Source organism: Paenibacillus sp. J22TS3 (assembly GCF_018403205.1).
Taxonomy (GTDB): domain Bacteria; phylum Bacillota; class Bacilli; order Paenibacillales; family Paenibacillaceae; genus Fontibacillus; species Fontibacillus tuaregi.
Map to the genome: position 1 here is coordinate 1,036,928 of NZ_BOSF01000001.1, position 115,343 is coordinate 1,152,270.

General features: G+C 49.1%; 89 protein-coding genes and 2 pseudogenes (2 of these 91 running past the window's edge). 28 read left to right on the top strand and 63 right to left on the bottom strand.

The genetic code is table 11. The annotated features are described in order from the left end of the window. The 9 genes from brxC to KJS63_RS04740 form a co-directional block, all read right to left on the bottom strand. Positions 1 to 2,673, bottom strand: the 5' portion of a protein-coding gene (brxC, locus tag KJS63_RS04700) for a BREX system P-loop protein BrxC (RefSeq protein ID WP_213618121.1). It extends 939 nt beyond the left edge of the window; only the first 2,673 of its 3,612 coding nucleotides appear in the window; the start codon lies at positions 2,671 to 2,673; its stop codon lies off the left edge, out of view. A 12-nt stretch (positions 2,674 to 2,685) separates the two neighbouring features. Next, complete coding sequence (locus KJS63_RS04705) at positions 2,686 to 3,264, bottom strand: DUF1788 domain-containing protein (protein ID WP_213618122.1); 579 nt, start codon at positions 3,262 to 3,264, stop codon at positions 2,686 to 2,688. A 2-nt stretch (positions 3,265 to 3,266) separates the two neighbouring features. Beyond that, on the bottom strand, positions 3,267 to 3,869 hold the full coding sequence (locus KJS63_RS04710) for a DUF1819 family protein (protein ID WP_213618123.1): 603 nt from the start codon (positions 3,867 to 3,869) through the stop codon (positions 3,267 to 3,269). Continuing rightward, complete coding sequence (locus KJS63_RS04715; RefSeq protein WP_213618124.1) at positions 3,866 to 4,117, bottom strand: helix-turn-helix domain-containing protein; 252 nt, start codon at positions 4,115 to 4,117, stop codon at positions 3,866 to 3,868. The genes KJS63_RS04710 and KJS63_RS04715 overlap by 4 nt, the downstream gene beginning before the upstream one ends. A gap of 124 nt (positions 4,118 to 4,241) precedes the next feature. Beyond that, complete coding sequence (locus KJS63_RS04720) at positions 4,242 to 4,919, bottom strand: DUF6946 family protein (protein WP_213618125.1); 678 nt, start codon at positions 4,917 to 4,919, stop codon at positions 4,242 to 4,244. Between the two features lie 25 nt (positions 4,920 to 4,944). Continuing rightward, positions 4,945 to 8,247, bottom strand: coding sequence for a UvrD-helicase domain-containing protein (locus KJS63_RS04725; protein WP_213618126.1), 3,303 nt, complete (start codon positions 8,245 to 8,247; stop codon positions 4,945 to 4,947). Next, on the bottom strand, positions 8,240 to 11,200 hold the full coding sequence (locus KJS63_RS04730) for a PD-(D/E)XK nuclease family protein (protein WP_213618127.1): 2,961 nt from the start codon (positions 11,198 to 11,200) through the stop codon (positions 8,240 to 8,242). The genes KJS63_RS04725 and KJS63_RS04730 overlap by 8 nt, the downstream gene beginning before the upstream one ends. Before the next feature lie 38 nt (positions 11,201 to 11,238). Continuing rightward, positions 11,239 to 12,192, bottom strand: coding sequence for a helix-turn-helix transcriptional regulator (locus KJS63_RS04735; protein WP_213618128.1), 954 nt, complete (start codon positions 12,190 to 12,192; stop codon positions 11,239 to 11,241). A 137-nt stretch (positions 12,193 to 12,329) separates the two neighbouring features. Further along, positions 12,330 to 12,623, bottom strand: a complete 294-nt coding sequence (locus KJS63_RS04740; protein ID WP_213618129.1) for an HIRAN domain-containing protein — start codon at positions 12,621 to 12,623, stop codon at positions 12,330 to 12,332. A 333-nt stretch (positions 12,624 to 12,956) separates the two neighbouring features. Between KJS63_RS04740 and KJS63_RS04745 the strand changes: the two genes are divergently transcribed. The 4 genes from KJS63_RS04745 to KJS63_RS04760 all read left to right on the top strand — a co-directional run bounded on the left by KJS63_RS04745 (position 12,957) and on the right by KJS63_RS04760 (position 16,866). After that, the gene (locus KJS63_RS04745) at positions 12,957 to 13,109 is read left to right on the top strand and encodes a hypothetical protein (RefSeq protein WP_213618130.1); all 153 of its coding nucleotides are present in this window, start codon (positions 12,957 to 12,959) and stop codon (positions 13,107 to 13,109) included. 192 nt (positions 13,110 to 13,301) lie between these two features. After that, positions 13,302 to 14,828: a tyrosine-type recombinase/integrase gene (locus KJS63_RS04750; RefSeq protein ID WP_213618131.1), complete on the top strand. Its 1,527-nt coding sequence runs from the start codon at positions 13,302 to 13,304 to the stop codon at positions 14,826 to 14,828. A gap of 4 nt (positions 14,829 to 14,832) precedes the next feature. Then, a complete protein-coding gene (locus KJS63_RS04755) occupies positions 14,833 to 15,927 on the top strand; it encodes a tyrosine-type recombinase/integrase (RefSeq protein ID WP_213618132.1) in 1,095 nt (364 codons plus the stop codon). Positions 15,928 to 15,939: 12 nt separating this feature from the next. Further along, positions 15,940 to 16,866 carry a tyrosine-type recombinase/integrase gene (locus KJS63_RS04760; RefSeq protein WP_213618133.1) on the top strand — a complete coding sequence of 309 codons (927 nt, stop codon included), beginning with the start codon at positions 15,940 to 15,942 and terminating at the stop codon, positions 16,864 to 16,866. Between the two features lie 53 nt (positions 16,867 to 16,919). Here the strand turns inward: KJS63_RS04760 and darG are convergent, their stop codons facing one another. The 14 genes and pseudogenes from darG to KJS63_RS04830 form a co-directional block, all read right to left on the bottom strand. After that, the gene (gene darG, locus KJS63_RS04765) at positions 16,920 to 17,951 is read right to left on the bottom strand and encodes a type II toxin-antitoxin system antitoxin DNA ADP-ribosyl glycohydrolase DarG (RefSeq protein ID WP_213618134.1); all 1,032 of its coding nucleotides are present in this window, start codon (positions 17,949 to 17,951) and stop codon (positions 16,920 to 16,922) included. 12 nt (positions 17,952 to 17,963) lie between these two features. After that, positions 17,964 to 18,599 (bottom strand): type II toxin-antitoxin system toxin DNA ADP-ribosyl transferase DarT, encoded by a 636-nt coding sequence (darT, locus tag KJS63_RS04770; RefSeq protein WP_213618135.1) that lies wholly within the window; start codon positions 18,597 to 18,599, stop codon positions 17,964 to 17,966. A 571-nt stretch (positions 18,600 to 19,170) separates the two neighbouring features. Continuing rightward, positions 19,171 to 19,383: pseudogene (locus KJS63_RS04775) on the bottom strand (sigma factor); the annotation flags it as partial. 3 nt (positions 19,384 to 19,386) lie between these two features. After that, positions 19,387 to 19,992, bottom strand: coding sequence for an ATPase (locus KJS63_RS04780; RefSeq protein ID WP_213618136.1), 606 nt, complete (start codon positions 19,990 to 19,992; stop codon positions 19,387 to 19,389). Next, positions 19,985 to 20,164: a hypothetical protein gene (locus KJS63_RS04785; protein WP_213618137.1), complete on the bottom strand. Its 180-nt coding sequence runs from the start codon at positions 20,162 to 20,164 to the stop codon at positions 19,985 to 19,987. Before KJS63_RS04785 ends, KJS63_RS04780 begins: the two co-directional genes overlap by 8 nt. Before the next feature lie 199 nt (positions 20,165 to 20,363). Beyond that, positions 20,364 to 21,065, bottom strand: a complete 702-nt coding sequence (gene sigK / locus KJS63_RS04790; protein ID WP_068616045.1) for an RNA polymerase sporulation sigma factor SigK — start codon at positions 21,063 to 21,065, stop codon at positions 20,364 to 20,366. A gap of 353 nt (positions 21,066 to 21,418) precedes the next feature. Further along, complete coding sequence (locus tag KJS63_RS04795) at positions 21,419 to 23,272, bottom strand: ABC transporter ATP-binding protein (RefSeq protein WP_213618138.1); 1,854 nt, start codon at positions 23,270 to 23,272, stop codon at positions 21,419 to 21,421. 11 nt (positions 23,273 to 23,283) lie between these two features. Beyond that, the gene (locus KJS63_RS04800; RefSeq protein WP_213618139.1) at positions 23,284 to 23,886 is read right to left on the bottom strand and encodes a TlpA family protein disulfide reductase; all 603 of its coding nucleotides are present in this window, start codon (positions 23,884 to 23,886) and stop codon (positions 23,284 to 23,286) included. Positions 23,887 to 23,914: 28 nt separating this feature from the next. Next, a complete protein-coding gene (locus tag KJS63_RS04805) occupies positions 23,915 to 24,427 on the bottom strand; it encodes a MauE/DoxX family redox-associated membrane protein (RefSeq protein ID WP_213618140.1) in 513 nt (170 codons plus the stop codon). Between the two features lie 150 nt (positions 24,428 to 24,577). Further along, the gene (locus KJS63_RS04810) at positions 24,578 to 24,715 is read right to left on the bottom strand and encodes a hypothetical protein (protein ID WP_213618141.1); all 138 of its coding nucleotides are present in this window, start codon (positions 24,713 to 24,715) and stop codon (positions 24,578 to 24,580) included. An 875-nt stretch (positions 24,716 to 25,590) separates the two neighbouring features. Further along, positions 25,591 to 26,226 carry a VOC family protein gene (locus KJS63_RS04815; RefSeq protein ID WP_213618142.1) on the bottom strand — a complete coding sequence of 212 codons (636 nt, stop codon included), beginning with the start codon at positions 26,224 to 26,226 and terminating at the stop codon, positions 25,591 to 25,593. A 219-nt stretch (positions 26,227 to 26,445) separates the two neighbouring features. Continuing rightward, on the bottom strand, positions 26,446 to 28,491 hold the full coding sequence (locus tag KJS63_RS04820) for a bifunctional diguanylate cyclase/phosphodiesterase (protein WP_213618143.1): 2,046 nt from the start codon (positions 28,489 to 28,491) through the stop codon (positions 26,446 to 26,448). A gap of 230 nt (positions 28,492 to 28,721) precedes the next feature. Further along, positions 28,722 to 29,378 carry a bacillithiol biosynthesis deacetylase BshB2 gene (gene bshB2, locus KJS63_RS04825; protein ID WP_068616034.1) on the bottom strand — a complete coding sequence of 219 codons (657 nt, stop codon included), beginning with the start codon at positions 29,376 to 29,378 and terminating at the stop codon, positions 28,722 to 28,724. Further along, entirely contained in the window at positions 29,371 to 29,736 is a 366-nt protein-coding gene (locus KJS63_RS04830; RefSeq protein ID WP_068616032.1) for a YojF family protein, read from the bottom strand. Before KJS63_RS04830 ends, bshB2 begins: the two co-directional genes overlap by 8 nt. Before the next feature lie 273 nt (positions 29,737 to 30,009). Between KJS63_RS04830 and KJS63_RS04835 the strand changes: the two genes are divergently transcribed. Further along, positions 30,010 to 31,503 carry a peptide MFS transporter gene (locus KJS63_RS04835; RefSeq protein WP_213618144.1) on the top strand — a complete coding sequence of 498 codons (1,494 nt, stop codon included), beginning with the start codon at positions 30,010 to 30,012 and terminating at the stop codon, positions 31,501 to 31,503. Positions 31,504 to 31,610: 107 nt separating this feature from the next. Beyond that, a complete protein-coding gene (locus tag KJS63_RS04840; RefSeq protein ID WP_068616028.1) occupies positions 31,611 to 31,844 on the top strand; it encodes a hypothetical protein in 234 nt (77 codons plus the stop codon). An 84-nt stretch (positions 31,845 to 31,928) separates the two neighbouring features. On the opposite strand, the gene KJS63_RS04845 is transcribed toward KJS63_RS04840, so the two are convergent. Continuing rightward, positions 31,929 to 39,092: a glycoside hydrolase family 3 N-terminal domain-containing protein gene (locus tag KJS63_RS04845; RefSeq protein ID WP_213618145.1), complete on the bottom strand. Its 7,164-nt coding sequence runs from the start codon at positions 39,090 to 39,092 to the stop codon at positions 31,929 to 31,931. Positions 39,093 to 39,151: 59 nt separating this feature from the next. Then, positions 39,152 to 40,552 carry an ABC transporter substrate-binding protein gene (locus KJS63_RS04850; protein ID WP_244862505.1) on the bottom strand — a complete coding sequence of 467 codons (1,401 nt, stop codon included), beginning with the start codon at positions 40,550 to 40,552 and terminating at the stop codon, positions 39,152 to 39,154. A gap of 318 nt (positions 40,553 to 40,870) precedes the next feature. On the opposite strand from KJS63_RS04850, the gene KJS63_RS04855 reads away from it, so the two are divergent. From KJS63_RS04855 to KJS63_RS04865, 3 genes are all read left to right on the top strand, one after another. Beyond that, complete coding sequence (locus KJS63_RS04855) at positions 40,871 to 42,667, top strand: cache domain-containing sensor histidine kinase (protein WP_213618147.1); 1,797 nt, start codon at positions 40,871 to 40,873, stop codon at positions 42,665 to 42,667. Between the two features lie 5 nt (positions 42,668 to 42,672). Then, positions 42,673 to 44,304 (top strand): response regulator transcription factor, encoded by a 1,632-nt coding sequence (locus tag KJS63_RS04860; RefSeq protein WP_213618148.1) that lies wholly within the window; start codon positions 42,673 to 42,675, stop codon positions 44,302 to 44,304. 72 nt (positions 44,305 to 44,376) lie between these two features. Next, complete coding sequence (locus KJS63_RS04865; protein ID WP_213618149.1) at positions 44,377 to 44,559, top strand: hypothetical protein; 183 nt, start codon at positions 44,377 to 44,379, stop codon at positions 44,557 to 44,559. A 22-nt stretch (positions 44,560 to 44,581) separates the two neighbouring features. Here KJS63_RS04865 and KJS63_RS04870 read toward each other — a convergent pair whose 3' ends face one another. The 6 genes from KJS63_RS04870 to KJS63_RS04895 all read right to left on the bottom strand — a co-directional run bounded on the left by KJS63_RS04870 (position 44,582) and on the right by KJS63_RS04895 (position 51,197). Continuing rightward, positions 44,582 to 45,961: a sensor histidine kinase gene (locus KJS63_RS04870; protein ID WP_213618150.1), complete on the bottom strand. Its 1,380-nt coding sequence runs from the start codon at positions 45,959 to 45,961 to the stop codon at positions 44,582 to 44,584. Then, on the bottom strand, positions 45,958 to 46,635 hold the full coding sequence (locus KJS63_RS04875) for a response regulator transcription factor (protein ID WP_213618151.1): 678 nt from the start codon (positions 46,633 to 46,635) through the stop codon (positions 45,958 to 45,960). The genes KJS63_RS04870 and KJS63_RS04875 overlap by 4 nt, the downstream gene beginning before the upstream one ends. Positions 46,636 to 46,659: 24 nt before the next feature. Then, positions 46,660 to 48,597: a serine hydrolase domain-containing protein gene (locus tag KJS63_RS04880; protein WP_213618152.1), complete on the bottom strand. Its 1,938-nt coding sequence runs from the start codon at positions 48,595 to 48,597 to the stop codon at positions 46,660 to 46,662. A 377-nt stretch (positions 48,598 to 48,974) separates the two neighbouring features. Continuing rightward, positions 48,975 to 49,979 carry a GTP 3',8-cyclase MoaA gene (gene moaA, locus KJS63_RS04885; protein ID WP_213618153.1) on the bottom strand — a complete coding sequence of 335 codons (1,005 nt, stop codon included), beginning with the start codon at positions 49,977 to 49,979 and terminating at the stop codon, positions 48,975 to 48,977. Between the two features lie 40 nt (positions 49,980 to 50,019). Beyond that, positions 50,020 to 50,841 carry a formate dehydrogenase accessory sulfurtransferase FdhD gene (gene fdhD / locus KJS63_RS04890; protein ID WP_213618154.1) on the bottom strand — a complete coding sequence of 274 codons (822 nt, stop codon included), beginning with the start codon at positions 50,839 to 50,841 and terminating at the stop codon, positions 50,020 to 50,022. A gap of 8 nt (positions 50,842 to 50,849) precedes the next feature. Continuing rightward, positions 50,850 to 51,197: a Na-translocating system protein MpsC family protein gene (locus KJS63_RS04895; RefSeq protein ID WP_213618333.1), complete on the bottom strand. Its 348-nt coding sequence runs from the start codon at positions 51,195 to 51,197 to the stop codon at positions 50,850 to 50,852. A gap of 360 nt (positions 51,198 to 51,557) precedes the next feature. On the opposite strand from KJS63_RS04895, the gene KJS63_RS04900 reads away from it, so the two are divergent. The 3 genes from KJS63_RS04900 (at position 51,558) to KJS63_RS04910 (ending at position 55,808) form a co-directional block, all read left to right on the top strand. Beyond that, positions 51,558 to 51,854, top strand: coding sequence for a YfzA family protein (locus tag KJS63_RS04900; protein WP_213618155.1), 297 nt, complete (start codon positions 51,558 to 51,560; stop codon positions 51,852 to 51,854). 508 nt (positions 51,855 to 52,362) lie between these two features. After that, positions 52,363 to 55,299, top strand: coding sequence for a formate dehydrogenase subunit alpha (fdhF, locus tag KJS63_RS04905; protein ID WP_213618156.1), 2,937 nt, complete (start codon positions 52,363 to 52,365; stop codon positions 55,297 to 55,299). A 20-nt stretch (positions 55,300 to 55,319) separates the two neighbouring features. Continuing rightward, entirely contained in the window at positions 55,320 to 55,808 is a 489-nt protein-coding gene (locus tag KJS63_RS04910) for a helical membrane plugin domain-containing protein (RefSeq protein ID WP_213618157.1), read from the top strand. A gap of 350 nt (positions 55,809 to 56,158) precedes the next feature. Here KJS63_RS04910 and KJS63_RS04915 read toward each other — a convergent pair whose 3' ends face one another. Next, positions 56,159 to 56,506: a hypothetical protein gene (locus KJS63_RS04915; protein WP_213618158.1), complete on the bottom strand. Its 348-nt coding sequence runs from the start codon at positions 56,504 to 56,506 to the stop codon at positions 56,159 to 56,161. 171 nt (positions 56,507 to 56,677) lie between these two features. On the opposite strand from KJS63_RS04915, the gene KJS63_RS04920 reads away from it, so the two are divergent. Both KJS63_RS04920 and KJS63_RS04925 read left to right on the top strand, forming a co-directional pair. After that, positions 56,678 to 57,538, top strand: a complete 861-nt coding sequence (locus KJS63_RS04920) for an SDR family oxidoreductase (RefSeq protein WP_213618159.1) — start codon at positions 56,678 to 56,680, stop codon at positions 57,536 to 57,538. Between the two features lie 142 nt (positions 57,539 to 57,680). Then, positions 57,681 to 57,896, top strand: a complete 216-nt coding sequence (locus KJS63_RS04925) for a hypothetical protein (protein ID WP_213618160.1) — start codon at positions 57,681 to 57,683, stop codon at positions 57,894 to 57,896. 493 nt (positions 57,897 to 58,389) lie between these two features. Here KJS63_RS04925 and KJS63_RS04930 read toward each other — a convergent pair whose 3' ends face one another. The 7 genes from KJS63_RS04930 to KJS63_RS04960 all read right to left on the bottom strand — a co-directional run bounded on the left by KJS63_RS04930 (position 58,390) and on the right by KJS63_RS04960 (position 69,132). Beyond that, positions 58,390 to 58,716: an SCP2 sterol-binding domain-containing protein gene (locus KJS63_RS04930; RefSeq protein WP_213618161.1), complete on the bottom strand. Its 327-nt coding sequence runs from the start codon at positions 58,714 to 58,716 to the stop codon at positions 58,390 to 58,392. Next, complete coding sequence (locus KJS63_RS04935; protein ID WP_213618162.1) at positions 58,706 to 59,173, bottom strand: PaaI family thioesterase; 468 nt, start codon at positions 59,171 to 59,173, stop codon at positions 58,706 to 58,708. Before KJS63_RS04935 ends, KJS63_RS04930 begins: the two co-directional genes overlap by 11 nt. Before the next feature lie 275 nt (positions 59,174 to 59,448). Next, entirely contained in the window at positions 59,449 to 61,143 is a 1,695-nt protein-coding gene (locus KJS63_RS04940) for a long-chain-fatty-acid--CoA ligase (RefSeq protein WP_213618163.1), read from the bottom strand. 27 nt (positions 61,144 to 61,170) lie between these two features. Beyond that, positions 61,171 to 62,952 carry an acyl-CoA dehydrogenase family protein gene (locus KJS63_RS04945; protein ID WP_213618164.1) on the bottom strand — a complete coding sequence of 594 codons (1,782 nt, stop codon included), beginning with the start codon at positions 62,950 to 62,952 and terminating at the stop codon, positions 61,171 to 61,173. A 27-nt stretch (positions 62,953 to 62,979) separates the two neighbouring features. Continuing rightward, complete coding sequence (locus tag KJS63_RS04950; protein ID WP_213618165.1) at positions 62,980 to 64,164, bottom strand: acetyl-CoA C-acetyltransferase; 1,185 nt, start codon at positions 64,162 to 64,164, stop codon at positions 62,980 to 62,982. A gap of 376 nt (positions 64,165 to 64,540) precedes the next feature. Beyond that, a complete protein-coding gene (locus tag KJS63_RS04955) occupies positions 64,541 to 66,943 on the bottom strand; it encodes a 3-hydroxyacyl-CoA dehydrogenase/enoyl-CoA hydratase family protein (RefSeq protein WP_213618166.1) in 2,403 nt (800 codons plus the stop codon). Positions 66,944 to 66,945: 2 nt separating this feature from the next. Then, on the bottom strand, positions 66,946 to 69,132 hold the full coding sequence (locus KJS63_RS04960; protein ID WP_213618167.1) for a (Fe-S)-binding protein: 2,187 nt from the start codon (positions 69,130 to 69,132) through the stop codon (positions 66,946 to 66,948). Positions 69,133 to 69,323: 191 nt separating this feature from the next. Between KJS63_RS04960 and KJS63_RS04965 the strand changes: the two genes are divergently transcribed. The 4 genes from KJS63_RS04965 to KJS63_RS04980 all read left to right on the top strand — a co-directional run bounded on the left by KJS63_RS04965 (position 69,324) and on the right by KJS63_RS04980 (position 72,542). After that, positions 69,324 to 69,905: a fatty acid metabolism transcriptional regulator FadR gene (locus KJS63_RS04965; protein WP_068615984.1), complete on the top strand. Its 582-nt coding sequence runs from the start codon at positions 69,324 to 69,326 to the stop codon at positions 69,903 to 69,905. A 58-nt stretch (positions 69,906 to 69,963) separates the two neighbouring features. After that, positions 69,964 to 70,731 carry an electron transfer flavoprotein subunit beta/FixA family protein gene (locus KJS63_RS04970; RefSeq protein ID WP_213618168.1) on the top strand — a complete coding sequence of 256 codons (768 nt, stop codon included), beginning with the start codon at positions 69,964 to 69,966 and terminating at the stop codon, positions 70,729 to 70,731. Positions 70,732 to 70,855: 124 nt separating this feature from the next. After that, the gene (locus KJS63_RS04975; RefSeq protein ID WP_213618169.1) at positions 70,856 to 71,833 is read left to right on the top strand and encodes an electron transfer flavoprotein subunit alpha/FixB family protein; all 978 of its coding nucleotides are present in this window, start codon (positions 70,856 to 70,858) and stop codon (positions 71,831 to 71,833) included. Between the two features lie 253 nt (positions 71,834 to 72,086). Then, entirely contained in the window at positions 72,087 to 72,542 is a 456-nt protein-coding gene (locus tag KJS63_RS04980) for an ASCH domain-containing protein (protein WP_213618170.1), read from the top strand. 149 nt (positions 72,543 to 72,691) lie between these two features. On the opposite strand, the gene KJS63_RS04985 is transcribed toward KJS63_RS04980, so the two are convergent. After that, positions 72,692 to 73,816 carry a DUF4309 domain-containing protein gene (locus tag KJS63_RS04985; protein ID WP_213618171.1) on the bottom strand — a complete coding sequence of 375 codons (1,125 nt, stop codon included), beginning with the start codon at positions 73,814 to 73,816 and terminating at the stop codon, positions 72,692 to 72,694. Between the two features lie 149 nt (positions 73,817 to 73,965). Between KJS63_RS04985 and KJS63_RS04990 the strand changes: the two genes are divergently transcribed. The 4 genes from KJS63_RS04990 to KJS63_RS05005 all read left to right on the top strand — a co-directional run bounded on the left by KJS63_RS04990 (position 73,966) and on the right by KJS63_RS05005 (position 78,592). Further along, positions 73,966 to 74,670, top strand: a complete 705-nt coding sequence (locus KJS63_RS04990; RefSeq protein WP_213618172.1) for a response regulator transcription factor — start codon at positions 73,966 to 73,968, stop codon at positions 74,668 to 74,670. Continuing rightward, the gene (locus tag KJS63_RS04995) at positions 74,667 to 75,647 is read left to right on the top strand and encodes a sensor histidine kinase (RefSeq protein WP_213618173.1); all 981 of its coding nucleotides are present in this window, start codon (positions 74,667 to 74,669) and stop codon (positions 75,645 to 75,647) included. The genes KJS63_RS04990 and KJS63_RS04995 overlap by 4 nt, the downstream gene beginning before the upstream one ends. Before the next feature lie 277 nt (positions 75,648 to 75,924). Then, positions 75,925 to 76,695 (top strand): ABC transporter ATP-binding protein, encoded by a 771-nt coding sequence (locus KJS63_RS05000; protein ID WP_068615969.1) that lies wholly within the window; start codon positions 75,925 to 75,927, stop codon positions 76,693 to 76,695. Then, positions 76,670 to 78,592, top strand: coding sequence for an FtsX-like permease family protein (locus tag KJS63_RS05005; protein ID WP_213618174.1), 1,923 nt, complete (start codon positions 76,670 to 76,672; stop codon positions 78,590 to 78,592). The genes KJS63_RS05000 and KJS63_RS05005 overlap by 26 nt, the downstream gene beginning before the upstream one ends. 128 nt (positions 78,593 to 78,720) lie before the next feature. Here KJS63_RS05005 and KJS63_RS05010 read toward each other — a convergent pair whose 3' ends face one another. The 5 genes from KJS63_RS05010 to KJS63_RS05030 form a co-directional block, all read right to left on the bottom strand. Beyond that, a complete protein-coding gene (locus KJS63_RS05010; protein ID WP_213618175.1) occupies positions 78,721 to 79,635 on the bottom strand; it encodes a M23 family metallopeptidase in 915 nt (304 codons plus the stop codon). Between the two features lie 89 nt (positions 79,636 to 79,724). After that, positions 79,725 to 80,804 (bottom strand): sensor histidine kinase, encoded by a 1,080-nt coding sequence (locus KJS63_RS05015; RefSeq protein ID WP_213618176.1) that lies wholly within the window; start codon positions 80,802 to 80,804, stop codon positions 79,725 to 79,727. 1 nt (position 80,805) lies between these two features. Continuing rightward, on the bottom strand, positions 80,806 to 81,507 hold the full coding sequence (locus tag KJS63_RS05020) for a response regulator transcription factor (protein ID WP_213618177.1): 702 nt from the start codon (positions 81,505 to 81,507) through the stop codon (positions 80,806 to 80,808). Positions 81,508 to 81,620: 113 nt separating this feature from the next. Next, a complete protein-coding gene (locus KJS63_RS05025; protein ID WP_213618178.1) occupies positions 81,621 to 82,046 on the bottom strand; it encodes a hypothetical protein in 426 nt (141 codons plus the stop codon). A gap of 11 nt (positions 82,047 to 82,057) precedes the next feature. Further along, positions 82,058 to 82,501: a zinc ribbon domain-containing protein gene (locus KJS63_RS05030; protein WP_213618179.1), complete on the bottom strand. Its 444-nt coding sequence runs from the start codon at positions 82,499 to 82,501 to the stop codon at positions 82,058 to 82,060. Positions 82,502 to 82,737: 236 nt separating this feature from the next. Here KJS63_RS05030 and KJS63_RS05035 point away from each other — a divergent pair, with 236 nt between their 5' ends. Further along, complete coding sequence (locus KJS63_RS05035) at positions 82,738 to 83,058, top strand: hypothetical protein (RefSeq protein ID WP_082926828.1); 321 nt, start codon at positions 82,738 to 82,740, stop codon at positions 83,056 to 83,058. Positions 83,059 to 83,061: 3 nt separating this feature from the next. Here the strand turns inward: KJS63_RS05035 and KJS63_RS05040 are convergent, their stop codons facing one another. Continuing rightward, the gene (locus KJS63_RS05040) at positions 83,062 to 84,816 is read right to left on the bottom strand and encodes a sensor histidine kinase (RefSeq protein ID WP_213618180.1); all 1,755 of its coding nucleotides are present in this window, start codon (positions 84,814 to 84,816) and stop codon (positions 83,062 to 83,064) included. Continuing rightward, a complete protein-coding gene (locus tag KJS63_RS05045) occupies positions 84,806 to 85,531 on the bottom strand; it encodes a response regulator transcription factor (RefSeq protein WP_213618334.1) in 726 nt (241 codons plus the stop codon). The genes KJS63_RS05040 and KJS63_RS05045 overlap by 11 nt, the downstream gene beginning before the upstream one ends. 219 nt (positions 85,532 to 85,750) lie before the next feature. On the opposite strand from KJS63_RS05045, the gene KJS63_RS05050 reads away from it, so the two are divergent. Next, positions 85,751 to 86,734, top strand: a complete 984-nt coding sequence (locus KJS63_RS05050) for a M23 family metallopeptidase (RefSeq protein WP_213618181.1) — start codon at positions 85,751 to 85,753, stop codon at positions 86,732 to 86,734. Between the two features lie 46 nt (positions 86,735 to 86,780). On the opposite strand, the gene KJS63_RS05055 is transcribed toward KJS63_RS05050, so the two are convergent. The 4 genes from KJS63_RS05055 to KJS63_RS05070 all read right to left on the bottom strand — a co-directional run bounded on the left by KJS63_RS05055 (position 86,781) and on the right by KJS63_RS05070 (position 95,512). Further along, the gene (locus KJS63_RS05055; RefSeq protein ID WP_213618182.1) at positions 86,781 to 87,266 is read right to left on the bottom strand and encodes a disulfide oxidoreductase; all 486 of its coding nucleotides are present in this window, start codon (positions 87,264 to 87,266) and stop codon (positions 86,781 to 86,783) included. A 1-nt stretch (position 87,267) separates the two neighbouring features. Then, the gene (locus KJS63_RS05060) at positions 87,268 to 87,933 is read right to left on the bottom strand and encodes a DsbA family protein (protein ID WP_213618183.1); all 666 of its coding nucleotides are present in this window, start codon (positions 87,931 to 87,933) and stop codon (positions 87,268 to 87,270) included. Between the two features lie 263 nt (positions 87,934 to 88,196). Continuing rightward, the gene (locus tag KJS63_RS05065) at positions 88,197 to 94,721 is read right to left on the bottom strand and encodes a WIAG-tail domain (protein WP_213618184.1); all 6,525 of its coding nucleotides are present in this window, start codon (positions 94,719 to 94,721) and stop codon (positions 88,197 to 88,199) included. Positions 94,722 to 94,867: 146 nt separating this feature from the next. Next, a complete protein-coding gene (locus KJS63_RS05070; RefSeq protein ID WP_213618185.1) occupies positions 94,868 to 95,512 on the bottom strand; it encodes a 50S ribosomal protein L25 in 645 nt (214 codons plus the stop codon). 330 nt (positions 95,513 to 95,842) lie between these two features. On the opposite strand from KJS63_RS05070, the gene ppk1 reads away from it, so the two are divergent. Further along, positions 95,843 to 97,936, top strand: coding sequence for a polyphosphate kinase 1 (ppk1, locus tag KJS63_RS05075; RefSeq protein ID WP_213618186.1), 2,094 nt, complete (start codon positions 95,843 to 95,845; stop codon positions 97,934 to 97,936). Here ppk1 and KJS63_RS05080 read toward each other — a convergent pair. The 9 genes from KJS63_RS05080 to KJS63_RS05120 all read right to left on the bottom strand — a co-directional run bounded on the left by KJS63_RS05080 (position 97,896) and on the right by KJS63_RS05120 (position 110,340). After that, complete coding sequence (locus KJS63_RS05080; protein WP_213618187.1) at positions 97,896 to 99,437, bottom strand: Ppx/GppA family phosphatase; 1,542 nt, start codon at positions 99,435 to 99,437, stop codon at positions 97,896 to 97,898. The two genes, ppk1 and KJS63_RS05080, sit on opposite strands and share 41 nt — an antisense overlap. Positions 99,438 to 99,754: 317 nt before the next feature. Continuing rightward, positions 99,755 to 101,467 carry a phosphoenolpyruvate--protein phosphotransferase gene (gene ptsP / locus KJS63_RS05085; protein ID WP_213618188.1) on the bottom strand — a complete coding sequence of 571 codons (1,713 nt, stop codon included), beginning with the start codon at positions 101,465 to 101,467 and terminating at the stop codon, positions 99,755 to 99,757. Then, a complete protein-coding gene (locus KJS63_RS05090) occupies positions 101,460 to 101,735 on the bottom strand; it encodes an HPr family phosphocarrier protein (RefSeq protein WP_068622054.1) in 276 nt (91 codons plus the stop codon). The genes ptsP and KJS63_RS05090 overlap by 8 nt, the downstream gene beginning before the upstream one ends. Positions 101,736 to 101,807: 72 nt before the next feature. Then, entirely contained in the window at positions 101,808 to 103,913 is a 2,106-nt protein-coding gene (ptsG, locus tag KJS63_RS05095) for a glucose-specific PTS transporter subunit IIBC (RefSeq protein WP_213618189.1), read from the bottom strand. A 239-nt stretch (positions 103,914 to 104,152) separates the two neighbouring features. After that, complete coding sequence (glcT, locus tag KJS63_RS05100) at positions 104,153 to 104,995, bottom strand: glucose PTS transporter transcription antiterminator GlcT (protein ID WP_068615936.1); 843 nt, start codon at positions 104,993 to 104,995, stop codon at positions 104,153 to 104,155. Positions 104,996 to 105,273: 278 nt separating this feature from the next. Further along, positions 105,274 to 106,437 carry an iron-containing alcohol dehydrogenase gene (locus tag KJS63_RS05105; protein ID WP_213618190.1) on the bottom strand — a complete coding sequence of 388 codons (1,164 nt, stop codon included), beginning with the start codon at positions 106,435 to 106,437 and terminating at the stop codon, positions 105,274 to 105,276. 111 nt (positions 106,438 to 106,548) lie between these two features. After that, positions 106,549 to 108,159 (bottom strand): UDP-glucose--hexose-1-phosphate uridylyltransferase, encoded by a 1,611-nt coding sequence (locus KJS63_RS05110; protein ID WP_244862483.1) that lies wholly within the window; start codon positions 108,157 to 108,159, stop codon positions 106,549 to 106,551. Positions 108,160 to 108,169: 10 nt separating this feature from the next. Then, the gene (gene galE, locus KJS63_RS05115) at positions 108,170 to 109,159 is read right to left on the bottom strand and encodes a UDP-glucose 4-epimerase GalE (protein WP_213618191.1); all 990 of its coding nucleotides are present in this window, start codon (positions 109,157 to 109,159) and stop codon (positions 108,170 to 108,172) included. Positions 109,160 to 109,161: 2 nt separating this feature from the next. Next, positions 109,162 to 110,340: a galactokinase gene (locus tag KJS63_RS05120; protein WP_213618192.1), complete on the bottom strand. Its 1,179-nt coding sequence runs from the start codon at positions 110,338 to 110,340 to the stop codon at positions 109,162 to 109,164. 286 nt (positions 110,341 to 110,626) lie between these two features. On the opposite strand from KJS63_RS05120, the gene KJS63_RS05125 reads away from it, so the two are divergent. Then, positions 110,627 to 111,502: an AraC family transcriptional regulator gene (locus KJS63_RS05125; RefSeq protein WP_374706242.1), complete on the top strand. Its 876-nt coding sequence runs from the start codon at positions 110,627 to 110,629 to the stop codon at positions 111,500 to 111,502. A 125-nt stretch (positions 111,503 to 111,627) separates the two neighbouring features. On the opposite strand, the gene mgrA is transcribed toward KJS63_RS05125, so the two are convergent. From mgrA to KJS63_RS05140, 3 genes are all read right to left on the bottom strand, one after another. Continuing rightward, positions 111,628 to 112,620, bottom strand: a complete 993-nt coding sequence (gene mgrA / locus KJS63_RS05130; protein WP_213618193.1) for an L-glyceraldehyde 3-phosphate reductase — start codon at positions 112,618 to 112,620, stop codon at positions 111,628 to 111,630. Positions 112,621 to 112,778: 158 nt separating this feature from the next. After that, a complete protein-coding gene (locus KJS63_RS05135) occupies positions 112,779 to 113,534 on the bottom strand; it encodes an NAD-dependent protein deacylase (protein ID WP_213618194.1) in 756 nt (251 codons plus the stop codon). Between the two features lie 58 nt (positions 113,535 to 113,592). After that, entirely contained in the window at positions 113,593 to 114,366 is a 774-nt protein-coding gene (locus tag KJS63_RS05140) for an HAD family hydrolase (RefSeq protein WP_244862484.1), read from the bottom strand. Between the two features lie 183 nt (positions 114,367 to 114,549). Here KJS63_RS05140 and KJS63_RS05145 point away from each other — a divergent pair. Beyond that, positions 114,550 to 114,804 (top strand): annotated as a pseudogene (locus KJS63_RS05145) (KGG domain-containing protein); the annotation flags it as partial. 243 nt (positions 114,805 to 115,047) lie between these two features. Next, a protein-coding gene (gene ilvD, locus KJS63_RS05150; RefSeq protein WP_213618337.1) for a dihydroxy-acid dehydratase crosses the window boundary here: on the top strand, positions 115,048 to 115,343 show its beginning. 1,375 nt of this gene lie beyond the right edge of the window; only the first 296 of its 1,671 coding nucleotides appear in the window; its start codon is at positions 115,048 to 115,050; its stop codon lies beyond the right edge, outside the window.

Genomic DNA, 115,343 nt, shown 5'->3' on the forward strand with positions numbered 1-115,343 from the left:
GGAGGTGCCGAATAATTCCTTCATGACTTCGCGAACAGCTTTCTTTTGGCCGTCAGATGCTTTCTCTCTTCGCTCTGTCAACAGCCTCTCGACAAATTCTCTCTTGGTGACGTAGTTGATAATTTCTTCCTGCGATTTATTCAGCAAGGTGACACTGGTTCCATTCACGGTAAATGAGATATCGCCGTTCTTGAAAAGTTTGGCGACGAGCCATTCCACATCATCCTCCACGAAACCATAAGGTGCTTTCATAAAACGATCCATCAAACTCTTCATGGATGTTTTCGTGTGCATGGAAGAATTATTGGAAATAAAACTGAGCATATCGTTTAACGCGTGGACGTTCGGTTCGGCAGTGCCGTCCAACGAAAGCGTAATCTGGTTTTCATTCTTGAACAAGGCGCGAATATTGGCTTCACTCATGGGAGTGTCAATATACGGCAGTTTGTGATAAACGATCGAAACGAGGCGTCCAAGTGCATCATTCATCCTTGCTGTGATGTCTTTCGATGCTATCTGGGCTTTGTCCCCATTTACATAAATATCAGCACTCTTCAAGGATTCGCTCAAGAATAACTTCGCGTTTCCATTTCTCTCACGCATCTCCACACGCTTGGCTTCCTTGATTTGTTCGAATTTGGTCAATGTGCTGGAAGTATTCAAACGCAGATATTTTTCAATTTTGAGAGCATTCCTGATTTCATCTAGAAAGGCGGAATCATTGGGGAGTACGACAAGAATTTCTCTTCCCTGCCCCGAAATCATACGCAAGGTTGTCTCATCGGTACTATAATCACTGCTCGGAGTGAGTACCCGTATTCCGATGTCGTGGCTCTGATTCGATTTATACGGCCGGTCATCCACGAATCGATTGAAAGCAAAATTATATCTGCCATTAAAGGCCGGGTAACGATATTTGTCGCCTTTGAAAATATCATCATAGATGAGTTCCGATACTTTACTGATAACCTCCGCCATCTCCACATTCTGGCTGTCAATTTCACGGTTTATCTCTTGTTCTTCATTGGTCAAGAACACGTAGATATCGCCATTCTTCTGGATCAATGTTTGATTGGCAAGACTTTTCAATGCTTCTTCTACTTGTTGTTTCAATTCCATTCTGTCAGTATCTATATCCGCGATCATCAAACTGGTAATATTATCGATGTTGGCTTTAATTTCTTTCACGTACTTGATCATAAACAACGTTTTCAGTACATTTACCGCGAAGCAGTCGTCCTTCTTGTCGGGGTTAATATAATCGTTATCCATTGCGCGGCTGATGACACCTTTATGACTATGGTCCAAGAATTGATGCAGCGCATCGTAGAACATATTAAAAGGGATTAACGTACCTTCCGGATGATCCATCAGTTTTACCGCCGATTCCTTAAACAAAGCAATCATGGATCGCTCGCCTTCAGCCAGATGCTTCCCCGAAGCCCCGTGAGTTCTGATGGAAGTCAGGACGCTCCCTAGCAAATTAAATTGATAAGGCACAAAAGGATAAACGGCTGCAAAGTCGCGGTCGTCTGCATATAGCTTCTTTTCGATGCCGTCATTAAAGACAATCAAATTCTTGATAATGGTAACTTTCTGCTCATACAGTAATCTTAGCGTCTGCTCCGCTGTGGTGTTTTTATCCAGAATTCTCTTCTTGATGACCTCATCGACATTGGCTGAGGAAAGAGAAAGGCGGGTATCGAACCGTCCCTGGATCTTGGAGAAGTCGTTTCCCTTCGTCTTGGTAATGGAATCAATGTCTTGTTGGCTGGTAACGACAATCCAAACTTTACCATTGCAGGCCGTTCCCAGATCCTCGGTTACCGTTTGCAAATTCAGCATCAGCTTGGAGTCATCCCCTATGTACTGACCAATCTCATCCACGAGGAATACAATGTGGCGATTATTCCCTTTCCGATCGATGTATTCTTTCACAAGACGCGCAAAATGTTCAATGCTAATGGAGTACGGCTCCGATGCTTTCTCGCACCAGTTACGAGCCGCGGCTTCGCTCATAAATCCCATTTCGGCCAATACTTCCACTATGCTGTCTTGAATGAAATCAAACTTATACCGCGATTCTTCCCACGGCTTGCCGAAATTCTCTTGAAAGAGGTTCTTAAATTCTTCATAGCGGTCTACCTCAACAAGTTGCCTTTCCAAATCTGCCAGAAATGGAATGGAGCCGCAAAACCCTTGCATTTCATTAAATACTTTAAGAAAAACGGAAACAATGGCATCTTTAGAATGCTTTCCGGTCATTTCACTCTTGGAATCAATATTGAACAGAACGACATCCGTAGGAACGCTAGCAGCAAGTTTCATGTCTGCCAGTACCATGGAGTCAACGATTTTGTTATCTTCTATGAAGTAATCCAGTGCTCTCTTACCTTGCACTTCTTTATTGTCTAGTAAATACGATAGAATTTTCAGAAAGTGGGATTTACCGCTACCGAAGAAGCCGGAAATCCACACACCCATTTTGTCAGTGTATCCGTTAATCCCCTTCTTATAACTTGAGAAGAAATCCGCAAAGTGCTTTTGCAGTTCCTTTGTCACCACGTATTCTTCAAGTTCTTGCTTAATATTTTCTTCATCGGCTTGACCAACTTTGATAACACCTTTAATATCCCGATCGATTTCTCTAACGAACATATCTTTGATCTTCATATCATCAGCTCCCTAATCAACAAGCCTGAATGCTCTGTAGTAATTATCGTCTTTGATTTCCGAAAACAGGATTAATTCCTGCCCATCATACTTCCCCGGGTAAAACATAACCACCGGCACATGATCAATGGCCTGATGCAGATTATTCAACACCTTATGTGACCGTAGCAATGGATAGCATTTTCCAATTCCCGTTAAGAAGACCACAGCTTCCTTCGGGGTGCGTTCTTTAATATATTGAACGATCAGACTGGCATCATCATTGATCTGCAGAAGGTTTCCGACTGATTTTACGATGCGTTCAAGTCCTTTTTTCTTCTCGAACATAAAACATTGCTCCATAAAACCTTCTTGCTCCAAAATATCAATGATGATATCGTAAAGATCAAAGACCATCAGCTCAAAACCATCGGCTGTTTTTGAATTTTTGGTTTTCATGTACTCGATTCGATCTCTGACTACAAGTTCTTTTTCCGCCGGGTAATCAAAAACATAGTAACCGACTTCATTGCCGAGCCCTTTATTTTGCCGGAAACTTGGCATTCGGATCATTCGTTCCGCTAAATCTAATCTTTCTTCCAAGCTGGCCATTCTTATTTCACCCCCGTCAGGGCATGAAGTATCAATTTCATACCGTTATCCTTCAGACATTGTTCCAGCTTTAGATCCAAGATTGGTTTCAGGATTTTTCTGTTTCCGGTTGAACGATCCGTTAAACCTGCTTCCATCAACATTGTTTTGTAGCATGTGCCCAATCTCTTTAAGGTGTAATCCGTCCATTTTGCAACTTTCTCGCTTTGCAGTTGCTTGTTTTTGAAGAAAATTCGGATGTCACTATCATCCAGTTCATCGCTTCCAAGAATCAGCTTTTCTCGGTAAACCTCATAAACGAAATCGAAGAATAAGCTGTCTGTCATCATTATTGCTATAAGGTTGATGATTTTCTGCGTTGCTATATCACTTTGTTCAAAAAGTGAATAAAATGATTGATCCAAGCTTTTTACCCGATTGGACACTGTATTAAAGATTTGTATTGCTCTATCTTGTGTGGGAGCCGCGAATAGATTCTCTTCTATATTTAGCAATTTAATCTCTTTCAACAATTTCCCCTGATTGATCAGGTTTATCACCTTACGAAAGTCAGAAAACCAGAACGAAAGCTTCACCATTCCTGCGCTATATTCTTGTTTTCTCATCCTTTGTCACCATTCAGTGCAACACGGGAAAAAGCTTCATTCTCCGGCCTATCCACAATCTCCACGATATCCCCGATATCACAAGCCAATGAACGGCAAATCTTAACAAGAACCTCCATAGAAACAAATTCATTGTTCGAAAGCTTCGTCAAGGTGTTTGGGCTAATGCCAGTCATTCTCCGTAATTCTGTTTTCTTCATTCCTTTATCGATCAACAATTTAAACAGCTTGTTGTAACATACATCCATTAATAAAACACCCTCTTATACCATACTTTAAGAGCCTACAAGCTACAGAATACCACATGTTATAGCTTCTTAATAGTTATGTATAAGAATTTGCGATTTTTTATCAATTTTAAGTAATAGTTGTTTACAATGGCGAATTGTTTACTTTCTCGCTTACCCACGCAAAGGATAGCTCAACCTCATGAATGCGGACAGAAGGGGTGAGTTCGTTAGTTCGGCCTTGCAACCCGAATAAACGGACGAAATTTAAATAATCCTCTAGCCATGCGGAGGCCGGACTAAAAGAGTGAACCAGCATGATTGCCTTCTTGGCATTCAGATTCATAGCTTCCAACAAGGCCGAAGCGGTACGATGAAGCAGCTGATATCGAATGGAATCCAAATTTACGGAATCCTCAAGCTGCAGGGTTTCTCTAAGAAAAGCGAGCCTCTTTCTCTTGCCGTCGCTCGCTTGCTCCAGCCAGTCCTTCACCAGTTCTCCGAAAGGCTCTTCCACTTTTCCTTCCACCATGATAACAACCAAATCTCGTTCTGCCTTGCCTAGCACAAAAAGATCGTTCTGAGACGGTGCCTTTTGATTATCCAAATACACTTGGTGTTCCGGAAATACATAAAGAATTTTCATATTTTCAAATTCTGTATTCGAGAACACGCCTCGTATCGAAGACGGTAATCCCTCGCATGCGGCCCACGAATGGGCTAGCTCGTAGGCAGAATACCCTTTCTTCCATTGCTTCTCCGGATCGGCGAGAAAGCTCCTCCACACATTTAAGTCATTCGTTTGGGTACAAAAATGTTTCATATTGCCTTTCCTCCTGCCAGAAAAACTACAGCGATACAAACCTCCGCAAACTAACGAAATACAATCCAGCTTCATTCACCCGATAACCGAACGTCTCCGACCAAGCCTTAGCATAAGCCTGCACCTGTGGCGAATAGAACCGGACAAACTGCTTTAATTTACTCGCATCCAATTGATCGGTTTTGAAGTCGACGATCACCCAGCCATCATCCTCTTCGAAAGCGAAATCTATTACACCCTTCACCAAGAGATTGCCGCCGTTATTGGATTGATGCGTCAATGCCACGGCAGCTGTTTCCGACATCGTTTGCTCGGTTGCGGGATAAGACATTGTCTCCCCATTGCTTTGAACCATCATAATCGGGATTTCAAACAATCGCTGCTTCGCTCTCAGACTACGCTGCCAGAGTTCACTGTCTAGAACTTCATGAATAATAGGCAGGGCATCAGTCGCGTCCTTCTCTGATACTCCTTCGGTCTGGCAGAGGTATTGAACGTATACAGGCAATTCGCTCATCGGAAGACCTTTTCCAACTGCTTCAAGCCCCTTATGGATCACGCTGCCGAAAGATTGGCCCCTCCCAGTGGCTGACCATTCCGGCGTGTCGGCCAAGTTCTTCGTCAGCCCGGTAACGGTTGCTTCCGCGTAAGTAGGCTGGCTCAGCTGATGGAACACCTGCTCCCTCTGAGCCAAGTAAGCCCCCAAATCGATTGATGCGATATCTCGCTCCATTTCCTCATCACTTTCTTCAGTCCCTACATCCGCTTCCGGAACATCTATCTCCCGGATATGATCCATCCCCCCCACTAGCGAGCTCCACGGGCATTTCGCCGGCTGCTCAGGGTAGAGGCTGACAACCAACATTTGTTTTGCTCGTGTCGCCGCGACATAGAGAAGACGATCCCGCTCCGCATGCATGAAGGCTCGTTCCCGCACGCTCATCGATTCCCAACCTACCGGCTGGGCAATCGTTTCTTTCTGAAATCCTTTCGATTGTTGGATCAGAAAATAGCCCGCTGCCTCTGTCTCCGAACGATCAACAAACTGGTCAGCGTCATGATCCTTGTCCCCGCAAGGACAAGCGAGAAACACGACAGGCGCTTCCAGGCCTTTTGCCTTATGCACATTCATGATCCGTACCGCTTGACCTTTGCCCGTATAGAGACTGGCAGTTTCCATCCCTTTGCTCTCCCGAATGGCCGATATCGCCTGCGCCAGTTCATGCCAATCCGATGCAAGCAAGGCGCCACGCTGCAAGAGCTCCAGCATCTTGAGAAGAGTTCCAGAACGATTGGCACCAGCTTCTTGTATACTAGAATAAGGTAAAAGACCGGTGTCCTCTATAATGCGGTGTAGTGCTGCCCATGCAGGCATTTCCTTGACCCAGCCGGCATATTGCCGCAATTTCCATAATGCAGCGGTAACTGGATTGCCCCGTTCTTCTGTTTCCTCCGGCAGCCGATAAATTGACCATGCATTTCCTTGAGCACGATACGCTATCAGTTCCTTGTCGCTAATACCGAATAAAGGCCCGCGCAAGACGCTCAGCATCGCCACTTGGTCAGACGGATCGGCCAGATAGAGAGCTAATTGTCCAAGTGTATGAAGCTCGGGATATAAGGCGGAGCTTCCGACCGTTTCCGCGGCTACGCCCCACTTCTCCAACTCCTCCGCGTATAGGTGCAAATAATGCCTTGTTCTTGTCAAAATCAGAAAATCACTGGGCCGCGCCTCTCTATACACCCAAGCTTCGCCATCCCGCTCCTGAATGTGCATATTCCCATCTCGACAAGCCCACGCAATAGTTGTGGCTATACGCTCTGCGTCAACCGCCGCTACTGCATCCTTGCCTCCCGGAATTTTCGGATACGTAAGCGCATAGATCCCATGGTTCGCTTTCTTGCTTACTTTGGGATTGGGTATATTCGTTTTCATCCGGACATACGCCGCTTGAACCTCGCTTTCCCGAACGGGAAGCTTGCCGACAAATTGCCCATTCACAAAATCGCCGATCGCATCGACGGATCGGAAATTGCTGGTCAAGTGAAGAACATCTCCACATGCGTGAATCCTCGATTTCACCTCGTTATAAATGGAAATATCCGCGCGGCGGAAACGATAGATGGACTGTTTCGGGTCTCCTACGAGGAACAAGGAACCCGGCTTTGGAGTAAGCTTCCGCCAATTCCGTTCATTCGGATCATCCCAGGCCCCCGTTAAGAGAAACATCATTTCCGCTTGGACCGGGTCGGTGTCCTGAAATTCGTCGACCATTACCCGTTGGTAGCGCCTGGCGAAAAACGCTCGAACCTCCGGGTAATCACGCAGCAGACGGCATGCATTCATCAGAAGATCCTGAAAATTCAGCTTCCCTTCCTGCAATCGCCGTTCTCTGCAATACTCCAATGCAGGCAAGACAAATTGAATGACCTTCGGATACAGATATTCCCGCCACGATTGAAGAAAGGGGAACAGGACCGTGATCTGCCAATCATGAAATCGTTCGGAGATGGCTTTGGCTTGCTTCTTATCCGTCCATTTGTATTGCTTCACATCCAGTTTGAAGTCAAACATCTTCGCAAGTGTTAGCATCAGCATATCGTCCTGCTCATCCGACAACCGCAGCATACGATTAGCAGCACGCAGTTTGGCCTGAAGATTATCCCAGCCCTTCTCCGGTTCAACTGTCGGCATAAATCGGCTTGCTTCTTCCATCATGGGAAGCAGCGAGAGACGGATCAGGTTGAATTCAGGACGCTGGACCGGGTCGCAAGGGATTTGGAGGTCCGTAAAAAAGGATACCCGATCATAGACATTCTTAAGAATGCTTACATCAATGTCCACCTCGCCAAAGGATGCCAGGGCTTCAGGATCTCCCTCCTGCAGCCGAATCAAATATTCGTCCCAGCATTGATCGTGGAACGCACGATTCGTTTCATCATCCATTTCTTCGAAAGAAGGGTCCAATCCGGCCTCAATCGGACGCTCCCGAAGCATGGAGGAACAGAACGCATGGATCGTTCCGATGAAGATTTGGTCCAAATTCGCCAAAGCTTCTTCCAATCGTCCTCTAGTTTCGCCTTCAGCATCAGCCGATTTCCGCTCCAAAGCCATGCGGAAACGCTCCTTCATCTCATCCGCCGCTTTATTCGTAAAGGTGATCGCCGCAATCTGCTCGATCTTAGCCGTTCCGGTCTCGATGAGCGCCAGCAATCGGCCGACCAAGCTGGTTGTCTTGCCTGATCCTGCACCGGCTTCAACCAGAAAGGTCGTGCTCAGTTCCTCTAATATCTTCTTTCTAGCTTGTTGATCGGATGCTTCATTCAATGTTCCCCACCTCCAGTAGCGTGTGCAGCAGCTCCGAGTTCACTTCGTCCTTACGCTTATCGGCCATCAGTTCTGCGTGCTCTCCGCATACAGCCGCGTAGTCGCAATACCGGCAGATCGCGGGATTTGAAGCTGGAATAAACAGACCCTGTTCCATCGACGAGAGGATTCCTCGGATCACCTCGGTAACTCGATGACGTTCGGTTTGCGAGCGCGCAATCACTTGCCCGTGCCCCCGTTCGCTTGGAAAGACGTAAGACGCTTCAAGCACTTTTGCATCATAATCCACACCCGTTTGCCGCAACCAAAGCTCCGTCCCCATTGCGTAAAGCGCGTGTTGCAGCTGCGTGCCGCCTGCGAACATGCCATTTTCCTTGTAAGGCCGAGGACTGCCGGTCTTATAGTCAATAATTCGATATTGATGCGGCGCAACTTGATCGATCCGGTCGACGATTCCGCGCAGCGTAATCGCCATGTCCTCGCCAAGCTCAAGATGCAACGGCTGGCCGTCTACGATGAGCTCTTGTTCGAAAAACCGGGGGGCCGTATTAGCCTGCAATTCCATGCGATAGAATACTTCAATATCCCGGAGCATCGCTTGCCGCTCCCTCTTAAACACATGAGGGCTCGGTGCCGGAATCCGCTCGGCATATAAGAGAATCGTCTCCTCCGCAATACGAAGCAAACGGGCATGATCGTGTGTAATAGGCATGATTTTATTTGCGCTGACTTCCGTCATATAACGACGATAAACCTCGTGCAGCAGCGAGCCTCTTTCATTCGGCTTCAACCAGGAGGTACGATCAAAAGTCACCTGATCTTTCACGCGAATCCTGAGCACATATTGGAAAAAGTAGCGCATCGGACATTCCGCGTACTTCTCCAATTGACTTGCGCTAAGCGTCCGTTCGTCTCGGCCTTTCCAATAATCAGCCCATTCATCCCCCGCTATATATCCGTCATGCTCCGTCACTTGCGAGCTGCCACGCGCTTCGAGTACAAGTCTGCCTTGACGAAGCGAAGGATAGACCGATTCGATGAAGGATTGCCGGTCCTTCATAAGGTTTACATTCGTACGGATTTGTCGGAAGACGTAATGAGAGCCGTCTAAGGGTAATCCATTTTGCTCAGTAGAGGATGGCTGTTCTACATCCAAATACCCGACAGGTTCGCCTAAGCTCCGGTGCAGCATCTCATAGTCCGCATTCGGTTCTCCGGATACTTTCCGGAAGACCTGTAGAAGTTGAAAAGCCGGGCTTGCTGTCGCTCCTTCTGCCAAGTCATACGACGAGAAGCTGCATGTGATGTTGCCGCTAATCATCCCAAGCCGACCATCACGAAGGCGTTGCCGATCTCTTTGTCTCTGCACGGCTGTTTGAAGCCCGGCACCGATCCGTCTGCACTCTTCATCGAGAAGCATGGGATTTTGCCTGATATTCCCGGACCACGAATGTTCATCCATCCCGAGAAGAAACGTCTGTTTCCTCCCGCTGATCCCCCCGTTCGGCAAACTCGATATGTACAGGGATCCGGGCTTGGGTAACCGCTGCACCCCGACTCGAAGTTCCTGCAGCATGTCTCGGGCATACAAGAGCATTTGCTGAAATGGCATCAAGTCCGGAACAGGACATTCCTGCAGTTCATTAGCGATACCTCTCATTTCTTGCAGGACGATCGCATCTTCTTCCGTTCCAGAGACACCAACTCGATCCAAGACGTTCACGAGCCATCCCCAGATTCCCTTAGGAGAGGAGAGCGCCTCTTCGTCTGGAAACAATTCTCCAAGGAGGTTTGTCAAATGCTTCTTGATCTCGTCATCCCGACGTTGTTCCTTTCGTTCCCGTTCTTCGGGTCTTTCATCTGAATCCCCTTGGAGCCGGACATCCCCTGACCCCAGCAACTTGAGATACCGTTCTTTCCCCCAGCCGATTCCGCTTTTCTCCAGAGCTCGAATACAATCCGCATTCGTTATTCCTTGCTCACGTTCGGAGAACGTAATCAATTGCTGCTGCAGCATCGATACGAGCGGCCGCACCTGATAACCGGACTCCAGCCAGTTCAGCAGGAAATGGGCGGCTCTTCCCATTCCGGATGTAATCGCAGGCAGCCCGTCTGCGAAGGAACAAGAAAGACCCAGAGAAGCACACATGGTCGAAATGGCCAGCGTATATTCTTCATCCGGGACGATCATCTCCACTTCATCCAATGGCATCCGGCCCTGAATAATTCGTCTCAATGCTTCGCGAACCTCCGCCATCCTTCCGGTCGCATGATAGAACTGAACCTCTCCGAACGGCAATGTGGATTGGACGTCAGTGAAGGAAGAATCCGCTACAATCCTTGTCATCCGTCCGTTTGACAACCGCTCCATCATCCAGGCGAAAACCGGTGGAAGCGGCATAGGGTCTGGCAGAAAAAGCTCCACGTTTTCCGGCAATTGGGTTGATATATACGGCAAAAGGCCGGGGAAATCGGTCCAGCGCCGCTGATTCAGAAAGCGCTCATACGCTGACAGCACCTTTTTGACATAGATGCCTTTCTGCTGGCTCAAAAGTTGATCCCTACGCAGTTCTTCTGCTTTTACCCCGGCACGGCGTAAATCCATAATGGCTTGGTGAACATGCATCACAATACCAGGCTTTACTTGATCCATGGAGATGTAAGTATCCACATCGGAAGCAATTTGTTCCATAATATGATGTACAATCCAAAAGGACCGCTGATCCCCGATTAAGGTCACCCCTTGTTTATACAGGGAGAACTCAACCTCGCTTCTAACAAAGGATTGAACCGTATGGATCTCCGTGTTCATTACCGGTCCTAATTCCCGACATATTCGCATCAACCAAGACTGTCCTTCCATGTAGGAAGGAGCGATCACAATCTTGCGGCGAAAAGGCTCTTTACGGATTGCATCATATAAACGTTCTAGAAATGTGCCTTCTACTTTCACAAGGGACACCTTCCTTTCGGTTAAACGCACATTTGCACTTACTGCCCATACAACTGTCCCCAACGCTGCAGCTGTTCCTTAAACTTTTCCCGCACAGATGCAGGTTCTAGGATCTCCGCCGAAGGTCCGTACTGAACCACCCAGTTCATAAATTCGCGCTCGTGGTTGACGGTTACTTCAAATAATAAGCTGCCGTCTGGCAGATCGGTCATCTTCGGTCTCACGAACAATTCTTCTTCCTTTACATAGCGGGCGACATCGGGATGGAATTTAATCTTGAAGGTGATTAAGGAATCCCCGCGTTCTATGGACCAAGTGTGCTTCATGTACTGCGTGATGCTGAAATCGCCCTTGTCAAAATGATTTCCTGTCAGCTCTACATGCCGGAAACGGCTGATTCGAAATGTGCGAATCTCCCGCTTGGCACGACAATAACCGATCAAATAAAACCGCTGATCCCTTGGAACCAGGTAGTACGGATCAATTTCGCGCTCCGTCAATTCATTCCGGCTCTGGGTATGATAAACAGCCCTGATCGTCTTGCAGGCGATAATCGCTTCCATGATGGGCAGCAAAAAGTTGGCATTGTTCTCCCGATAAGCCGGGGTGCCCATTTGGATCATGTCCGCGACATTTTCCAATGTATCGTACCGCTTCCGGGTTTCTTTCACATGCGTAGCCATCACCTTGTCGTAGGCGGATTCAAAGCCTGGAGGCAGTTTGCTGGTGTCCAACACGGAAGGCAGGACAGAAAATACCAACGCTTCCTGTTCCGTGAAATTCAGCGGATACATGGCGAAATTACCGACAAAACGGTACCCTTTCCCATACCCCTCGTTCGTGATCGGTGCGATTAAATCCAATATCCTCAAGTCTCTGTAAATCGTTCGATCCGTTGTCTCACATTTATCTGCCAGCTCTTTGGCTGAAATCCCCGGATTGGCTTGAATGGCAAGTAGCATTTTAAAGAGTCGTATTACTTTATCCGTCATGCGATATCTCCTATCTTGGCGTATGTAATGTAAATCCTTATCATAATTGGAATTCTACTTTTTACCTAGTTCTTCCTGCCTACAAGGAGAAAACGCAACGTTCTCTGTCGTTTTAATGATGTACACTTCCTCTAGGCTCAGCGTAAGTTCAACAATTGCCGTATCCTTAACGACAAATCGCACCATGCCGCAAACATGATGCTCAAACCTATCATAAATACGGCCGCACTGCGGCATCCTTTCGGTACTGTATGTGGGCTGTTGGCGACATAGCCGATTTTGCCTAATGGGAGCATATCCACTTTAATTGCTTCATGATCATGGGGATTATCCGGGTCTTTGATTAAGTGAACGATTTGACCCGGCTTTAGAAATGCTGCTCCGTAGTAATGCTGCGTACCTGTGATGGCGATATAGATCGGTTGTTCCACTGTAATCACTCCCGTATGTCTTTCCTCCATTATGACGAATCAAAGAGACAAGAGATTGTCAGCGAATGTACGTTCTATTTTTTTTAACGTGGGGGCATTGACAACAAGTCCTACTATCTTTTATAGTATGAAACATAGGCAGAGTCATAGGCAGAATTTTCCCCTGTTATACAGGTATCGCGGAGAATTCCTCTGCTGAATTCTTAATAGTTCAACTGTTAATGAATATAAGTCTCTGGCATACGCGAAAGGGATCCAATGTTTCCACAGGTAACTGTGGTATTTTGGGTCCCTTTTTTGTTTTTCTATGCCTTTTTGAAAGAGGTAATGTTTATGGGGCTTGTTTCACCTAAGGTAATCAAGTGTTTTAAAGGCAATCATTTTCAACATAATGTTCAATCTGCAATTCGGGCTCTTGCTGCAAGTAAAGAATCAAAAACAAGTGGAATGAATACTTCAAAAGCTAATCATGTTTCAAAACGTTAATAGCATTGTTGTTACCCATTTTCGAATCGGTAATCTCGACAGTAGCTTTCGACTTCAAGATTTCGATTGCTGACAAGAGTGACTGTTTATGATTATCCCCATAAATGACTCTAATTTTGGTTGGTACTACCTTTGCCACTTTCTCACCTCAGTCTTATTAGCTTTTTGAAATCAAATTAAGGAGGTCTCGACATGGATAAAGATTCCAAAAACGCAATTAATGAATTAATTAGCAACCAGAAGCCACAAAACGAACTGTGGAAAGGAACAGAATTATTTCTGTGGAATGCTTCTTCCACAGAAGAATTTATAAATGGAATAAAAAATCCTCACGATGTGCATCTTACAACTGACGTCATTTGGGACGTTAGTAAGAGCAAAGTGAGGAATCTTATGGATACACTATTTGATTATGGGTACAACGAATTAACTGCTGCCCCCCACCCTAAAAAAAGCATTTCAGAGTGGTTGTGGGAACAAAAAGTTCAGCCTAACATCAAATTGGATAAAGTGAAATTAATTTTGAAACGGATCCAGACACAAAAGACACCGATCGAACTTTATAATTTCTACGAAGAAGCAATGGAATTCCAACAGAATATCTCAACCTACATTAAAAAGCCAATTTGGCAGCTTGATGACTTTGATATTACAGAAATTAACTTTCAGCTTTGTCTGAGTAACGTCAATTCAGACATAAAGAAATCTTTTCTCATCCGAATCGCTAAATTGTACTTCCCAGGAAGAAGATTCAATATAGTCAAGCAAAACAAAAGGATCCTCTCTAAACTAGCCGATCATGAACTGCATCCATATTTGAAAAACTTCAATGACCAAATTCAATCAGAAGGTCGTTCCGGAGGATATATAAAGGATATTAACCGCGACGTAATGTTGTTTTTAAACTGGCTTGTTAACAATTACGCTAGTTTCAATGATTTCTCACCGAATGCAATACCTGTTTGGTTAATCGAAAGAGACCATATTTTAGAGTTTGAAAATTACCTTAAACGTTGCCATTCAAAAGGCCTTTACAGCGAAATAACGGTTAGCAATAAATTCTACTGTGTGATTTCGTTCTTTAAGTATCTGTATGACAACAGAATTATCCCAAAGAATATCGGTTCAATAAGAGGAATATCAGCACAGAGGTATCTTCATCGTGATATCCCCAATAAAGATCAATTATCAGATTTCTTCAATACTATAGCTAGATACTCGGATGATCCTGAGTATGATACAGCTTTTTTTGGATCCTTACTGCATCTCGGACTACGATTCTGTGAAGCCGAGCGTCTAAATTGGGAAGATATTAATTTTCAAGCAAGGATAATCAAAATCCGGGGTAAGGGCAAAGCTGGGAAACCTGTACCCTTACACTTGCCGAAAAAGCTTCATCAATATTTAGAATCCCTATATAAAGTTCGTACAGACGAGAAATCTGTCTTTAAGGGAAGACAATCTAAAAAAGTTTTATACGGAAAAATGTTAGATAAATACAAGTTATATTCTTTGATATCCGGTTGGACATTCCCCGGAGGTCTTCATTTGTTCAGGCACACATTTATCACTAAACTGAGTCTTAGAAAAAACGTACATCCGCAAATCATCAAACGTCTAGCTCGACATACCAGACTTGACACGACCTCAAAATATTTACATAGGCAAAATCAAGAACTTAATGATGCAATGCAAAAAATCGATTCTATATGGAGATGATTTCATGTTCAAGGTAGAAGGTAACTCACCTGTCGCTAATCTGATGGTCCACTTGCAAAAACTTGCTGCGACCAACAGTCATGATCATATGAGACAAGCTTTAGAAAGAAGCAATCTTATTTTCGTTGAAGAACCAAAGGAACGGAAAGATGTAACGTTTGAGGAAGCCGTAAATTGGTACTTACAAAGCTCTGAATTCGGACGAAAGAGTGAAGCTACTCAAAAGACATATCGTTCTGAATTGAACCAGTTTGTTTCATTTGTCGATTCGCTGCCGGAAACTCCATCTTTGCTTTCATTTGAGAAGAATCCCAAAGTACTACTTGATTACCTTAAGCCAGTTAAAACCCAAAATACGCGATCAAAAAAAGCTTCATTTTTAAGGGACTTTTTCACTGTTACCTTCACACGATTCTTTGAAATAGATATTAAAAAGATCAAGGAAACCTTGATAGTTGACGTTGAGTTTGATGAAGATCTTCCAAAGGCTTTTACGAAAGAACAAGTAGAGGAAATTATAAACTTATCGCGGCTGACCAACGATGGTTTTAGAAACTTTGTCATCTTATGGACTTTTCTTGGCAGCGGTATTCGCCTTAACGAGTTGACCCAACTTCAAATCGGGGATATTTGCTATAATTCACAGAATATAAAAGTTCGTGTTAAGGGGAAAAAGCTTCAAAAACTTCCTCGGCGGATTACAGCTACATCATTAGAACTTCTTAGAAAATATGTAAGTTTTAAATACGGGTCACTTAAGAGTCAGCCTAATTATACTGATTTGTATGTTTTTTCAACGGATAAGGGAGTTACCCCTATCAGTGATAGTACAGTCCAAAAGATGTTAGATGGGTTAATTTCTGAGGCACAGACCATTTCTCCAGAAGAGAAAGAGCGATTATCTGTCCATTCTTTACGTCATTCTTTCGCATTGTTCGCTTTAGAAGAGGGCGTGGATCTTGTCAGTATTTCGAAACTCCTTGGCCATAAATCATTAAAAACAACAACCATTTATTTGCAACTTTTTAACAGCATGCTTCTACAGGCAATCGAAAAACATCCTTTCGCTCGCTCGTTAGCGGCAAATTTATTTGATTGAGGTGGAGACGGAATGACGCCCTCTGGAATTGTATTCGACTCAATTTATTTTAAAACTTGGAGTGAACACTCTGGCTTAAAGAAACCAGCATGCTCAGCAACCAAAAAGGTTCTCGCCACACTTCAGGAATTTCTTTTGGAGAACGGTTTCGAAGGCAATCTAGATTTTGACCGATTCACATATTATGTTGAATCAAATGATTTTGAACCGATTAACAAATCGTTCATTGATCAATTTATTCAGTATCTTATATCATCCAATCCAGGGCTTTCAAACAAAACCATTTACAATAAAATTAGTTCATTAAAGAGCTTTTTCAACTTTCTTGATCGAGTAAATATGATAAGCCACAACCCCATGGCCCATTATACAAACAAATATTATGAACGAAATATAAATATTAATTTCTTGACTGAGATTGAGTGTAAAGACCTCCTGAAAGCAGCCCTTCTAGAGGAGCCATTCTCCAAATATTACTATCTGTTGATTTGGACAGCCATTACAACCGGACTTAGAAACAATGAAATATGTTGCCTTTCATTTGAGCAGATCAACTTTCAAAATAATATGGTGATCGTAAACAAAGGTCAAAAAACAAATGCTAAGGGGATCGCCATTCCTGGGTTCCTAGCAAACGAACTGAAACACTTCAAACAATATAAGGAGACCATTGAAGAAGATTTTAGTCCATATGTATTCTCAAGAAAAAAACGTAAACTCTATAATAATCAATTGGTATCTATAGTCAGATCTATATCAGAAAAAGCCGGGATTAATAGAAGGGTCATTCCCCATGATCTCAGAAGAACTACCGGATTTCTGATGCTTAAAAGTGGTGCAAACTTGAGAGCAATTCAACAACAATTAAGGCATGAGTTGTTAGGTACCACTTTGGAGTACCTCTCTATTTCGGATAGTTTGATATTGGACGAGGATTAAAAAAATGCCCTTCCAATGCAAAATTGGACAGGGCATTCATATCGTTTGTAGGATTAATCTATGGCAGTTAAATGTCTCCAAGCCATCTCGATATGTGTATCTTTAAAGACATTCTTCTTCCTTTCATTCCAGGCTTTAAAATGATCAATCGCAATCTTCACATTATCTCTGGAATCAGGAAAATGCTTAATAATCCAATCGGTCGTAGCTAGCAATTCAAGTCCGTATGGGGTTTCGTAACCTTCAATTATTTGTTTGGTATGCTGAAGCCTTTTTTCCGTGCTCCCATCATTTAATTGACTCAGAAAGCCTTCAGCTTCCCTTGTTACTTCAGATAAAAGATAAATCTCCGCATCCCGATTTCGATCTCCATATCCCCGTATATAATGCCCTTCAAGTCTTTGAAGAACATGATTTAAATTGTCAGCATACGGTCCAAACTGAGCTTTAACAAATCTTAGCTTTAAATCCTCTCCACTCTCTTGCAAAAAGTAAGCAAGTTTCTGTATTTCCAACATTGACAGTTTGTAGCCCGGTGCAGCATAGAGATTCATTAGCATTATAAGCAAGGCTCTAGCACGAGTTAACTTCGGCTTTTCGGTTCCAACACGCATTTTATCAGGCTCTGGACTTCCAATAGGTGGATACACCATAAATAAAACCTCAGGGACCTTCAATGCCGCTTCCTCAATTAGTGGCCGTACGTCTCCCCAATCCAAACCGCCATTACCACAGCCTAAAGGAGGGATTGCGACTGATCTGATTCCATACTCTCGAATTTTCTCAACAAAATCGATTAATCCAGACTGTATGTCTTCAATTTTTGACTTCCCTTTCCAATGACGCTTTGTTGGAAAGTTAATGATGTAACGAGGATTAAATATAGACCCGGTATCAACAATAAACATTTTACCTGGCATTACCAAATTGTTTTTGCACGCTTTTTCGTACTCTTTAAAATTACCAGGATAGGCCTGTTTAAATTGAAGTGCTATCCCCTTCCCCATTACTCCTACACAATTCACTGTGTTTACTAAAGCCTCGGCCCCGGATTCCAACAAGTTACCTTTTTTATATTCAATCACAATCTCACCACCTTAGTAATACCATTCTCTACGTACCTTCACGGGTATATTAATTGTGTTACTTTGTAAGATCTTATGTGCCTGGTCCTGCAAGGTGTCATTAATTACACCAATTTCAAGCACTGAGTCAATCGGAAAAAACTTAAAAGCCAGGAATTCCGCTTGACGTTTCCGTTTCCTGTCAGGATATTCTGTAGTATCATTCCAATAGCGGGAATTCATTATTCCCCAATCAATTTGTTTCAAATCGGCTGGATCATTATAAAATTCGGAATAGTTAATGATCGCATGCCCATCTGTAAATACAAACGGGATTTTCTCAGATAGCACTTGTTGTATGGTTGATACAAGATATATAATTTGTTTTTGCCCACCTTGATACTGCGGCACATTCCCTTGATTAATTGTATACAGCATAGGTGATCGCGGCGCAAAGTAAAAAGGAACATAATCGTGTAAATTACCGAACGGAGGCAAAGGAACCTGTTTTTCCGAGCGTCTAGATTGAATTTGCTCATAAGCGATATTTACGAAAGAGCTTCCCTCGTTATGTAATTGATTAATGCAAACGAGACCATTATTGCTAAGAATCGAATGTAGATTCTCAATACTCGTTATATGGTAAATAAATGTTGGATTCGGTACCATTTCGCTACACTCCAAGTCTAATCACGTTAGAGTGTTATTTCGACAAAAGATATAAATTTCCTCCCATGCAACAACAGAATGTACGTTCGTATTAATTATATCCATATGATTTAAGCAAGTCAAAAATCTACAGAGCATGATGTTATTCGAAGAATTTAGCTCAGACTTACTCCATGTCATCAGAAATATGTAGTTCACGTTGACACACATCACATTTAATAATCAGATATGTGCCCAAGCCCGAGGGGATAAAAGTAAATGCGAACTTTGCCCCACTTACGTCAACTGCTTTACATTGGTCCCATTGATTAATTCTTTTCATGATTTCTTTACTTATTGTAAATGTTAAAGAATTCTTTAAATCATTGCGAAATTCCTCACTCTTCAACTACGTTCACCTCACACATCCCTAAATTTACTTTGATGTGAATTTATTATACTCATTACTCAAAAGCCACGCTTATAAATTTCATTTGAATCAAGATCCTTGATCCTTTTCAGTACATGTAAAAAGCCACATGCTCTGATGTGGCTTAATAAATGAGGGCTGAAACATAATGCTCACTTATGACATTAGAATCTCATTTTCTATACAACGAGCCGCGAACGTGGCCAGCTTGGTTCCTTTACCGAGCCGGAAGCTCTCAATGGCTTTGATCAGGCCGATTGTACCAATGGAGATCAGATCCTCCAGATCTTCACCGGTATTATCGAATTTTTTGAGGTTGTGGACAAGAAACGATGTAAAAAAATAAACCAAATCCGATCGCTCCCGATCCGAAATGGTTTATTTTTTCGTTTCCCCCCTGCTCTGTAGTTGTTGATCAATAATTTGTACCCATTCTGGCAATTCAACTGAGTAATATTTCACTCCACTGTTATTAGCTTCAAGAATGATTTCACCATCAGTGTTACTATTATCTATAACGATCAATTGATCTATTTGGTCCAAGTGAGTCAGTAAATTATTCATACTCGTTACATGGCGTCTAATAATATCCTCGCTTTCAATATGATGTCCCCCGTTTCTCACACGTGTAGCAACACGCTCAATATTAAGCCTGACATCTCCTAACCCAACATAAAACATAATAATTTCGAAACCTTGTTCCTTTGCGTCTTGCATCTGCCTGATGACATTTCCACCTGCCAGGGTCGTCTCCACAGTGAAGTCCCATCTATTCCGGATACATTCTCTGGCTATTCTTATGGCTGCTTTTCCAGCAGATATTTTATTCTTTTCAGGAAGTTGACCATTCATTTTGCGAGCTAATGCATCTGGATCAATATTTACGCTAACCCCAAGCCTGTCAACAATCAAGTTGCGAATCGTACTCTTACCACTTCCGTTATTACCTGCAAATACAAACATGGTTGCAACTGGCTCATTCATGACTTAATTCCTGTTCCTTTATCTCCTCAATTTGACCCGTACTATATTCTTTAACAATCTGCCCTTTGGCTGTTTTGTATACGATATATGTCCCATTTGCTTTAGCATCCAATTTCGCACGATCACCCGTTAAACGAATTAATTTAGCAAGGTCCTGCGTAAGATTCTTCATTTATACAATCACCTCATTTTTATATATTTAGTTCGAGTATACCATAGTACAACACTTTAATTTTGCTTAAGTCTGTTTGCATCATACAACTAATTAGCCTGTACGATGATTACTAGTGTTTGTTCCACAAAAAAAATCCCCTGCGGGATTGAGACATTGATCTCTCACTCCTGCAGGGGATTTATTTAACATATCATATTTAACGCTTCGTTTTATAAAACTCATGATACAGCTTCATCAGCGCCCGCTTCTCAATCCGCGACACATAACTCCGGCTGATGCCCAGCTCCTTGGCAATCTCACGCTGGGTCCGCTCCTCACCGCCTTGATCGAGGCCGAATCTTCCCCGAATCACTTCCTGCTCCCGCTCATCTAGAATATCGAGGTTCTGGTAGATCTTGCTTTTCTCCATCTTAAGCTGCACCCGTTCTACCACGTCATCATTCTCGGAACCGAGGATATCGATCAGGGTGATTTCATTGCCTTCCTTATCCGTTCCAATCGGATCATGCAAAGAGACATCCTTCCTTGTCTTCTTCAAAGAACGCAAATGCATAAGAATCTCATTTTCTATACAACGAGCCGCGAACGTGGCCAGCTTGGTTCCTTTACCGAGCCGAAAGCTCTCAATGGCTTTAATCAGGCCGATTGTACCAATGGAGATCAGATCCTCCAGATCTTCACCGGTGTTATCGAATTTTTTGACAATATGGGCTACAAGCCTGAGGTTATGCTCAATCAGAATGTTGCGGCTGACGGGATCTCCCTCTGCCATACGCTGGAGATGCTTCGCTTCCTCTTCCTCGGTTAACGGCTGTGGAAAAGCATTATTCTTGACATAAGACACGAGCAAGCTCAACTGTTTGATGAATAAAGCAATTGCGGTAAACAATCCGGGCAATGGTGCCACCTCCTGCATAAATGCATGCAACCTCTATGGGGTCACTTCATTGTATGTGGGCGGCCGCCCAGTCGTGCCTGTACGGGGAAAAAGAAAAGCAACGGTGCCGGCGCAGCTGCATTTTCCCTTTCGACTGCATTCCCTTTCAACGCGTTTTCCTATTTCTAAACAGCTTCCCTGCACTTCAAAAGCCGAGATAACTTTACGATCTCCGCGAATCCCTGATATGCGTGCCGAACGAAGCCACCCCCATTCATCAACACATTGATGGTATCAACTTCTTCGCATAAAAAAGCAGCTGCTTCCCAGGCCCCCTAAGGAGTAGATAGCAGCCGCTTTTCAATGATACTCCACTATCCAACCTCCACCTTATCCTCCATATACCACTGTGCCTGGGTGCGGAACATATGGGCATAAGTCCCGTTTGCATTTATCAGCTCCAGATGATGCCCCTGCTCGACCAGTCTGCCGTCCTTCAGGACGAGGATACGGTCAGCCATGCGGCAGCTGCCGAGCCGGTGGGAGATGAAGATGGCGGTCTTGCCTTCGGATAGAGAAACGAAGCGCTCGAACACGGCAGCTTCCGCCATCGGATCCAGCGCGGCGGTCGGCTCGTCCAGCACGACAACCTCGGCATCGCGCAGAAACGCCCGGCTGAGCGCAATCTTTTGCCACTGGCCTTGAGACAGCTCCTGTCCTTCGCCAAAGGCATGGCCGAGCTCCGCATCATATCCACCGGGAAGCATCTCCGCGATCTGATCGGCTTGCCCTTTGTGGGCGGCATTCATCAGCCGCGATTCATCGTGCATCCCCTCCAGGCTGCCAAGCCCTATATTCTCGCGAAGCGTGAACTGGTAACAGACATAATCCTGAAAAGTCGCACTTATGTGTTCACGGAACTTATCCGGGTCTATCTCCCGGATATCTACCCCGCCATACCGGACCATTCCCTCCGCCGGGGTATACAGGCCAAGCAGGCATTTGATCAGGGTGCTCTTGCCAGCCCCGTTATCTCCAACAATGGCAACCTTCTCGCCAGGCCGGATATGCAGGGAGATATTATGCAATATCCAACCTTGGCTGTTCGGATATTTGAAACTGAGCCCGCTCACTTCAATTCCCCGGTCCGTCAGCCCCTGGTATTCCTGGTATTCCTCCCGCTTCTCCTCCTCCTGAAAATCCAGGTATTCATAGATATTGCCCACATAAAGAGCACTTTCATATATAGTAGAGAGCCGGTTCGTGATAATAAAAAGGTACCCCTGAGTACTCGACATGGCCTGTACCAGGGCGACATAAGCGCCAATCGTCAGTCTGCCCAGCGAGCTGGCCCAGATCAGGAAGACGATCCCCACGCCCTGAAGCAGCCGGGACATCCCGTCCACACGGAATACAGACCAGGCAGCGCGCTTCTGCAGGGCAATCTGTTCACGGGCGTTCTGCCAATAATAGGTCTGAACCTTATCAAATAAATAAGAAGAGAGATTAAAGATGCGGAGTTCTTTCGCGGACTCGCGGCGGGTCATTAGGCCGATCAAATAGTTGATTTTGCGGACTGCGGCCGTCTGCTGGAACATCTGATTGAATCTGAGCTTGCCGATCCGCAGGTGAATCCACAGACTCGGCACCATCACGAGGAGCAGTCCGGTCCCTAGCAGCCAGTGAAATTGATACAACACGAACAGGAACCCTGTAATGGATAACGCCGATTGGGCAATATGCAGAGCGGCCTCAACAAATCCAATTCCCTTGTCACCGCTTAAGCTCTGGGCCCGTTCATATTTATCATAATAGTCAGGTGAATCGAAATAGACCAGAGGCAGCTTGGAGGATTTCATAGCGATTTCCCGGTCAAAATGATAATTTATTTTCAACTTTAGATGGGTCAGGACCAACTGGTACACGGGCTGCAAGCCCAGCGAGAGCAGCTGGAGTGCGAGTACGCCCCCCAGCCATGCAAGGGCTGCCGCGATTCCCTGGGAAGTATGCCCGATCAACCTAGTTACCTCGTCGACCAGATTCTTGGTCGCATAAATATCAAGGACGGGAAGAGCGGCCGTTGCCACATTAATGGCGACAGCCAGACTTATATATAGTGGGGCCGTTCTCCACATGGTCCCTGTTAATCTCCCTAACATGTGCAGGACAGTACGGGACTGGTGCAGCCAATCAAGGAATTGCGGCCTAGGAGTAGGGTGATCTTCCATCGCACGCCTCCTTAAGAAGCCTTGCGTTTCTTGTTTGAACGGTGGCCAGCCTCTGCAGCAGCTGAACCTTTGTCAATCAGCATGCGGAAGGCTACATCTGTGCCAGTGATACCTTTATACATCACATTCATTTGCGGATCGAGCAGGTAGCTGAACGGTATGCCCGGAAGCGATAGCTCCTGGAACTTCTCAGGAGGTAATGGTACAACCGGTAAGGACAAGCCGTGGGCTTCCCGCACATGACGCGCATATTCCGCTTCGCCTTCAATCACCAGAATAAAGTGGTAGTTGTTGTATTTACCTGCAAGCTCATTCAAGATAGGATAGACCGTTTTGCAAGTTGAGCAGAAGGAAGACGTGAACAGTACAATGCTTCCCTTCTTCTGCTGATCTGTCCAGCTGACAGGATGTCCCTCGGTATTCCCCACAGCCAGGGAATAGAAAGGGCGGCCCACCTCAATTCCCTCATGGCTTAAAGGGAGGTCCTTAGGAATCATATGATACATTCGCTGGTTAACCGTCGTAAGCCGCTTCATCAACTGTAGAATAATACCAGACATCACAATGACAACTCCCCATAAAACGGTATAAGATAGCATAAATGCATTATTCAATCCCGTTCACTCCTTATTCAGCGTCATATTAGACCGGCTGCCAGTTTTTCCGGAAATCCAGATAAGCCATAACCAGAGCATAGACGAGGAACAAACCCGTGCTCAGCAGCAGATACAGAGGTAGACCCGTCGCTCCCCACAGCGGAAGATCCCGTGTTCCTGTCATCAGGTAAACCGTCATTCCTATAAGCAAGAGCAATTTAATCACAGCCCCCCAACCAAACCGGTCTGGAACTGCTAGTCCAAAGCAGTTGCAAGCCACTTCCTGTTTCAGCAGCATGGAGCGTATATTTACGGCCATAAATATGCAGAGAAAAATAAGCGAGCCGGTACAGACTATAACTTTTATATATTCAAACCAAAGCCCGACACTTAGGACGATCTCGCCAATAGGAAGAGCAAATGCCAGGGAACTAGCCCACCGTCCCTTTCCCATGATAACCTCAACCGTTGAGGTAAAAGATTTCATTGAGACCAGCTTCAGCCCCCCTGATAACAACCAGGTGACAATCAGAAATGAATGAACCAAAGTGTAAATCAAAGGAAAGACCTCCTCACTTAGGAAAAAAGAGGGGCGATAACACGCCACCTCTCTTTTCTATAATAGTTATGAATAATCGCTGAATACCGCTTAACGATACTCTATGTGATGCTCTCGTAACACATACGAGTTAGCACTAACGCTGTCTGATCAAGATGACTTAAGCGCAGCAGCCATCAGCATAGTAACCTCCAAAATTGTTCCAACTGTAATGCGTTCTGGAGTAGTAGACCCCGTTAGCATAACAAGAAGCGGAGCCGCAGTATGGTTGATGTGCTGGTATATCAATTCACCTCCTTTGTTTAGGTTTGTTTTTTCGTCTCTTAGGCACAGCAGCCGTCGGAATAGTAGCCTCTCAGCGTATCCCAACTGTAATGGGTTTTGGAATACCATACTCCGCCTGCATAGCAGGAGCCAGAGCCACAATAAGCTGGATGCATATAAATTCACCTCCTTTCATGAAAAGCACTTATGTAAGCGCTTTTATGCATAATATAGCATGATTATATTAACTTGGGAATATATAAAATAAAATATTTTAGTATTTTTGTTAATTTTTACATAATACTATTTTTATCCACTTTTTTTGCCCTTTTCTATCATTATTCGCATAACAAAAAAGCCCTCTTCAAGAAAACTGGAGAGCTTATGCCTTTTGTCCTTCTTAAATTGCGGTAAACAATCCGGGCAATGGTGCCACCTAAAATGCATGCAACCTCTATGGGGTCACTTCATTGTATGTGCCGCCCAGTCGTGCCTGTACGGGGAAAAAGAAAGGCTCCAGTGCCCTGCATAATGTGTTTTTCTTTCTAATGGTTTTCCCTTTCTCAACGGTCAAGGCTCATGCTTTTGATGCTGATACAGCGGTATAATCTACGCGAATTCCCGATGAGTGTGCCGAACTCCCCTCCACTCTCACTCACCAAACTGCTCTGATCTTTTTTCTCCCCTGCCTTCAAGGAAACAACAAGAGCTCCCCATTACACGGAGAGCTCGCTCAAATTTATCATTCAAAAGTATTCATCGTTACTGTCTGTCCCTCATCACATAGCGTTGTCTCTCATTCTCCCGAAAAAGGCTGCATCATCCGCCCAAACAAGCTTGCAGCAGTACTGGCACCGACCGGGCTGCATAAGACAGCGGCCACTCAGAGTCTAACCGTCCTAAAGCTCCAGTGTACCTGCTCCCCGAACCTTTACTGTTACAGGATGCTGCTCTGCCTGCTTGTCAGAAAAGAACCACGTCCGGCCCTGCTTCACAACGATGAATAAGCCATGTTCGTCGCCCAGGGGCCTGAAGCCTTCATTTCCTTCCCTCCAATGCGGGAAGCCTTTCTCATTTAGATCCTGCACGCAGCCCGCTACGTCCTCCCGTACGATGCCGATCTCACTGATTTCAAGCAGAGAATGGGGGCCGAAGGGCTTGTCCGAAGCATTCCCTAAATTATGCCTTGCAATGAACTCCCCAATATTGCCGGCCGGGTCCTCAAAGTATATGGCATTCGCATTCCAGTCTGGAAAATCCGCCTCGTCCTCCCCGCTACTGAGGCTTAGGTTCACTTTACGGGCAAGCCATTGCTTGGCTTCGGCAAGCTGATTCTCAGGAATGTTCACGGCAAAATGATAGAAGGGTTCACCTTCGTCCGGTTCTGCTTGCTCAAAAGTAAGGAGAGTATCGCCCACCTGAACAGAGAAATACCGCTCAGTCTGAGCTGTAATGCCCAGTTCCAGTACGTTAGAATAGAATGTCTTTAACTGTTCCAATCTTGCTGTCTTCAGTTTCAGTTCTTCCATCCGCATATCGATTCCTCCTGCCTGACAGAGTAATAATGTAACCCCACCTATTCAGCATAGTCATTTTTGTTTGTCTGGGAGTACTCTGGCCGAAAAATCCGAATCTTCCGTCCCATAGAAGAGGCTACTCTCCCATTATAACTCCATATCTACAAGAAAACGGCCCATTTCCTGAGGAACGGACCGTACCTGTAATATAGCCGAATCTAGGCCTATGCTCCCGGCTCATCTGTGCGGACCCGGCCGCCCCCCCAGCCACTCCCGGATTTGCTCTTCATTCATCGGTTTGCCGTAATAGTACCCCTGCATGATTCTGCAGCCCAGAGAGTTTAGAAATTCCGATTGTTCTATCGTCTCCACACCCTCTGCGACCAGTTCTAGATTGAGCTGCTGCCCCAAGGTAATGATAGCCTGGATAATCGCCTTCTTCGATCCTGATTCATATTCCCGGATGAACAGCTGGTCAATCTTAAGGGTGTCAATCGGCAGTTTATCGAGCGAACCGAGTGAGGAATACCCGGAGCCAAAGTCGTCCATCGCGATCTTGATCCCCAGTTCCCGCAGCTCAATTAATTGGCGGATCGTTCCCTGAATATCTGAGATTAAGATGGATTCTGTAATTTCCACTTCAAGATATCTGGCGGCGAGCCCCGTTTTGGCCAAAGTCGCCTGCACCATTTCGAGCAGATTCTGACTTTCAAATACCCGTACAGACAAATTAACGGATACACACTGTGGTTCAAGCCCCTCATCCTGCCACAGCTTGTTCTGGCGGCAGGCCTCCTCCATAATCCAACGGGTCATGGGAATAATGAGGCCGGTCTCTTCTGCAATCGGAATGAATTCAGCTGGCGAGATGATGCCAAGCTCCGGGTGCCTCCATCTGATCAAGGCCTCCATTCCGGCCGCTTTTCCTGATAATGCATCCCACTTGGGCTGATAGAGCACGAAGAACTCCCCGTTATGTACAGCCCTGCGCAGATCGTTCTCCAACCCGAGCTTGCGGATAATGCCGGTATCCAGAGACTTATCAAAAACCCGGTAGCGGTTCTTCCCCTCTTCCTTGGCTTTGTACATAGCTGTGTCCGCCGCCTTGAGCAGCGAGTGACGGTCTGTTCCATGCTGGGGACTGAGGCTGATGCCGATGCTGCTGGTGATGTAGAGCTCATAACCGTTCAGGACAAATGGCTGCTTGATCTCATCCAGCAGCTTCTGTGCCCATGCCTCGGCTTCCTCTTTTCCCGCACCACACAAGGCTGCCAGGAACTCGTCCCCACCAAGCCGGAATATTTCGCTCCCTTGCAGGACACGCTTCAGCCTGTCCCCAACCGAGCGAACCAGCATATCTCCGAAATCGTGCCCAAGTGTATCGTTCACATTCTTGAAACGGTCCAGGTCAATGAACAGCAGGGCCATCCGGTTATCCTCTGATTGAAAGTCCTGTGCGTCGAAGAATTGGTTCATCTTATAGCGGTTCGGCAGGCTGGTCAGCTCATCCGTGTACGCCATCCCCTTCATCGCATGGCGTTCAAAGTACACAGCAATTGAAGAAATAGATAAAATCACAAGAATAGCCGCAGACACACAGACCATCAGGATCAGCTTAATATGCATCTCGGACATTTCTTCCGGTGCGCCGCTTATAACGTTCACAGGGAGGCTTGATGAGAAAATAACTGCTTTAACCCCTGTATAATGCATTCCACAAATCGCGAGTCCCATTATTAAGGAAGACAGCCATTTCATCATGCTGGCACCTGACCGGTTTCTGAACTTCAGAAACAGGAACAGGGAAGCGTACGAAGCGGTTAAAGCAATGGCAGAGGAAATCCCCCAATACACCGGGTCGTAACTGATTCTGCCGCCCATTTGCATGGCAGCTATTCCCGTATAATGCATGACTACAATGCCGCTTCCCATGAAGAACCCGCCAATAGCCAGATGCAACAGCCGGACCTGGACAGGCAGGGTTATCCGGAATGCGATATAGGAAGCTAAAATCATGGAAAGAAGCGAAAGAAGGGTAATAAGAACGTCATAAGTTATTTTGATATTCAGACTGTACGCCAGCATCCCGATAAAATGAATCGACCACACACCGCAGCCCATTACGCATGAACCTGCCAGCAGCCACCCAAGCTGGGAGCGGCCTTTGGCATTAGTAATTTTGGCAGCCAGAGTCAGTGCGGAATGAGACGAGAAGACCGCAATAACAAATGACAGAAGCACCATCCAATAGTTGTAATGTCCCTGAAGAATATTATGATGCATCCATCATCACCACCATTATAAAAATTTGCTTTGAACCAGACGTATGATCGACGGTGATTCCTTGTCCACTTCATATAGATATCTTTTTTATCGGTTATTTAAGATTCGAAATTAACGTTTCATCAAGTCTTCATAATGGTCCTGAAGAAGCATGAAAACCGGCGGCTGATGACATAAAAAAGACCCCCGGCAGTGGCGTGCCGGAGGTCTTGAACTGATGCTCCTTGACTTTAATCGAACTTGTAAGTCCAGAATTTCTCATTCCCGAATCTGTCGATAATTTCTTTATCTTTCAGTGTTTTGCTGCCTAGAAGCTCCGCCGCTTGGAACTGCGAGCGGTGGGATTGAATCGATTTCATCTTCGCTTCCAGGAATTCGGACACATCCTGAGTAACGTCAGGATAACCAAGAACCTCCTGGCAATTCCTAGAGAACGCCAGGCAGAGCACCTTTGGCCGCTCCTGTTCAGGAAGGCTTCCTACTACCCGGACCACTGCGGCACCGGTGGCATCATGATCAGGGTGAACACTGTATCCAGGGTAGAACGTGAATATGAGGGACGGGCGAAGCTCCTGAATCAAATCCATAATCCGGCTGTCCAGCAGATCCTGGTCCTCAAATTCAATCGTTTTATCATGGAATCCCATCATTCGCAGGTCCTGAATGCCAATCGCTGCACATGATTCCTGAAGCTCCTTCTTGCGAATCTCCGGCAGGGTTACCCGGTTCGCAAATGGGGGAATTCCCATATTGCGGCCCATCTCACCCAGAGTGAGACAAGCATATGTAACCTGAGCCCCGCTTGAGATTTGCTTGGCGAGTGTGCCAGATAGACCGAACGCCTCATCATCCGGATGAGGGAGTACAACTAATATCCGTTTATGCATCTTGATTCCCTCCTCCAAATGGCTCCCGGCTTAGCTGCAGGGCCACAACCAGCTTGCCTTGAGCGTCATGTCCCGCAAGGATAAGCCGGTCCGAATCTTTCTCATCCCACATGTTGAGCCCTTCCGCATACAACCAGCCCTTCTCCATCTTCAATCCGACCCGGTATACGCCGGTTCCTGCAATGGTACCGGTTGAGAAGCGTATTAGAGCATTGGATATGAAGTTAGCCGCCGGATGCTTGGAGCTGTCATAGTGGGACGCATACGCGCCTGTGGTCATTTCCAGATGGACATAAACATCCTGGTCTTTAAACGAATCAATTCTATGCTGTACAGCTTCAATATCAATAATCTGCATAAACCTTTCTCCCCTGCCTCATAATTTCTGTTTGGACAGATCCACGGCCTTGACCGGGCCGTCCATAATTACGGAATAAATATAGCATACTCCTTGCAGCTTAAAAAAACGAGAGGAACACAATAACTTTGCGCATAGCTTCCAAGGCTCTGTTCGAGGTATTTTATTAAGTATTGCATGAAATTGGCGTTATTTGTCAACCATTACCGATTGAGCGGCCTATTCACCAGTGTATATATTTAAAGATCTTGACGATAAAGGAGGAACAAATGTATGGCGTCATACGACAAGGATAAAGTGCTGGAGAGCTTCCCGCACCATGGATTCTTTGGACATCCTAAAGGGTTATTCACCTTATTCTTCACAGAGTTCTGGGAACGATTCTCCTATTACGGCATGAGAGCCATTTTGGTCTATTACCTGTACTATGAGGTAACCCGGGGTGGGCTCGGACTGGATCAGAGCAGCGCTCTAGCCATCGTGTCGATTTACGGTTCACTTGTATACATGTCTGGAGTTATTGGCGGCTGGCTGGCGGATCGGCTGCTGGGAACCTCCCGCGCCGTATTTTATGGTGGGATACTGATTATGCTCGGCCACATCGTACTTGCCGCTCCCGGAAGCATAACGATGTTCTTCGTCTCCATGGTCTTTATCGTACTTGGTACAGGCCTGCTTAAGCCCAATGTATCGGCCACTGTCGGGGAAATCTACAGTGAACAGGATACGCGCCGCGACTCCGGATTCAGCATTTTCTATATGGGGATCAACCTCGGCAGCTTCTCCGCGCCGCTGATTGTAGGTACGCTGGGCATGGAATACAACTTTCACCTTGGGTTCGGGCTTGCCGCGGCAGGTATGCTGCTTGGTTTGATTGTATTCCTGACAACCCGAAAGCGCAGCCTCGGTCTTGCGGGAACGATTGTCCCGAACCCGATGACCCCCCAAGAGACAAAGAAAGTGCTTATGGTTATTGGGATTGCTGCAGCAATCACTGCCGTTATTGTAACCGCTGGCATGAAATCAGGGTGGTTCACATTCCAGGCGTTTATTCAGCTTATCGGGGTTCTCGGGATTCTCATCCCAATCATTTACTTTATCGTCATGTACCGCAGCCCCAAAACTACTCTGGTGGAACGTTCAAGAGTGCTGGCCTATATTCCTTTGTTCATTGCCTCCGTCATGTTCTGGGCGATTCAGGAACAAGGGTCATCCATCCTTGCCAATTATGCGGATAAACGGACAGAGCTCGACTTTGCGGGCATTCGTCTTGCCCCGGCCTGGTTCCAATCACTTAACCCGCTCTTTATTATTACCTTGGCGCCAGTCTTCGCCTGGTTCTGGATGAAGCTGGGCAAGCGCCAGCCGTCCATTCCAGTGAAATTCTCACTTGGCCTGCTGTTTGCTGGGCTCTCATTCCTGGTCATTCTTCTGCCGGCCTATCTCGGCGGCAAGAATTCACTCGTGAATCCGCTCTGGCTTGTGCTGAGCTATTTCATTGTTGTTATTGGTGAGCTGTGTCTATCTCCTGTCGGCTTATCCGCAACGACCAAGCTTGCTCCAGCTGCTTTTTCCGCCCAGACCATGAGCTTGTGGTTCCTATCGAATGCGGCAGGACAAGCGATAAATGCGCAAATCGTCAAATTTTACACTCCTGAGACCGAGATGGCTTACTTTGGGGTTATCGGAGGGGCTGCTATTCTGCTTGGTGTCATTCTCTATCTGCTGTCACCTAAAATTCAGGGATTCATGAAAGGCGTTGAGTAGCGGGCAGCCCAAATGCTGCTTCCGCTCCAGCCATCAGGGTAACCGTACCATTCCGATAAGGCTCGCTCTTCATAGTATAGACATATACTAGGAAGGGGGAGATGAATATGGAGGCATATTATAACTGTTTGCGGAACAAGAACAAGAAAGTGCGCCTACTCACCATGGACGGCCAGCAATATCAGGGGACTATTGTCGATGTAGACTACAACAATGTCTACTTAAGACCCGACCGTGGCGGTTCTGTCCGCACATCGGCCTTTTATCCATATGGTTATGGCTACGGAAATGAGATCTTAACCTTAAGCTTGTTCACCCTGCTGGCTATCGCTCTAATTTAAGCACTTCTTTCTGCTGCAAAAATAAACAAACAAGAGAAAGCCCTCCTCAGGGCTTTCTCTTGTATTTTTCTTTAACAGTATCTTTTATTTGTTATAAATCCGGTAAATGATCACAGCCGTCTCGGCACGTGTGGTCTGGCTGAGCGGGTTAAGGTGATGTCCGTCACCGTTCACAATACCACTCTTCACGAGAGCTGCCACACTATCCGCCGCGAACCCGGACACCTGCTCGGCGTCCTGGAAGCTGTTCAACTCAGCAGCTGAACTGGCTGGCAGCGTTGTACCCGCAAGAACCATTGCCCTCGCCGCAAGTGTCATCATCTCCTGCCGGGTGATTGGGCTAAGCGGATCGAACCGGTTGTTCTCTTTTCCCTTGGCAATACCCAGCTGCTTCGCAATTCCAACGGCTTCATAATAATAAGCCGAAGAATTCACATCTGCGAAATTCCCCTCTGTCTTGGCCGAGAGCCCCAGAGCATTAACCAGCATAACCAGAAAGTCTGCCCGGTGAACCTGGTCCCCAGGATTAAACGTGGTGTCACTGGTGCCTTTGACAATTCCTTTAGATGCAAGAACTTCAATATCATGCTTAGCCCAGCTGAATTTTGCGATATCCCCAAAGGTTTTAGTCACATAAGCAACTGCATATTGACCGAACTGTGTTGTTGTAAAAATAACTTTGCCGGAAGCAGCATCATACCGCGCATTCGGTACTGGATTCAGTCTGCCTTGTGTGTCTAAATACAACTCGGTAATATGCTCATCGCTGGCGGCTTCCGCTGCCGAAGGCTGATAAGGAAATCTCACCCGCACAGCTGCATCCGGATTGTTCCAGGCAACCGGCTGTCCTCCAATCAGTAGAGCCAATTCAAGAGCAGGATGCTCTCCAATCGCTTTGACAGCTGAAGCAGCAAGCTTTGTTTTGTCAGCCGGCATAATTCTCAGCTCTATTAGGCTATTGGCGCTCACCTCAGCAGGGCTAATCATATTGTCCTGGATGAGGATGCTGCCATATTCAGTGACGAGTTCAAGCTTAACCATCTTCTTCCCTGTAAAGTAGGAGGCTGGCAGCTGAACTCCATAGCCCTTTTGTCCGTGAACAGACGGCACCTCTGCGGTTATTGTAACTTTAGAAGAAGTACTGCCGCCAGCGTCTTTAATGGCCTGGTTCAAGCCTTCCGTGGTCACCACGGCCACGGCAATTCCCGTTACAGGATCAAGGGTCGGGGCTGATAGTTTCAAAACACCCTTGCCATCGGTTGTTCCTGACGCACTTCCTCCTGTATTTCCTGTAATGCCCCCCGTGTTACCTCCCTGGTTTCCACCGTTGCTTCCTCCAGTATTTCCACCTGGATTTCCGCCGTTGTTCCCTCCGTTATTGCCATCCGTCCCACCGCCTGTTTTGGTCACATAAGTGTAAGGAGCGACAAAGCTGTCAGCTAACCCATCCTTCACCGCCACCGCACGGATTACAACAATTCCGGATACTTGGAATGGTCCTTCATAGAGCGTTCCATTCTTTGCACTCGGCAGGGTACCATCGGTTGTGTAGTAGATGCGCGCACCCTCTACGCCAGTTATTAAAGATATGGTCTGAGGCTTATCATAACTCCCCGCCTTAAGGGAAGCTGCTGGAATTTTTGTTCTTATCTGTTCCGGTTTAACCACTTCATCTGTAGGCACAATGGTAAACCAATCCAGATTGAAGCCGTCTCCTTGATCGAGAAGACGTACGATCTTGGTGCCTTCCTTCATCGCCACGAGGTGGGAAGCCTCAGTATAATTGCCCCATCCTCCTGTCGATCCAAGCTGGAGTGTTCCTGCAGAACCCCCGTCTATCGACAAGTTGACCGATACCCCGCTCTGCGGAGTTGCATAGCGGTAAGTAACCTTGTAGTTCCCGGTTGCGCTTGCTGGGATGTTAACCAGATAATCCAGCTTGCTGCCACGGTTCAAGTAACCCACGTTCGTATATCCCGAATTGGTCTGGATCGCGTTCCGGTCAGCATCGAAGTAGTTCTCCGCCTCCACCTTGACCATATTGTTTTGACCTGGAGTATGTGCGGTTTTTTCTTCAAAAGCTAGCTTGGTGATCTCGAATCCAGCCGTATTGGCACTGAGTCTCAGCTTCTGCTCTCCGGATTTCAAGGCAATCGTCTTACGGATCTTAATCCACGTGTTCAAATCCCCTGTGGATGGAATATCGAACTTGGCAAGAACCGTGCCGTCCTCCGCCTTCAGATTAAAGGCGTTCATGCCTCCGTTCTTGGTTGCAAGTTCTACCGTTACGGTGTAGTCTCCGCCCTTTTGAACAGTAATCGGATAGTCAACCCAGTCCCCGGCATCGAAACTGGTTAACTTTTTGCTTCCTGACGGGCCTTCAGCAGCGTTAATGCCTGTTGCGGAAATGTAATCTCCGGCTTGGGCCGTGCCTGGTAAAGATATAGCCTGCGCGCCCGGGTTAGTCAGCACAAGAGGCCCGATCTGGAACCAGTCCAGATGGATATCCGCTTCCTCCAGGGACAGCCTCAAGGTGTGACTTCCTTCCTTCAGCTTAATCAGGTCTGTAACGGTCTTCCAGTCGTTAGGCCCTTCAGAGCCGGTTAATACGGTTGTTAGAACAGGCTCATCTGTACCATCAGCGGTCCATACAGCCGTCGGTGACTTTCCTTCCGAGGCATATCGGTACGTAAGTTGATACTGACCGTCTGCCGGCACCTTTACCTTGTACTCCAGCCATGCGTCCGGTGCTGATTTTGTTACGGAGGTAAGCTGGTTGGCATCTTGGTGCTGAATAAGGATACCCGATGATTGGTCGGCATTCTCGGCTTGAATCTTCTTCGGCAGCGTATTATCCAGGTCTGCCTTAGTGAATCTGAGGTCCGAGAGAGCATAATTGTGTCCGCCTGCAGTAAGTGTCAGCTTCTGTTCACCTGCTGGCAAATCTAATCTGACTCTGAGGTAACGGAAATCCCCGGGTCCGTATACCGCTTCCGTTACGGAAGCCTTGGCTGGAACTGTACCACCAGTAGGCACCGATCCGTCCGCCGGCGCTCCTGCGGCATCGCCTGCTGGCGCCACTCCGCCCGCCGGAGCTCCTGCGGCATCGCCTGCTGGCACCGATCCGTCCGCCGACGCTCCTGCGGTTTCGCCTGCTGGCTGCTCGGAAGCCTTGCTGTTCTCCCGAATAATTACAGGAGCCCCATCGCTGACTTTTGCAGACAGGGAAGCATCCTCCAGACTTCCCGCATAACCCAGATCCAAATCATAGCTGCCTGCTTGTTTCACATGAAGATTGTACTTGAATTCCGCGGCCCCCGCCGCAGAATTACCGTCACCATCTACATTCAGGTGATCAACAATTCCCGTATTCTTATCTGCCTTAAATTGCCCTGTGGCCTCATCGAAATCTGCCGCAGGATAGGAACCCGGAGCAGTCTTCCCTTGTTCAGAGCGGTGCCACCGGTATGTCGCCACCGATTTGGCCGGAACGACAGCTGAAATCTGCTTCCCGTCACTAAGCAGCTTGACCGGCTGATCATCTGCGGTCTGATTAATAACCACCGTAACAATGGTTTTGCCATCCGGACTCTTAAACGCAACGTTCGTCACGGTACTGCTGCTGCCATAGTTACTGTCAATCCGCACATAACCCGGTTCAACAAATTTCATAAACTGGCCCATCAGGTAATATTCCGGTGCAAGCCAGTAATTGTTGCGGTCTGCAGAGTCCTGGATGATCGGGGTCGGGTCCGGTGTCCCTACCCATTGATGGGACTTTATATCACTGTCGAGCATCACTACCCAGGAGTTGTAGCTGCGGGCCCAATTGCGGAAGTACTGGGCGATCCGGTCAGCACCTTGCGTTCCCCACACAGCCCGTTCTGTCAGATACACGTTCTTATCCGGGTACAGATCGTGGAGCCTGCTCATTTCCGACAGGTCCCCGCCATAATCGTGGAATGCCGTACCATCAACTGCTCTGGCCATCTGTTCATCAGCCAAAATATGAACCGGATACGCGGAAGTGTCGCTCGGATTGTGGTCGAAGATCCACAGCTTCGTATCCTCAAACCCGGCTGCATCAAGCTTGCTGCGAAGAAGCTGGGCCAGCCGTCCCTGCTGATCCCAAGGCATATGTGTACTCGGATATTCAATCTCAAGCAGCGGCTCATTCTGCATAGTAAGGGCATCGATGTTAATTCCCAAAGCCTTGTAAGCCTGAATATATTTCACAAAGTAATCGGCAAGCACAGGGAGATACTCTTCCTTCACCTGGCCCTTGATCATACTGTCCGTTGTTTTCATCCATCCTGGCGGACTCCAAGATGATGCAAAAAACTTAACATCCGGATTGATCTTTTGGATCTCTTTTATAGTATCAATGATGTGATAATCGATATCCTTTTGGATCGAGAAATGGGTAAGACCCGGGTCCGTCTGACCCGCAGGAAGATCATCATAAGAGTAGAACGGTTTACCTGTGAAATCGGCGGTCCCAATGGTTAGCCGAACCAGACTCATGCCGGCCCCTTCTGTCTTGCTGAACAGCTTCATCAGCACTTCCTTGCGCTTCGCTTCCGACATGAGCCACAGGTTGCCTATCGTTGACTCTTCCATTGAGGAGCCTATTCCAACCACTGATTGATAGGTTTGGTCGGGATCAATCGTAATTTCCGTGCCCTTTGCCTGATTTGGCTGGACGATATCGGCATTAGGCTGCTGTTCGAGCTTCTTGTCTCCATCCTTGTATAAGGAATCATAATACCATTTGTTGTCGCCCGGATTACGCTCATTTGTGATCCAGCTCTCAACGGCGCCAGCCTCAACAACTACTGGTGTCACCCCGTCCGTTCCGCCACCTCCCGGATCACCACCGTTATCCGGCAACGCCTCCCCGGTCCGGGTGAAGCTGAACCAGTTCAAATTCATGGAACCGCCAGTAAACTGCATCTTTAGCTTCTGTTTGCCATCTTTGGGCAGGGATATATTTTCAATGGATGCTGTCTGCCAATCCTGATAACTGCCTGTTTTGGACACGGACAGTGTGCCTCTTGTTTTGCCTGTACCATCAATAATTTTAAGTCCCGTTGAATCTGTCCATGAGCTGTATCGGAAATCCACCTTATAGGTGCCGCTCTGGGCATCCACATCATATTCAAGCCAATCTCCAGCATCAATGTAGGAGATATTCCTGGTACCCCCAGTATCCTGGGAATCCTCTGTCTGTATGCCGCTCTGGGCAGTGAAGTTCTCCGCTTCAATCTTGCCCGGGATCTTCTGGCTGTGATCGGGTTCCTCAGGTGGTGAAGGAAGAGTTGGGGTAGGCTGATTTCTGGTAAGGCCATATCCCGTTTGGAAAAGAAATTGTGATGCGTCTCCCCCTGGATAAGCGTTTAAGCTGAATGGCCAGCGCATGGGCAGCTTCCCGGTAAAGTCCTTGCTGCCGAACAAGACATCGGCTACACCCTGCCCTTCCGTACCCGGGAGCCATGCGGCAATAAGACCGGCCCAGTCTCCCATCTGGTTCGTAATCGTCATGGGTCGTCCTGATACCAGAACTACGACAATCGGAATGTCAGGATTACCGCTGCGGATATTTGCCAGTGTGTTCAAATCCTCGGCATCCAGATTAAGACTCGCAGCGTCGCCATTCGTCTCCGCGTAAGGCTTCTCCCCGATGACAGCAATGGCCACATCTTGACCGGCTGATCCCCGGCCATGCTTGTTATAGGTTACTGTCCTGGACGAGCCCGCCGCATCTTGGATTCCCTTCAGGATGGTTGTACCCGGTGTGATATCCCCGGCACTGCCCTGCCAGGTTATCGACCAGCCGCCGGACTGAAGCCCGATATCATCCGCGCTCTTCCCGGCAACCAGAATCTTCTTCATCGATGGCAGCTGGGACAGAATCGGCGATTGGCCGCCCCGGCCATCAGCTACCTTGTCATTCTTAAGCAGAACCAATGATTTCTGAACCGATTCTCTGGCTACGGAACGGGAACTGCTTGAACCGAAGGCGCCGGCAAGATCCGGATCAGCTTTGGGATGTTCAAACACCCCGGATTCGAACTTCACCTGAAGAATCCGCAATACCGCATCATCCAGCCGTTTCTCTGAAATAGCTCCTTCCTGAACCAGCTCCTTCAGATCAACGATGACCTCCTTCCACTTATCCGGCTCCATAATCATGTCCACACCGGCATTCACCGCTACGCGGACCTGATTCTTCAGACCGCTGACCGCCTTGCCGTCCCAGTCCCGGTTAATCTGATCTATCGCATTATAGTCGGAGATAACGAATCCCTTGAAGCCCAGCTCACCCTTGAGCTTATCAGTCAGCAGACGCTGATTGGCATGCATCTTAATGCCCTGGATACTGTGATAAGAAGCCATCACCGTCTTAACCCCGGCTTTGACTGCCGCTTCGTACACTTCCTTCTCCAGGTTCCAAATCTGCTCTTCGGTATAGGCTGTTATGTTCCCCTGATTTGTACCGTTATCTGTGTAGCCTTCGCCCGCGAAATGCTTGGCGGTAGCCACTACTTTACCCGGATCCTTCAGTCCACCAGGTTTCTCGCCCTGTAGGCCTTGAATATAAGCGGCCCCAAGCTCCGCAGATAGAGCCGGACTGTCCCCAAAGCCTTCATAGGTGCGTCCCCAACGGGGATTCTGCACAACCGCAAGTGTGGGGGCGAACGTCCAGTTCACCCCGGTGGCCTGCATCTCCGCAGCGGAAGCAGCACCAATTTTTTTCACCAGCCCCGGGTCCCTTGTTGCTCCAAGACCGATATTGTGGGGAAATAGAGTAGCCCCAATCACGTTGTTATGTCCATGCAGGCCATCCACCCCATAGAGCAGCGGAATGCCCAGCGGCGTCGACAATGCCCCGTCCTGGTAGCTGTTATACAGTGCAGTCCACTTTTCCTGTGTGCTGGAAGTCTGTTTGCCCTCAGGGAACGAACCCCCTCCGCTGAGCACAGAACCCAGATAATAATCTTTTACATCTTCGGGTGTAACTGAAGCCCGCTCAGCCTGCACCATCTGGCCAACCTTTTCATCCAGTGACATCCGGTTCAGCAGATCCGCAACACGATCTGGAATACTTTCCCCCGGATTAAGATAGGCGGGCAGACGGTTTGCCGCCGCTGCGGGCGCTCCGAGCACAGCTGGCAAGGGCAGCAATCCCAGGATAAGACTGAAGGCGGTTAGACCTGACAGCCATTTTGACAACTTCCGTTTCTTCATCGGCTACAACTCCTCCTTAAATATCAACTAAGCATTATCTGCATAAGAGCACTGAACGGCTACTCCGCCGTCACGTTCATCTCAGCAGCATGATCAATCACCTCAGAGAAGGCTTGCGGAGTCAGCCCTCCGGCAGCCAGCTGCTGAAGCGCGTCATAATAGACCTTCTGCGGCTCGGACCGGAATTTATCCTGGGTGACCGTACCGCTGAAAGACCTGGCATTACTGAATATCTTCATCAGATCCTTCTGAACAGCTGACTCCCGGCCCGTTAGGAACCGCTCATAATTCTGCGCCGGGAAAGTGACCCCGTTCTGCCAGACCTCCCTGGCCCATCCCTCCGGACGAAACATCCATTTCAGGAAACGCATTGCTTCCTCCTTATGTAACGAACGGTTGGATACCGCATAGCCGCCCCCGAACCAGGAAGGAAGGTCATGCCTGCTTCCTCTTCCCCCAGTGAGAGCCGGGAGAGCAAACGCCCCGATCTGGGCGCGGACCTGCTCCGGGAACGCCGGGTCGGCGGCCATGCCCATCTCCCAATCGCCCATCATGAACATGGCTGCCTGGCCATGGCCAAACATGCTCCTTGCCATGCCATAATCCAGATTCAAATCGCCGGAGCCGAAGGCCCCCTCTTCAATCCAAGTCTGCATTTTATGGGCGGCTTGACGTACTTCTGGCACCCGGAAGGTTCGGCTTCGTTCCAGCGCATCGGCGTTGGCCTCCCAGGTTCCGCTTATGCGCTGAACCATGGTGTCGAACCAGATGCCAGAGCTCCAGGGCTCCCGTCCATCCATGGCAATCGGCACAATTCCTTTAGACTTGAAAGCACGAACCGCCTTCAGCAGTTCATCTTCCGTTCCAGGAACCTGAAGTCCTGAATCCGCAAACATCTTTTTGTTGTAATAGATCACCCAGAAGTCCGTGTTCCGCGGGAACCCGTATAACTTCCCGCCCGAACTGAAGCTATCCAGTGCGCCTGGCAGGAAGCCAAGCTCAAGCAGCAGCTCATCTCTGCTGAATTCCATCAGCGCATGATTATTAATCAGCGGTTCGAGGTAGTTCATGTTGCCCCAGGCCGAGAAAATATCCGGCAGCTTATTCGCCGCGTTGTACAGCTTGATCTTGTCCTGATATAGCGTATCCGGCGCCTGAGTCTCTACCTTGATCTCAATGCCCGGGTTCTCCCGCATATATTGATCGATCAGCTTCTGTTCGATCAGCCCCTGTCCGGCCTGGCGGTTCGAGTTATTTGTGAAAAATGTCAGCGTCACCCCTTCTCCATGCTCTCCGGATTTGACTTCTCTCTTGTCCTCGATTGCCGACTGTCTTTGTACGAGGCCGTTGCTCCCCAAAGGTGAGGTGCCCTCACAGCCCCAAGTGCCCAGGGCCACAGCCAGAATCAGAATCAAGCTCAATACAACAGTTCTCCTGCTGCCCATCCACTTCCACTTCATCACAGACCATCTTCTCTTCGCTTTTTTGTTTCCTACCTCATTGTAGGTCGCGATCTTAAAGGGGGTTAGTCATCATAATTCAGAATTTCTTGTTTGTTTTTCAGGTTCAAGCAAAACTCCTGCACATGAGAACACAGCAATTTTGAGATGCAAAGGAACCGAAGATGGCCATTTTTCAGAAGTTGTTGTTCATTTTTTAGATCTTAGGATTGCATTTCCTATACTGGTACTTTTTGCACTTGTTTAGGGCAGGCCTTCTTTTCTATAGTATTTAGTGATTTTATGTAGAGTTTAACTAAGGGGATGCACTTTGCCGCAATGTCGCCAAAATGGTATTTGAACCTTTCTATCCAGCGTAAGCTTCTGCTCTCCTTCGTTCCGCTGATGCTGATCACAATCAGCTTTACGGGATTTTTATCCTATCGTATCGCCGCAAATGAAATCGCTTCCAAAATGCAGGTGGAACAAGCCAGCATGGCTAAATCGGTGATGGATCATCTGGACTATATTACTCAGGACGCCATTCATATTTCCGATTACTTGTATCTGTCGCCCGATATTCAGGCGCTTCTCTCATCCAGGACGCCTAGCGGCGGATATGTGTCCAATACCGGCCTGTTCAATTCCATCAGCAGACTGATGGTTACCAGGCCTTACTTTCAATTTCTGACCATCTATTCCGAGCACTTTCCCCCTATTCAATTCAACAACAAAGGACTGTCGTCAGCCATCCCTTTTGAGGAATACCGGACAGCCTATCACTATGATGCGCTGCTGAAGGAGGACCAGACCGAGCGGTGGAGCATCGAGACCCCAGAGCAGAAGAACACGATCTTTCGCGGGGATTCTCTGAATAAATTGTTAATGACCAAGGTTCTGAAGAATGACGTCTCTCTCAAGCCGGAGGGAGTACTCATCCTGGGGATGGATGAAAAGGAGATTCGGCGGATTTATGATCCGGGAGGGGAGGATGCTACGGTAGTCATTGTCAATGCTGACGGGAGTATCCTGTCGGACAGCCGTGGACGGTGGGCTGGCCAGAATGTGCGCCAACTGCCTTTTTTTAAAGAAAAGCTGCAATCGGTCCATCAGATTGATACTAGTGTGGATCATGATCAATGGATTTTTACCCGCAGCCGCAACCCCGTCTCAGGATGGCAGGTGCTCGTGTTCCAGCCCAAGGCCGATCTCTTGCAGCGCTTAAGCCGGATTCAATGGTTAACCGCGCTTGTTCTGCTTGTCACCTTACTGCTGAGTATTCCAGCTTCCTGGTTCTTGGGCCGCGTTATTACCCGGCCATTGTCCAGACTGCTCACTTCCATGGGCAAGCTGCAGCAGGGGGACTTTACCCAGAAGGTGAACACCGAAGGGCTGGATGAGATCGGCCGGCTCGGTCAGGGATACAATGTGATGGTACACAAAATCAGGGAACTGATTGATGAGGGATACAGCTCCGAGATTCGCAGGCAGGACGCGGAGCTTAAGCTGCTCCAATCGCAAATTAATCCGCATTTTCTGTACAATACACTGAATACCATTGCCTGGACCGCTCAAAAAAACGGGGATGACCAGGTAGCCGACATGATCTATTCCCTCTCAAGCATCTTCAAGATCAGCCTGAATCAAGGCAATGACATGATCGAGCTTCATAAGGAGATGGAGCTTGCCGAGCACTATTTATTCCTGCAGCAAATGAGATTTGCCCGCAGGCTGACCTATGAACTGGACGTGGCTCCCGAGGCCAGAGACATACTTATCCCTAAACTAATTGTGCAGCCGCTGATTGAAAATGCGATTGTTCACGGTATAGAGCCGCTGCCTAGTGAAGAAGGTATGATTCTGATCCGTGCCTCGCTCCTGCCAGGGAAGCCAGAGTGGCTTGAAATAGAAGTCACCGATAACGGTGTCGGGATGCCCGAACCGAAGCTGGCAGAAATCACAGAACGACTCCAGTCAACACCGGTGCTTGGTCCCGGAACCTCTGACAGCTTTGCCCTGGTAAATATCATGAATCGCATTCGGCTGATCTTCGGAAATGAAGCCAAGCTGAACATCCACAGTGTGGAGAATTCCGGAACCCGTGCGACTCTGCGTCTTCCGATACCAAGGAGGTAGCTCAAATGCTCAATCTGCTCGTCATTGAAGATGAAACAACGACCCGTGAGGGGCTCCTGACTATGATTGACTGGGGATCACTCGGGATTCAAATATGCGGCCAGGCTGCGAATGGCCTTGAAGCCTGGGAGCTTCTTCAATCCATCCCCGCCGATCTGCTGCTGTCCGACATCCGAATGCCTATGATGGATGGTCTTCAGCTCGTCGAGAAGCTGCAGGAGCACGGAATGGATGTCTCGTGCGTGCTCCTGACGGGTTATGGGGACTTCGAGTATGCGCAGAAGGCGCTCCGTCTAGGTGTCGAGGATTATATTATCAAGCCATGCCATCCCCGGGAAATCGCGGCGGTATTCCGAAAGACAGTTACCCGCTTGCTTGAGAGAAGACAGACGGAAGATGCGGTCTCAGGAATCCGGCGTCAGCTGGAGCAGAGTCTGCCTATGGTCAAATCCCAGACAATCCGGCAATGGCTGACGGGGCCGAAGCAGTATGGAGAAGACCGGCTCTCTCTGGCTAAACAGCTGGGCATCGTCATTCACACCCGAGATGTGGTTCTCATCGCCATACGTCCAGATGGCAAAACCTTGCAGAAGCTGGGTTATAACGAGAGTGATATGCAGCTTATCCATTTTGCAGCTGCGGACATCGTTCGCGAGACCCTCAGCCAGACTCTCCGTCAATCTATTGAGGTGATCCGAAGTCAGGATATGATTATCACGCTGTGTAACGGAACCCATGATCTGATACAGGATAAGCTCCAGGCTGGGATAGCCCAGCTTCAGTGCAATCTGGAAAGATACTTGAATTTATCGGTCAGCGTAGGGATCAGTGACGTGCATCTGAATCTGGACAGCCTCGCAGAAGCATACGGGGAAGCATTGCAAGCTCTGGAGCGCCGGTTCTATCAGGGAGGAGGAGGAATCTTCCGCTACACAGAACTCAGCACTTCCGAATCCGGGGAAGCTTCGCAATCCTTAGCCATACTGGCCGGACTGGAGCAGACTTTGATTGAGCATTTGAGCAGAGGGTTATTCGCGGAGGGAATCCGGTGTGCCGAAGATTGGCTGGGGCATCTACAAACGGGCCAATCTTTGACCCGGAGTGAGATTAATCTTCAGGCCCTTTCCCTGCTGGCCCGTATTATCCAGCTTGCCAAGGATCTTCCAGACAGCGGGAGTCCTTCCGGCGTATCCAGGCTGGTGGAGCTGGCCGGACAGATTGAACAAATGGACACCCTGGAGGAAATTTCGGGCCTAATATTCCGCGTGATCCGTCAATTAGCGGAACTGATGAATCCGCAGAAGATTCAGCCCCGCAAAATTCAACAGGCCGTCGAGTACATTAATGAGCACTACAACTCTCCCTCCCTTTCTCTTGGAAGTGTGGCCCGGGATTTGTTTGTCTCCAGCACCTACCTGTCAACCTTGTTTAAACAGGACCTTGGTGTTAATTTCCTCGATTATGTTCACCAATTCCGGGTGGAACGGGCCAAGGCTAAGCTTCAGTCCAGTGACAGCAAGGTCCAGACCATAGCCCGGGAAGTTGGTTACAGCGATGAGGCCCATTTTACAAGAACGTTCAAGAAATGGACCGGACTCTCCCCTTCCCAATACCGCAAGGAAGTGATGGGTCCATGATTGGGCCGGCCCAAATCCGGGGAAATATAAGATAGAGTGAACAATTGAACCACAGTAAGGGAGGGTGTAACCATGAGTGACCATGTAACGCATCAAGAGGATGAGGATCTGGTAACCCAACGGGACATTGACAAAGACAGCGGAATGTTCGTTGAAGGTTCTTACCCGGACAGCGTGAAAATTCCTGACCGGTTAGCTCATGAGCGGCCGGATGGCACACGTCCATCGCTAGAGGAATCAGACCGGAACCGCTAACCATGCCAAAGGCCATGAATCTCTACCCGGGTAGGGATTCATGGCCTTTATGTGTGTTCATGACTTCCATATTTAACTCAGACTCCATCCGTGGGAGCACCACTGTAAACGTTGTTCCTTCACCTTCAACACTTTGCACAGTTATGGAGCCGCCGCACAGCTCCGTCACCCGCTTCACAATCGCCAGGCCAAGCCCGTTCCCTTCCCTGGCATGTGAGCCTTCAGCCTGGAAAAAAGCTTCAAATATGCGCTCCCTCACAGGCTCCGGAATTCCGCTGCCTTCATCTTCAACGATTATACGGACGCTTTGCTCTAGTGAGGTTAATCTGATAGAAATGCAGCCTCCATAACCCGAAAATTTGATCGCATTACTGATCAGATTAATCCAAATTTGCTGGATCAGTTCCTCGTCACCCAAGTATATCGTCTTGGGCAGCTCAAGCTCGAAATCCAGCTCCTTCTGCTGCCATTCCTTCTCCAGCAGCAGAATTGTCTTACGGATCTGCTCATCCAAGGCAAAGGCAGATCTTTGGGTGATCCTCGTCTGATTCTCTACCCGGGACAGCTTCAGAATGTTGGAAGACAGCTTGGTCAGCCGCTCCGTTTCTTCGATAATGACACCCGTATATTCCAGAAATTTGTCCTTTGGCAGTGATTCTGCCTGGATTAGCTGGGCAAACCCATGGATCGAAGAAATTGGCGTATTAAATTCATGGGAGACACTGCTCACAAAATCTTTTCGCAAGTATTCAATATGCTTCAGCTCTTGGACCATCCGGTTGAAATACTGGGCAAGCAGGGCGACCTCGTCCCTGCCGTTGTATGGAACCTGAACGGTGAACTTCCCTTGGGCCACCTCGCGGGTGGCTTCTGTCAGCTTTTTCAAAGGCTTCATGATCTGCCGTACGGCAATCAGGATCAGTACAGCTCCAATGATCGCACAATTGATGATCGTATTAACCATCATCTGGGCAACAGGATCGAAATAAGCTCCAACATGGGGAGTCAAGAGCACGTACTGCTCCCGTAGTCTGAACAGGGTGGCGCGAATCTCCCGGTTCTCCCGCTGCGTGCTTACATAGATGCTTTGCCCGGTTTGAAGAAATTTCAGCTGTTTGTCATCCAATGTAACCGGAACATCCTGAACCCGGTAGTAGGCATCCGTCTGATAAAACGAAGTCCTGCTAAGCCGGATAATCTCCTCGGCCTCCAAATTGGTTTTCTCTGCAAGCTGCTTAATCAACCCCGATTCCGTCATCAACTGGGTCTCCATATCTTTGATCACTTTATCGAAATAGAAATTGATTGCAAACGTAAAGGCAAGCTGACAAGAACCAATCAGGATGCCCATAAAGATCAGAACCAGCTTGAGACGGATGGATGTAAAGCCAAACCTCCTCATCCCCGCTTCTCCGCCTTGTACCCCAGACCCCGAACCGTCACAATCCGAAAAGGACTCATCGGCTCCAGCTTCTCCCGAATCCGCTTGACATGAACATCAACCGTGCGCTCATCGGCCTCCGAATCCAGCCCCCATATCTCGTCCATCAGCTGCTGCCTAGTGAAGATTTTCCCCGGATAGCTCAGCAGCTTGAACAGCAGGTAGAATTCTTTCTTGGGCAGCTCAACAATCTGATCATGACTTAAGGATACCGTCAAGGTGTCATAGTCCAGAATGCTGTCGCCGATGACAATCCGGTGCTCACTTGCGATCTTTGCTCTTCTCAGCAGAGCGGCTACCCGCAGCAGCATTTCTTTCGTATCGAGCGGCTTCACCATATAATCATCGGTCCCGGCCATAAAGCCTTCGCGTTTATCCTCATATTCTTCCTTGGCGGTTACCATCAGAATCGGAAAATGGTAGTTGGCTTCCCGCAGCCGCCGGGTTAGCTCATAACCGTCCATTTCAGGCATCATGATATCGCTGATCATCAGGTCCACCTGGCTGCTCTCCAAATGACGCAGCGCCTCTGAGCTGTTCGCGGCCTGGAGGACCTGATAATTGTCCTGTTCCAGCGAAGCGGCAATCAATTTTCTGAGATTTTTATCGTCCTCAACCACAAGCACACGAATCATAGAGATCTCCATTTCATAAGACAGTTAATGAATTAAGTGGAAAAAATGCCAGTTCAAAAGCAGGATTAGATAACTATTAATGATTACAGCTGTAATTATTTGTAGGGATGACAGGTGTTTGGATTGCGCACTCTTCCTGCCTATGTAAACCGAATAGACCAACAGCAGATCTGCAAGTACAGCTAGTATCCAGTTTATCACAATTCCAGTATTTAACTGTGCAGCCGTCACATCCTGATTAAACATCACATTCGCAAGCAGAATCAGGACATTGATGACGATAATACTGCCGCATAGAATGACACCTTGAATCAGCCGTTCTACCGGACTGGACGACCCTCTTCCTTTTCTTTTACGAAGGAACCATCTTACGAGCAGAACAAGAGGGGCAATCAGGAAGAACAACATGTCAGTCACAGCAATCGCCGCATAAGCAAGAAGTGCCGGGACAGCGCGGCCTGAACCAAGCGGAACAATATCTGTCGCCCTGCCCTTGCTGAGCCGAACCACCTTCCCGTTCTGCATTTCCGCATAAAGTTCGGGTGCGAGCTTCTGAAGCCGGGGTTCGGCACCCAGGTTCAGTCTGTACACCTGAGGAGCGACCTGTGTGTATTCACCTGACAATCCCATTACGTTAATGACAAGATCATGTTCCCCCTTTGCCTCGAGCTTCACCAGCCCCAGGTAACTCATGAATTCCTGTATCGTGGAAAATGTGTTCTGTGCAATTACATAGCTGCCGGCCACCTCGCTTGACTTCTGCAGGTTCTCACCTGATGCTGTAGTCTCCGGCTTAGGGGTTTTCGTGAGGAGATCAATCACCCCTGAAGTTAAACTCTGCTCCACTTCAGCATTGGTCAGCACAACAATTCCCAGCTGTTCATCAGGCACTACCGCAAAATTGCTTGAAAAACCCATCGTATTCCCACTATGTCCTACCGCATGCGGCTTGGTGTTGTATTCCCATAATCCGTGCGCGTTGCCGAGGAAATCCTTATGCGGAGTATAGCTCTGGGACAACATGATCCCGAGCGTCTCCGGCTTGACGAATAGCGGACTGTGCTCGGAGGTTAACGCCTGGGCAAAACGCCCTAGATCTTCTGCTGTTCCCTGCATGGCTCCAGCCGGATATAACTGGACATAGTAGTGCTCTCTTGGCTCAAAGCCTCCATGTTCAGCAGATACATACCCCGTCGCTTGTGCGCGGGCCAAATCAGGATGATCCTTAAGTGTAGGGTGACCGGACGTATGGTTCATCCCAAGCGGGCGCAAAATCCGGTTCATTTCATAATCAGAGAAGCTGTGCCCGCTCACCTTCTCCACCGTAAAGGCTGCAAGCGCTGTGGAGTAATTGGAATACGCCATCACTTTTCCAGGCTCAAAGACCTGAGCGGGCTGAACGGATAACAAGGTATCTTCCAGGGACATCAGCTTCTCGGGGGACTTTAAAAACAAGCCTAGCGGATGCTGTTCAAAACCAGCGGTATGACTCATCATATCGAGCATAGTAACCGGCTTGTCATAACGCAGTTTATCCGCGAATTGTTTCGGGAAATATGCCTTGACGTCTTGATCCAGCTTCATCTTTCCCTGCTCCACAAGCTGCATTACCGAGGTCCAGACAAACACCTTATTAATCGAACCATAGTTAAACACCGTCGTGGCAGGGTCAACCGGAATTTGTTTCTCCACATTGGCGTAACCATACCCCTTGGAAAAAATCACTTTGCCCGCTTTGGTTACGACAACGGCAGCCCCTGGACTTGATTTCCCAATATACTTATTCACATACTTGTCGATTTCCTGCCCAAGCTGAGCGTATGGGATGCCCGAAGGCGTTCGTTCCATATGGATGTCCCCCGCCGCATTAGCCGGGGATGCAAGAGCTGGGGATGCAAAGACCGCAAACAGCACCACACTCAGCAAAAAACTAACCATTTGATTCCGAAATCTTGTGTTCATCTTAACTTTCCTCCTGATTAAAGCCATCATGAATAAGTGCAGGCTTTCATTTGATGACTGAAGTATATCGGAGGAAAATGAACTGATTATGAACTTTCGGGCATATTCTGAGCAGAACAAAAAAACCGCCATGAGCCCATTCTGCTTGCTGGCTTGTGCCGCCGCAGAATGTTCCATGCCGGTTACCTATATACAATGAACTTATGAAAGTTACCCTATTCGGAGCGCTGCGATGCCGAGTGTTCTTACGACGCCTGTTGTCTCCGAAATGCTTGAACTAGATACCCAAGTAGGGGCATGTCGGAGACAAAGGCGGATGCTCCGCTTCTCCAGAATCGCTCGTCCTCTCCGCTGAGATCGAAACGGACTCAGCAAGATTATCCACCAATATGGGACATCTCAACGCGGGGCTCGTCCCCCCCCTGAGTTCCCCGGTCAAGTGAATACTTATCGTGACGATGTTCCCAAATTCCCCGGACATAGTCTGCAATCTCTTCATCCGTCTGTCCGGCTCTAAGTCGTTCCCGCAGATCATAACCCTTCGAGGCGAAAAGGCAGGTATACAGCTTTCCTTCAGCAGACAGTCTGGCCCGGGTGCAGGAGGAGCAAAAAGCATCCGTCACCGACGATATGATGCCGATCTCCCCTTTCCCATCCAGGAACCGGTATCTGGTAGCCACCTCCCCTGGATAATTAGGCGCGAGCGGCTCAAGCGGCCATTCCTCTCCGATCTGCTTCAGCAGCTCCTGCTTGCCTACCACATGCTCCCGGTTCCAGCCGTTGGAATTGCCGACATCCATATATTCCACCATCCGCAGAATGATGCCCTGTTCCCGGAAATATTCCACCATGGGAAGAACCGCGTGGTCATTGAACCCTCTCTGGACCACCATATTCACTTTGACCAGAAGCCCCGCCTGTTTGGCTGCCTCGATTCCATTTAGAATGGGCTTCACCTTCGACCGTCCCCCGTTCATGTACATGAACGTCTCATCGTCCAGGGAATCCAGACTGACAGTAACCCGCTGAAGTCCGGCTTCTTTCAGCGTTGCTGCTTTAGAGGCAAGCAGGCTGCCATTGGTCGTCAGCGACAAATCCTCTGCTCCCTGGATCGCCGCCAATTTTGCTATAATCTCCGGCAGGTCCTTCCGCAGCAGCGGTTCTCCCCCGGTAATCCGAAGCTTGCGTACTCCAAGAGAAACGAAGATCTCGGCAGTTCTGCGGATCTCTTCGGCTGTCAGAACACTGTCTTTCGGAAGAAACGCGTAGTCATCACCAAATATTTCAGCAGGCATACAATAACGGCACCGGAAATTGCAGCGGTCAGTTACTGAGATCCGCAGGTCCCTCATTATTCTGCCAAGTTCATCATGGATGGTCATAGAAGTCTCCCCATTCTTCCTTCCGAATAAATTGATCCTATTAGAATACCACTTTGGAAGGGGATTTGTCTGTACAATCTGTAATTCGCTGCGGGTGTGTATACACGTTACAGGAATTATTGCGAATAAAACCAACCGTTGTAATGCCAAGCTGGTCAGCTAGTTCAAGCGCCAACGCTGTTGGGGCTGATTTGGACAAAATAACTTCACAGCCGATCTTCGATACCTTCAGCAGAATCTCTGAAGAGATGCGCCCGCTGAACACAATGATTTTGTCCTCCAGCTTCATTTCCTGTTTCAGACAATGGCCATAAATTTTATCGAGCGCATTATGTCTTCCAATATCACTTCGTGCGAGCAGAACGTGCTCACGGTCACACAGCGCCGCGCTGTGCACGCCTCCTGTGCGCTGGAACAAATCTGCACCCTGCAGCACCTCGTCCATCAGCCGGAAGATGTCGTCGAAACTGAGCGTAACATGAATACCTTCCATCACCTTGGCTGTTCGCGCATCGCCAAAGAACACAAAGCCTGCCCGGCTGGCGCCGCAGCACGAGGTAATATATCTTTTGGTGAACAGCTTCTGCAGCTGCCCGTTCCACTTGTCCGTCTTCACGTGTACAAACCCCTTTTGTTCTTGCACCCACAGCTCCTGGATATCTTTGTATTCCTTAATTACCCCTTCTGAAGCGAGATAACCGACCGCCATGTCCTCGATATATTCCGGGGAACATACCATAGTGGCTAATTCTTCCCCGTTAACCTTCAGCGTAACCGGATGCTCCGTAACAATCAGATCATGATCCTGGGTTATGCGCCCCCGCTGATAGCGGATCACACTGCGTTCATACTGCTGCTCCATCTTGGCCCTCACCCTTGCTCAATCGGATTTTCAAAAATAAATACAGAGACTGCCATATCCTCATCCACCTTCACATCCGTGAACAAATGTACCAGCCTGGAACCGCACAACTCCTCCATGCCGTCTGGAACGTGATTCGCATACAGCTTCTTAATCATGTGTGTTCTCGCGCTATGCACCATCTGCCTGCCTTCCGGCGTCTGGGCGATAAATTTCTCCGATGGGGTAAAATTCCCATACATCTTCGTAATGGCCATATTCTCAACAAAGGTGGTATGGATTCGTTCGGGCCCTTTCCCGAACGTGTCCTTGCGCACCTTCCGTACAAGCTCGTTGAAAGCAGCTTCTTTTCTCATATCGATCACCTCGTCCGTGAACATCCATTCCTTCATTATCTTCATTGTAGGCACGAATCCCAAAGAGGTGCAATCTTTATCATTTTCTCTTCTATATAAATGAGTTTTTTATAGACCTTTATTTTCTTTTAATGCTCCTTGTTCTATCATTAATGCTCTTCATTTAAGAAAATGAAATGCATTGTTTGGTTTGATATTTTAATCAACACCGTGCCCATATAATCTGCATATCTACTATTCATGCAGTTTAAGTCACAGAAGTTTTCTACGATGTTGGAGATATGGAAATGTAGGTTTGGATTGCAGTATAAGTTCATATTATAATATTAAAAAAATTACTTAATAAGGATGAGATTGCTTTTGGCTAGGAAACAAAATGCTGTATCAATTCTGAAAAAATATTGGGTATCTTCTATTGGTGTATTTTTATTGTCACAAATATTCTTCATTTCATCTGAAGCCACAGGATGGATACTTAATTACAGAGATCCCGATGGAACAATATTCGGAAGGATTCTTAACACTTCTATTTTCACTGAATGGTTTAATTTCTATGAAACACCCCAATATAATTTACTCACTGTCTTTTTTGGTATCTTTTTTCTTGTTCCTGGTATAATCAGTGTGTTTAAAAAGAACTTTTCTCACTCAGTTTAAGAATCAAAACGCAAAACCCACCGCAGGCGGTCAACCTTAACGGTGGGTTTTGCAATTGTTACGCCTTTTCCTGATCCATCGGTACAGCTTACGCGAGCTAGACCTAGGCTTAGAAATGTCCCGATCATTTTCAGAATATATGCTTGCAGAAAGGATTTGTTTTATTTTAATGAGCAGTAGTCTTCTTCACCTCGGACAAGTTTAATTCGCCTGCTTGAGTCATTAATTCGTGCATTTCAGCCATTCTAAATCTTGTATTTTTCCTGTAGAGGAGTATAATCAATTTAGTCACAAAATTGTCTGAAAATTCCGGATTGATGCATTAGTAGGTCATTGCTAATGAATTACTCCACTTTAAATTTACTGTCCAGCAGGAATGAACAGTGAGTTTGGGGTGGAGTTTTTTTGTGGTCTCGTCCTGCAAGGTGCCGGAATTCAGAGCTATATAGACCGGAAGCCGGGGATTTACTCCGCAGGCCGGTGAAGTATGAATTAAAGGGGTTATCCAATGAGCGAGCGAATGTTGAGCATTACAATTAACGGGGAATTGTACGAAGCCGCCCCAGGCATGACCGTCTTGGACGTCATGAATCTGGCCGGAATGCAGCACCCTCAAATCTGTCACGTCCCGGAAGTGGACCCTATCCAAACGTGTGATACCTGTATTGTGGAGGTGGACGGCAAGCTAAGCCGGGCCTGCTCTACCCCGGCAGCTGGTGGAATGAAGGTACGGACAGGTACAGAGGCGGCGGAGGCGGCAAGGACCGAGGGCATGGACCGGCTGCTGGAGAACCATTTACTGTACTGCACGGTCTGTGATAACAACAACGGGAACTGCAAGCTGCACAATACTGCCGAAATGATGGGAATTGAGCATCAGAAATACCCATATCGGCCCAAGGTTGATCCCTCCGGGGTCGATATGTCTCATCCATTCTACCGGTATGATCCGAACCAATGTATCGCCTGCGGACAGTGTGTGGAGGTCTGTCAGAATCTGCAGGTCAATGAGACCCTCTCTATCGACTGGGAAGCAGAACGCCCGCGTGTAATCTGGGATCAAGGCTCCGAGATCAACAACTCCTCCTGTGTCAGCTGCGGGCAGTGTGTTACGATCTGTCCGTGTAATGCGTTGATGGAGAAGTCCATGCTCGGTGAGGCCGGATTTATGACAGGCCTTGGTCAAGATCTGCTGTCCCCTATGATTGAGCTGGTGAAGGAGGTCGAGCCAAGTTACAGCGGAATCTTTGCGGTATCTGAAATTGAAGCGGCCATGCGGGAGACCAGAACCCGCAAGACCAAGACCGTATGCACGTTCTGCGGGGTAGGATGCTCCTTCGAGGTATGGGCCAAAGGACGCAAGATTCTGAAGATCCAGCCTTCGCACGATGCTCCGGTCAACGCGATTTCCACTTGTGTCAAGGGCAAGTTCGGCTGGGACTTCGTGAATAGCGAAGAGCGGCTTACGGTGCCCCTGATCCGTCAGGGCGGTGCTTTTGTGGAAGCAACCTGGGATGAGGCTCTCTCCCTGGTGGCAGAACGTCTTGGCACCATCAAGAGAGAGTTCGGCAGTGACCGTCTCGGATTTATTTCGTCCTCCAAGATTACCAACGAGGAGAATTATGTTATTCAGAAGCTGGCCCGTCAGGTATTTGGAACGAACAATATTGATAACTGCTCCCGCTACTGCCAGTCACCGGCTTCAGACGGTCTCATGTCCACGGTGGGCATCGGCGGAGATGCCGGAACGATCCAGGACATCGCTTCCGCTGGACTGGTTATTCTGGTGGGCTGCGCCCCGGCTGAAGGACACCCGGTCCTAGCCTCCCGTATTAAACGGGCGCACAAGCTGCATGGACAGAAGCTGATTGTAGCCGACCTGCGCAAGCATGAAATGGCAGAGCGCTCTGACCTGTTCATCCGGCCAAAGCAGGGAACCGATTTTGTCTGGCTCACCGCGGTCACCAAATATATGATTGACCAGGGCTGGCATAACCCGCGCTTCATAGAGGAGCATGTGAATTTCTATGAGGAGTACAGGAATGTGCTGGACAAATATACCCTGGACTTCGCCGAACAGGAGACAGGGCTTTCCCGCGCGGAGCTCATCCAAATTGCTGAAATGATCCGGGATGCCGATGGAACGGCCATCTGCTGGGGGATGGGCGTAACCCAGAACATTGCGGGTTCCCACACGTCTGCGGCCATTTCCAATCTGCTGCTGTCTACCGGCAACTATATGCGCCCCGGAGCAGGAGCTTATCCGCTCAGAGGTCATAATAATGTGCAGGGCGCCTGTGATATGGGTACCCTGCCCCCATGGCTTCCGGGTTACCAGCATGTGTCGAACGATGAAGCCCGCAGACGGTTTGAGAAAGCTTACGGTGCAGCCATTTCCCCGGTTCCTGGCAAGGATAACATCAAGATGCTGAATGATATAGAGACTGGCGACCTCAAAGGCATGTATCTGGTCGGTGAGGATATGGCATGGGTGGACTCCAATGCCAACCATGTACATGAAGTGCTGTCCAAGCTGGACTTCCTGGTGGTTCAGGATGTCTTCCTGTCCACAACCGCCCAATTCGCGGACGTCATCCTTCCAGCCGCCCCCTCTCTGGAGAAAGACGGAACCTTCTCTAATACGGAGCGGAGAGTACAGCGCCTGTATCAAGTGTTCGAACCGCTGGGCGACTCCAAGCCGGATTGGTGGATCACCTCCCAGATTGCCCGCCATATGGGATTTGATTGGGGATACACTCATCCATCCCAAATCTTTGAGGAGATGGCAAGCCTGACCCCGTTCTTCTCCGGCTGCTCATACGATACGCTGGAAAGCTGGGGCAGCTTCCATTGGGGATCAGCCTCTGGTGAGAACACCCCACTACTGTATACAGACGGTTTCTACTTCCCGGACAAGAAGGCCCGCTTCTCTCTGGTCGAATATATTCCGCCAGTGCAGTATCCGTCTGAATTCGACCTTGTCCTCAATAACGGACGCCTGCTGGAACATTTCCATGAAGGCAATTTGACGAATAAATCCGCAGGGATCAACCGCAAGTTTCCGGATGTCTTCGTAGAGGTATCGCCCGAGCTTGCGAAGGAACGAGGAGTTGAAGACGGCTCGCTTGTACGGCTCGAGTCCCCTTATGGCGCAATTAAGCTTCGGGTGCTCGTTACCGACCGTGTCCGGGGAAATGAGGTTTATGTGCCAATGCACTCAAGCAGTCATGAGAGTGCGGTCAATCTATTGACCGGAACCGCTGTCGATGTGCGGACCCACACCCCGGCTTACAAGCAGATGAAAGTCCGCATGCAGGTTCTAAACGTGAAGGGGATTAACCCGCTCCCGCATACGAATCCGCGTTACAAGGCAAGAAATCCACAGAATGGCGTAGAGGTGCAGCGCAAATGGAACCGCCCGGACTACGTATCTCTGGTGGATTAGAGAGGAGAGGAGCTGATCTTATGGCCAAACCGATATCCCTGATCCGAAAAAAACTCCTGACCGAGGAGGAACGTCAGGAAGCCACCATCTCCAAGCTGAAACAGCAGCTAGCGGAAAGCAATGAAGCGCTGGAGAAGTCGCTGTCCATTCTAAGAGAGCTTCATGATTCCGGGCTCCTCGAGGCCGCCGAATCCATGCTGAAAGCCAAAGCCAAAATCGCGGAGATTACACTTGGGCAGATCTCCCGCCCCGAAATCACGAATCTGATCAACAATGGAATGGCAGCAGCAGGGGCTCTAACCAGCCTGGAGCCAGAGATGACCACCAAGCTGATGAATGGACTTACAGCAGGCATTCAGGAAGCCCAGTCTCCGGATGAGAACCGAATTAGCATGTTCAGTCTCATGAAATCCTTGCGTGACCCCGATGTCAATCGGGCCGTCCGCTTTGGGCTTCGTTTCCTTAAAGGACTTGGACGGGAGCTGGAACAGGGCGGCAAGCGGGACTGACATGGATACTCTGGTTAAAGAATCTTTTTAAGCCTCATTGTAATGATTAAATTATTGTGATCCATAGATAAAATACAAACAGCCTTTACCCGGTAGGATACGATGCCAGGTTAAAGGCTGTTTTAAATTTAGAGACAATACTGTATTTAAAATGGACTTTAGAATTTACTGATCTCAGCTTCGATCCCGAGTGATTCTGAAGAAGCGGAGCGTCCGCCTTTGTCTCCGAAATGCCCCAATAGAGTTCTAGTTCAAGCATTTCGGAGACAACAGTGGTCGTAAGAACACACGGCCTCGCAGCGCCCCTAAGGGTAACCTTCATAAGTTCATTTTATATAGATGGTTTTGTTCTAGGTTTTCTCGACATGCAGCAGAGCCGTCGGCTTGGCGGTATAAGTATCCTTCAATTGCTCCTCGGAAATCACATTAAGTTTAAGCAGACTTGAGATTTTGGCCGAATCCGGTCTTGAAGTCAGGCGCCAGAGCTCAGGATCAGGAAGAGCTTGATACAGCTTGCTTCCATCATATTCTTTGCGCTCCTGATAAACCAGCTTTACCCGGTAATGCCCTATTTCCGCTTGTGTAAGCTGCTGCTCCGTCATATAACCGATAATATCTGCCCTAAGCTCAGCCTGCTCCTGTTCCAAGGACTTCTGCTGCTGTTTAAGCTCATAGTAGCGCGCAATTTTTTTATCCATAACCCGCCTCCTCTTCTGTTCCCAATATATGCGGCGTTTTGGGCGCGCTAGAAGGTTTAGGATTGAATTTCATGCACCAAATTGTACCTTTAAGATGGCGGCATATATTATACTGGAATTATATTCATTTATATTTGCAGCCCTCACTATATTGATGAAAGAGGATGAGACATGGGACCTTTTCGTAGTGACTTGCTCAAAGACAAAGTCGTTCTGATCACCGGTGGAGGCACTGGGTTAGGGCTTGCTATGGGCCAAAGATTCGCCGAACTTGGCGCACTTCTGGCGATTACAGGCCGCAGGGAAGAGGTGTTGAAGGAAGCCTCTGATTCTTTAGTTGCAAGCGGTTACAAATCATTTTATCAAACCTGCGATGTCCGTGACCCTTCTCAAATTCATGATCTTGTAAATGCGGTTGAGCAGCATTACGGCCATATTGATGTGCTGGTCAACAATGCTGCGGGCAATTTCATCAGCCCGACCGAGCGTCTGTCCCCAAGGGCTGTCGATGCGGTGCTGAACATCGTGCTGCACGGGACTTTCTACACGACCCTTGAGGTCGGCAAGCGATGGATTGAGCAGCAGCGCCCCGGAACCATGCTCAATATTGTAACCACCTATGCCTCAACCGGATCAGGCTTCGTGACCCCGTCCGCAGCAGCCAAGGCGGGGGTGCTCGCCTTAACACGCTCGCTTGCTGTAGAGTGGGCCCCCTATGGAATCCGGCAGGTCGCTGTGGCACCTGGTCCCTTCCCAACCGAGGGGGCATGGTCACGCCTCTCACCCACACCGGAGCTGGAACAGAAGATGCTGGACCGGGTACCGATGGGCCGGGTAGGTGATCCCGGGGAGCTCTCTAATCTGGCCGCCTACCTCATCTCCGATTATGCGGCTTACATTAATGGCGAAGTCGTCACCATTGACGGAGGTGAATGGCTGCAAGGAGCAGGCCAGTTCAATGACCTGCGGGCGGTGACAGAGGAGCAATGGGATGAGCTGGCCCAGCTGACCCGTAAGAAGAAGCAAGGGTGAAGGAAGATACAAAAAAGCAGGAGATCCGCGGATCTCCTGCTTTTTTGTCAGGTGTAATAGCCCATTTCTACTTGGATTAGCACCCAATTCAGGTCACTTGCCATAGCATAATAGTGAAATCGAACCGAAAGGAGCTTCATAAATGAGTCATAATAGAAATGAAATAACCAGGGAGCCGGTTGCCAGTCCATACGGCCATGGCCATGACCATCATGACGGTGCGCATCATATGCATTACCCTACTTATCATCCCTACCAGTATTATCCTCACCATCCAGGCCATCATTACCATCACCATCATCACCATTACCACTATCATTATCCGAGCCAGCCGTGGCATAAGCCTTATCAGGGCTAAATGGACGGGGCTGCCCCAAAGGCGGCCCCTAATTTTGTCAGGAGTTCGTTTTGTGTTCGAAAGGCTCCGAGAACGAACGTTACTCCCATCGCTGTTGATTTTGGATTTCTTGAATTATTTTCAGAGGATAATTCCAAAACCAAAGGCGACCGCTTACGCTTGTCCGCAATCATTCGTCTCTCCGCAGGCTTCAGTGAAATCTCCCACCAAAAAACACGCAGATAAAGGACAAAGAAGCCGTTTTTAGTTAAATAGATGTGCAGCCACCTTTTTTGAAAAGGAACGGTTTCTTGTCATTCCAAATAAGCCTTGAAGCCGGATGGCTTTCGATTGCCCATAATTTGCTTCAGTAGGCGGCCATAGATCGAAATAAAGAAACAGCGGCTCTGAATAACTTTTTGGGCCGCTATTTCTTTATATTTTGCATAGTATTTAAGGTAATGTGCTAACCCTTATTTATAGTCACTTGTTTTGGGACATCCCTTTGTTATCTCTATCCCCGGTAATGCTTTAAGATTTCCTGCAGCTTCAAGGCCAGCCCGAGCTTGCCCTCCACCTTGAGCGAACCGGTCATAAAAGCCACCGTCGTATTCAGTTCATTGTTCAACAGCTTATGCAAATTACCTTCGGACAGAATCAGTGTGCAGTCTGCGGCTGAATCACTCTCTTCCAAGACACGGACCACGCCATTCTTAAAGTGAACCTGGTAAGTTCCGCCCTTTTTCAAATTAAACTGATATACGGAATCCAATGAGGCCAATGGCTCTGGCCGCTCGTTCATCTCTGAGGCTAATTCCATGAATTCCTCCTTAATGCCCATCCGGCTGCCCTCCTTCTCCCGGATCTCCGGAGATCGGCTTATCCAGTACACGGAAGGTTCCTGTTCCGAAGGCCAGCAAGTCCCCATTCTCCTTATGAGCGTAAGCCTCCGCCGTCATCAGCTTGCGGGTGCTGTGAATGATCCGGGCCGTAACAATAACCCGTCCTTCACTTGTCGGTGCCACATAGTTCATATTCAGATTAATGGTCACCACGCTGGATTCCGGCCTGGCCAGCATCAGGACGAGGCCCATGGCAGAGTCAATCACAGAGGCATGAACTCCCCCATGAAGAATCCCCATTAAGTTAAGATGATGCGGCTGGATGTCAAAAGAAACCACAGCCCGCGTATCATCCAGTTCATCAATCCGGCATCCGAGATAATCCCAGAACGTATTTTGGGCCGCACGGGCAAGCCGTTCCAGGTTCGGGAAATGTTTTGCGGATTCGGCTTCCAAGTTAATGCCCTCCCTTGAAGTAAAGTATGATGATGAATTGTACCAGGAATGTGAAAGGCCGCTTCAGGTGATGGTCTTTCCCGACAGCGGCCACGCTTCTAATCTTAATACACCACAGGGGCTCATCTGCGAGTGGCATCATCGCTCAAGATTTCGCCGGTAGAGTTAAGATTCATGTTTACAAGCTATATAAAATGAACTTATGAAAGTTACCTTTTGGGGCGCTGCGATGCCGAGTGTTCTTACTTTTATATAAGAGGATAAATCAATCGCCCTCACGCCTTTTCCTTATGCTCTGCGGCCTGACGCTCGTTCTCTTCATCAATCAGCTTGCGCCGCAGCACTTTTCCAACCAGCGTCTTCGGAAGCGCTTTCCTGAATTCATAAACTTTAGGCACTTTGTATACTGCCAGCCGTTCCTTGCACCAGGCCTTGAGTTCCGCTTCTGTTGTCGCACAGCCTTCCTTGAGCACAATGTAAGCTTTAACCGTTTCTCCCCGGTAAGGGTCCACAGTCCCGGCAACGACCGCTTCTTCCACGTCTGGATGCTCGAATAGAACCTCTTCCACTTCACGCGGATATATGTTGTATCCGCCTGCAATGATCAGATCCTTACGCCGATCCAAAATGAAAAAGAACCCATCCTCATCCATCCGCGCCAGATCCCCTGTATAGAGCCATCCATCACGAAGAGTTGCGGCAGTCTCCTCCGGACGGTTCCAGTATCCCTTCATCACCTGAGGTCCGCGAACGATCAGTTCCCCGATTTCACCAAGCGGCAGATCCTCGCCTGTCAGGGCATTTACGATGCGCGCTTCCGTATCGGGAAAAGGAATGCCGATAGAACCACTCTTTCTAAGCCCCCAGAGGTTATTCGCGTGGGTCACCGGCGAAGCCTCGGTCAAGCCATAACCCTCAATCAGTTTACCGCCGGAAATTTTCTCGAACCGCTCCTGCACCTCAACAGGCAGTGGAGCCGCGCCGCTGATACAAATATTAATAGATGTTAAGTCATACCGGGATACATCCGGATGATTAATAAGAGCAATATACATGGTTGGAGCTCCCGGGAAAATCGTTGGCTTCATCTTATCAATCATCTTAAGTACCTGATTAATCTCGAAACGTGGGAGCAGCAGCAGCGTTCCCGCATTGTATATGGCCAAATTCATCAGGACAGTCATGCCAAAAACGTGAAAAAACGGCAGGGCCGCCATGTAAGTCTCCTTCGCCTTCTCCGCCTTATAGAACCAAAGCTGGGATTGAATCGTATTGGAGATCAGATTCATATGCGTTAGCATAACTCCCTTGGCTACCCCCGTTGTGCCCCCAGTATATTGAATCAGGGCCAGATCAACCCCGGCATCGACCTCCACATGACAGGGCTGTTCAGAAGAATGCTTAAGGAACTGCTTAAACGCCAGCACCCGTTCATTGTACTGAACCACCGCGGACATCCCGTCTTTTTTAGCCTTAATTGGATAGAGCATATTCTTTGGAAAAGGCAGATAATCCTGCATCCCCGTGACAATTATATACTCCAGCGGATGTTTCTCCATCGCCTTGTTCACCCGCTCTACCAAGGCATCCATCGTCACGATCAGGCGGACACCCGCATCGGTTAATTGATGCTCAATCTCCCGCGGGACATACAGAGGATTCGTCATCACCGCCACCGCTCCCGTCAGCAGGGTGCCGTAGTAGGCAATCACTCCCTGCGGGCAGTTCGGCAGCATAATCGCGATCCGGTCCCCTTTGCGAATACCCAGCCGAAGCAGGGCATTCGCAAACCGGTAAGCGGATTTCAGCAAACTTTCATAAGTTATTTTCTTACCCATAAAGTCCAGTGCCGTGTGGGTAGGATATTGAGCTGCTGAGTCAACCAGAAATTGTGCCAAATTTTGATTCGGATAATTGTAAGAATGCGGGACCTCTTCTGGGTAATGATTGAACCAAGGTTTGTTCTGCATTCAGACACCCCAATTCTAAACGAATGGTTACAGCACGTATTGCTCCGCCTCAATGACCTTGGATGCAATATCCCGTTTCAATTCAACCATATTGATCGGCGATCTCTTCGTCAGCTTCTTGAGAATGGACAGCTGTGTACGGAGTGTGTCCCCGGATTCCATAGCTGCAAGAACTTCTTTGGCCCAGGTCTCAATGTGGCCAAAGGCCTCATGGACAAACACGGTAGTCATCTCCACCGCCAGCCGGGCTTTGTCTTCGCCGGACCGTTCGATCATTTTGCGCGTGCGCAGCAGAGCGCTCTCCATCGCATATACCTGAATCATCATATCCGCCAGATGACTGAGAATTTCCTGCTGTTCTTCAAGCTTCATCTGATATTTCTGTACAGCCTGGGCTCCGGCCATCAGGAAGATTTTTTTGGCCATGGCCAGAAGATGGGTCTCCTGATCAAGCGTTCCTTCAAAGACTTGGCTCGGAATCGGCTGCATCAGCTCGGATTGCAGGGCCATCGCCTTTTGCATCAGCGGCAGCTCACCCTTCATCGCACGTTTGATCAAGGTGCCCGGAATGAGCAGGCGGTTGATCTCATTTGTGCCTTCAAAAATCCGGTTAATCCGCGAATCCCGGTAATTGCGCTCGACCCGGTACTCCTGAATAAAGCCGTAGCCGCCGTGGATCTGCACGCCTTCGTCAACCACAAAATCGAGGGTTTCGGACCCAAACACCTTGTTGATCGAACACTCAAGCTGATATTCGGCAATCGCTTTGGCCGATTGGTAGCCTACGTTCTCGCTGGCATGATCCACCTCGGCAAGACCCACGTCGAACAGTCCCGCAGTCCGGTAAGCCATGCTCTCCAGCACATAGGTTTTGGTATTCATCTCGGCCAGCTTTTTGCCGATCAGCGGGAAGGAAGAGATTTTCTTGCCGAATTGGGTACGCTCGTTGGCATATTTGGCAGCAAGCTCAATCGTATCCTTGGAAGCGCCTACACAGCCAACGGCAAGTTTGAAACGCCCGATGTTCAGGATGTTGAAGGCGATCAGATGACCCTTGCCAACCTCCCACAGCAGATTCTCCACCGGCACCTTAACATCCTCAAGAATCAGCGGACACGTGGATGAACCTTTGATCCCCATCTTCTTCTCTTCCGGACCGATGCTTACCCCTTCCATCGTGCGTTCAACAATAAATGTACTAAAATCCTTGCCGTCCACTTTCGCATACACGATGAACACATCCGCGAAGCCGGCATTTGTAATGAACTGTTTGGTTCCGTTCAAAATATAATATTCGCCATCCTCACTAAGTGTGGCTGTCGTTTTGGCTCCAAGCGCATCTGAACCGGAAGAAGGCTCGGTTAAACAGTAAGCAGCAACCTTTTCCCCTGAAGCCAGAGATGGCAGGTATTTTTGCTTCTGGGCTTCGGTACCAAAATACACGATTGGCAGGGTTCCAATTCCCACATGAGCCCCTACCGACAGGGCAAAGGCGGAAGCCTTGGTTAACTTCTCGCTGATCAAAGTTGAGCTTACCTTGTCTAAGCCAAGTCCGCCGTACGCTTCAGGAACTTCCGCTCCCAGCAGCCCCAGCTCCCCGGCCTTGCGGAGCAGATCTGCCGTCAGCTCGTAATTCAGCTTCTCAATCTCTTCGTCACGCGGGGCAATTTCACCTTCAACAAAATCCTCGGTGGTCTGGGCAATCATGCGATGCTCTTCGGTGAAGTCTTCCGGAGTTATGATCTGCTGATGATTTACGTCCTCAATCATAAAGCTGCCGCCAATCACTTTGTTCATCGTTGTACTCATGATTATTCGCTCCTTTTATCGTTCATGTTATTGTGCGTGAACTTCAAATACACCGGCCGCGCCCATTCCGCCGCCAATACACATCGATACAACACCATAACCTCCGCCCCTGCGTCGAAGCTCGCTGATCAGCGTGGTCGTAAGCTTGGTTCCCGTACAGCCCAGCGGGTGCCCTAAAGCGATTGCTCCGCCGTTCACGTTCACCTTCTCCTCATCAATGCCAAGCTCGCGGATGACCTGCACACACTGGGAAGCGAAGGCTTCGTTGATCTCGAACAGGTCGACATCCTCAAGGCCGATCCCCGCCATCTTCAGGGCCTTCGGAATCGCCTTCACCGGGCCAACCCCCATGATTTCAGGTTCCACTCCGCTCAGCGCAAAAGATTTGAACGTAGCCAGCGGTTTCAGACCAAGCTCATCCGCCTTCTCCCGGCTCATCACCACCACGGCGGCAGCACCGTCGCTAACCTGGGAGGAGTTGCCTGCGGTCACAGTCCCGCCGAGCTTAAAGGCCGGTTTCAGCTTGCCAAGCCCCTCCGCCGTTGTATCACTGCGGACTCCTTCATCCGTATCGAACAGGAATTTGTTCCGGGTGACCTTGCCCTGGTCATCCACACTGGTCAGCTCGGCCTCGAACGGAACAATCTCATCCTTGAATTTACCCGCTGCGATTGCAGCCGCAGCCTTCGCATGGGACCGTGCCGCAAAAGCATCCTGATCCGCGCGGGATACGCCAAAGCGCTCGGCCACTTCCTCTGCCGTGTGCCCCATGCCGATGTAAACTTCCGGCATGTCTTCTACCAGCTTCGGATTCGGAGAAATCTTGAAGCCGGTCATCGGCACATGGCTCATGCTTTCCACGCCGCCGGCCACGATGATGTCGGCATGGCCCAGCATAATCCGCTCGGCCGCAAACGCGATGGACTGCAGCCCGGATGAGCAGAAGCGGTTAATCGTCAACGCGGGCACGGTGTTCGGATATCCCGCGTACAGCGACATGATCCGGGCGAAGTTCAGACCCTGCTCGCCTTCGGGCATCGCGCAGCCAATAATAACGTCCTCGACGTCCTCTTTCCTCAGCCCCGGCGCCCGCTCAATGACGGCTTCCAGAACCACCTTGCCGAGATCATCGGCCCGGGTCTGCACCAGGCTGCCTTTCTTGGCCTTGCCGATGGCGGTGCGGGCCATCGATACAATTACTGCTTCTTTCATCGTTCTCACACTCCTTGGGAAGTTAAGATTAAAGCCACTCGTCACTCTATTGAGGACCAACCTGCTGTGCTTTGCTTCCTATGCAGCTCTGAGTACAGCTCTTAATCAACTATTGCGCTCCTCGGCGATCACTCCGGCTGCGAAACATCCTTACGATCGCTGTTGTCCCCGGATAATTTGAACGAATCATCCAAGGATTTCATCCGGGGACAAAGGCGAACGCTTCGCTTCTTCAGGATCGTTCCGCTTCCTCCGTTGCTTCGTGCGTAGGCATCGATTTTAGCTGAATTACCTCAAGGTTCTCTGTCACGTTACTTCCAGCTTTGTCCCTAGGTGCCCGCTTCGGGCTTCGCTCACGCTAACTTTTAGCCCACGCCTAATTTCTCAGCGCTTTGCCTTTGGTAAGCATGTGCTGCATCCGGGCCTGCGTCTTCGGCTCGCCGCAAAGGCTGAGGAACGCTTCACGCTCCAGGTCGAGCATGTACTGCTCCGTCACCAGAGTTCCGGCAGGAACATCACCGCCAGCCAGCACATGAGCCAGCTTCTTGGCAATCAAGAGATCGTGATCGCTGATGTAACCTCCCTGCCGCATGCCGATCGCGCCAAGCTGCATCACCGCTTTGCCTTCGGCCCCCACAACCCGGATTTTCTCCTCCGGGATAGGCTCATAACCCTTGGAGAGGCCAAGTACGGCCTGCTTCGCTTCATAGATGGAATAGTCCTGATTCGTTACAACCCTATCGGTTGGGCGCAGGTACCCAAGACGCTTGGCGTCATGACCACTGCCGGATACCTTGGCCGTGCCCACAGTCTCGAACACCCGGTTGATAAACGGCTGCAGATCTGCATCCGCACCCGGCTGGCTTTGACTGGCGCGAAGCGCAAACTCTTTGCAGCCCCCACCTGCCGGGATCAGCCCTACGCCTACTTCAACCAATCCGTAATAGGTTTCGGCTGCGGCAATAACTTGATCGGCTGGCATACAAGCCTCTACCCCACCACCCAAGCACATCCGGTGCGGAGCGGCAACGACCGGCTTCTCCAGCCGTTTGACCTTGTACATCGTGCTTTGGAACATCCGGATGATATCGTCAATCTCATCCCATTCCTCATCCTGCGCTTCCATCAGCAGCAGCATGATGTTGGCGCCGACACAGAAGTTCTTGCCCTGATTGGCGATCACCATGCCGAGGTAATTACTGCGCACTTCCTCGACGCTTTGCTGAATCATCGACAGAATGTCTGCACCGATGGCATTATTCGGAGAATGGAATTCCAGACAGGCCACCCCATCCCCGAGATCAATCAGGCTTGCGCCCGAATTGCCCTTGATGGTCTTGTTCTGCTCCTTTAAGCTGCGAAGCGAGATGGCTTCCGGGACATGTTCGACTTCTTTATACTGGGTGGTGCTGATATGAACGGAATACAGCTTCCCGCTTTCATTTTTGTAAAACGACGTGTTTCCAGCAGCAATCCAATCCTTAACCCACTGAGGTACGGTCAATCCTTCAGCTTCCATCCGCTGGGTGGAACGGACGAGGCCGATAGCATCCCAAGTTTCAAAGGGCCCGAGATCCCAGGAAAAGCCCCATTTCATGGCATCGTCAATCTCCCGGATGGAATCGGAGATTTCCCCGACCTTTTCGGCCGAGTAGATCAGCACCTGCTTAAGAATGTTCCAGGCTAATTCCGAGTAGCGGTCCTTGCCGGCTAACAAGGCTTTGGTTTTCTCCTTGGTGCCCTTCGCGGCCTTGGCTGCTTCAAGTGAAGCACCTTTGGGCTTCGTCTGGGGGACGTATTCCATGGTCGCCAGATTGAGCGACAGGATCTCACTGCCCTTTTCCCCTTTTCTCTTCAGGTAAAAGCCCTGCCCGGTCTTCTCTCCAAGCCATTTACGCTCGGTCATACTCTTCAAGACTTCCGGTGTACGGAACACCGCCTTCTCCTGTTCATCCGTCACATTGTGGTATACATTATCAGCAACGTGCACGAAGGTATCGAGGCCGACCAGATCCAGCGTACGGAAGGTCGCGCTCTTCGGGCGGCCCATTGCCGGACCTGTGACGGCATCAACCTCTTCCACGGTATAACCGCCGTTCTTCTGCATTTCCTGGAGTGTCACAAGCAATCCGTAAGTCCCTATCCGGTTGCCGATGAAGTTCGGCGTATCCTTGGCGAGCACCACACCCTTGCCAAGCACCTTCTCACAAAAGACCTTCATCGCGGTAACCAGTTCGGGATCGGTATCGTTCCCCGGAATAATCTCAAGCAGCTTCATATAACGCGGAGGATTAAAGAAATGTGTTCCGAGGAAATGCTTGCGGAACTCCTCCCCGCATTCCGCGGCCATCGCGTTGATGGAAATTCCCGAGGTGTTGGAGGACACGACCGCACCTGGCCCACGGTGCTGTTCAATCTGCTTCAGCAGGCTTCTTTTTACGTCCAGGTTCTCAACGACCACCTCGATAATCCAGTCCACTTCCGCGATCTTTGCGAGGTCATCCTCCAGATTTCCCGGTGTGATCCGGGAAGCAAAAGCTTCATCATAGAGCGGCGCAGGTTTGATCTTCGCCAGCTTCTTGATCGCAGATGCAGAGAAGCGGCTCCGTACCGCCGGATGCTCAAGCGTCAATCCTTTCTTGGCTTCTTCTTCAGTAAGCTCCTTAGGCACAATATCGAGCAGTAGGGTCTGAATCCCCACATTGGCCAGGTGGGCTGCAATTTGTGAGCCCATAATACCGGAGCCGATAACGGCCGCTTTACGAATGGATAAGTTCATGATCATCTCGCCTCCAATTCAAGTTCACGATTTAGCGCTGCCGGATTATCCCCAAATACGGACAGCTCCAGAATTTCCGCAATATCCTTGGCTTTAACCTGGTCTTCCACTTCCTTCATCTTGGTGCCATCCTCCATCATCGTCAGGCAGTAAGGACACGCGCTGCTGATGACGGTTGGATTCACTTCGAGCGCCTGCTCGGTGCGGGCGAGATTGACTCTTTTGCCAGAGGTCTCCTCCATCCACATCATGCCTCCGCCTGCCCCGCAGCACATCCCGTTCTCACGGGAACGGGTCATTTCGACCAGTTCCACACCCGGAATCGCCCTTAGCACATTGCGCGGTTCGTCATACACATTGTTGTACCTGCCCAAGTAACAGGAGTCGTGATAGGTGATGCGCTCGTTCACTTCATGCTTGGGGGTCAGCCTGCCTTCCTTAATCAGCTGATCTAACAGCTGGGTGTGATGCAGCACCTCGACCCCTTCGAGCCCGAATTCCGGGTACTCATTTTTGAATGTATTGAAAGTATGAGGACACGCAGTAACGATTTTGCGCACGCCATACTTCTCAAACGTAGCGATGTTCTCCATGCACAGCTGCTGGAACAGCATTTCATTGCCCATCCGGCGGGGCGTATCGCCCGAATTCTTCTCCTCGTTGCCGAGGATCGCGAAGCTTACACCCGATTCATTCAGGAGCCTTGCGAAAGCGCGGGAGATTTTGCGGCTGCGCAGGTCGTAAGAGCCCATAGAGCCTACGAAGAACAGATATTCAAAGTCAGGACGATCCTTCACCGTCGGCACCTTGATGTCCTCCACTTCACCGGTCCACTGGGCCCGGTCATTGCGGTTCAGCCCCCAAGGGTTGCTCTGGCGTTCAATATTCTGAAGCGCCCGCTGCCCTTCATTCGGCATGCTGCCTTCCATCAGCACCAGGTGGCGGCGGAGATCGATGATTTTATCCACATGCTCATTGCCTACAGGACATTGGTCTTCACAGTTGCGGCAGGTCGTGCAGGACCAGATTTCTTCTTCGGTCATAACATCCCCAATCAGATTCATCTCCTGCGGATTCTTCTCTTGATGGGTCCAGGTCGACTTCTGCCAAGCAAGTGTTGGGCGGATATCGGTAATACCATTGGCTGCATTCCAGTACACTTCATGAGCCTCCGGCTCCGCCATGGCATAAGCCCCGCTCCCCCCGCCAAAAGCGAACTCAGGCACATACGGTGATTTGCCTGTCATGGCCGTGCCCTTCTCCGTTAGATGGTCGCGGAGCTTGGTGATCAGATGCATTGGAGACAGCACCTTCCCGGTATTGGAAGCCGGGCATACATTGGTGCACCGCCCGCATTCCACACAGGCGTAGAAGTCAATCATCTGCTTCTGAGTGAAATCTTCTATTTTGCCGACCCCGAACGATTCAGCCTCTTCATCCTCCAGGTCCAGCTTGCGCAGCTTGCCAACCGGATCGGACCGGCGGAACCAGATATTCACCGGTGCGGTAATCAGGTGAAAATGCTTGGACTGCGGCACATACACCAGAAATGCGAGCAAAATGAGCAGATGTGCCCACCAGAACGTATAGAACAATGCGGCGGCGGCCGCAGCAGGCAGAGAGGCGAACAGACCAGCTATCGCTGAAGAGATCGGCGCGTACCCGGAAGCCGGGATGCCTAACCATACCCGTTCAAATCCGAGGGACAGCAGCACGGACAGCATCAAGGAGAAAATAAAAATGACAACGATGCTTGGCTTAAGTCCGCGCTTGAGCCTGGCCAGCTTCTCCCCGTAGCGCCGGTATGCCGCATAACCCATCGCTACCAGAATCAGGAATACCGTAATCTCCTGAAGCAGACCAAATACGTCGTAAGCGGGTATCGGCAGGTGATTTCTACCGTTCGTCAGCCCTTTAATGATGAGGTCAACCGCCCCGAATTGCAGAATGATAAATCCATAAAAAATGACGATATGCATAATGCCGCTCTTCGGGTCCTTGAGCAGCTTCTTCTGCCCAAATACCTGGGCGAGAAATTCTCCCCACCTCCCTTTGCTTTGTGCCCGGAAGTCCGAAGGCTTGCCGAGCTTAACGTACAACCAGCGGTGATACACGGCCTTGTAGAACAGATAGACCCCGTACCCGGTGACCGCTAGAAATAGAAGAAGATTTACGATTTGCCATGCCATCTTACATCCGTCCTTTCTGCTTCACTTCGGTATCACTTGTGTTGGCCAAGCTTAGAAAGCGATTACATTTATGTTTTAAAAATAAATCTTAAGCTGAAAACATTGACATCTGGCGTTGTTTCCCATAAGATTAAGAAAAAATGAATGAGTATTCATTCAGTTATTACGAATTCTAACACTGAGGTGGCACTATGGCAAGTAGGAAAATGGAAAAATATGAGCTGATCCTGGAAGCTGCACTCAAAGTCATTGCTGAGAATGGCTTTCATGGTTCTCAGATTTCAAAAATTGCAAAGGAGGCTGGTGTGGCGGACGGTACGATATATTTATATTTTAAGAAAAAGGAAGATATCCTTATTTCTCTGTTTCAGGAGCGCCTTGGCGACCTGATCGCCGCTTTTAATGAAAGTGTGAAGGAATCCAGCACGGCGGATGAGGCCCTGAGAAAAGTGTGTGAGATTCATTTCAGTGAGCTGGAGAGCAATGTGAACCTGGCCTACGTAACCCAAATTGAGCTTCGCCAAAGCTCGCTGGAGCTGCGGGTGGCCATTGGGAACGTGGTGAAGCCTTATATTCAGCTCATTGAGCATATTCTGGAGAAAGGGATTCAGGAGAAATCGTTCCGGCCCGATCTGGATGTGAAGCTGACACGACTCTTAATCTTTGGAGGGCTGGATGAAGCCGTAACATCCTGGCTGATTTCAGGCAGGAAGTATTCCCTTACCGCCCAAGTGGATAAAACGGTGGAATTTTTTCTTAAAGGCCTTAAGTAAGTAAATGAAGCATAGGTGTACAATCTCTTTACCTTAATCCCAGAGAGGAGTATGGCACATGAATATCTATGTCTTGTTGAAGCAAACGTTTGATACGGAAGAGAGAATCGTGATTCAAGATGGGGAAGTCTCTGATGACGGAGTCAAATATGTGATTAATCCTTATGATGAATATGCTGTGGAGGAAGCTTTGCGTCAAAAGGAGCAGCACGGCGGAAATATTACCGTGCTCTCCATAGGTCCCGAACGTACGGCCGAAGCGCTTCGCACGGCTCTTGCCATGGGTGCCGATGATGCCGTCCTGATTACGGATGAGCGGATTCCTTCCGATGAATTCAGCGTATCCAAGGTGCTCGCCGCATATCTGGAGAAGCAGCCGTATGATCTCATCCTCGGTGGCAACTTCTCCGTGGACAGCGGCGGTGGACAGGTGGCGGTTCGTGTCGCCCGGCTTCTGGGTATCCCGCACACCTCATCCATTACCAAGCTGGAGATTAACGGCACGCAGGCTGCGGCCCAGCGTGATGCTGAGGGCGATACGGAATCGCTCATCGTCACGCTTCCGGCTGTCTTTACCGCTCAACAAGGACTGAACGAGCCGCGCTATCCTTCTCTCCCGGGCATTATGAAAGCGAAGAAGAAACCGTTCCAGACCTTGACTCTGGACGACGTAGGGATCAGCGAGGCTGATCTTGCGGCCAGAACCAAGCGGGTATCCCTCACGCTTCCGCCTGCCCGCAAAGCCGGCCAAATTCTCAAGGGGGATCTTCCTCAGCAGACTGCAGAGCTCGTTCAGCTGCTGCGCACAGAAGCGAAGCTGATCTAAATTCAGAGTTCAGGCTGCTCATAGACGTAGAAATTCTAAAATCATATGTACAGAGATCGATCGACCATAAATAAGCGGATTAACCGCAGAGGCACATAATTCAATCCTTGGGAGGTTGTCTGATATGAGTCATACGTATGTGGTGGTTGCAGAGGTCCGGGCAGGGGCTTTGCGTCAGGTTACATTGGAAGCGCTTCAAGCCGTATCCTTAATTAAAGAAGGTGGCGATACGGTTGCCGCGGTCATTCTCGGTTCACAAATTACCCAGCTTGCAGGTGAACTGGCCGATTATGTGAATGATGGCAAGGTCTATGCCGTAGACCACCCTGACTTGGAGAATTATAATGCGGAAGTCTACTTCCGCACGTTGACCTCCGTTCTTGACCCGCTTCAGCCTCACGCTGTGGTGTTCGGGCATACCGCAGCCGGCCGGGATCTTGCGCCTATGATAGCTGCGCATCTTGGAGCGGGCCAAATCTCCGACGTGACTGCAATCGAGAATAGCGGCGCGGACGCGCTATTCACCCGGCCAATCTATGCGGGCAAAGCCTTCGAGCAGAAGCAGTTCGCGGACGGGCCGCAGGTCATCACCATCCGGCCGAACAATATTCCGGCCGCTGAACAGACTGGCACCCCTGCGGAAATTGTGGACCGCGAATATACGCCTGCCGCAGACCTGCGCTCGGTCATCAAGGACGTGGTACGCAAGACCTCCGGCAAAGTGGATCTGACCGAAGCCAAGTTTGTGGTCTCGGGGGGGCGTGGCGTGAAAAGCGCGGATGGGTTCAAGCCGCTGGAGGAGCTGGCGGATGTGCTTGGAGGGGCGGTCGGTGCTTCACGCGGCGCCTGTGACGCGGGCTACTGCGACTACGCAATGCAGATCGGGCAGACCGGCAAGGTGGTGACGCCGGAAATATACATCGCCTGCGGCATCAGCGGCGCGATCCAGCATCTTGCCGGCATGAGCCAATCGCGTGTGATTATCGCGATCAACAAAGACCCGGAGGCCCCGATCTTTAAGGTGGCCGACTACGGCATTGTAGGGGATCTGTTCGAGGTCGTTCCCCTTCTGACACAGGAATTCAGGAAGGTACTCGTGTAAATTAACATTGGCTTCCCCGCGATATTCGCAAGAAGCTCAGAATAAGCAGCCTGCAGGTGCAAACTGAGCTATGACCCACAAGAAGGACACTTTGAAAAAAGGTGACCCTCGTGTGGGTCATAGCTCGAACCTTAAAGCAGGCTGCTTTTTTTTCTGACAAGAACAAGATTAGCAGCAGAAACATGAACATGTTAAAGTTACTATATTATGTTATTTAATATAATGACTGATTTTATCACTAAGGGAGAATCCGATGAACCAGCAAGCACAAACCTATTGGGATGAATACTGGAACCAGCAAGGCCGGGAAAAGCCAAAGCGCGTATCCGCATGGCAGTTCGGGGCAGATCCAGACCATCTCGCTCAATTAGTTATCGATGGTGTTAAGACCGCAACCTGCTCTGGATTAGTTTTTTATGAAATGGAACAAGAGCCCCTGCCCTCCGTTAACGACTACAGCATTATCTTAAACAGCGATGACAAGCCAGTGGCCATAATTAGAACCGCTGAGGTAACCGTCATGCCTATGAATGAGGTGCCAGAGGAATTTGCAATTGCTGAGGGTGAGGGAGACCGATCCTACCGCTACTGGAAAGAAGCTCACGTAAAGTTTTTTACCGAGGCGTTGAGCAGTATAGGTCTGCAATTCTCGGAGGATATGATGTTGGTGTGTGAACGTTTTGAATTGGTTGATGTGAAGCGCAATTAAACACCTGCGATTCTAAGTCTATTATTCAAGAAATCATAAACTAACAGCATGGAAAGAAGCGTTCGTTCTCGGAACTCTTCGAACATATACCGTTCTCCTAAACAAAGCAAGGAGCCGTCTTTACGGACGGCTCCTTGCTCTATAAATTTCTACATGATGGAAGCCCGGGTAATAAAGCTGTCCTCATCATCCGAATAGAACACAAGGGCGCGCTTTCCCAAACTATAAATGACCACATAGTTCCCTTCTTCTTCATTAACATATTCCTCGCTCGGCTTGCCCAGCCAATTCTTCACATGGGACACGGTAAGATTCTGCTTCTCCACATTTAGAAGCAGCTCTGTGACCAACGATGAATCATTCATATCATGGGTGTAATCATCGAATCCGATAAAGGTAGAATTGTATTCATAATAGCCGTGCCACTCCCCATTCGACATCCCCTTAGGATTACCCAGAATGCTGCGTACCGCCTTGGCTGTCAGGCCCAGCTTGACCTTCGGATTGCCCGGCAGAACGCCTTTAACCGCTGAATTCTTGAGCTCGGTCAGATAAGCCCGGTCTCCTGTGCCAGCTTGGTTCCAACTGGATGTGTTCCCGTAAGAAGAATTGTTCCGGCGTAAAGTCATCGTAGCCAGATGAAGCGCAAAGGTATCAAACACATACTTGCCTTTGGAATTGTCATACTGTCTAGTCTGGATCTTCATGCCTGGAAGCATCCGCACGCCACCGACCTTACCAGCTCCCCAAAAAGCGTCATAACGCTTGCCGTCTTTGTCTGCGAAGGTGAGCAATTGCAGCTTGCCGGATTGTACGGCAAAGGAGCGGAACAGATCAAAATTCGAGGTTCCGTATTCGGTCATGATGAACAGGTCGGGTGTATTTTTGCTGATTCTCTTCAGGACGTAATTCTTCTTATCCGGAGGAACTACCATATGGAGGCCCAAGTTTACAGTTTGCACAGCTGCGTATCGTTCCCCGCTCTTAAGCAGGGCAGCCTGATACTTTCCTGTATAACTAGTCTGACCTTTCTTGTAGCCTAGCTGGTAACTGTCCTCCTGAATTTTCCCCTTCTTCTCATCCTTCGCAAATATGTACAAGGTGTATAAATTATTCGCTGCGTCATACAGCGGATACGACAAACGGCTGATCTTTTTGAGCTTGGAGGCCTCAATCGTGCTTCCTGCTGCCTGGGCCGGCGCAGCTTGATCAGCCGGAAGAGCAAGTGAGAATACGAGCAGACAAGCGATAAATAGACGGGCAAATGACTTCATTCTGTCTCTCCTTCATGTATAATGTTTGGTAGTTTCACAAGGTTGTAATTTAGATATAGCTATCCCCTATATCGGCAATATACTTGACCAGCTTTAATCTGATATAAAGTTGGACAACAGAAGTACCCACTTTCAAAGGAGATAATTCCATGTATACCGTTATGATTGTTGAGGACGATCCCAAGATTGCGGAATTGCTTAAGAACTACATAGAGAAATATGGGGACCGGGCTGTGCCGGTTCAGAGCTTTGACCGGATTCTGGATCAGTTTCAAGAACTGAGCCCCCACATTGTGCTTATGGATATCAATCTTCCAAGCTTTGATGGTTTTTACTGGTGCCGCCAAATCCGTACTCTCTCCACTTGTCCGATTATATTTATTTCGGCACGCAGTGGAGAGATGGACCAGGTTAGAGCGCTGGAGCACGGGGGCGACGACTATATTACGAAGCCGTTTCACTACGAAGTTGTCATGGCCAAGATTCGAAGCCAGTTCCGGAGAGTGTATGGGGATTACGCAGCCAAAATGGAAGAACGCACTGTGTCGCGGTCAGGACTTATTCTGTATCCCGAGCGGATGGAGTTGACGCTGGGCCGCAGAACAGTCTCTCTGACCAAGAGGGAATCCGTGCTTATCGAGGCGCTGTTGGAACGGAGCCCAAGGTCGATCAGCCGGGCAGCGATTCTGGATAAACTGTGGGATGACTCTTTTGTCGATGATAATACGCTGAGTGTAAACATCACCCGTGTTCGCAAGAAGCTTGCGGACCTGGGGATCGAAGACGCTCTGGAGACGATGCGCGGCGTAGGCTACCGATTGAATGTTACCTGGAAGGATGCGGGTGAATCATGAGGCTGTTCCTGCGCGAGCATATCCCGCTCTTTATGTTCTGGATCGTCCAGCAGATCCTTGTGCTTCTGGTTTATTGGTATGACGGCTACGATCATCCACTCACTGCCTTATACGCCAGCTTCTTAAGCTTGGTCATGTTCCTTGTATATCTCATCTACCGATACTACACACACCGCCAGTTGTATACCCGGCTGTCCCATACACCAGCCAACCTCAAGGATTCGATATATCAAGGAGAGCCTGCCCCTCTTCCTTCTGCAATCAGCAGACTGCTCGATATACAATTCAGGCACTATCAGGAGCAGCTCAAGAAATATGAACGGCAAAGACAGGAACATCTGGTCTTTATGAATCAGTGGGTGCATCAGATGAAGACTCCTCTGTCGGTCATTGATCTGATCACCCAAGGTGAAGATGAGCCGCAGTATGAGAATATTTCGGAGGAGGCAGACCGGATGCGGCAGGGGCTTGAAATGGTCCTGTATATGGCCCGGCTGGAGACCTTCGAACAGGACTTCCATGTAGACCGGACCCCGCTTCGGAGTCTTGTTCAAGAGGTCATTCATGAGAATAAACGGTATTTCATACGCAGCCAGGTCTACCCTGATAATCAGGTCAATGATCAATTTCACGTGACTACAGATGCCAAATGGCTGCGGTTCATCCTGCAGCAACTCCTCACCAATGCCATTAAGTATTCATCAGGAACCCGCAGTACCATCCGTTTCTCCGCCCATACGCGGGATGAAGCGCTCGTCCTCGAGCTTCGTGATGCTGGAATCGGGATTCCGAAATCGGATATCTCCCGGGTCTTCCGTCCCTTCTTCACAGGTGAGAATGGGAGAACTTACAAGGAGTCCACCGGCATGGGGCTGTACTTGGTAAAAGAAGTGCTGGACCGGCTCGGCCATGACATTGAACTGGAGTCCGAGGTTAATCAGGGCACAACGGTACGTATCATTTTCCCATACTCATAGACAGTAAGAAGTCCCGTTCAAAGTTGAGCGGGACTTTATGTGTTATATAAGTTGAGTTGAACCAAGTTCCCTCTAATCCACTAACCTTACAAAGCTGTCAGGTAAATGAAAGAATAACCGATAGGGGAATTCCCTATTCAGCCTTACACTTATAAGGAACCCAATCAGATTAGGATTCAAGACAAAAGATTGTAACCAGTACCTGAGATGAAGCGTTACTTAAATGACTATTGTTGCAGGGAGTACAAACTTTGATTTATGAAGGGAGTTTTGACATATGGAAATATTAAAGGTTAACCATCTTAGCAAAATATACAAGGGGGCTGTATCCTATGAAGCTTTATCCAAAATCCAGCTGACCATAAATCAAGGAGAATTTGTAGGAATTATGGGGCCCTCTGGCAGCGGGAAGACCACCCTGCTGAACCTGGTGTCCACCATAGATTCCCCCACTTCAGGTGAAGTGCTGATTAATGGGAGGAACCCCCACACCCTGACTCCGGATGAGCTGGCTGTGTTCCGGCGCAGAGAACTCGGATTTGTATTTCAGTCCTTTAATCTTCTGCATACTCTTACGGTGAAAGAGAACATTATCCTGCCTCTGGCACTGGATGGTATCTCTGTGCAGGAGATGAATACACGTGTGAACCACCTGGCTGAGAAGCTTGGAATCACGGCGATTCTGGACAAGCGCACTTATGAGATCTCGGGGGGCCAGGCTCAGCGCACAGCCATTGCCCGGGCTCTTATCCATGAGCCCAAGCTCGTTCTGGCGGATGAGCCTACCGGGAATCTGGACTCGAAAGCCGCTCGCGACGTAATGGGCATTATGGAGAAGCGGAACAAAGAGGACGGCACAACCATGATGCTGGTCACCCATGATCCGGTAGCCGCAAGCTACTGCAACCGTGTAGTCTTCATCAAAGATGGCGAGCTGTATAACGAAATCCACTACGGAGACAACCGTGCGGCCTTTTATCAGAAAATCATCAATGTACTGTCACTCATGGGAGGGAATGCCGATGAATTTCAGACAATTCGCGTTTAACAACGTCGTACGCAATAAACGGACTTATATTGCGCATTTCCTGAGCAGCGCCTTCTCGGTTATGATCTTCTTCATCTATGCGCTCTTGCTCTTCCATCCGGATTTGCAGGGCCAGCTTGTGTCCAACAGCAGTACGATGAGCATGCTGGCGACCATGGGCATGCGGGTCTCCCAATATATCGTCTTCATCTTCTCGTTCTTTTTCCTGCTGTATTCAGTCAGCGCCTTTCTGAAGCTGCGCAAAATGGAGTTCGGCATTCTCTTGATGCTCGGGATGTCCCGCAAACAGCTGCACAGGCTTCTTTTTACCGAAAATATCTTGATCGGATTCGCCTCCATCATAGCCGGGATCGGATCAGGACTGATCTTCTCCAAGCTGATTCTGCTGGTCTGTGCGAAGATACTAGCCATTGATAAAGGACTCCCGTTCTATATTCCTCTGAATGCAATCTGGCTGACCGCAGCGGCATTCGCAATCATGTTCGTGGTCATCTCCCTCTTCACTTCCGTTCTGGTCCGAAGGGGAGAACTCGTGGACCTGATCAAATCAGCTGAGAAGCCGAAGCCGGAACCCAAAGCATCCCGGTTGCTCGCCCTGCTGGCTGTGCTCTTGATTGCTTCCGGATATGCGTGTGTGTTTGTTTTTGTCTTCCGGAGGGTATTTAATCTGATCCTGCTGGCTGCCGGAGTCGGCCTGGTCATCCTGGGAACATACTTCCTGTTCACACAGCTTAGCGTATATGTTATTCGGAAGCTCAAGAAGAATCAGCGGTTGTTCTTCCGCCGCACCAATCTGCTAACCCTATCTGAACTGGCCTACCGGATGAAAGACAATGCCGTTATGTTCTTTATGGTCTCGATTATTTCAGCAGTGGCCTTCACCGGAATTGGAACCTGTCTGGCTATCGGCGCTCCAGGGCTTGCGGAAATGACAAATCCCTATGCGTTTAAATATTCGTCAAATCCGGATAATCCATCCGAAACTCAGCATATCAAGCTCATTGAACAGGAATTGACTAAAGCTCATTTTCCCTATCAAATGGGGACCACCACCCCGGGCTACACCGACAATGGACTGACTCTGATCAAGCTGAGCGACTTCAATAGTCTAGCTACCGCCCTAGGCCACCCTGCCGAGAAGCTGGGAGATCAAGAGATGATTATTGCGCCCTCTACTGTAACTGAGCTCGAGGATTACAAGCGTAATGGAATCTACGAACCTGAAACTGAAATTATTAAGGAGAACTATCAGAAGAAATTCAAGGCCATCAAGGCACTTGATTATATTGTCATTCCTAATATTGCTAACCTGCGCGTGGTCTCCGATCAAGCTTACAGCACTATATTTGCCCATCAGGACAAGGCCATGATTACGAAAAATTATTTCTTCGTTGTCAAAGACTGGCAGCACTCCCGGGATGTCTCGGCACAATTATCCAAAACGATAAGCAAATTTGACGAGCGGGGTCACTACTCCTTCACCTCCCTTGTAGATGACTGGATTTCAGCAAGGCAGCTGAACGGGATACTGTTCATCCTGAGTGGATTGGTGGGTATCGTCTTCTTTACTTTCGCCGCCAGCTTCATCTACTTCCGTCTGTATGCGGACTCGGAGCGGGATGAACAGCAGTACAAGATGATTGCCAAAGTCGGATTAAGCCGGAAAGAATTAAGAAAGACGGTCACCCGTCAGCTGGTCCTGATGTTCTTCCTGCCGATTCTGCTAGCTGTAGTACACAGTGCCGTGGCTTTCACAGCCCTGCAGATGTTAGTTTATTACTCGGTGCTCAACTATGCTTTAGCCGTCTTCGCCTCGTTTATTGCGATTCAAATTGTATATTTCCTGATCATCCGGGTCCGCTATCTCACGCATTTGTACAGGAAATTAATCTCGTAAAATCCGATAATTCCAGATATTGAAAGGCTGCCCTGTGTGTGGTATGATCCCCGCACCAGAGCAGCCTTTTTTTCTTATAGTTTATGCATCTCTATAGCAATCAATAGTAATAATCCATGGCCAAACACTCAAAGAGGTGTTACGCTATCTCCACTTGGCACGTCTTTCCCGTGTTCTTGGCGCATTCCGCCTATTGGCATAGCATTTCCTGTACTATCGCGGAAATACAAGGGAAGTCCTTCGGAAAGAAACAAGCTCGTGTTCGCTGGATTTTGACGCTGATGATGAATGTGAATATGCGGCTCACTCGAACTTCCGGAATTGCCAGCCTTTGCGATTAAGGCCCCTTCATCCACATGATCCCCTGCTTTTACTTTTATGGAGTTCTGCATAAGATGAGCAATCACCAAATAAGTTCCCGTTTCATCCAACTTGATATAAATGTGGTTGCCTGCCATAGACTCATGCTCATCGGTACCCGGCGCATGGTCACGGTCGTCATCATAAGCTTCCACAATGGTTCCGGCTGCGGGAGCCACCACGTCTGCCCCATAGATTCCATAATCACTCAAGTTAGGACTGCCCATGCCCGCCGGCTTCATCAACAAATCATATGCCCATCTTTCACTAGGCACCACCACATGAGGATAATTCGTCTTAAGCGAGTCCCCTCCCCATCCAACCAGTACGGCTTCCTTAACGGGAAGCCGTACAGTAACAGCTGGCTTTACCCGATTCACATCTGCCGGATAAGCAATCTGTAGTGAACCCAACAGCCAGCACATCGGCCAGGTGCTTATTATGGCTAAGATAAATATGCTGATCCAACGCATGCGTATCTTCTTCCTCTTGATCAGGGACACCATGAAGTACCCTAGGGACACACATAACGAGACTACTCCCACGATGGAGAACACCTGAAGCAGCCACCAGCTTGCAACACCTGCCACACCGCCAACCCAATAAACACTTCCCCAGCATAAACCCGGGACTACTATCAACAAAATCAATAGTGCAAAAGAGAATTTCCCTGTTCGAAACATAATTCATCGTCCTCCTTCCTATGTATGCTTCGATTGTATAGGAGGAGTCTTACAACCTTTTAGAGAAATACTTACGACTTTTTAAAGATTTAACCTTCATTATCCTGAATTCGCCAGCCAGGAAGCCTAAGTGTAAAACAAGTTCTTTCTGTGTTACTCTGCAGGGTTATAGAACCATGATGCAGTTCAGCGATACTTTTGGCAATCGCCAGCCCCATGCCTTTCCCCCCCGTATGGCTGCTTCTTGACTTTTCACCCCGATAGAAGTTCTCAAACACGTAAGGCAGGTCTTCAGGAGGGATGGGGTCCCCGTAGTTAATCATTTGTACTACCAACTCTGTCCCCTCGGCATGCAAGCGGAAGGTTAATCTCCCACCTGCCTTGCCATAATTGACAGCATTACTGATAATATTCTGGAGCAGCCTCACGAGTAAGCGGCTATCTGCCTTGATGCAGGGGATTTCTCCTTCAATCTCCATCTCAAAGACCATTCCCTCATTCTCCAATTGCGGCATAAAATCAATCACTACCTGCTGAATCAGTTCCTCCGCATTCAGCTTCTCGAACGTTAATTCAACACCGCTTAAATTGAGATAGCTGTACTCCAGCATTTCTTCGATCTGATCTTTTAACTCGGTGCCTTTTCGCCTGGCCACCTGTATATATCGGGAACAAGCTTCTTGATCCTGAGCATGCTCCTGAATTAATTCAAGATACCCTAACAGAGAGGTGAGCGGCGTCCTCAAATCGTGCGAAATATGGGCGATCATCTCATTTTTGGATTGCTCGGCCCGCTTCTGGCTTTCTATCTTTTCCCTAAGCTGGTTCACAATTTGATTAATGTTGCCTGACAATTCACCAATTTCATCTGCGGAATGAACGGGCAGGTGAACACCAGTATCTCCTTTGATCACCTTGCCCATTGCAGAGTTCACTGAAATTAAACGACTAATCAATCCCTTCGACAATAGAAAAAACAAAAGTGCGGCGATGATTAGAAAAACAGCAAAATACATGAAGGAATAATCTTCTTCAATCATAGACAGAGATTGCGCACTTATACCCGCTAAAGGAATGACTATCGACTGGGCCAAAGCGATGAATCCAGCCGACAAGCTGATGCTAAGAATCACCCTAAGCAGTAGCTTAAAACCAATTCCATAAATCATTTTATTTCTCAATTCTATAACCGACTCCCCAGACATTTTTGATGATCCTTGGATTTCTCGGGTCCTCTTCAATTTTGCTTCTTAACCGGGCAATGTGGACCATAACAGACCTGCTGCTGCCCTCTATAGATCTCTCTTTCCATACCTTCTCAAAAATTTCCTCCAGCGAGAACACCCGATTCGCGTTTCTGGCAAGTAGAAGCAGAATATCATACTCTGTCTTTGTTAATTTAACAGGTTGGCCGAATAAAAATATACTTCTGGCACCAACGTCTATCTTTAACTCATTGATATGTATAAAGTCCTTATCCTCCTGAAGGTTCCGTTCCGCCATGTACAGATATCTCCGCAGCTGCGCTTCCACACGCGCCGCCAGTTCGATTGCGCTAAACGGTTTAACGATATAGTCATCTGCCCCTGTTCTCAATCCCACAACTTTATCGATATCGGTTGACTTAGCGCTTATTAGCAAAATGGGAATATCGGAATACTCACGAATCCTTCTGCAAATTTCAAACCCATCCATATGAGGCAGCATAATGTCCAATATGACCAGGTTAATTCCACCCTGGGATATCATCTCCAAAGCTTCTTGTCCTACTGAAGAAGTTGCTATGGAATATCCTTCTCTGCCTAAATATTCGCTGATCAAATTTACGATATCGGGATCATCATCCACAATTAAAATCTTCTCATTCCCCATAAATCTCCCTCCCTTTTCGGAAATTTATTATCACATGTTCTTAGCGTGCGTGCAAAAAAAGCCCACTCCAGAAGCATTTTGCTTCCAGACAGGCTTTTGCACCTCTGAAATTCCTATGGTGTTTTTCGTGTCCCCACATGAACAGAAGCCGTATACCTAAACAAGAAGTACCCCAGTACTGCATAAACAGCAACCGGGATCAAGCCGGACAGGGATATGTAAGTGAACGAAAAAAACAGCAATAACGCTTTCAACCACAATCCATATGGCAGATACTTAATGTTGTCTGTCGTTAGCATGATCCATGCTCCAAGCAAGAAGGCCCAGTGGGACAAAGTAAAAAGCGGAATCGAATAAAAAAGGAAGTGCAGGCCCGACTGGCTTGAATAGGGAAGCAGCCAAACTAGAAGTTCATACAAGAAGCCGACGCCCAAACCGCCAAACACCAGGTGCATGTCATATTTCCTTAATTGATGATACCACTTGAACGATTCAAGCCATCTGCGTAATTCTCTTGTTAATACCGTAAATTGTTGCAAATACATTCCTCCTAAGGTTTATTTTGATCGGGCAAATGCCGTCCCTGCTCGGAAATTTCCCGCTTGCTGTCCGCCTCGTATTCCACAAAGCTGGTGTGTTCCACCTCGTAAGTCTGACCACAATTCGTGCAGAATTTAGCTTCCACATTGCTGGTGGAACCGCATGACTTGCAGGTCTTGAAATCGTTGATATTATCAATGTGCAGCAAATTCTGCTCAATGGCCATCTTCAGCTCGAAGATCCGGTCCATCTGTCCGGATATCTGATCCTGGGGCAGCGGATAAGTCCCCTGCTGGACCGACTCGTAGACCATTTTGCCAATAGCTTGAAACTGCTTGTCAATTTCATGCTGCATGCTGTTATTCTGCAGCTTCAGGCGGTTCGTCTCAACCACGTTTTTGGCCTTGTTACCGGCTTCTGCCATGCCTGCCTTGAATTTATCTAAAAAACTCAAACCATTACGCCTCCTTCATCTCCGTGTTGTAATTTCAGCCTAAAGTAGCTCTTCGACACCTTTCCCCTAAATCCTCTTCGAGCCGCCAATAATCCTTCCAAACAGAGCCTACGCTTCTTAAGCATAAACGAATGATATAATACGTTTGTTACAGGCTCAGAGGTTCCATAATTCATGAAAAACAAATTTAAAATTGCTATAATCAGTATATTACAAGCGATTGGACTGAATAACTTATGGCCTTTGGTATTAATAGACAAGAACTTAACGAGTGGAAAGATCAGATCAGACAGGGCAACATTGCTTTTTTGACGCACTATTGGCTTGAGCCGCGATTTCCCGGCATCACCACCGTAACCAAAGTGGGCTGTGCAGACCTGGATAAGCTTACCGCGTGGTGTGTGCAAAATGGTCTTAATCCCAAATATATTCACAATCGTCAGCCATATCCCCATTATGATCTTATTGGCCTCAAACAGCAGTCCATTCTACAGAAGGAGCAGATGTGGGATCAAATTGAACGGTTCAAGCTGCTTGATCACACCCCCCCGTTCTAAAGCTTAAACATAAGGGAATTCCAGCTTGATCTGTGTGCCTTCGCCCACACGGGTCTTCACTTCAATCGTACCTCCCAGGGCATGTACCAGGGCTCTTGTGACCGCCATTCCAAGTCCGGTCCCCTCCGATCTTCTCTCTGTATTCGTTCCCCTGTAGTAGCGCTCGAACAGAAGCGAGGCGGTGGTTTCATCCATCCCTTCCCCGTTATCGCGGATCGTTACCGAATAGGTGCTCTCCGCCAGATCCCCCAGAATTACGGTTGCCACCGTCTGCGGCTCGTTATGAAGCAGTGCATTGGCAATAAGATTATCGAGGATGCGTCTGAACCAAGGATGATAGATTTCCGCCTCCACTGGGCGATCGGCAGGCACGAAATGAACCTGGTCCTCATCATAAGCAGGGTAACAGCGGATTTGTTCTACAACGTCTTCAAGATATGCATTCAGCTCCACACGTTCCCTCTTGGGCGGAGAAGCCTCGTTCTTTAGACGGTAGGTCAGCCCAAGATCGTTGATCAGGTCATCCATATAAGCCGATTTCTGTCTAATGATCATGGCAAATTCGCGGATTTCTTCATCTGTCCAGTGGAGCGAATCCGACTCCAGCATATGAGCATATCCCTTAATGGTAGACAGCGGTGTCTTCAAGTCGTGTGTTACCCCCGCAATCCATTCCTCCCGTATCGTCTCCTGCTTGGAACGCAGAGCTTCATTAGTCCGAAGCGTGTCTGTCAACCGCCGCAGTGAGCCCATCACGTCCTTATATACCCGGTATCTCCTTCTCTGCTTGCCTTTTCGGTCCTGACTCCGTGGAAGACCCTGCCGATCCAGCGGTTCCTCGTACACGCCCTCGCCCAACTTGCTCAGCCACTGCATCATATGCATCATGGGTGAACCAAAGCGATGGCCATACCAGAACGAGAACAGAACCAGAGTCACCAGCGAAGCAACAGCTATAGCTCCCAAACCCGTGAGTATAATCCGGATTTCCGGGAACATACTCGGGGTTTCACCCGGCTTGGTTCCAGTTAAAGGTTTATTCAGAATCCATGTATTTCCCTTGGACTGATCATAATAGAATAATAACTCGGCGTTATACCGGTAGCCGTACCTTGATCTGAGAACCAACTCAGATAACTTGTAGGTGCCAGGAACACCATTGGGCTTATTAAAAGAAGCAATTTCCGCCCCGTTGGAATCGAGCAATTGAATCCAGTCATGCTCCTTCTCAAGCTGCTTCTGATCTGCTTCTGGAAGCTCGATCTTGTCTCCATTCTGCTTCATTCCGGCCCGGAGCAGCCGCTCCAGGCTGCGGTCCGCTTTATTCTTCGGCCTTCCATACAGCAGGGTATACGTGACTCCGTCTTTTTCGTCAACATACAGGCCGAGACTGTAAGGAAATGACATGGTCTCCGTCCAGTACGACATGATCTCTCCTGAAGCATACTTCCGCGGCACATCTGCGGGAGTATAGTAGCTTTGTGTAACGTTTCCCCGGTCATCCAACAGCTGCAGCCACCCTCCTGAATCACGGATCTTCTTAAGTAGGCCCTCGTCAAAATGAACCCCCTTCTCATCCTGCACCGAAGTATCGATAAGCCTCATTAACCCTGCCTCCTGAAACTCCCTATCAGATTCGAGATGGTTCAGTTCTTCAAGAATCCACAGTGAGGCCGCTACCGCAATCGTCATCAGTACAAGGCCAACCACAACCAATTGACCGATAAAGCGAAAGACGAGCCTGCGCCTAACGTTCATGTTTCCCCATCGGAGTCACAAGCTTGTACCCCATCCCCCGAACATTAATCACATACTCAGGACGGGACGGATTCACTTCAATCCTCTCCCGTATCCGGTGGATGTGCACCATGACCGTGTTGTCCTCACTGATCCCGTCCATGCCCCATACCCGCTCATACAGCTCTGTCTTCGTAAAGATCCGGTTCGGATTCTGGCACAGAAACAACAGGAGCTGATAGACAAGGGAGGGACATGGAACCAGATTCCCTTCCACCCACAGTTCACCTGACTCAGGGTACAGCTGGAACCGGCCAAAATCATAACTGCTTCTGACCGGGGAACCCGTTGACACATCCCTTTGCCTCAAATGACGCCGAAGCTGGGACTTAATTCTGGCTACCACTTCAAGTGGGTTAAACGGCTTGGTAATATAGTCATCTCCTCCAACAGCAAAACCGGTCAGCTTGTCAAAGTCGGAGTCCCGGGCGGTAAGAAAGAAGATCGGAGCATCCGTATACTGCCGGATAAATGGGCAGATCTCAATACCGCTGATTCCGGGCATCATGATATCCAGCACGATCAGATCATATGGACTTGCTTTACAGGCCTCCAGCGCCTCTTCTCCGGTCTCAGCCGTATGTATATGTACAAAACCTTCCTTTTGCAGCACCTTCTTAAGCATTTGGGTAATTGCCGGCTCATCGTCAACCAGCAGAATTGAAGCTTGATTCATCAAATCACACACTTCCTCTCTCCCCATATTTTAACATCCTCCCCAAGAGGCTTGGAACTCCACGAGTCTTAACTTAAGCTTAACTCTTCTCAGGACGAATTAAGTTTACTTTAAGTCTCCATTCAACCCCTGGTAAGGCTGTATGTTTATGATGAGATCACATACATGGGGTCTCCTTGACCTATGACAGACCATTTAGAAAGTGAGGAATACATCTTTATGAAACCCGTCTATTGGTTTATCGCTCCCACAGCCCTGCTGCTTGTCTTCGCTGCGGCATTTTCGTTCAGGAATCAAGAGAAGGTCGAAGCGGCTGCTTTGGTTACAAGCTCAGCCTCAATCTCACCCGACCAGCTGGCCCCAGCTCTCCTTAAAGGAAGATTCGATTGGGTATACTCAAGGATGACTAAGGAACTGCAGAAAGAGGTCCCTAAAGAGGAGTTCAAAAAACTGATGACCCAATTCCAGAAAGGAATCGTGACTTACAGACCCGAAATCAGATATCGTCTGAACGGGGTGCAGGCCGCCATTGGGCTAAGCCAGGATAAGACCAAGGGCTATCAGGTCATCTATAATTCCAGTAAACAAATTTCCAGTTTCATTGTTCAATCCGAGCTGCCAAGTGAGAAGAAAGCTGCCAAGGATCTGACCAAGAACGTCTACAGCCTTCCGTTCAAAGGCGACTGGTTCGTATTCTGGGGAGGGACCAATGTGCTGGTTAATTACCACTATGCAATCCCTGCGCAGCGTTATGCAGCTGATTTGGTTAAAGCCGTTAACAACTATTCCTACAAAGGAGATCCGAAGAAAAATGAAAGTTACTTTGCCTTTGGACAGGACATTATGGCTCCCAAGGAGGGTATAGTAGTTGAGGCCGTGGATGAGTATGAGGATAATTTCCCGGTGGGGACCACCAATCCGGATAATCCACCTGAGGGCAACCACGTGGTAATAGACCACGGCCATGGTGAGTACAGCCTGCTTGCCCACCTGAAGAAAGGGTCTGTGAAGGTGAGTAAGGGCGACATTGTAAAAAAAGGGGATCTTCTCGCCTTATGCGGAAACTCCGGAAATTCCAGCGAGCCTCACCTTCACTTCCAAGTTTCGGATCATCCCGTGTTTACCGAAGGCAAATCACGGCTTGTCCGCTTTGAAGGAAACCCGGAGGTGCTGATTGGCCGGACACTTAAGGGAAGCAAATAACCGGGAACCGTACTTTTAAAATGTAGATATATAAAAAGAGAGCCTGTTACAGGCTCTCTGCTTTGTTATACTCGCTGTCTTCCTCCAGCAGTTCCTCTTCCTCAGGCTTCTCCCTGCCGATCAGCAGGAATACCATAATCAAGATGAAAGCAACCAGAGCCATGAGAGGAATGGTAATAAAACCAAACCAATCCAGATAATCCACATTACACGGAACGCCTACGCGGCAGGGTGCGATGTCAGACAATCCGGGAATTTTCTGTTCAGCGTAATGGAACAGCGCAATGAGTCCACCAATAATATTGAGCGGAAGTGTATACCGGATAATGCTCCGGTCATCACGATAAGCCGCAATTCCCAGGAGAATGACCTGCGGATACATGAATATCCGCTGGAACCAGCACAGCCGGCACGGTTCAAAAAGCAAAACTTCACTCAGATACAGACTGCTGGCTGTGGCAACCAAGGCCACAAGCCAGGCCAGATATAAGCTGTACTCTCTGATGATGGAATTCCCCGGCTGCCTGCTCATATTATTCACCCGCCAACGCTTTGTCGACCGCCTGCTTCAGACTGCTGTAGTCCTTGTAGTCGCCTGAATACTGCGTATCGTTGATATAGACTGTTGGTGAGTATTTAAGACCCAGCTCATCAGTCTTAGCATTGTGCTCGTCCACTTCGTTTTGGTAGGTTTGTTTCTCAATATCCTGCTGCAGCTTCGTGTAGTCAATCTGCAGATTCTCCCGCTTGGCCAGATCAACCAGATAGGCGGGGGTAATCCGCCCGCTGTTCTCTGCTCCCTGTTCCCGGTACAGTGCGTCATAATATGTCCAGAACGCATCATTGCTCTGATGATATACCGCCTGTGCCGCCAAGGCAGCCAGATTGGATTCATCCGGAGTTTTGTCTCTACCGATGAAGGAGAAGTTCATGAAGTAAAAGGATACCAGCCCTTTATCAATGTAATCCTTCTTAAGCTGAGGCTTAACCTGCTCAGTAAACTCCTTACATGCCGGACACTGGTAGTCCCCGAACTCCACAATCTTGACCTTGGCATCCTTGCTGCCAAGCACCGGCAGCTTGTCATAAGGGAATTCCCCTTTTGCAGAGGTGCTGGACGACTTGGGATTAAGACCAATCACTACAATAATCAGAATTAAGAGGACCGCCACAGAGGAGAACCAGATGAGACGTTTCATTCTTTGTTTCTGCTTTTGCTGCTCCAGCTTGCGTTGGTTCAGAGTTGTATTTTTCTTTTTGGGCTGCAGTGTAATCCCCTCTTTCTTTATGGTATACTGCCACAAATTCTAGATATTAAACGGCTGTTCGTCAAGCGTTATAGGAGGATAAATATATACTATATTTCCCATATATCTGGGAAAATTGGCCATGACATGTTAAAGGGCTTACCCCTGGCCGATTTTAGCGGTCCGGAGCAAGCCTTTTAAATTGTGACAATTTCTTAAATTTCGTTAACATTCCCGATGGCTATCCAATTCACGAACCCATAATTTTGCGGACTTCCTGGCTGGCGTGTCAGCTCAAGGACCGCTGCTTCAGGCGTCCGGGACTTCAAAGAAGCGTGAATGGTCGGCTGATTCGTCATCGCCACCAGCGTATAATTCTGGTCGCCAAACGGCTCTTCAAACTTAATCATTAATTCCACATGATTCTCCCGGCCCTGCATCAGGAATACGGTCATGCCGAACTGCTGAAGGGCGTGGACCCCTTTTCGGCTCTGCACCGGTGTAACAGCAAGCTGGTCAAGACCAATGCTCCCCACATCCAGATGTCGTGAAGTCACAGAACCTTCCGCCAAATGATGGGACTGCACACTCTCCTCAGCCAAATGATAACTCTGGATGGATACCGGGCAAATATGATCAGACGAGACGGTTTCTTTCTGGAGCACATCACCATCCACACTCTCTGCCTTCAAATGCTGCCGGGAAATGCTCTCATCCTCAAGATGAATTCCTTTAATTCCTCCCTCTGGCAGCAGTCCTTCCGAGAGTATCTCATTAGATAAGTGCTCTTTAGCAATCACACCATGCTGCAAATGTCCCGAAGTTACCGCCTCTTTGGCAATATGCCGGCTGTCAACGGAGTTGACGACCAGGTGTTTGGAATGAACGGAACCCGGGGCGAGCTTCTCTGAAGTAATCGACAGGTTCTGAAGCGTGCTTCCCGCAATCGTCTGTTGACCCAAATGATGCTCCAGAATCGAACCGGCTTGCAAATGCTCAGAAGTCACGGAATTAGAAGCCAGATGATAAGCCTGCACAGAACCTTCGGCTAACTTTTCCGAAGTGACAGCCCCTTCCTGTAAGGCATCACTTCCTACCGCTTCTTCCACCAAATGATAGCCGTGAACCGCCTCAGGCTTAATATGGCCCGCCCCCAGCGAATTCTCAGCGATATGTTCGGAGGTCACCACCTGTTTCCCAAGCGATCTCGCGCTTACCGCCCCATCTGACAGATGATAATTCTGGATCGCCTCAGGCTCAATATGGCTCGCTCCCAGCGAGTTCTCAGCGATGTGTTCGGAGGTCACTACCTGCTTGCCAAGCGACCTCGTGCTTACCGCCCCTTCTGACAGATGATAATCTTGGATCGCCTCAGGCTTAATATGGCCCGCCCCTAGCGAGTTCTCAGCGATGTGTTCTGAGGTCACTATCATCTTGCTAAGCGACCTCGCGCTTACCGCCCCTTCTGCCAGATGATAATCTTGGATCGCCTCAGGGCCAATATGGGAGGAGCCTATAGAACCTTCCGCCAAGTGATGAGACTGCACACTCTCCTCAGCCAAATGATAACTCTGGATCGATACCGGGGAAATATGATCAGACGAAATGGCTTCTTTCTGCAGCACGTCACCGTCCACGCTGCCAGCGATCAGATGCTGCCGGGAAATGCTCTCATCTTCAAGATGAATGCCTTTAATTCCTCCCTCTGGCAGCAGTCCTGCAGAAAGTATCTCTTTAGATAAGTGATCTTTAGCAACCACACCATGCTGCAGATGTCCCGAAGAAATCGATTCTTTAGCAATATGCCTGCTGTCAATGGAGCTGGTTGTCAGGTGCTTGGATTGAATGGAACCTGGGGCGAGCTTCTCTGAAGTAATCGACAAATTCTGAAGTGCAGCTCCCGTAACCGTCTGCGGACCTAAGTGTTGCTCCAGAATCGAACCGGCTTGCAAATGCCCAGATGTTACGGATTCGGAAGCCAGATGATAAGCCTGCACAGAATTCTCGGCTAACTTTTCCGAAGTAACGGCCCCTTCCTGTAAGACAGCACTCCCTACCGCTCCTTCCACCAAATGATAGCCGTGGATCGCCTCAGGCTTAATATGGTCCGCCCCTAGCGAGTTCTCAGCGATATGCTCAGAGGTCACCGCCTGCTTGCCAAGCGACTTGCCGGTTACGGCTCCTTCCGATAGATGGTGAGGCTGGACCGCCTCAGATTGGATATGGACTGCTCCTACCGAGTTCCCAGCAATATGCTCGGAGGTCACCACCTGTTTGCCAAGGGACCTCGCATTTACGGCTCCTTCTGCCAGATGGTGAGGCTGGATCGCTCCCTCCGCGATCTTCGAGCCGCTCACACTCTCGTCAGTCAAATGGCGTGTATTCACCGCTCCTTCTGCGAGCTTCCCGGCGGTAACCGCCCCGTCCTGCATGGATGCTTCTGTCACGGAATCAAGTCCAAGATGCTGGCTCTGAACTGTTCCCTCCTGCAAATGATCCGGGCCAATTGCGTGTGAAGCAATATGTTCGAGTTGAACTGCTCCTTCTGCGATGGCTCTAGAATGAATCAGACCTGAAGATAGATGATAGGATTGGATTGCCCCCTCCGCAATCTTGGAAGGAGTAACGCTCTCTTCCACCAAATGGCGGGCACTCACCGAATCCTCCGCCAGCTTCTCAGAAGTTACAGTTCCATTCTCCAAGATGGCACCGGAGATTCCCTCGGAAGCAAAGTGACGGGAAGTCACCGAGCCTTCCGCCAAATGATGCGACTGGATGCTCTGCTCATTCAAGTGAACGCCCTGGATGGATGCTGGAGCGACATGTTCGCTTGTTACGGCTTCTTTCTGCAGCACGTCCCCATCAACACTTCCGGCAGTCAGATGCTGGCGGGTAATACTCTGGTCATCAAGGTGAACTCCCCGAATTCCCCCCTCTGGGAGCAGTCCTGCTGAAAGGATCTCCTGGGATAAATGCGTTCTGGTCACCACACCGTGTTGGATATGCCCGGAAGCAATAGCTTCTTTGGCAATATGTCTGCTGTCTACCGAGCTAACGGCCAACTGTTTGGATTGGACAGAGCCCGGGGCCAGCTTCTCGGAAGTGACCGAAAGGTTCTGAAGCGCGCTTCCCGACACCGTCTGCGGACCCAAATGATGCTCCTGAATCGATCCGGACTGCAGATGCTCAGAGGTTACCGAGTCAACAGCCAGATGAGAAGGCTGAACAGAACCTTCGGCAATCTTGTCAGATGTAATTGTCCCGTTCTTCAGAGCCGCTCCGCCAACTGCGCCTTCCGCCAGATGGTAATCATGTATAACCCCGCTCTGAAGATGGTCTGCTCTTATGGAGCCGCTGGCAATATGCCCGGAGTTCACCGCCTGTTCAGCCAGAGACTTGGCGGTTACAGCTCCTTCCACGAGATGCCGTGGCTCAATGGCCCCCTGCGCGATTTTCGAACCAATGATACTCTCCTCTGCAAGATGGGAAGTATTTACCGCTTGTTCTGCCAGCTTCCCGGAGGTAATAGCGCCATTCTGCACAATGGACTCTGTTACGGATTCCGGGGCAAGGTGCGGATTCTGGATTGATCCGTTCTGGATATGCTCTGAACTAATCGTATTTGGCGCAATATGAGCGGACTGCACAGCAGCGGCCGAGATAAATCTGGATTGGATCAGGTTTGGAGATAAATGATGCGGTTGGATCGTTCCTTCGGCAATCTTGGAGGCAATCACGCTGCCTTCAACTAAATGCCGGGCACTTACCGCATCCTCCGCCAGCTTCTCAGAGGTGATTGCCCCGTTCTCCAGGACAGAACCGGAGATACTCTCGGAAGCAAGATGTCTGCCATGTACCGAACCCGACGCTAGATGAGCCGCTCTGACCGAACCGGGAGAAATATGCTCGGTATGCACGGAGCCTGCGGTTAGATGTCCCGGTCCAATGGCATCCTGTGAGATATGCTTGGATTCAACGGCTCCTGAAGCCAAATGATTCGAGCCAACTGATTCGGCCGTAATATGCTCAGCCCGCACCGCTTTCTCCGCCAGGAGTTCAGAAGCAATTAATCCCTTGGATAAATGCTGCTTCAGTACACTGCCTGCGGCCAGCTTGGATGAAGTGACGCTCTCATCAGCCAGATGGAAAGTCTGCACAGCCTCCCCGGCGATCTTCTGGGAGCCGACCGAGCCGTTCTCCAGCGCTGCCGCTGAGATGGCCTCAGAAGCCAAATGCTCCCCATGTACAGCTCCCTGTGCAATATGTCTGCTCACGACTGAGGTATCTGCTAAGTGACGGGATTGGATGATCCCCGGACTCAGCTGATCTATCCCCACGGATTCGGGAGCCAGGTGCCGCGTCTGAACCACACCCTCCTGCAGATGATTCGCGCTGATCGTCTGCTCGGCAAGATGCATGGCCCGAACGGCTCCAGCGGCAAGCGAATCCGCTTGAATCAACTCCCGGGACAAATGGTGAGTCTGAATGCTGCCTGAAGCGATTTTGGAGGACGTGACACTTCCTTCCGCCAAGTGAACCGTAGTGACAGCTTCATCTTGGATTTTGCCTGAAGTAATCGCTCCCTCTTTCACCGAAGACTCGGTCACCGAGCTTGCCGCCAGATGAGCTTCCTGGACGGCTCCCCGCTCTAAATGCGTTGGGCCGATTGACTCTGGAGCCAGGTGCCGGGCTTGAACCGAACCTTCCGCGATGGCTTCAGCATAGATAGACCCCTGAGCTAAATGTCCGGCTTGAATAGCGCCTTGCGAGATTTTAGAAGCCGTCACACTTCCTTCCGCCAGCTTACCCGAGGTCACGGCGAGATCATTGATCTTATCCGTCGAGACACTCTCAGGAGACAGCTTCAACGAAGTGACCGCATGGTTCTGCAGATGATGCTGAAACACAGAACCGGCGGACAGATGGTGCTCCTTAATGGCCCCGGAGTTAATAATCTCCGTGGTTACAGCCCCATGCCGGAGAGCCGCGGTATCTACAGCACCTCTCTCGAAGTGAGCGGTGCCAATCGAACCCTCCTCAATGTGAAGCGATCCCACCGCTCTTTCCTGCAGAGCACTGCTGCTTATACTGTTCTCGGCGAGGTGCCCCTCATGAATGGCTTCGAAGTCAATGTGCTCCGAGGTGATGCTCCGGCGGCTGATGGCCTCGCTGCGGACCGCGGCTGGCGCGAGCTTATCCGCCGTAACACTGGCATTTGCCAGCTTCCCTTCGGTGATGCTTAATGACTGGATATGACGTACGGCAACCGAGTCATCGGCTAAATGCTCCTCGAGTACTGCCTTCTGTGCAATTTTACCGCTCTGCACGGCCCCTTCCTGAATGTGCCGTTCCAGAACCGCACCGGCTGTGATATGTCTATCCTGGACCGAGTCCGGCTTAAGATGCTCAGAGCCAACAGCCCCAGGCGCCAACTGGGGACTATGAATTGCACTCTTCCCAATGTGTCTCGTTATTACAGCCTCATCGCCGATTTTATGAGCAAGGATGCTCTGATCTGCGATTTTGGACGATGTAACAGATTGCTCTACAATTTGTGCCGTGCCTACAGACTGATCGGCCAGCTTGGTTGAAATAATGCTTAAATCCGCGATATGGCGGCTCTCAACTTGCTCCTCCCCAATCTGCTCGGCGCCTATGATCCCCGGTTTGATATGTGTCCGATCCAGCGCGTAGGGCGCAATGTGGCGCGATTCAACAGCCTGCTCCTGGATATGCCGGGAGTGAATCGCATCACTCTCCAGCTCCACAGCACCCACACTTCCCGGCGCAAGAAGCCCGCTTGCGTTAATCCCCGGCGCCAAATGATCGGAGGTGATCGTATGCGGCGCCAGATGCCGCCCCTCTACGCTGCCTTCCCTCAGCTTCTCCCCTGTAACTGCTCCGTCTTGGAGCTTGGACTCAGTTACAGATAAATCACTCAGTTTGGATGTATCCACAATTCCGTTGGATAAATTAATCGACTGGATGGAGCCGCTGCGAATTTTCTCGGAAGTCACCGCCTGGTCTTGAAGCAGATCTGACGTAATGAGACCCCCGCTTAAATGGCGGCTGCCTATCGAACCGTCTGCAAGCTTATCTGAACTGATGACTTTATCCGCCAGCTTCTCCGCCGTAATGCTTCCGTCCTGAATCTTCTCCCCGCTAAGAGTCCCAGAAGCTATTTTATGCCCCTGGATGGAGCCATCCACGAAGTGTTCGCCCGTTAATGAGCCGGGAGCTACCTTCGATCCGGTTACGGCGCCTTCGGCAATATTAAGGCTGGTTACCGCATAATCGGCCAACCAGGCAGTGCCTACCGAGCCATACTTGATTTTTGATGAATCAATCGTATATGGGGCAATTTTCTCACCTGTAACCGATGCATTCATAATATCGTCGGTATACACAACCGGATGGCGGACGGGAGTCCAAGTTTCCTCCTTGCTTGCGGGCTGTTCAGTCCGGAGCTCGGGAGTGGTCTCTACTGTTTTCTTCTCCTGCACCTCCTCCAAAGTCGGGTTCGCTTCTTCCTTAACAGGACCCTTTACTCTTTCGGGAGGTGGGCTTATCTGCTCCGGCTCCAGAACAGCTTGAGCCTGATGCAGCTCAACCTCAGATGTTTCTAACTTTGGGGTAGTTGTGGTCATTTCTAGCAAACTTAGCTCATTGAAATCGGGATCTTCCTCCCGGTATGTGAGCGGTCTGGTTCTGACCGGTTTGCTGACTTTTCCCTTCTTCAAGCCGATCTCTCCTTCCTGGCTGCTTTCATCTGCCATATCATATGCAGGTAGGTAGGCACTTGTCACAGTCCATGCACACAGTAAAAAGACCCGGGTCGCGATGACACGGGCCTTCCTTCATCTATTTGATTAGGATATGGCAAATTTTAAGCCTCTTCCGCACCTTTGGAATCAGCGGTTTCATCTCCTGCTCCCTCAGCAGCTTCTCCACTTGGCTCATCCACCGCCGTATCGGCTGCACGAGGCAGAACAATGGAAGCAAGGAGGCTTTCCTCTGACGAGATCAGGGTTACCCCTTCAGGAAGCTTCACTTCAGCCGCAGTAAGCTTGTCTCCTGCTCCCAACCCAGTTACGTCGATATCAATCCCGGCTGGCAGGGAATCCGGAAGACCTTCGACCTCAAGCTCCGTCTCCTGGATTTGCAGAATACCACCTGTTTTGGTTCCTTCTGCCGTACCATTATAGTGAATAGGCACTTTAACACGAATCGGCTTATTCTTCGACACATGCTGAAAATCAACATGAATCACCTTGCCTCCCTGCTGCTGCACGTCCTTAATCAGCGCAGGAAAGCTCTCCCCATCCGTGATGGACAGCTGGAAGAATTCAGACCGGCCCGTACGGGCCACTTTCAGCAGCTCCTTGGCATCCACGTGCAGTGATACGCTGCCAATTTGGGTTCCGTACACCACACCCGGTATCCGCCCTTTTTCCCGCAACTGCCGCAGCGAGCTATTGGATAAATTGGTTCTTTTCTCAGCGTTCAGTTTAAGGTTATGCTCTGTACTCATCGTTCACGACCTCCTCGAGTTTATGGCGCAGCGCATTTACGCTCCGCAGGCTTTTCAGTCAGTCTGAGCGTTGCTTATTCTATCCCAAAGATCCCCAAGCAGAAGAAATCCAACGAGACAGAATAAGGGCCATATCATTTATTTACCCAATAATGCGCCCAAGCTTTCATATTCTGGGTAAAAAATAGTTGAAGAAGCAGATTATTTTTACATTCCCTTATAAATTTTACACAGAATTTACAAAAGTCAGCTTTTATATTGGTCGCTAAGGAGTACAATGAAGGGAGTAATTCCTTAGTAATTGCGTATTAATCGGAGGTCGTTAGGCTGATGACACAACATCATTTAAAAGAAGATGGTTCCCGTTATCTGAACAGGGACTTAAGCTGGATCGAGTTCAATTCGAGGGTCCTTCAGGAGGCCCAGGATTCGATGACTCCCCTGCTGGAGAGGGCCAAATTCCTGTCCATTGTGTCCAGCAATCTGGATGAATTCATGAGTGTACGGGTTGCTGGAATACAGGACCAGATCCGGGCGGGATACGCCAAGAAGGATTTTACCGGGTATACCCCCGCAGGCTTGTATAAACGTCTTATCTCCCGTGTTTCCAAAATGGTACAGGCCCAGTATCGCACCTACCGCGATATTATGCGGCAGCTAGCCAAAGAGCATATTCAATTTCAGAAATACGAAGATTTGAACACCACCCAACGCAAATCGATGGAATCGTACTACCACGACATTATTTTTCCTGTGCTCACTCCAATGGCCGTGGATCAAAGCCGACCCTTTCCTTTAGTTCATAACCAGTTTGTCTATCTGGCCGTCGTCTTGAAACGGGAAGGGGACAGTCCCGGGGAGGAGCCCTATTTCGCCGTGGTGCAGATTCCGTCAAATCTGTCCAGGTTCGTGCCGCTCCCGCATCACTCGAACAGCAAGAAGCAGTCCTTTATTCTTATTGAAGAATTGATTAAACATCATATTCAGACCTTGTTCAGCGGTTATATTCCGCTGGCCGTCAATGAGTTTCGGGTTACGCGCAACGCTGACTTAACCATTGATGAAGAAGGTGCTGAGGATCTGCTGGAGGAGATTGAGAAGGAGCTTCGCAAACGGCGCTGGGGAGCTCCTGTGCGCCTGGAGGTTCAAAAAGGCTTTCATCCTTATGCGCTCGAGCTTCTGCAGGATGAATTCGAAATCAAGGATTCCGTCTTCGAAATTGACGGCCCCCTTGATCTTACCTTTCTGCGGCATTTCACCGGCGCAGTGAAAGGATCTCCAAAGCTGAGGTATCCTCAGGAAGATCCTCCATATCCACAGGAATTTGATGAAAATGAGGATTTCTTCGAGGTGCTAAAAGAACGGGATGTGCTGATGTACCACCCGTACGAGTGCTTTGACGCCGTCACCGACTTCATTGTTCAGGCATCGGAAGATCCGCAGGTTATGGCGATCAAGATGACGCTCTACCGGGTCAGCGGGAATTCTCCGCTTATTCGCGCGCTCGCCGATGCCGCGGAATCCGGCAAGCAGGTCACGGTCGTGGTTGAACTGAAAGCCCGCTTCGATGAGGAAAGGAACATCGCCTGGGCCAGAACGCTGGAGAAGGCGGGATGTCACGTGGTCTACGGGCTGGTTGGCCTGAAGACTCATGCCAAGATCCTGCTGGTCGTCCGTCAGGAAGGCCCTGATCTCAAAAGGTATGTTCATGTTGGAACAGGAAATTACAACGACATCACTGCTCGTTTGTACACCGATATCGGCATGTTCACCACACACCCTGCCATAGGAGAGGACGCCTCCGAGCTGTTTAATTTGATTACCGGCTATTCGACGCTTCATCATTGGAAGGCTTTGATCCTGGCTCCGGATAACATGCAGGCCAAGCTCGCTGAGCTGATACAGAGGGAAATCGAACATGCCCAGGCCGGAAGACCCGCCCGGGTCATTGCCAAGATGAACTCCTTATCCAATCAGGAGATGATCGATACCCTGTATGAAGGCTCCCAGAACGGGGTAGACATTGATCTCATTGTACGCGGAGTATGCTGCTTGCGGCCAGGGGTTGAGGGCCTGAGTGAGCGGATTACCGTACGAAGCATTGTGGACCGCTTCCTTGAGCATTCAAGGATATATTATTTCGAGAACGGCGGTGAACCGGAGGTGTGGATTTCCAGCGCGGACTGGATGACACGCAATCTGACGCGCCGCATCGAGCTGATGTGCCCGGTGTATGAGGAAGCGGCGCGCCGCATTCTGATCCAAATTTTGCGGTTGTCCCTGAACGATAACGTCAAGGCACAGAAGCTCGTAGCCAGCGGCAAATACGAGAGAATCGTAAACGATCTCCCGTCCTGCCGCAGCCAGTTCGCAGCTCTTGATATTATGGCGTGGAAGAAACGAGAACTTCCCACTTCAGTTTAATATCCCACGCTTTGTGGAAAGCTTTCGCTGCCGTATCCAGTTCCCTAAGTTCAATATAGGGCTGGGTGCGGCATTTTATTTTGAGCAGCAGCGTTTTGTTATACCGCTCTGTCGCTACCGAGATCACAGGCTGCGTTTCACTCGAATCCAAGGCTATCGCAATCTCAAGCAGAGCAGCCAGACGGGCAGCCAGCTTGTCATCCTGGTCTTTCAGAATGCTGTTATGATACAGGCTGAAGCTTGTCTGCTTGCCGTTCTTGGCCCGGTGTTCCGCGATTAGGGCGGCAAGCACAATTTCACGATGTGTGAGCCCCCCAAGCGGGGCATTAAGCAGCCAATACATCGTATGCTTCTCAAATTGATGATACCAAAGCGAGCTTCCGATCTTGTAAAGCATAGATGATACATAGAGAAGCCTGGAAGCTAGTCCAGCATCCTCCCCTTCCTCCCACAGCCGTTCCAGCAGCTGGCCTGACAGCAGATTGACTTGCCTTAAATGCTTAAGAGACGCCGTGGAATGAAAGGCCAGCAGCGAACCCACCTGCCGCTCAACCACCCGCTGCGGCTCAGGAAGAGTGCTGCTTATAATGTCATGAAGCAGGCCTTCACGAAGACCCGTACCACTGATCAGACAGCTCCGGGACTTGATATATTTATAAATGGTATGCAGGATAAGCACCCCTGGAACGATAATGTCCACCCGGTTCTTGGACAGGCCCCCAAGCCTTCTTCGCTGCTCTACAGATATCGAGGGGAGCAGATCTGCGTAATAATCAATGCTCTCCTTCCCAAGCTCATAGTGATGGGTCACCTTAAGCGGGTATTTGCTGCGTCGCTGGTCGAGCTTTCCCAGGGAGCGGATTGTTCCTCCAAGCCCAATAAGGGGGAGATCCGGGTGGCTGGATAACCACGCATAATTTCGCAGATGGCTCTCCACTTCATTTTGCAATTGGAGACTGGCTTGATCTGACCAACCGGAAGCTCCCGCATACTTGTAATTCGAATTAACCGCTCCAATCGGAAGAGAGATGCTGTGTAATAATTCCCGATTGCGGAATAAGGTGATCTCTGTACTGCCGCCGCCGATATCAATAATGAAACCATGGCTCACCCCGATCCCATGGGCAACGCCCATAAATCCGAAATAAGCCTCTTCTTCGCCCGACAGCAGCTCAATTTCAAGCCCGGTGTGGCGGTTCAGGGTCTCCACAATATCCAGCGCATTCCCCGCATTGCGGATCGCTGCCGTGGCTGCCACACGGACCCGCACACATCCATAGGATGTACATATATTCCGGAATTCGGACAACACAGGCACAATGGCCATCATTCCCTCCTGGGTCATGTTGCCGTCCGCATTAATCTTCTCGCTAAGCCTGGCCGATTCCTTGCATTCCTTAACAACTCTATATGCGCCTTCGGGAGTTACCTCGTAGACCACAACCCGAATCGAGTTCGATCCAATATCGATAATGCCTACAGTGCTGCGATTGTCATTCATATGTATACTCCTTGTATATCGGTATAAATTCATTATAAACCTATTCATTTCAGCCAAATCAGACGCTAAATAAAATCTATTTCGTCATCCCGCTAGGCACACTATATAAAATGAACTTATGAAGGTTATCCTTTAGGGGCTCTGAGACCGGTTAATTCTAATGTTCCTTTTATATAACACCATCTTACAATATTAATACATAAATCAGCGCGCTAAAGCAAAAAAAACCGGTATCCGAAGATACCGGCCGGGTAAATGCCCAAGTATATTGATGTTGGAAAAAGAGAATAAACAGATACCGTCCGTTAGAAACGGAATTAAGCCTGAATACTTTGAACCAATTCCACAACCTGTTCCGCGGTTTGTAAATCCAGCGCCTTAGCGGCTAGCTCCTGCATTTCCATCTTGGAAAGCTTGGAGATCAAAGAACGTGCTGGCAGGATCGAGGTTGCACTCATGCTGAATTCGTCCAGACCCAGTCCGAGCAGAAGAGGAATCGCTGTCGTATCCCCAGCCATCTCGCCACACATTCCAGCCCAGCGTCCTTCTTTGTGCGCTGCATCAATCACCATCTTCACAAGACGGAGAATCGCCGGATTATAAGGCTGATACAGATACGAGACACGTTCATTCATACGGTCCGCAGCCATCGTATACTGGATCAGGTCATTGGTTCCAATACTGAAGAAATCCACTTCTTTCGCAAATTGGTCGGCCAGAACCGCTGTGGAAGGAATCTCCACCATGATTCCAAGCTGGATGTTCTCCGATACTTCAATTCCTTCGGCCTTCAGCTTCTCCTTCTCTTCGAGCAGCAGAGCTTTGGCCTCACGGAATTCACCCAAAGTGGCGATCATCGGGAACATGATCCGCAGGTTTCCATACACGCTTGCCCGAAGCAGGGCGCGAAGCTGGGTACGGAAGATGTCTGTACGGTCCAGACATAGACGCACAGCACGGAAGCCCAGGAACGGATTCATTTCCTTCGGCAGATCGAGGTAAGGAAGCTCCTTGTCTCCCCCGATATCAAGCGTACGAACGACAACCGGCTTGCCTTCCATCTTCTCCAGAACAGTCTTATATGCATTAAACTGCACGTCTTCCGAAGGAAGCTTGTCACGGCCCATATACAAGAACTCCGTACGATACAAGCCGACTCCCTCACCGCCGTTATCAATGACGCCAGCGACATCGTTAGGCGTACCGATGTTGGCAGCAAGTTCCACATGAACCCCGTCTTTGGACATGGACGGCTGATCACGCAGCTTGTTCCACTCTGCACGCTGCTCTTGATACTTCGCCTGCTTGGTGCGGTACTCCGCAACAACCTCGTCTGTCGGATTAATAATGACTGTGCCGTCAAGACCATCCACGATAACAAGATCACCTTTGTTCACCTGTTCAACCACGTCTTTGGTTCCCACTACAGCAGGAATTTCCAAGGAACGGGCCATAATCGCGGAGTGGGAAGTCCGTCCACCGATGTTTGTTGTAAAGCCAAGCACATATTTACGGTTCAACTGTGCGGTATCCGAAGGAGTCAGGTCTTCTGCGATGACAATGACTTCTTCGCTGATCTCTGCCGGATTGACATAAGTCAACCCAAGCAGATGAGTCAGCACACGCTTTGTTACGTCGCGCATATCCGCCGCACGCTCTTGCAGATAAGCGCTCTTCATGTTCTCGAACATGGAAATGAACTGGGAAGCTGTCTCATTCAGAGCATATTCCGCATTGACCTGTTCGTCACCAATCATGGCGCGAACAGGATCAATCAGTTCAGGATCACTTAGAATCAGCAAATGGGATTCGAAGATCTCCGCTTTCTTGTCGCCAAGCTCAGCGCGGGTGCGCTCTTTAATCGCCTCAAGCTCCTTTTGGGAGGTAACCAGGGCCTCGTCAAAACGGGCAACCTCTGATGCCGTGTCTGCAACAGACTTCTTGTTGATTGTAAAATCAGGGTGCTCAAGCTTGAAGGCGCGGGCGATTGCTACGCCTGCGGATGCTGCAATACCCTCAATCTTAATCATTAATTTCCCCTAACCCTTCACTTACCATAATGTCGGACAGCGCGTTCAGAGCCGCTTCCGCTTCTTCACCTTCAGAAATCAGCGTGATGCTGTCGCCTTTTTCCAGACCCAAAGACAATACGCCAAGAATCGACTTCAAAGTTACTTTTTTGCCATTAGCTTCAGCAAAGGATTCTGCACCCTTGAATTTGTTAGCTGTATTCACCAGGGCAGTTGCCGGGCGAGCGTGGATACCATCTTCATCAGTAATTTTAAAGTTTCTTTGCATGTTCATACATCTCACTTTCTTTGTTAGAGTATAATTTTATATTAAAAGATTAAATAAGCAAAAGCGAATTTGTTATTTAATCGTGATAATGTTCTCTTCCCCGCTCTTGACTGTACCGGATTTATTGAGCGTTACCGATGAGCCCTCAGGCAGGTTCGAGAAAATAATCGGCGAAATGATGGAAGGCGCATTAGCTTTCACATACTCCAGATCGACCTCCATGATCGGCTGACCTGCGGATACGAGATCCCCTTCCTTGACCAGCACATTGAAGCCCTGTCCTTTCAGCTTCACAGTATTCACACCGATATGAACCAGCACTTCCTTGCCGCCGTCAGACATGATGCCAATGGCATGCTTGCTTGGGAACACATTAAAGACTTTACCGTACACCGGAGAACAGATCGTTCCATCACTTGGCAGGATTGCAAAGCCGTCACCGGTCATTTTCTCAGAGAACACCGGATCAGGAACCTTCGTAATATCCATCAATTCCCCATTTGCCGGAGCCACGATGTCTTCCTTAATCAGCGCATCGCCATCCTGGGCCGCCTGCTGCTCGACTTGAGCCGGTTTGTCTGCCGCTGTCTTCGGTTCATCGAAGTTGGTAGCCCGTTCCCCGACACTATCGGCACTTGGCACTGAAACAGCCGCCTTGCCGTTCATGATGTCTTGAATTTGCGACTTGATGGTGTCTGAACGAGTTCCGAAGATCGCCTGTACGTTGTTCCCCACTTCCAGAACCCCGGAAGCGCCAAGCTTCTTCAGCCGATCCTTGTTCACACTGCCTTTGTCCTTGACTTCTACACGAAGACGGGTGATACAAGCGTCCAGATGTGCAATGTTCTCTTTACCGCCCAAAGCGGTCAGAATGTTGCCTGGGAGATCTCCTGATCCCACTGGTCCACTCTCTTGCACTTCTGTTTCCTCTTCCGTCGCATCCTCTCGTCCCGGTGTCTTCAGATTGAATTTCCGGATAATAAAGCGGAATCCGAAGTAGTAGATGACCGCAAATACGGCGCCCACGATAATCACCAGATACCAAGGAGTCCGGTTAGGGATTACACCAAAGATCAGGAAGTCAATCAAACCACCGGAGAACGTCATCCCGATTTTGACACCCAAAAGCTGCATCGTCATGAAGGACAGACCCGCAAATACACAGTGAACCGCAAACAGGATTGGAGCCAGGAACAGGAAGGAGAACTCGATCGGTTCCGTAATCCCTGTCAGGAACGAAGTCAATGCTGCCGAACCCATAATCCCGGCCACGTACTTCTTATGCTCTGGCTTCGCCTCGTGATACATCGCAAGCGCAGCCGCCGGAAGACCAAACATCATGAACGGGAATTTACCTGTCATGAAGGTACCCGCTGTGAACGGTACACCGTCACGCAGCTGGGACATAAAGATATGCTGGTCACCACGAATCACTTGCCCCGCCTTGTTAACGTATTCCCCGAATTCGAACCAGAACGGGGAATAGAAGATATGATGCAGACCAAACGGAATTAATGCGCGTTCTACAACCCCGAAGATGAACGCTGCAAGTGTCCGGTTGGTGTCGATCATATTGTGGGACAGATAGTTCAAACCATGCTGGATCGGCGGCCACACAATCACCATCAGCAGGCCGATCACCAGAGAAGTAGCGGCTGTCATGATTGGGACAAAGCGCTTACCTGCAAAGAATCCCAGATACGACGGCAGTTCGATGTTGAAGAACCGCTTATACATGGCCGCTGCCAGAATCCCGACAATAATACCACCGAACACCCCGGTAGCAAGTGTCGGAATACCGAGCACACTCGCATAGGCCTGATTATGACCGATCATTCCAGGGGTAACCCCTATCACAGTTCCCATCGTTATATTCATAACGAGGAAACCGACAATGGCCGCGAGACCTGCAACCCCTTCACCACCGGCAAGCCCGATCGCTACCCCGACAGCAAAGAGAAGGGACAGGTTATCAAATACAATTTGACCTGCGTTCATCAGAATGGTCGCTACAGCATGAACCCCTTGATTATCCAGTGCAGGAACAAGCTTAAGGAAATCCTCACTAATAAGCATGTTACCGATTCCAAGCAATAGTCCCGCCGCTGGCAGGATCGCTACCGGCAGCATGAGGGCCTTACCTACACGCTGCAGTACGCCGAAGAACTTCTTAAACATTAAGTATCCTCCTTCTTAGAGCAAATAAAAAAGCATGAGCAATGAAAGTATCAAATTGTATGTACTCTCTTATAGGGTTATAATACCCCGCAAAAGTCCAATACAATCAAATGACTTTCATCAACTCATGCCTGATCGAATCAGTTACACATTCTGATGATATTCGGTTTTATTTGCTGCTTACGAAAGGTATTATAGCACCGCCTATTATAGAGTGCAATACCTTACATAAACAAAATTTATAGATTTTTTGGAGCTACTCTGTGCAAATGCATGGTCAGATAAGACACTTCCGCTTGATATACTGGCTTCCGAAGGCGCTGCTCCATCATCTTGGTTAATTTCCAAGCAAGGGAATACAAATGCGGGTACTCCTGCTTGAGCAAGTCCTCAAGCTTATCCGGTTCGCTGACCTTCTCCCCCTGCCGCACCCGCTCAATCGCAAACCTCAGGTGGGTAAGCAGCCGGGAGTAATCGAGGGAGTTCCGGTTCAGGCTGATTCCAAGCTGCTGCTCAATCAGGTTGACCAGATCCGATATAAGCTGGGAATGCTGCTTCACCTCAGTTATATCCTGATTTGTCATCGCGCTATGAATATGCAGCGCGATGAATCCGATTTCATCTTCGCCAAGATCAATCCCCATCTTCTCACCGATGATTCTGATCGCATATTCTGCCAGTTCATATTCGAGCGGGTAGATCTCTTTGGTCTCAAACAAAAAAGGATTATGAATCACAATATTCTGCTCCATCCGTTTGATCGCAAATGAAATATGATCGGTTAAAGCAATATGGATGTGTTCATTCAAAGGCTCATTACAGCGTTTGGAAATATACAGAATCACATCATTAATAGCCTCAATCAGCTTCTCATCAACTTGCGGGACAAGCTGCTTATACTGCTCCTGCTCATGCGCATTTTTCAGAATAAACATTTTTTCAACAGACTGCAGCGGGATGAACTCTCCCGTCTTCCGGTTAAACCCGATTCCTTTGCCAATGACCACCACTTCACCATTCTCGGGGTGCCTGGCAATAATGACGTTGTTGTTTAATACTTTAGCAACTTCTAAACTGCTCACCTTCGCACCTCTTCACCAGGGGCCATTAATCAATCCAAGGAACTGCCCAATCATTAATAAGGACATTTAATTATATTATATTCCATCCAGGAGTCAAGAGCCAGCCTCTCCAACCATGTTGCAAAAAGGGCTAATTAGCAGCTGCATGAAGTCCCTTAATCTCTCACAATTCCCCCTAGATACTCTGTCATTACAACAGGTCCGATCCATTTCTGAGCAGTTAAAAACGCCCCTGATTTACGGGGCGTTCCACTAACTTATCCAATTGTTCTCTCTTCTTAGAGAGAAGCCTTATAAATTTCCAATACGTCTTGTTTATCAAGCTTGGTAAAGTTGCCGAATGGCCCGAACTTCACCGCTTTCTCAGCCATCACATCAAGCTGGCTGTCATCGATGTCATAGTCCTTCAGACGGCTTGGCGCGCCGATAGAAGACCAGAATGCACGAAGCGCCTCGATACCTTCGAGAGCAGCTTCCTCATCCGTCTTGCCCTCTGGATTTACGTTAAATACATTAACTGCAAGCCGCTTGAAGCGGGACACATCCACCTTCAGATTATGTTTCATCCAATTCGGGAACAAGATCGCCAGGCCCCCGCCATGTGGAATATCGTACACCGCGGATACCGCATGCTCGATATTGTGGGTTGCCCAGTCTCCCCTTGTACCCATATTCAAAATCCCGTTAAGCGCCATAGTCCCGCAGTACATAATTGTCTCCCGGTGCTCATAGTTCTGGAGATCATCAACCAGCTTAGGCGCAGTTTCAATAACCGTTCTAAGCACCGTCTCACAGAATCCGTCCTGTACAGGGGAATTGGTTGGCACGTGGAAATAGTGCTCCAGGACATGTGACATCATATCAACGATTCCATAAACCGTCTGGTCCCTAGGCAGGGAGAAGGTATGCTCGGGATCAAGTATAGAGAAGGCAGGGAAGGCATACGGGCTGCCCCAGCCAAGCTTCTCCTGGGTTTGGTCATTGGTAATGACCGAACCGGCATTCATCTCTGAGCCCGTAGCAGCCATGGTCAGAACCGTAGCGAGAGGAATCGCATCGGTAGCGACAGCTTTACGCTCCGCGAAGTCCCACATGTCGCCCTCGTATTTAGCTCCCACGGCGATTGCCTTGGCACAGTCAATTACACTGCCGCCGCCCACAGCCAGAATCAGCTGAATATCATTCGTCCGGCACAGGTCTACCCCTTTATGTACCGTAGACAGGCGTGGATTCGGCTCTACGCCGGCAAGCTCGGTCACTTCTGACCCAATTTCCTTCAGTATATGAATAACACGGTCATACAGCCCGCTGCGTTTGATGCTTCCACCACCATAGACCAGCAGCACTCTGCTGCCGAACTTGGGAACTTCCTTCTTCAGGCTTTCTAGCTGACCTTTTCCGAATATTAGCTTCGTCGGATTACGAAATTCAAATGCTTCCATTTCTGTAAGTCCCTCCGTCCATATTGGTAAATTGCAAATAATGAATACACTAGGATTATACTGCCTTGAAGCAGCGGAAACAAATTCGCCTGCATACAAAAAGCCGTCCTATCAGGACGACTTCTTATAACCGCAGCGGTTCAGGAACTCATGAAGTGCTTCCTGTCCCTCATCTGTCTGCTTGAATACACCCGCTTGCCCGAGGATCTCCGCAAATTTACCGCCTACCTCTTCACGCAGAATCTCCTCTGCCTTCCCAGACTCAAGGCCGGTTCCATAGTTATGGACAAGCTCGTCAATCCAGGCCGCATGGGTGGCCAGCTCAGGAACGGCGCCTTCCTTCACCTGTGTATATAAATTATGATCTCCAGCAAGAATCTGAGCTATTCCTGTAAGCTCCTGTTTCAGCCTTCCAGGCAGAATGGCAAGCCCCATAACCTCAATCAGGCCAATATTCTCCTTCTTAAGATGATGCATTTCCCGGTGGGCATGGAAGATCCCTTCCGGATGCTCCTCGCTCGTCCGGTTGTTTCGCAGCACAATATCGATTTCATAATCCCCGTTAGGCCGGCGTCTCACCAGTGGAGTAACGGTGTTGTGGGGAATGCGCTCTCCCCCTTGTCCCGTAGAGAAAGCGAGAATGTCCAATTCTGGCTTACTATAGATTTTCCACGCTTCATACAGCTCGTTAGCAGCATCCAAGAGCTCCTCCGGGCTGCTTGAGCTCAAACGTAGAACGGACAGCGGCCATTTTACGGGACTCAGATTCACCGATGTATATCTTGGATGCTTGAACGCCTTCACCTCTGGCGCCTTCTCAAGCGGGAAGACGTGCCGTCCCGCCTGGAAATGATCATGAGTAAGAATCGATCCCCCCACAATGGGAAGATCGGCATTTGAACCGATAAAATAGTGTGGGAATTGACCCACAAAATCAAACAGGCGCTTAAATGTGCTGCGGGTCAGCTTCATAGGCACATGGTCATGATGAAAAACAATCGAATGCTCATTATAGTACACGTATGGGGAATACTGGAAGAACCATGACTCCCCATTCAAGGTTAGGGGGATCACCCGCAGATTCTGTCTTGCAGGATGGTTGAGCCGCCCGGCATATCCTACATTCTCCCGGCAAAGCTGGCATTTCGGGTAGATCGGCGGTGGCAGCAGCTTGGCGGCGGCAATCTCCTTCGGATTCTTCTCCGGCTTGGACAGATTGATAGTAATCTCCATCTCTCCAAATGGAGTATCCTTCCTCCAATACACATTCTCGGCAACTCTATCCATACGAATATAATTGGAGTCTACCGACAGTTTATAAAATGAGTCCGTTGCGGCGGAAATCCCCTGTGCCGCTTCGGTCTCCCGGAAGCTCCGGATGACCTCTGAAGGTCTCGCCAAAACCAAACCCATGATTCGCGCATCGAGCAAATCCCGGTAAGTTACCGTATTCTCAGGAATCAAGCCAATCTCATAGCCGTACGAGATCAGTGTATTCAGAATGAGAGGAAGAGCAGGGATTGCCCCTTCCTCCACAGGGTCCTGGATCGCTTCATCCAGCTGGAACAGCTCGAGCAGCCGGTTACGGGTATAATCTATATCATATGATGTAATAAGTCCCTGCTTAGTTGAGTAAAAGACAAGCTGTTCAATCGCAAGTTTCACGTTGTCCACCGTAATCTGCTGATTTGGATTGCCCGCCTGCTTATCCTGCTCCTTCATTTTATGTCCCTCACTTTGTGTCATACCCCTGCGGATTGGCACGATGCCAGTCCCAGGCTGACTGAATGATGTGGTCAAGCTGGCTTCTGCCCGGCTTCCAGCCAAGAACGCTTTGGGCCTTCTCTGAAGAAGCGACCAGCACCGCCGGATCACCGGCACGTCTCGGATGCACCGCAACAGGGAAATCTACCCCGGTCACCGCTTTGACTTTGGCAATAACCTCTTGTACAGAGAAGCCTTGTCCGTTGCCTAAGTTAAAAATATTGCTGTCTGATCCATTTCTGAGGTACTGTACAGCCAGGTAATGCGCATCGGCCAGATCACTGACATGAATATAGTCGCGGATGCAGGTTCCATCAGGGGTTGGATAATCACCACCGAACACTGCGATTTCCTTGCGCTGGCCCAGAGCCGTCTGAAGGATTAGCGGAATCAGGTGACTCTCCGGACGGTGGTCTTCTCCAATCTTCCCGCTTTCATGAGCTCCGGCAGCATTGAAATATCTTAATGACACGTATTTGATCCCCAGAACCTGATCGAACCATTTCATCATCCGCTCCATGGTGAGCTTGGTCTCCCCGTAGACATTGGTTGGCTCAGTCCGGTCCGTCTCAAGAATCGGCACCTTTTCCGGCTCCCCGTAGGTCGCAGCCGTTGAAGAGAATACGATGCGGCGGACACCCGCCTGCTCCATGGCTTCCAGGAGACAAAGTGTACCGTATACATTGTTGTCATAATATTTCACAGGCTTCTGCATACTCTCGCCGACAAGAGAATTTGCCGCAAAATGGATGACTGCATCGATTGGATTCTCGGAAAACACTTTAGTCAGCAGTTCCTTGTCCCTAAGGTCCCCTTCATACAGCTTGCCGCCCAGCAAAGATTTCTTGTGCCCCGACTGCAGATTATCTATCACAACTACCTCTTCGCCTCGTGCAAGAAGCTCAGCCACAGTGTGTGACCCGATATATCCAGCCCCTCCAGTTACAAGAATTGCCATCTTTAATTCCCCTCCTTGATTTCATTTACTCCGTTACCTACGCCGCAAACATAGAATTCCGCTTGAATCCCTGTACGCCGCTGGTACTCCTCGCCTACCTGTTTCACAAACAGGTCCACGTCATCCTCGTGGACAAGCGATACGGTACAGCCTCCGAATCCGGCTCCGGTCATCCGGGAGCCTAATGTTCCGGGAATCCGGCGGGCTTCTTCCACCATAATATCAAGCTCGTCACAGCTGACTTCATACAGGTCACGCAGAGAATCGTGGGATTCGTTCATGTACTGTCCGAACGAGATAAGATCGTTATGGCTTAGAGCCTCAACCGATTTCAGCACGCGTGAATTCTCTTCAACTACATGCTTTGCCCTGCGGTAAAGCACATCATCCTGAAGAACAGACCCGGATTCCGCGAATTGTTCAGGCGTAAGATCAGCCAGAAATTTCAGCCCCGGAAATTTTACTTGCAGCCCGGCCAGCGCACGGTCACACTCGGTCCGGCGCTCGTTATATTTCGAATCAACCAATCCTCTGCGCTTGTTTGTATTTCCAATCACTAACTTATAGGAGCCTGTAACAAAAGGCACCCGTTTATATTCGAGTGTGCCGCACATCAGCAGAATGGCATGGTCCACAGCCCCGTTAGCCACAGCGAACTGATCCATAATGCCGCTGTTCACGCCGACGTATTGGTTCTCGGCACGCTGGGACAAGAGGGCAATCTCCACAGTATCACGTTCATGCTCCTCCATAGTTAGGAGTGCGTAGGCGGTTACCACCTCAATCGAAGCGGAAGAAGACAGCCCGGCTCCGTTCGGAATTTCGCCATGAAAGAGCAGCTCATAACCTGAACTCAGGCCAGCTCCTAGCTTGGCTAGCTCTACAGCAACACCAACTGGATAATCCACCCACTCGCCTGTCTTGGAGGCTCCAAGACCAGAAAGCGCAATGGAGGCCTCATAAGGAAAATTCAAGGATTTGAATACGACCAAATCATCCTCCCGGCGGCGGATCGCCAAGGTTGTTCCAAATTCCAGAGCAGCGGGAAGGACATAACCTCCGTTGTAATCAATATGTTCTCCGATCAGATTCACACGACCAGGAGCCTGAAAATACCGAATCGGCTGCCGGCTCTCACCATAGGCAGAGATAAATGACTGTTTCAAATGCTGTAGACTCAATTGAGCTCACCCATCCTTATTCGTAATTTTATGAGCTATGTGATTGAACCAAGACGGCCCGAACAAGCTCCTGGCCTCTATTATCCAAGGCTCTAACGCAGCGTATTTCCCTGGTTCCTTTGATTCAATTATAAAAGACAGCGGCTATCTCTGATAATGCAACAATGCGTGTTTTATATGGATTTATGTGACTTTTCAAGATACACTGATTGTATCAAATTCAAGGCTACCCTGCCTTGAGCTTTCACTAATCCACGTAATGACATTTATAAGGAGGGGCTGTATCTTGACTGCAGAAACCTACATGGCTGCGGGGAACCCCGCATATTCCGGTGCGGATACGCTTCATGTCCTATTCGCAGGAGCCAGCCAGACGAGGCCTGATCACCGGCTTGGCCCCAAGGTATACGACTTTTACCTGTTTCATTTTGTGGAACAAGGCCAAGGGATCTTCCGTACGGAATTTGACACTTATGAGCTGAAGGAAGGGGACGGCTTCCTGATCCACCCGGATCAGCTGGTAAGCTACGCCTCCAACCCCTCTGAGCCTTGGCGCTACCGCTGGGTTGCTTTTACTGGTGTTGGGGCTTCCGAACTCGCCGCCTCAGCGGGCTTCCATTTAGAGAGACCCATTCTGCGTTCCTCCGTAACAAAAAGCCCCATTCCCGGACTTCTCCGCTCTATTCTTGACATGTTCCGTGAGAACCGGACAAGCGCCCATCTGTCCTCATTGGGCAGTCTCTATATGATAATGGCGGAAGCTGAGGAGAAGCTGAGGGAGCAGTCGGGATATGCGGGAGGGAAATCCGGGGTACAGCAGGTCGTCAAACAAATGGTCCAATATATGTCGAGCCAGTACGCCTATCCTGTATCGATCGAAGAAATGTGTGCCAGCATGGGTTATAACCGGGCCTATCTCTCCCGAATTTTCAAGAAACAGATTGGGATTTCACCTGTTACCTATTTATTGAGACTGCGGATCGATAAAGCCCGCGAGCTGCTGCGGGACCGCCCCGAGCTGTCGGTCGAACAGGTAGCCGCATCGGTCGGATTGCCCGATGCCCTGTATTTCTCACGCCAGTTCAGCCGTCTGCAGGGCATATCTCCAAGCGGCTACCGCAGGTCTCTTACACAGCAGATGGGCCTCCCATCTCTGGATTAGGGCAGCTTTTAGATAGACAGCTCTTTAGATAAAAAACTGCAGTAACAAAAAACAAGCCATCTCCCCCGCCCGGGGAATGGCTTGTGTAAGCTTGCATGGAATGCAAATATGATTCCAATTGTTATTTAGGCTTTCAGAATCGTCTCGATTCGGCTTAATTCCTCATCGGAGAAATCGAGCTGGTTCAGTGCCTCCACATTCTCTTCAATCTGGCTGACACGGCTTGCGCCGATCAGCGCAGAGGTGATCTTGCCGCCGCGAAGCACCCAAGCCAGGGCGAACTGGGCAAGGCTCTGCCCCCTTGCAGCCGCAATCTGATTCAGTGCGCGGATCTTCCGCAGGACTTCAGGCGTAATTTGGTCCTTCTGCAGGGACCCGGTAGGACTTGCCGCGCGGGAGCTGTCTGGAACGCCGTTCAAATACTTGCTGGTCAACAGCCCTTGGGCCAGCGGACAAAAGGCGATGCTGCCTACTCCGTTCTCCTCCAGAACATCCTGCAGGCCATTCTCGATCCAGCGATCCAGCATCGAATAGTTCGGCTGATGGATCAGCAGCGGAGTCCCAAGCTGTCTCAGGATAGCGACTGCTTCCGCTGTCTGCTCTGCGGAGTAGCTGGAAATCCCCGCGTACAGCGCTTTGCCTGAGCGGACAATATGATCCAGCGCCATCATGGTCTCTTCAAGAGGTGTATCCGGATCGAACCGATGTGAATAGAAAATATCCACATAGTCGAGTCCCATCCGCTTCAGACTCTGATCGATGCTTGCAACGAGATATTTTCGCGAACCCCACTCCCCGTAAGGTCCCGGCCACATATAATATCCGGCCTTGGAGGAGATGACCAATTCGTCACGGTAAGGACTAAGATCCTTGCGCAGCACCTGCCCAAACATCTCTTCCGCGGATCCTGGAGGCGGGCCGTAGTTATTGGCTAAGTCAAAATGTGTAATCCCGAGATCAAACGCCCTTAAAATCATCTCGCGGCCGTTCTCAAATTTATCCACGCCGCCAAAGTTATGCCAAAGACCAAGAGAAATCGCCGGAAGCTTCAGGCCCGATCGGCCTACACGGTTATATTTCATGCTCTTATAGCGGTCTTCAGATGCAGTGTATACCATGCTTTTCTCCTACCTTTCTGTTGGTAAGCTCACTTACAATCCTGAACAAATTGAATTCTTATTCATTCCTTATAAACTAGATCATAGTCCTTCACTGCCGCTTTGGCAAGAAACCGTTTTCTCAGCCCTTGAAGTTTTATTTATTCGCTGCTCCTTAATTAAATCGTCAAATTCAAACGGGCGGCAACTTCAGCCATCACTGCACCGATAGGTTCGGTGACCAGCAGGCCCGCTTTGTGATCATAAGGCGTTGTAGAAATATTGATCAGCACACTGCGGCTCCCACCGAAGTAACCCACTAATCCGGCTGCCGGATGAACGGTCAGAGAGGTCCCCCCAATTATTAGAAGATCCGACTTCTCTATGGCCTCTATGCTCTCATGAATGACTTTATCATCCAGCATCTCCCCGTAGAGGACAACATCCGGCTTAATAACCCCGCCGCAAGCCGCACACCAGGGGACTATGTCCTTACTTCCCATAATGTCCGAAAGGGCGAAGAATTTGCCGCAGTCCAGACAGTGGTTGCGGTGAATGGAACCGTGCAATTCCTGCACCCGTGTGCTGCCTGCCTGCTGATGAAGTCCGTCAATATTCTGGGTGATGATCATATCCAGTTTTCCTTCCCGCTCAAGAGCCGCCAGCAGCCGGTGTGCCGGATTCGGGGCCGCTTCAGGGTGCAGCATTTTAGATTTGTAGAAATCGTAGAACACTTCAGGATGACGGTCAAAGAACTGCCGGCTCAGAATCTCTTCAGGTGAATATGGAGAGTTCACTTCCATCTGATAAATCCCTGCAGCCGAGCGGAAATCCGGAATCCCACTTTCCGTGGAGATTCCCGCTCCGCCAAAGAATACAATCTGTCTGCTGTCGTTGATCCATTCGGTTAAGGTTTCCAACTGATGCTCATTCATGCTCATCGCCTCCACTTCCAAGTTCATTTCATCGTTATAATGAAGTTTTGTCCCTTATTCATGTATCCGGCTCCAAAGAGATTTGCGTATAACTTGTGATCCGGACATCGGCATCGGTAAGATAAGCTCCCTCGTCAGCGGTTTGTGAATAACCGATCGTCAGCGCAGATTTGGCAGATTTCCCCATCTGCATATCGGCATTGCTGTCTCCGATGACTACGCACTGTTCAGGCAGTACGCCTAACTCCCGGCAGGCCAGCCGAACCATATCGGGTGCAGGCTTTCCTCTCCGTACCTGGTCATGCCCTACGACGCTGCCAAAATAGCGCTCGATGGACATGGCACGCAGATGCTCCCTGGCATTCCCTGATCCGTCGGTGGTCACCACCCCGAGCCGGATTCCCAGCTCCCTGGCTTTCTCAAGCAGGGGAATGAGATCTGCCATAGGCTGAGCCTGCCCCTCTCTTTTTGCAGCCTGCATGGCAGCCGCTGAAATCTCCCTGACCCTGACGATGGCCTCGTTCCAAGGAACACCTGCCTGGTAGAGCTGCCAGGCAAGCAGCCCAAGCGTCTCCTCCTCTGATCCCATGGCAAGAGGGCCTGTTCTATCATACCCGGTTACCTTTCCATTCTCATCAAGACAGGTGCCGAGCAGTCCTTCGTCTCCTCCAAGAAGAGTGCCGTTCAGTTCTTGAACCCTCATTTTCATCTGCCGGGTTACCATCTCAGCCCAAATCCCCCACAGCTTCATGAAATCCAGGAGTGTACCGTCCTTATCAAATAAAATGGCTGCAATGGGCAGCTTGTGACCAGCCACACGGATTACAGGCACAACCATGCCTCCTATCAAAATTGATATATCTATTTTACAGCGCTTACAGCATGGAGATAAAGATAAGATTTTCAAACTAAAATACTTTTTCCATTTTTAAGGATTTTATGTTTCAGTTACCAGAAAAGTGGTAATTACAACATAACGCACAGTAACTAACTATATTATGAGGAGTGATTTTTGATGGCACGTAACAACAAAGGTAAGCTGAGTCGTGAAGAAGCAGGACGTCTAGGAGGCGAAGCTACAGCCAAAAATCACGGTAAAGAATTTTACCAGGAGATTGGACAAAAAGGTGGACAAGCCACCTCCAGGAATCACAGCCGTGAGTTCTATCAGGAGATTGGACAAAAAGGCGGGGAAGCTACATCCGGCTCCCACGACAAGGAGTTCTACCGGCAAATTGGCAAAAAAGGCGGAGAAGCCCGCAGCAAATCAACCAAGTAAGTTTCAAGTTTCCCCATATCCCATACTCGGACAAGTCAAAGCACTTTTCCAATTCAGGCTGACATTTGGACTCCCAACGGGGGAGGATGTCAGCTTTTTATATTCGGGCGCCAACCTTCCGGATTTGCTAGAAAAATCAATATACATATGATAGACTGTGATATAAAGCTTTAGCGGATTACATTCTTAAAATATATTTAGAATCAGGGGGACGACGACATCATGGCAGCCAAAATGCGTTCAGACATGATTAAAAAAGGTTTTGACCGTGCTCCTCACCGCAGCTTGCTGCGCGCTGCAGGAGTAAAGGAAGAAGATTTCAATAAACCGTTTATTGCGGTGTGCAACTCTTATATCGATATTGTACCAGGACACGTCCATCTGCAGGAATTTGGCAAAATCGTGAAGGAAGCAATTCGCGAAGCCGGCGGCGTACCTTTTGAATTCAATACAATTGGAGTCGATGATGGTATCGCAATGGGCCATATCGGCATGCGCTACTCCCTTCCAAGCCGTGAGATCATTGCTGA

Coding starts and splice junctions, on each gene's coding strand:
- KJS63_RS04735 (WP_213618128.1), bottom strand. CDS start 12,192: ATGACGGATAAAGTAATACGACTCTTTAAAATGCTACTTGCCATTCAA.
- KJS63_RS04780 (WP_213618136.1), bottom strand. CDS start 19,992: ATGAATGAGCCAGTTGCAACCATGTTTGTATTTGCAGGTAATAACGGA.
- KJS63_RS04750 (WP_213618131.1), top strand. CDS start 13,302: ATGGATAAAGATTCCAAAAACGCAATTAATGAATTAATTAGCAACCAG.
- KJS63_RS04830 (WP_068616032.1), bottom strand. CDS start 29,736: ATGCAGATTATTGATATTGAAGCTGTACAGCATAGAATTGATTCGTTT.
- ppk1 (WP_213618186.1), top strand. CDS start 95,843: ATGACACAACATCATTTAAAAGAAGATGGTTCCCGTTATCTGAACAGG.
- KJS63_RS05050 (WP_213618181.1), top strand. CDS start 85,751: ATGAAACCCGTCTATTGGTTTATCGCTCCCACAGCCCTGCTGCTTGTC.
- KJS63_RS04710 (WP_213618123.1), bottom strand. CDS start 3,869: ATGAGAAAACAAGAATATAGCGCAGGAATGGTGAAGCTTTCGTTCTGG.
- KJS63_RS05010 (WP_213618175.1), bottom strand. CDS start 79,635: ATGTTTCGAACAGGGAAATTCTCTTTTGCACTATTGATTTTGTTGATA.
- KJS63_RS04850 (WP_244862505.1), bottom strand. CDS start 40,552: ATGAAGTGGAAGTGGATGGGCAGCAGGAGAACTGTTGTATTGAGCTTG.
- KJS63_RS04965 (WP_068615984.1), top strand. CDS start 69,324: ATGGCAAGTAGGAAAATGGAAAAATATGAGCTGATCCTGGAAGCTGCA.
- mgrA (WP_213618193.1), bottom strand. CDS start 112,620: ATGGTATACACTGCATCTGAAGACCGCTATAAGAGCATGAAATATAAC.
- ptsP (WP_213618188.1), bottom strand. CDS start 101,467: ATGATTAAGATTGAGGGTATTGCAGCATCCGCAGGCGTAGCAATCGCC.
- KJS63_RS05040 (WP_213618180.1), bottom strand. CDS start 84,816: ATGAACGTTAGGCGCAGGCTCGTCTTTCGCTTTATCGGTCAATTGGTT.
- KJS63_RS05070 (WP_213618185.1), bottom strand. CDS start 95,512: ATGAGTACAGAGCATAACCTTAAACTGAACGCTGAGAAAAGAACCAAT.
- KJS63_RS04925 (WP_213618160.1), top strand. CDS start 57,681: ATGAGTCATAATAGAAATGAAATAACCAGGGAGCCGGTTGCCAGTCCA.
- KJS63_RS04820 (WP_213618143.1), bottom strand. CDS start 28,491: ATGCATCATAATATTCTTCAGGGACATTACAACTATTGGATGGTGCTT.
- KJS63_RS04915 (WP_213618158.1), bottom strand. CDS start 56,506: ATGGATAAAAAAATTGCGCGCTACTATGAGCTTAAACAGCAGCAGAAG.
- KJS63_RS05000 (WP_068615969.1), top strand. CDS start 75,925: ATGGAAATATTAAAGGTTAACCATCTTAGCAAAATATACAAGGGGGCT.
- ptsG (WP_213618189.1), bottom strand. CDS start 103,913: ATGTTTAAGAAGTTCTTCGGCGTACTGCAGCGTGTAGGTAAGGCCCTC.
- KJS63_RS05045 (WP_213618334.1), bottom strand. CDS start 85,531: ATGAATCAAGCTTCAATTCTGCTGGTTGACGATGAGCCGGCAATTACC.
- KJS63_RS04990 (WP_213618172.1), top strand. CDS start 73,966: ATGTATACCGTTATGATTGTTGAGGACGATCCCAAGATTGCGGAATTG.
- KJS63_RS04755 (WP_213618132.1), top strand. CDS start 14,833: ATGTTCAAGGTAGAAGGTAACTCACCTGTCGCTAATCTGATGGTCCAC.
- galE (WP_213618191.1), bottom strand. CDS start 109,159: ATGGCAATTCTTGTAACTGGAGGGGCTGGATATATCGGGTCACACACT.
- KJS63_RS04835 (WP_213618144.1), top strand. CDS start 30,010: ATGGCGTCATACGACAAGGATAAAGTGCTGGAGAGCTTCCCGCACCAT.
- KJS63_RS05015 (WP_213618176.1), bottom strand. CDS start 80,804: ATGATTTATGGAATTGGTTTTAAGCTACTGCTTAGGGTGATTCTTAGC.
- KJS63_RS04995 (WP_213618173.1), top strand. CDS start 74,667: ATGAGGCTGTTCCTGCGCGAGCATATCCCGCTCTTTATGTTCTGGATC.
- KJS63_RS04815 (WP_213618142.1), bottom strand. CDS start 26,226: ATGCGGATGGAAGAACTGAAACTGAAGACAGCAAGATTGGAACAGTTA.
- KJS63_RS04855 (WP_213618147.1), top strand. CDS start 40,871: ATGTCGCCAAAATGGTATTTGAACCTTTCTATCCAGCGTAAGCTTCTG.
- fdhF (WP_213618156.1), top strand. CDS start 52,363: ATGAGCGAGCGAATGTTGAGCATTACAATTAACGGGGAATTGTACGAA.
- KJS63_RS04880 (WP_213618152.1), bottom strand. CDS start 48,597: ATGAACACAAGATTTCGGAATCAAATGGTTAGTTTTTTGCTGAGTGTG.
- KJS63_RS04975 (WP_213618169.1), top strand. CDS start 70,856: ATGAGTCATACGTATGTGGTGGTTGCAGAGGTCCGGGCAGGGGCTTTG.
- KJS63_RS04875 (WP_213618151.1), bottom strand. CDS start 46,635: ATGATTCGTGTGCTTGTGGTTGAGGACGATAAAAATCTCAGAAAATTG.
- KJS63_RS05060 (WP_213618183.1), bottom strand. CDS start 87,933: ATGAAACGTCTCATCTGGTTCTCCTCTGTGGCGGTCCTCTTAATTCTG.
- darT (WP_213618135.1), bottom strand. CDS start 18,599: ATGGTACCGAATCCAACATTTATTTACCATATAACGAGTATTGAGAAT.
- KJS63_RS04865 (WP_213618149.1), top strand. CDS start 44,377: ATGAGTGACCATGTAACGCATCAAGAGGATGAGGATCTGGTAACCCAA.
- KJS63_RS04945 (WP_213618164.1), bottom strand. CDS start 62,952: ATGAGTACAACGATGAACAAAGTGATTGGCGGCAGCTTTATGATTGAG.
- KJS63_RS04845 (WP_213618145.1), bottom strand. CDS start 39,092: ATGAAGAAACGGAAGTTGTCAAAATGGCTGTCAGGTCTAACCGCCTTC.
- KJS63_RS04785 (WP_213618137.1), bottom strand. CDS start 20,164: ATGAAGAATCTTACGCAGGACCTTGCTAAATTAATTCGTTTAACGGGT.
- KJS63_RS05105 (WP_213618190.1), bottom strand. CDS start 106,437: ATGGAAGCATTTGAATTTCGTAATCCGACGAAGCTAATATTCGGAAAA.
- KJS63_RS04910 (WP_213618157.1), top strand. CDS start 55,320: ATGGCCAAACCGATATCCCTGATCCGAAAAAAACTCCTGACCGAGGAG.
- bshB2 (WP_068616034.1), bottom strand. CDS start 29,378: ATGCATAAACGGATATTAGTTGTACTCCCTCATCCGGATGATGAGGCG.
- KJS63_RS05090 (WP_068622054.1), bottom strand. CDS start 101,735: ATGCAAAGAAACTTTAAAATTACTGATGAAGATGGTATCCACGCTCGC.
- KJS63_RS04745 (WP_213618130.1), top strand. CDS start 12,957: ATGGGGCTTGTTTCACCTAAGGTAATCAAGTGTTTTAAAGGCAATCAT.
- KJS63_RS04895 (WP_213618333.1), bottom strand. CDS start 51,197: ATGAGAAAAGAAGCTGCTTTCAACGAGCTTGTACGGAAGGTGCGCAAG.
- KJS63_RS05055 (WP_213618182.1), bottom strand. CDS start 87,266: ATGAGCAGGCAGCCGGGGAATTCCATCATCAGAGAGTACAGCTTATAT.
- KJS63_RS04705 (WP_213618122.1), bottom strand. CDS start 3,264: ATGGCCAGCTTGGAAGAAAGATTAGATTTAGCGGAACGAATGATCCGA.
- moaA (WP_213618153.1), bottom strand. CDS start 49,979: ATGACCATCCATGATGAACTTGGCAGAATAATGAGGGACCTGCGGATC.
- KJS63_RS04840 (WP_068616028.1), top strand. CDS start 31,611: ATGGAGGCATATTATAACTGTTTGCGGAACAAGAACAAGAAAGTGCGC.
- KJS63_RS04950 (WP_213618165.1), bottom strand. CDS start 64,164: ATGAAAGAAGCAGTAATTGTATCGATGGCCCGCACCGCCATCGGCAAG.
- KJS63_RS04760 (WP_213618133.1), top strand. CDS start 15,940: ATGACGCCCTCTGGAATTGTATTCGACTCAATTTATTTTAAAACTTGG.
- KJS63_RS04960 (WP_213618167.1), bottom strand. CDS start 69,132: ATGGCATGGCAAATCGTAAATCTTCTTCTATTTCTAGCGGTCACCGGG.
- KJS63_RS04715 (WP_213618124.1), bottom strand. CDS start 4,117: ATGGATGTATGTTACAACAAGCTGTTTAAATTGTTGATCGATAAAGGA.
- KJS63_RS05080 (WP_213618187.1), bottom strand. CDS start 99,437: ATGAATGACAATCGCAGCACTGTAGGCATTATCGATATTGGATCGAAC.
- KJS63_RS04870 (WP_213618150.1), bottom strand. CDS start 45,961: ATGAGGAGGTTTGGCTTTACATCCATCCGTCTCAAGCTGGTTCTGATC.
- KJS63_RS05020 (WP_213618177.1), bottom strand. CDS start 81,507: ATGGGGAATGAGAAGATTTTAATTGTGGATGATGATCCCGATATCGTA.
- KJS63_RS05110 (WP_244862483.1), bottom strand. CDS start 108,159: ATGAAGGAGCAGGATAAGCAGGCGGGCAATCCAAATCAGCAGATTACG.
- KJS63_RS04795 (WP_213618138.1), bottom strand. CDS start 23,272: ATGGAAGATCACCCTACTCCTAGGCCGCAATTCCTTGATTGGCTGCAC.
- KJS63_RS04920 (WP_213618159.1), top strand. CDS start 56,678: ATGGGACCTTTTCGTAGTGACTTGCTCAAAGACAAAGTCGTTCTGATC.
- KJS63_RS04720 (WP_213618125.1), bottom strand. CDS start 4,919: ATGAAACATTTTTGTACCCAAACGAATGACTTAAATGTGTGGAGGAGC.
- KJS63_RS04985 (WP_213618171.1), bottom strand. CDS start 73,816: ATGAAGTCATTTGCCCGTCTATTTATCGCTTGTCTGCTCGTATTCTCA.
- KJS63_RS04980 (WP_213618170.1), top strand. CDS start 72,087: ATGAACCAGCAAGCACAAACCTATTGGGATGAATACTGGAACCAGCAA.
- KJS63_RS04860 (WP_213618148.1), top strand. CDS start 42,673: ATGCTCAATCTGCTCGTCATTGAAGATGAAACAACGACCCGTGAGGGG.
- KJS63_RS04970 (WP_213618168.1), top strand. CDS start 69,964: ATGAATATCTATGTCTTGTTGAAGCAAACGTTTGATACGGAAGAGAGA.
- KJS63_RS05035 (WP_082926828.1), top strand. CDS start 82,738: ATGGCCTTTGGTATTAATAGACAAGAACTTAACGAGTGGAAAGATCAG.
- KJS63_RS04930 (WP_213618161.1), bottom strand. CDS start 58,716: ATGGGCATTAAGGAGGAATTCATGGAATTAGCCTCAGAGATGAACGAG.
- KJS63_RS04940 (WP_213618163.1), bottom strand. CDS start 61,143: ATGCAGAACAAACCTTGGTTCAATCATTACCCAGAAGAGGTCCCGCAT.
- fdhD (WP_213618154.1), bottom strand. CDS start 50,841: ATGGAGCAGCAGTATGAACGCAGTGTGATCCGCTATCAGCGGGGGCGC.
- KJS63_RS05135 (WP_213618194.1), bottom strand. CDS start 113,534: ATGAATGAGCATCAGTTGGAAACCTTAACCGAATGGATCAACGACAGC.
- KJS63_RS04955 (WP_213618166.1), bottom strand. CDS start 66,943: ATGAACTTATCCATTCGTAAAGCGGCCGTTATCGGCTCCGGTATTATG.
- KJS63_RS05005 (WP_213618174.1), top strand. CDS start 76,670: ATGAATTTCAGACAATTCGCGTTTAACAACGTCGTACGCAATAAACGG.